Source organism: Mycobacterium sp. MYCO198283 (genome assembly GCF_021213805.1).
In the GTDB taxonomy this organism is placed as follows: Bacteria; Actinomycetota; Actinomycetes; order Mycobacteriales; family Mycobacteriaceae; genus Mycobacterium.
This window is the reverse complement of the sequence record NZ_JAJQJI010000009.1, coordinates 57,672-170,991: the sequence shown is the minus strand read 5'-3', so window position 1 is coordinate 170,991 and position 113,320 is coordinate 57,672. Positions and strand designations below refer to the sequence as shown.

Annotated in this window: 112 protein-coding genes (2 of these 112 only partly in view); 53 read left to right on the top strand and 59 right to left on the bottom strand. The window is 71.6% G+C overall.

Features of this window, described 5'->3' with window-relative positions; all coding sequences use genetic code 11:
* The 6 genes in view from LV457_RS17685 to LV457_RS17660 are tightly spaced (at most 38 nt apart) and all read right to left on the bottom strand, a layout consistent with a single transcriptional unit that may run on beyond the window.
* Positions 1-1,914: the 5' portion of a DUF5682 family protein gene (locus LV457_RS17685; protein ID WP_232172832.1), read on the bottom strand. Its footprint begins 468 nt before the window's first position; 1,914 of the gene's 2,382 nt are visible here — the first part of the coding sequence; the start codon lies at positions 1,912-1,914; its stop codon lies beyond the left edge, outside the window.
* Positions 1,915-1,924: 10 nt separating this feature from the next.
* Positions 1,925-3,022, bottom strand: coding sequence for an AAA family ATPase (locus LV457_RS17680; RefSeq protein ID WP_232172831.1), 1,098 nt, complete (start codon positions 3,020-3,022; stop codon positions 1,925-1,927).
* Positions 3,019-4,434, bottom strand: a complete 1,416-nt coding sequence (locus LV457_RS17675; protein ID WP_232172830.1) for a DUF4132 domain-containing protein — start codon at positions 4,432-4,434, stop codon at positions 3,019-3,021. Before LV457_RS17675 ends, LV457_RS17680 begins: the two co-directional genes overlap by 4 nt.
* A gap of 29 nt (positions 4,435-4,463) precedes the next feature.
* Positions 4,464-5,354: an alpha/beta fold hydrolase gene (locus tag LV457_RS17670; protein WP_232172829.1), complete on the bottom strand. Its 891-nt coding sequence runs from the start codon at positions 5,352-5,354 to the stop codon at positions 4,464-4,466.
* 33 nt (positions 5,355-5,387) lie between these two features.
* The gene (locus tag LV457_RS17665) at positions 5,388-6,467 is read right to left on the bottom strand and encodes an inositol-3-phosphate synthase (RefSeq protein ID WP_232172828.1); all 1,080 of its coding nucleotides are present in this window, start codon (positions 6,465-6,467) and stop codon (positions 5,388-5,390) included.
* A gap of 38 nt (positions 6,468-6,505) precedes the next feature.
* Entirely contained in the window at positions 6,506-7,048 is a 543-nt protein-coding gene (locus tag LV457_RS17660; protein WP_232172827.1) for a PadR family transcriptional regulator, read from the bottom strand.
* Positions 7,049-7,283: 235 nt separating this feature from the next.
* On the opposite strand from LV457_RS17660, the gene LV457_RS17655 reads away from it, so the two are divergent.
* From LV457_RS17655 to LV457_RS17645, 3 genes are all read left to right on the top strand, one after another.
* Positions 7,284-7,706: a DUF5318 domain-containing protein gene (locus tag LV457_RS17655; RefSeq protein WP_232172826.1), complete on the top strand. Its 423-nt coding sequence runs from the start codon at positions 7,284-7,286 to the stop codon at positions 7,704-7,706.
* Between the two features lie 34 nt (positions 7,707-7,740).
* On the top strand, positions 7,741-10,155 hold the full coding sequence (locus tag LV457_RS17650) for a transglycosylase domain-containing protein (RefSeq protein WP_374198883.1): 2,415 nt from the start codon (positions 7,741-7,743) through the stop codon (positions 10,153-10,155).
* A 155-nt stretch (positions 10,156-10,310) separates the two neighbouring features.
* Positions 10,311-11,915, top strand: a complete 1,605-nt coding sequence (locus tag LV457_RS17645) for a glycosyltransferase family 87 protein (RefSeq protein WP_232172863.1) — start codon at positions 10,311-10,313, stop codon at positions 11,913-11,915.
* Here the strand turns inward: LV457_RS17645 and LV457_RS17640 are convergent.
* Positions 11,912-12,307, bottom strand: coding sequence for a nuclear transport factor 2 family protein (locus LV457_RS17640; protein ID WP_232172824.1), 396 nt, complete (start codon positions 12,305-12,307; stop codon positions 11,912-11,914). The two genes, LV457_RS17645 and LV457_RS17640, sit on opposite strands and share 4 nt — an antisense overlap.
* A 197-nt stretch (positions 12,308-12,504) precedes the next feature.
* On the opposite strand from LV457_RS17640, the gene rpsF reads away from it, so the two are divergent.
* The 5 genes from rpsF to dnaB all read left to right on the top strand — a co-directional run bounded on the left by rpsF (position 12,505) and on the right by dnaB (position 17,306).
* A complete protein-coding gene (rpsF, locus tag LV457_RS17635) occupies positions 12,505-12,795 on the top strand; it encodes a 30S ribosomal protein S6 (protein WP_144957140.1) in 291 nt (96 codons plus the stop codon).
* A 70-nt stretch (positions 12,796-12,865) separates the two neighbouring features.
* Positions 12,866-13,381 (top strand): single-stranded DNA-binding protein, encoded by a 516-nt coding sequence (locus LV457_RS17630; RefSeq protein ID WP_232172823.1) that lies wholly within the window; start codon positions 12,866-12,868, stop codon positions 13,379-13,381.
* Positions 13,382-13,442: 61 nt separating this feature from the next.
* Positions 13,443-13,697: a 30S ribosomal protein S18 gene (gene rpsR / locus LV457_RS17625; protein WP_232172822.1), complete on the top strand. Its 255-nt coding sequence runs from the start codon at positions 13,443-13,445 to the stop codon at positions 13,695-13,697.
* Positions 13,698-13,730: 33 nt separating this feature from the next.
* On the top strand, positions 13,731-14,189 hold the full coding sequence (rplI, locus tag LV457_RS17620) for a 50S ribosomal protein L9 (RefSeq protein WP_232172821.1): 459 nt from the start codon (positions 13,731-13,733) through the stop codon (positions 14,187-14,189).
* 486 nt (positions 14,190-14,675) lie between these two features.
* Complete coding sequence (gene dnaB / locus LV457_RS17615; RefSeq protein ID WP_232172820.1) at positions 14,676-17,306, top strand: replicative DNA helicase; 2,631 nt, start codon at positions 14,676-14,678, stop codon at positions 17,304-17,306.
* A 650-nt stretch (positions 17,307-17,956) separates the two neighbouring features.
* Here the strand turns inward: dnaB and LV457_RS17610 are convergent.
* Positions 17,957-18,814, bottom strand: a complete 858-nt coding sequence (locus LV457_RS17610) for an oxidoreductase (protein WP_232172819.1) — start codon at positions 18,812-18,814, stop codon at positions 17,957-17,959.
* A 100-nt stretch (positions 18,815-18,914) separates the two neighbouring features.
* On the opposite strand from LV457_RS17610, the gene LV457_RS17605 reads away from it, so the two are divergent.
* A complete protein-coding gene (locus LV457_RS17605) occupies positions 18,915-19,739 on the top strand; it encodes a helix-turn-helix domain-containing protein (RefSeq protein ID WP_232172818.1) in 825 nt (274 codons plus the stop codon).
* A gap of 210 nt (positions 19,740-19,949) precedes the next feature.
* On the opposite strand, the gene LV457_RS17600 is transcribed toward LV457_RS17605, so the two are convergent.
* Both LV457_RS17600 and arr read right to left on the bottom strand, forming a co-directional pair.
* Positions 19,950-20,393 (bottom strand): hypothetical protein, encoded by a 444-nt coding sequence (locus tag LV457_RS17600; RefSeq protein WP_232172817.1) that lies wholly within the window; start codon positions 20,391-20,393, stop codon positions 19,950-19,952.
* 200 nt (positions 20,394-20,593) lie between these two features.
* Entirely contained in the window at positions 20,594-21,031 is a 438-nt protein-coding gene (gene arr, locus LV457_RS17595; protein ID WP_232172816.1) for an NAD(+)--rifampin ADP-ribosyltransferase, read from the bottom strand.
* Positions 21,032-21,266: 235 nt separating this feature from the next.
* Here arr and LV457_RS17590 point away from each other — a divergent pair, with 235 nt between their 5' ends.
* On the top strand, positions 21,267-21,500 hold the full coding sequence (locus tag LV457_RS17590; protein WP_232172815.1) for a hypothetical protein: 234 nt from the start codon (positions 21,267-21,269) through the stop codon (positions 21,498-21,500).
* A complete protein-coding gene (locus LV457_RS17585; protein WP_232172814.1) occupies positions 21,501-23,021 on the top strand; it encodes an amino acid permease in 1,521 nt (506 codons plus the stop codon).
* Positions 23,022-23,025: 4 nt separating this feature from the next.
* Here the strand turns inward: LV457_RS17585 and LV457_RS17580 are convergent, their stop codons facing one another.
* Entirely contained in the window at positions 23,026-23,925 is a 900-nt protein-coding gene (locus LV457_RS17580) for an LLM class F420-dependent oxidoreductase (RefSeq protein ID WP_232172813.1), read from the bottom strand.
* Between the two features lie 31 nt (positions 23,926-23,956).
* On the bottom strand, positions 23,957-24,424 hold the full coding sequence (locus tag LV457_RS17575; RefSeq protein ID WP_232172812.1) for a MarR family winged helix-turn-helix transcriptional regulator: 468 nt from the start codon (positions 24,422-24,424) through the stop codon (positions 23,957-23,959).
* A 63-nt stretch (positions 24,425-24,487) separates the two neighbouring features.
* Here LV457_RS17575 and LV457_RS17570 point away from each other — a divergent pair, with 63 nt between their 5' ends.
* Positions 24,488-25,174 carry a nitroreductase gene (locus LV457_RS17570; protein ID WP_232172811.1) on the top strand — a complete coding sequence of 229 codons (687 nt, stop codon included), beginning with the start codon at positions 24,488-24,490 and terminating at the stop codon, positions 25,172-25,174.
* Between the two features lie 281 nt (positions 25,175-25,455).
* On the opposite strand, the gene LV457_RS17565 is transcribed toward LV457_RS17570, so the two are convergent.
* Positions 25,456-25,842 carry a DUF222 domain-containing protein gene (locus LV457_RS17565; RefSeq protein ID WP_374198882.1) on the bottom strand — a complete coding sequence of 129 codons (387 nt, stop codon included), beginning with the start codon at positions 25,840-25,842 and terminating at the stop codon, positions 25,456-25,458.
* A 142-nt stretch (positions 25,843-25,984) separates the two neighbouring features.
* On the opposite strand from LV457_RS17565, the gene LV457_RS17560 reads away from it, so the two are divergent.
* Positions 25,985-27,346 (top strand): NAD(P)/FAD-dependent oxidoreductase, encoded by a 1,362-nt coding sequence (locus LV457_RS17560; protein WP_232172810.1) that lies wholly within the window; start codon positions 25,985-25,987, stop codon positions 27,344-27,346.
* Between the two features lie 34 nt (positions 27,347-27,380).
* On the opposite strand, the gene LV457_RS17555 is transcribed toward LV457_RS17560, so the two are convergent.
* The gene (locus LV457_RS17555; protein WP_232172809.1) at positions 27,381-28,412 is read right to left on the bottom strand and encodes a fused (3R)-hydroxyacyl-ACP dehydratase subunits HadA/HadB; all 1,032 of its coding nucleotides are present in this window, start codon (positions 28,410-28,412) and stop codon (positions 27,381-27,383) included.
* Between the two features lie 120 nt (positions 28,413-28,532).
* On the opposite strand from LV457_RS17555, the gene LV457_RS17550 reads away from it, so the two are divergent.
* The 5 genes from LV457_RS17550 (at position 28,533) to LV457_RS17530 (ending at position 32,968) form a co-directional block, all read left to right on the top strand.
* Positions 28,533-28,874: a helix-turn-helix transcriptional regulator gene (locus LV457_RS17550; RefSeq protein ID WP_232172808.1), complete on the top strand. Its 342-nt coding sequence runs from the start codon at positions 28,533-28,535 to the stop codon at positions 28,872-28,874.
* A 1-nt stretch (position 28,875) separates the two neighbouring features.
* Entirely contained in the window at positions 28,876-29,364 is a 489-nt protein-coding gene (locus tag LV457_RS17545) for an SRPBCC domain-containing protein (protein WP_232172807.1), read from the top strand.
* Between the two features lie 51 nt (positions 29,365-29,415).
* Positions 29,416-30,399 (top strand): glycoside hydrolase family 6 protein, encoded by a 984-nt coding sequence (locus tag LV457_RS17540; protein ID WP_232172806.1) that lies wholly within the window; start codon positions 29,416-29,418, stop codon positions 30,397-30,399.
* 6 nt (positions 30,400-30,405) lie between these two features.
* Entirely contained in the window at positions 30,406-32,055 is a 1,650-nt protein-coding gene (locus LV457_RS17535) for an ABC-F family ATP-binding cassette domain-containing protein (protein WP_232172805.1), read from the top strand.
* Positions 32,056-32,164: 109 nt separating this feature from the next.
* Positions 32,165-32,968, top strand: coding sequence for an Ig-like domain-containing protein (locus LV457_RS17530; protein WP_232172804.1), 804 nt, complete (start codon positions 32,165-32,167; stop codon positions 32,966-32,968).
* A 22-nt stretch (positions 32,969-32,990) separates the two neighbouring features.
* Here the strand turns inward: LV457_RS17530 and LV457_RS20210 are convergent, their stop codons facing one another.
* Positions 32,991-33,173, bottom strand: coding sequence for a hypothetical protein (locus LV457_RS20210; protein WP_308192217.1), 183 nt, complete (start codon positions 33,171-33,173; stop codon positions 32,991-32,993).
* 511 nt (positions 33,174-33,684) lie between these two features.
* A complete protein-coding gene (locus LV457_RS17520; RefSeq protein ID WP_232172802.1) occupies positions 33,685-34,932 on the bottom strand; it encodes an oxygenase MpaB family protein in 1,248 nt (415 codons plus the stop codon).
* Between the two features lie 129 nt (positions 34,933-35,061).
* Here LV457_RS17520 and LV457_RS17515 point away from each other — a divergent pair, with 129 nt between their 5' ends.
* Positions 35,062-37,470, top strand: coding sequence for a CocE/NonD family hydrolase (locus tag LV457_RS17515; protein WP_374198881.1), 2,409 nt, complete (start codon positions 35,062-35,064; stop codon positions 37,468-37,470).
* Between the two features lie 51 nt (positions 37,471-37,521).
* Positions 37,522-39,093, top strand: a complete 1,572-nt coding sequence (locus tag LV457_RS17510; protein ID WP_232172800.1) for an FMN-binding glutamate synthase family protein — start codon at positions 37,522-37,524, stop codon at positions 39,091-39,093.
* 2 nt (positions 39,094-39,095) lie between these two features.
* On the opposite strand, the gene LV457_RS17505 is transcribed toward LV457_RS17510, so the two are convergent.
* The gene (locus tag LV457_RS17505) at positions 39,096-40,190 is read right to left on the bottom strand and encodes an NADH:flavin oxidoreductase (RefSeq protein WP_232172799.1); all 1,095 of its coding nucleotides are present in this window, start codon (positions 40,188-40,190) and stop codon (positions 39,096-39,098) included.
* A gap of 123 nt (positions 40,191-40,313) precedes the next feature.
* Here LV457_RS17505 and LV457_RS17500 point away from each other — a divergent pair, with 123 nt between their 5' ends.
* On the top strand, positions 40,314-41,450 hold the full coding sequence (locus tag LV457_RS17500) for a cellulase family glycosylhydrolase (protein ID WP_232172798.1): 1,137 nt from the start codon (positions 40,314-40,316) through the stop codon (positions 41,448-41,450).
* 3 nt (positions 41,451-41,453) lie between these two features.
* Here the strand turns inward: LV457_RS17500 and LV457_RS17495 are convergent, their stop codons facing one another.
* The 3 genes from LV457_RS17495 to LV457_RS17485 all read right to left on the bottom strand — a co-directional run bounded on the left by LV457_RS17495 (position 41,454) and on the right by LV457_RS17485 (position 44,762).
* Positions 41,454-42,263 (bottom strand): lysophospholipid acyltransferase family protein, encoded by an 810-nt coding sequence (locus LV457_RS17495; protein ID WP_232172797.1) that lies wholly within the window; start codon positions 42,261-42,263, stop codon positions 41,454-41,456.
* A 53-nt stretch (positions 42,264-42,316) separates the two neighbouring features.
* The gene (locus LV457_RS17490) at positions 42,317-42,985 is read right to left on the bottom strand and encodes a nitroreductase family protein (RefSeq protein ID WP_232172796.1); all 669 of its coding nucleotides are present in this window, start codon (positions 42,983-42,985) and stop codon (positions 42,317-42,319) included.
* 307 nt (positions 42,986-43,292) lie between these two features.
* Complete coding sequence (locus tag LV457_RS17485; protein WP_232172795.1) at positions 43,293-44,762, bottom strand: amidase; 1,470 nt, start codon at positions 44,760-44,762, stop codon at positions 43,293-43,295.
* Positions 44,763-44,851: 89 nt separating this feature from the next.
* Between LV457_RS17485 and LV457_RS17480 the strand changes: the two genes are divergently transcribed.
* A complete protein-coding gene (locus LV457_RS17480) occupies positions 44,852-45,427 on the top strand; it encodes a TetR/AcrR family transcriptional regulator (protein ID WP_232172794.1) in 576 nt (191 codons plus the stop codon).
* A 3-nt stretch (positions 45,428-45,430) separates the two neighbouring features.
* Here the strand turns inward: LV457_RS17480 and LV457_RS17475 are convergent, their stop codons facing one another.
* Positions 45,431-45,907, bottom strand: a complete 477-nt coding sequence (locus LV457_RS17475) for a hypothetical protein (RefSeq protein ID WP_232172793.1) — start codon at positions 45,905-45,907, stop codon at positions 45,431-45,433.
* A 229-nt stretch (positions 45,908-46,136) separates the two neighbouring features.
* Between LV457_RS17475 and LV457_RS17470 the strand changes: the two genes are divergently transcribed.
* The gene (locus LV457_RS17470) at positions 46,137-46,964 is read left to right on the top strand and encodes an SDR family oxidoreductase (protein WP_232172792.1); all 828 of its coding nucleotides are present in this window, start codon (positions 46,137-46,139) and stop codon (positions 46,962-46,964) included.
* A 22-nt stretch (positions 46,965-46,986) separates the two neighbouring features.
* Here LV457_RS17470 and LV457_RS17465 read toward each other — a convergent pair whose 3' ends face one another.
* Entirely contained in the window at positions 46,987-47,532 is a 546-nt protein-coding gene (locus LV457_RS17465; protein ID WP_232172791.1) for a type 1 glutamine amidotransferase domain-containing protein, read from the bottom strand.
* 148 nt (positions 47,533-47,680) lie between these two features.
* Here LV457_RS17465 and LV457_RS17460 point away from each other — a divergent pair, with 148 nt between their 5' ends.
* From LV457_RS17460 to LV457_RS17445, 4 genes are all read left to right on the top strand, one after another.
* A complete protein-coding gene (locus tag LV457_RS17460) occupies positions 47,681-48,193 on the top strand; it encodes a cytochrome P450 (protein ID WP_232172790.1) in 513 nt (170 codons plus the stop codon).
* Between the two features lie 43 nt (positions 48,194-48,236).
* Positions 48,237-50,222: a molybdopterin-dependent oxidoreductase gene (locus tag LV457_RS17455; protein ID WP_232172789.1), complete on the top strand. Its 1,986-nt coding sequence runs from the start codon at positions 48,237-48,239 to the stop codon at positions 50,220-50,222.
* 26 nt (positions 50,223-50,248) lie between these two features.
* Positions 50,249-50,965 carry a CoA pyrophosphatase gene (locus tag LV457_RS17450; protein WP_232172788.1) on the top strand — a complete coding sequence of 239 codons (717 nt, stop codon included), beginning with the start codon at positions 50,249-50,251 and terminating at the stop codon, positions 50,963-50,965.
* A gap of 94 nt (positions 50,966-51,059) precedes the next feature.
* A complete protein-coding gene (locus LV457_RS17445) occupies positions 51,060-51,857 on the top strand; it encodes a cutinase family protein (protein WP_232172862.1) in 798 nt (265 codons plus the stop codon).
* A gap of 7 nt (positions 51,858-51,864) precedes the next feature.
* Here LV457_RS17445 and LV457_RS17440 read toward each other — a convergent pair whose 3' ends face one another.
* From LV457_RS17440 to LV457_RS17430, 3 genes are read right to left on the bottom strand one after another with little or no spacing between them, the layout of a single operon-like run.
* Positions 51,865-52,749 carry a sucrase ferredoxin gene (locus LV457_RS17440; protein ID WP_232172787.1) on the bottom strand — a complete coding sequence of 295 codons (885 nt, stop codon included), beginning with the start codon at positions 52,747-52,749 and terminating at the stop codon, positions 51,865-51,867.
* On the bottom strand, positions 52,746-53,969 hold the full coding sequence (locus LV457_RS17435; RefSeq protein ID WP_232172786.1) for a cupin domain-containing protein: 1,224 nt from the start codon (positions 53,967-53,969) through the stop codon (positions 52,746-52,748). Before LV457_RS17435 ends, LV457_RS17440 begins: the two co-directional genes overlap by 4 nt.
* A 9-nt stretch (positions 53,970-53,978) precedes the next feature.
* Positions 53,979-54,227, bottom strand: coding sequence for a BatC protein (locus LV457_RS17430; RefSeq protein ID WP_232172785.1), 249 nt, complete (start codon positions 54,225-54,227; stop codon positions 53,979-53,981).
* A gap of 144 nt (positions 54,228-54,371) precedes the next feature.
* On the opposite strand from LV457_RS17430, the gene LV457_RS17425 reads away from it, so the two are divergent.
* The 4 genes from LV457_RS17425 (at position 54,372) to LV457_RS17410 (ending at position 59,784) form a co-directional block, all read left to right on the top strand.
* Positions 54,372-56,327, top strand: coding sequence for an NAD(P)/FAD-dependent oxidoreductase (locus tag LV457_RS17425; protein ID WP_232172784.1), 1,956 nt, complete (start codon positions 54,372-54,374; stop codon positions 56,325-56,327).
* Positions 56,320-57,345: a zinc-binding dehydrogenase gene (locus tag LV457_RS17420; RefSeq protein WP_232172783.1), complete on the top strand. Its 1,026-nt coding sequence runs from the start codon at positions 56,320-56,322 to the stop codon at positions 57,343-57,345. Before LV457_RS17425 ends, LV457_RS17420 begins: the two co-directional genes overlap by 8 nt.
* Before the next feature lie 118 nt (positions 57,346-57,463).
* Entirely contained in the window at positions 57,464-58,327 is an 864-nt protein-coding gene (locus LV457_RS17415) for an alpha/beta fold hydrolase (RefSeq protein ID WP_232172782.1), read from the top strand.
* Between the two features lie 35 nt (positions 58,328-58,362).
* Positions 58,363-59,784: a wax ester/triacylglycerol synthase family O-acyltransferase gene (locus LV457_RS17410; RefSeq protein WP_232172781.1), complete on the top strand. Its 1,422-nt coding sequence runs from the start codon at positions 58,363-58,365 to the stop codon at positions 59,782-59,784.
* Between the two features lie 5 nt (positions 59,785-59,789).
* Here the strand turns inward: LV457_RS17410 and LV457_RS17405 are convergent, their stop codons facing one another.
* Genes LV457_RS17405 through LV457_RS17390 form a run of 4 tightly spaced genes read right to left on the bottom strand, consistent with a single transcriptional unit; the run spans position 59,790 to position 63,704 of the window.
* Positions 59,790-61,259 carry an aldehyde dehydrogenase gene (locus LV457_RS17405; RefSeq protein ID WP_232172780.1) on the bottom strand — a complete coding sequence of 490 codons (1,470 nt, stop codon included), beginning with the start codon at positions 61,257-61,259 and terminating at the stop codon, positions 59,790-59,792.
* Positions 61,256-62,068, bottom strand: coding sequence for a carboxymuconolactone decarboxylase family protein (locus LV457_RS17400; protein ID WP_232172779.1), 813 nt, complete (start codon positions 62,066-62,068; stop codon positions 61,256-61,258). The genes LV457_RS17405 and LV457_RS17400 overlap by 4 nt, the downstream gene beginning before the upstream one ends.
* Complete coding sequence (locus tag LV457_RS17395) at positions 62,065-62,877, bottom strand: mycofactocin-coupled SDR family oxidoreductase (protein WP_308192216.1); 813 nt, start codon at positions 62,875-62,877, stop codon at positions 62,065-62,067. Before LV457_RS17395 ends, LV457_RS17400 begins: the two co-directional genes overlap by 4 nt.
* On the bottom strand, positions 62,874-63,704 hold the full coding sequence (locus LV457_RS17390) for a mycofactocin-coupled SDR family oxidoreductase (RefSeq protein WP_232172778.1): 831 nt from the start codon (positions 63,702-63,704) through the stop codon (positions 62,874-62,876). Before LV457_RS17390 ends, LV457_RS17395 begins: the two co-directional genes overlap by 4 nt.
* Before the next feature lie 82 nt (positions 63,705-63,786).
* Here LV457_RS17390 and LV457_RS17385 point away from each other — a divergent pair, with 82 nt between their 5' ends.
* The 3 genes from LV457_RS17385 (at position 63,787) to LV457_RS17375 (ending at position 66,570) form a co-directional block, all read left to right on the top strand.
* Positions 63,787-64,386 carry a TetR/AcrR family transcriptional regulator gene (locus tag LV457_RS17385; RefSeq protein ID WP_232172777.1) on the top strand — a complete coding sequence of 200 codons (600 nt, stop codon included), beginning with the start codon at positions 63,787-63,789 and terminating at the stop codon, positions 64,384-64,386.
* Positions 64,387-64,488: 102 nt separating this feature from the next.
* Positions 64,489-65,343, top strand: coding sequence for a PHP domain-containing protein (locus LV457_RS17380; protein WP_232172776.1), 855 nt, complete (start codon positions 64,489-64,491; stop codon positions 65,341-65,343).
* 57 nt (positions 65,344-65,400) lie between these two features.
* Positions 65,401-66,570: a metallophosphoesterase gene (locus LV457_RS17375; RefSeq protein WP_232172775.1), complete on the top strand. Its 1,170-nt coding sequence runs from the start codon at positions 65,401-65,403 to the stop codon at positions 66,568-66,570.
* 1 nt (position 66,571) lies between these two features.
* Here the strand turns inward: LV457_RS17375 and LV457_RS17370 are convergent, their stop codons facing one another.
* From LV457_RS17370 to LV457_RS17360, 3 genes are all read right to left on the bottom strand, one after another.
* Entirely contained in the window at positions 66,572-66,841 is a 270-nt protein-coding gene (locus LV457_RS17370; RefSeq protein ID WP_232172774.1) for a hypothetical protein, read from the bottom strand.
* A gap of 5 nt (positions 66,842-66,846) precedes the next feature.
* Positions 66,847-67,563: a GAF and ANTAR domain-containing protein gene (locus LV457_RS17365; RefSeq protein ID WP_232172773.1), complete on the bottom strand. Its 717-nt coding sequence runs from the start codon at positions 67,561-67,563 to the stop codon at positions 66,847-66,849.
* A 155-nt stretch (positions 67,564-67,718) separates the two neighbouring features.
* A complete protein-coding gene (locus LV457_RS17360) occupies positions 67,719-69,290 on the bottom strand; it encodes an acyl-CoA carboxylase subunit beta (RefSeq protein ID WP_232172772.1) in 1,572 nt (523 codons plus the stop codon).
* A gap of 115 nt (positions 69,291-69,405) precedes the next feature.
* Between LV457_RS17360 and LV457_RS17355 the strand changes: the two genes are divergently transcribed.
* From LV457_RS17355 to LV457_RS17345, 3 genes are all read left to right on the top strand, one after another.
* Positions 69,406-70,470: a hypothetical protein gene (locus tag LV457_RS17355; protein ID WP_232172771.1), complete on the top strand. Its 1,065-nt coding sequence runs from the start codon at positions 69,406-69,408 to the stop codon at positions 70,468-70,470.
* Positions 70,471-70,528: 58 nt separating this feature from the next.
* Positions 70,529-71,476 (top strand): short-chain dehydrogenase/reductase, encoded by a 948-nt coding sequence (locus LV457_RS17350; RefSeq protein ID WP_232172770.1) that lies wholly within the window; start codon positions 70,529-70,531, stop codon positions 71,474-71,476.
* A 95-nt stretch (positions 71,477-71,571) separates the two neighbouring features.
* The gene (locus LV457_RS17345; protein WP_232172769.1) at positions 71,572-72,075 is read left to right on the top strand and encodes a hypothetical protein; all 504 of its coding nucleotides are present in this window, start codon (positions 71,572-71,574) and stop codon (positions 72,073-72,075) included.
* 1 nt (position 72,076) lies between these two features.
* On the opposite strand, the gene LV457_RS17340 is transcribed toward LV457_RS17345, so the two are convergent.
* The 14 genes from LV457_RS17340 to LV457_RS17275 form a co-directional block, all read right to left on the bottom strand.
* Complete coding sequence (locus LV457_RS17340; protein ID WP_232172768.1) at positions 72,077-73,567, bottom strand: NAD(P)/FAD-dependent oxidoreductase; 1,491 nt, start codon at positions 73,565-73,567, stop codon at positions 72,077-72,079.
* A gap of 78 nt (positions 73,568-73,645) precedes the next feature.
* Complete coding sequence (locus LV457_RS17335; protein WP_232172767.1) at positions 73,646-74,374, bottom strand: TVP38/TMEM64 family protein; 729 nt, start codon at positions 74,372-74,374, stop codon at positions 73,646-73,648.
* On the bottom strand, positions 74,344-75,408 hold the full coding sequence (locus LV457_RS17330; protein WP_232172766.1) for a GTP-binding protein: 1,065 nt from the start codon (positions 75,406-75,408) through the stop codon (positions 74,344-74,346). Before LV457_RS17330 ends, LV457_RS17335 begins: the two co-directional genes overlap by 31 nt.
* Before the next feature lie 26 nt (positions 75,409-75,434).
* Positions 75,435-75,608, bottom strand: a complete 174-nt coding sequence (locus tag LV457_RS17325) for a hypothetical protein (protein ID WP_232172765.1) — start codon at positions 75,606-75,608, stop codon at positions 75,435-75,437.
* Positions 75,605-75,946 carry a DUF3140 domain-containing protein gene (locus LV457_RS17320; RefSeq protein ID WP_232172764.1) on the bottom strand — a complete coding sequence of 114 codons (342 nt, stop codon included), beginning with the start codon at positions 75,944-75,946 and terminating at the stop codon, positions 75,605-75,607. The genes LV457_RS17325 and LV457_RS17320 overlap by 4 nt, the downstream gene beginning before the upstream one ends.
* 35 nt (positions 75,947-75,981) lie before the next feature.
* On the bottom strand, positions 75,982-77,367 hold the full coding sequence (locus LV457_RS17315) for a PepSY-associated TM helix domain-containing protein (protein WP_374198880.1): 1,386 nt from the start codon (positions 77,365-77,367) through the stop codon (positions 75,982-75,984).
* 103 nt (positions 77,368-77,470) lie between these two features.
* Positions 77,471-77,995, bottom strand: coding sequence for a hypothetical protein (locus tag LV457_RS17310; RefSeq protein ID WP_232172763.1), 525 nt, complete (start codon positions 77,993-77,995; stop codon positions 77,471-77,473).
* Positions 77,996-78,056: 61 nt separating this feature from the next.
* Positions 78,057-79,673, bottom strand: a complete 1,617-nt coding sequence (locus tag LV457_RS17305; protein ID WP_232172762.1) for a DHA2 family efflux MFS transporter permease subunit — start codon at positions 79,671-79,673, stop codon at positions 78,057-78,059.
* Positions 79,674-79,732: 59 nt separating this feature from the next.
* The gene (locus LV457_RS17300; RefSeq protein ID WP_232172761.1) at positions 79,733-80,668 is read right to left on the bottom strand and encodes an alpha/beta hydrolase; all 936 of its coding nucleotides are present in this window, start codon (positions 80,666-80,668) and stop codon (positions 79,733-79,735) included.
* A 27-nt stretch (positions 80,669-80,695) separates the two neighbouring features.
* Positions 80,696-81,115, bottom strand: a complete 420-nt coding sequence (locus LV457_RS17295) for a nitroreductase family deazaflavin-dependent oxidoreductase (RefSeq protein WP_232172760.1) — start codon at positions 81,113-81,115, stop codon at positions 80,696-80,698.
* A complete protein-coding gene (locus LV457_RS17290; RefSeq protein WP_232172759.1) occupies positions 81,112-81,660 on the bottom strand; it encodes a hypothetical protein in 549 nt (182 codons plus the stop codon). Before LV457_RS17290 ends, LV457_RS17295 begins: the two co-directional genes overlap by 4 nt.
* 51 nt (positions 81,661-81,711) lie before the next feature.
* Positions 81,712-82,581: an SDR family oxidoreductase gene (locus LV457_RS17285; RefSeq protein ID WP_232172758.1), complete on the bottom strand. Its 870-nt coding sequence runs from the start codon at positions 82,579-82,581 to the stop codon at positions 81,712-81,714.
* A 49-nt stretch (positions 82,582-82,630) separates the two neighbouring features.
* Entirely contained in the window at positions 82,631-83,152 is a 522-nt protein-coding gene (locus LV457_RS17280) for a DUF1990 domain-containing protein (protein ID WP_232172757.1), read from the bottom strand.
* Positions 83,149-83,817: a GNAT family N-acetyltransferase gene (locus tag LV457_RS17275; protein ID WP_232172756.1), complete on the bottom strand. Its 669-nt coding sequence runs from the start codon at positions 83,815-83,817 to the stop codon at positions 83,149-83,151. Before LV457_RS17275 ends, LV457_RS17280 begins: the two co-directional genes overlap by 4 nt.
* A 74-nt stretch (positions 83,818-83,891) precedes the next feature.
* Between LV457_RS17275 and LV457_RS17270 the strand changes: the two genes are divergently transcribed.
* Positions 83,892-85,043, top strand: a complete 1,152-nt coding sequence (locus LV457_RS17270; RefSeq protein WP_232172755.1) for an NAD(P)/FAD-dependent oxidoreductase — start codon at positions 83,892-83,894, stop codon at positions 85,041-85,043.
* Position 85,044: 1 nt separating this feature from the next.
* Here the strand turns inward: LV457_RS17270 and LV457_RS17265 are convergent, their stop codons facing one another.
* The 3 genes from LV457_RS17265 to LV457_RS20115 are packed head-to-tail and all read right to left on the bottom strand — an operon-like array spanning position 85,045 to position 87,429.
* Positions 85,045-86,508: a YdiU family protein gene (locus LV457_RS17265; RefSeq protein ID WP_232172754.1), complete on the bottom strand. Its 1,464-nt coding sequence runs from the start codon at positions 86,506-86,508 to the stop codon at positions 85,045-85,047.
* Between the two features lie 19 nt (positions 86,509-86,527).
* On the bottom strand, positions 86,528-87,304 hold the full coding sequence (locus LV457_RS17260; protein ID WP_232172753.1) for an aminoglycoside phosphotransferase family protein: 777 nt from the start codon (positions 87,302-87,304) through the stop codon (positions 86,528-86,530).
* Entirely contained in the window at positions 87,301-87,429 is a 129-nt protein-coding gene (locus LV457_RS20115; protein WP_255701765.1) for a hypothetical protein, read from the bottom strand. The genes LV457_RS17260 and LV457_RS20115 overlap by 4 nt, the downstream gene beginning before the upstream one ends.
* Before the next feature lie 53 nt (positions 87,430-87,482).
* On the opposite strand from LV457_RS20115, the gene hrpA reads away from it, so the two are divergent.
* Genes hrpA through LV457_RS17245 form a run of 3 tightly spaced genes read left to right on the top strand, consistent with a single transcriptional unit; the run spans position 87,483 to position 93,508 of the window.
* Complete coding sequence (hrpA, locus tag LV457_RS17255; RefSeq protein ID WP_232172752.1) at positions 87,483-91,448, top strand: ATP-dependent RNA helicase HrpA; 3,966 nt, start codon at positions 87,483-87,485, stop codon at positions 91,446-91,448.
* Positions 91,449-91,493: 45 nt separating this feature from the next.
* Positions 91,494-92,372 carry a DUF1295 domain-containing protein gene (locus LV457_RS17250; RefSeq protein ID WP_232172859.1) on the top strand — a complete coding sequence of 293 codons (879 nt, stop codon included), beginning with the start codon at positions 91,494-91,496 and terminating at the stop codon, positions 92,370-92,372.
* Positions 92,369-93,508 (top strand): FAD-dependent oxidoreductase, encoded by a 1,140-nt coding sequence (locus LV457_RS17245; protein WP_232172751.1) that lies wholly within the window; start codon positions 92,369-92,371, stop codon positions 93,506-93,508. Before LV457_RS17250 ends, LV457_RS17245 begins: the two co-directional genes overlap by 4 nt.
* Positions 93,509-93,533: 25 nt before the next feature.
* On the opposite strand, the gene lipE is transcribed toward LV457_RS17245, so the two are convergent.
* Positions 93,534-94,781, bottom strand: a complete 1,248-nt coding sequence (gene lipE, locus LV457_RS17240; protein ID WP_232172750.1) for a lipase LipE — start codon at positions 94,779-94,781, stop codon at positions 93,534-93,536.
* A gap of 179 nt (positions 94,782-94,960) precedes the next feature.
* On the opposite strand from lipE, the gene LV457_RS17235 reads away from it, so the two are divergent.
* A complete protein-coding gene (locus tag LV457_RS17235) occupies positions 94,961-95,320 on the top strand; it encodes an Lsr2 family protein (RefSeq protein WP_232172749.1) in 360 nt (119 codons plus the stop codon).
* Here LV457_RS17235 and LV457_RS17230 read toward each other — a convergent pair.
* Both LV457_RS17230 and LV457_RS17225 read right to left on the bottom strand, forming a co-directional pair.
* The gene (locus LV457_RS17230) at positions 95,287-96,402 is read right to left on the bottom strand and encodes an acyl-CoA dehydrogenase family protein (protein ID WP_232172748.1); all 1,116 of its coding nucleotides are present in this window, start codon (positions 96,400-96,402) and stop codon (positions 95,287-95,289) included. The genes LV457_RS17235 and LV457_RS17230 overlap by 34 nt on opposite strands.
* Positions 96,403-96,413: 11 nt before the next feature.
* Positions 96,414-97,580 (bottom strand): acyl-CoA dehydrogenase family protein, encoded by a 1,167-nt coding sequence (locus tag LV457_RS17225; protein ID WP_232172747.1) that lies wholly within the window; start codon positions 97,578-97,580, stop codon positions 96,414-96,416.
* Between the two features lie 175 nt (positions 97,581-97,755).
* Between LV457_RS17225 and LV457_RS17220 the strand changes: the two genes are divergently transcribed.
* Together LV457_RS17220 and LV457_RS17215 are read left to right on the top strand one after the other, a co-directional pair.
* Entirely contained in the window at positions 97,756-98,472 is a 717-nt protein-coding gene (locus LV457_RS17220; RefSeq protein WP_232172746.1) for a M15 family metallopeptidase, read from the top strand.
* A 61-nt stretch (positions 98,473-98,533) separates the two neighbouring features.
* On the top strand, positions 98,534-99,880 hold the full coding sequence (locus LV457_RS17215; RefSeq protein ID WP_232172745.1) for an APC family permease: 1,347 nt from the start codon (positions 98,534-98,536) through the stop codon (positions 99,878-99,880).
* Here LV457_RS17215 and LV457_RS17210 read toward each other — a convergent pair.
* Together LV457_RS17210 and LV457_RS17205 are read right to left on the bottom strand one after the other, a co-directional pair.
* Positions 99,877-100,317 carry a hypothetical protein gene (locus LV457_RS17210; RefSeq protein WP_232172858.1) on the bottom strand — a complete coding sequence of 147 codons (441 nt, stop codon included), beginning with the start codon at positions 100,315-100,317 and terminating at the stop codon, positions 99,877-99,879. The genes LV457_RS17215 and LV457_RS17210 overlap by 4 nt on opposite strands.
* Positions 100,317-100,661 carry a DUF732 domain-containing protein gene (locus tag LV457_RS17205; RefSeq protein WP_232172744.1) on the bottom strand — a complete coding sequence of 115 codons (345 nt, stop codon included), beginning with the start codon at positions 100,659-100,661 and terminating at the stop codon, positions 100,317-100,319. The genes LV457_RS17210 and LV457_RS17205 overlap by 1 nt, the downstream gene beginning before the upstream one ends.
* A gap of 294 nt (positions 100,662-100,955) precedes the next feature.
* Here LV457_RS17205 and LV457_RS17200 point away from each other — a divergent pair, with 294 nt between their 5' ends.
* Genes LV457_RS17200 through LV457_RS17185 form a run of 4 tightly spaced genes read left to right on the top strand, consistent with a single transcriptional unit; the run spans position 100,956 to position 105,775 of the window.
* Positions 100,956-101,384 carry an MmpS family protein gene (locus LV457_RS17200; RefSeq protein WP_232172743.1) on the top strand — a complete coding sequence of 143 codons (429 nt, stop codon included), beginning with the start codon at positions 100,956-100,958 and terminating at the stop codon, positions 101,382-101,384.
* Positions 101,381-104,293: an RND family transporter gene (locus LV457_RS17195; RefSeq protein WP_232172742.1), complete on the top strand. Its 2,913-nt coding sequence runs from the start codon at positions 101,381-101,383 to the stop codon at positions 104,291-104,293. The genes LV457_RS17200 and LV457_RS17195 overlap by 4 nt, the downstream gene beginning before the upstream one ends.
* A 14-nt stretch (positions 104,294-104,307) precedes the next feature.
* The gene (locus tag LV457_RS17190) at positions 104,308-104,769 is read left to right on the top strand and encodes a DUF5078 domain-containing protein (RefSeq protein WP_232172741.1); all 462 of its coding nucleotides are present in this window, start codon (positions 104,308-104,310) and stop codon (positions 104,767-104,769) included.
* Positions 104,770-104,803: 34 nt separating this feature from the next.
* Positions 104,804-105,775, top strand: coding sequence for an NADPH:quinone oxidoreductase family protein (locus LV457_RS17185; protein ID WP_232172740.1), 972 nt, complete (start codon positions 104,804-104,806; stop codon positions 105,773-105,775).
* 22 nt (positions 105,776-105,797) lie between these two features.
* On the opposite strand, the gene LV457_RS17180 is transcribed toward LV457_RS17185, so the two are convergent.
* The 3 genes from LV457_RS17180 to LV457_RS17170 form a co-directional block, all read right to left on the bottom strand.
* Positions 105,798-106,238: an STAS domain-containing protein gene (locus LV457_RS17180; RefSeq protein WP_232172739.1), complete on the bottom strand. Its 441-nt coding sequence runs from the start codon at positions 106,236-106,238 to the stop codon at positions 105,798-105,800.
* Between the two features lie 232 nt (positions 106,239-106,470).
* The gene (locus LV457_RS17175; RefSeq protein WP_232172738.1) at positions 106,471-107,694 is read right to left on the bottom strand and encodes a triacylglycerol lipase; all 1,224 of its coding nucleotides are present in this window, start codon (positions 107,692-107,694) and stop codon (positions 106,471-106,473) included.
* A gap of 32 nt (positions 107,695-107,726) precedes the next feature.
* Positions 107,727-108,590, bottom strand: coding sequence for a helix-turn-helix domain-containing protein (locus LV457_RS17170; RefSeq protein ID WP_232172737.1), 864 nt, complete (start codon positions 108,588-108,590; stop codon positions 107,727-107,729).
* A 94-nt stretch (positions 108,591-108,684) separates the two neighbouring features.
* On the opposite strand from LV457_RS17170, the gene LV457_RS17165 reads away from it, so the two are divergent.
* From LV457_RS17165 to LV457_RS17155, 3 genes are read left to right on the top strand one after another with little or no spacing between them, the layout of a single operon-like run.
* Positions 108,685-109,728: an alcohol dehydrogenase catalytic domain-containing protein gene (locus LV457_RS17165; RefSeq protein ID WP_232172736.1), complete on the top strand. Its 1,044-nt coding sequence runs from the start codon at positions 108,685-108,687 to the stop codon at positions 109,726-109,728.
* Complete coding sequence (locus LV457_RS17160; RefSeq protein ID WP_232172735.1) at positions 109,725-110,132, top strand: nuclear transport factor 2 family protein; 408 nt, start codon at positions 109,725-109,727, stop codon at positions 110,130-110,132. Before LV457_RS17165 ends, LV457_RS17160 begins: the two co-directional genes overlap by 4 nt.
* A complete protein-coding gene (locus tag LV457_RS17155) occupies positions 110,129-110,944 on the top strand; it encodes an SDR family oxidoreductase (RefSeq protein WP_232172734.1) in 816 nt (271 codons plus the stop codon). Before LV457_RS17160 ends, LV457_RS17155 begins: the two co-directional genes overlap by 4 nt.
* A gap of 2 nt (positions 110,945-110,946) precedes the next feature.
* On the opposite strand, the gene LV457_RS17150 is transcribed toward LV457_RS17155, so the two are convergent.
* On the bottom strand, positions 110,947-111,213 hold the full coding sequence (locus LV457_RS17150; RefSeq protein ID WP_232172733.1) for a YdeI/OmpD-associated family protein: 267 nt from the start codon (positions 111,211-111,213) through the stop codon (positions 110,947-110,949).
* Between the two features lie 65 nt (positions 111,214-111,278).
* Positions 111,279-111,782 (bottom strand): nuclear transport factor 2 family protein, encoded by a 504-nt coding sequence (locus tag LV457_RS17145; RefSeq protein ID WP_232172732.1) that lies wholly within the window; start codon positions 111,780-111,782, stop codon positions 111,279-111,281.
* A gap of 130 nt (positions 111,783-111,912) precedes the next feature.
* Here LV457_RS17145 and LV457_RS17140 point away from each other — a divergent pair, with 130 nt between their 5' ends.
* Together LV457_RS17140 and LV457_RS17135 are read left to right on the top strand one after the other, a co-directional pair.
* A complete protein-coding gene (locus LV457_RS17140; protein ID WP_232172731.1) occupies positions 111,913-112,926 on the top strand; it encodes a MoxR family ATPase in 1,014 nt (337 codons plus the stop codon).
* Between the two features lie 16 nt (positions 112,927-112,942).
* Positions 112,943-113,320: the beginning of a DUF58 domain-containing protein gene (locus tag LV457_RS17135; protein ID WP_232172730.1), read on the top strand. The gene runs 492 nt beyond the window's last position; 378 of the gene's 870 nt are visible here — the first part of the coding sequence; its start codon is at positions 112,943-112,945; its stop codon lies off the right edge, out of view.

Genomic DNA, 113,320 nt, shown 5'->3' with positions numbered 1-113,320 from the left:
TTCCACCAGCCCCCAGTAGGCCGCCGCGCCGACGTCGAGATCCGTTGTGGCGGCGAGCACTTCGTGCAGCCGCAGCAGTGCTTCGGTGACCTCGGCGGGATCTACGCCGCCGCAGTCGGAGCCGAGGTAGAGCGCTCGCCGGTAGGCGGTGGCCAGCAGCGAGGGGACCGCCGTCAGGCGCTGCGCCTCCAGCGCCTCGCGGGCGTCGACCAGCATCGCCAGCTGGCTGCACGCCTGTGCCATCCCGGGAAACGACGGGTCGGACACCACCGCCGACGTCACGGCCGGCAGCGCCTCGGCGGCCCGCTCGTGCAGCCCCAGCACCGCGGCCTGCACCAGCAGCGCGCAGGCGGCGCAGGCGTCGCGGTGCTCCGTCGACGCCTCGAATTCCTCGACCACTTTGGAGAACCGGCGCGCCACCGCCTCGGGCAGCGTGACGCCGTAGCCGGCGGCCTCGGTGAGCGCGCCTTCGGTGGCCGGCAGCCAGCGGTACTCCCAGCGTTCCTGCACCCGGCCGAGGTCGCGGCCGTTGACGTAGTCCGGCCCGCCGGTGCACACCGCGAACGGCACGCCGAGCAGCGTCAGGCCGTGCAGCAGCCGGCTGGTGACCCGGTGCGCGGGCTTGCGGTAGATGTCCAGGTGCAGGCTGCGCGGCTGCGGCGAATCGATTTTCAATTTCTGCTGTGCGAGCCGCTCCAGCGTGTCGGCTACCAGCGGCGGGGTGGCCGCACCCGGCGGCGCGGTGCCGATGCGGTCGCCGGTGAGCACGGCGCGCACGGCGGCGGTGACGGCGGCGCCTTCGAGGTCGATCGCGCCCTTGACGACGGTGCTGGTGATCGCGTCGACGAGGTCGCTGCGCAGCGGGGCGGGGCGTCGACGCAGGCCGCTCAGCAGCAGCGCCGCCTCGAACGCGGCGGCCACTGTCGGCTCCGGCACGGGGTGACCGCCGCGGCGCAGCCGGGCGCTCACGTCGAGCAGCGCCGCGAGCGTGGCGTCGACGCGCGGGGCGGTCCGGTTCCGCCGCGTCAGCGCCTCCCACTGCCGCTGCTGCCAGGCCGGCGATGTCATCCCGGCGGCGTAGCCGTTGAGGCGTTCCAGCCGGTCGAACGAGTACCGGATCAGCGCCGTGCCCTGGTGGCGGAACCGCGCGCGGATCTTGGGGCGCTTCGGCGGATCGGCCACGAGCGCCGGCAGCACCACCGCGTGGAAGCCGCCCACCACCACCAGCACCGGCCCCGCCGCCGGATCCCGGCGGGCCAGCGCCTCGCGGATGTGCCAGGTCATCTCCGCTTCGCGCGCCGTGGTGCCGTCGGCGTCCAGTTCGCCCGCCGGGGTGTCGTCGCGGGCCTGGCCGCAGTAGGCGGCCATCGCGGCGACGTGGTCGGCGAGCGTCGTGTCGGCGGCCTGCGCTTCGAAGAGCAGCTCCCACAGGTCTTCGTGGTCGCGGCAGCCGAGCCGGTGCGCGAGCAGGTCGAGCCCCCGGCTGTGGGCGTAGCGGCGTTCGTCGAGCAGCGATTCGGCGTCGTCGGCCACGCGGCGGCGGCCGAGCGCCACCTGTTCGGTGAAGTCGAGGTCGATGAACGCCGCTGGGATGCCGCGGGCTGCGGCATCGGCGAACGCCACGAACTCCGGGGAGTAGTCGCAGAACGGGTAGTAGCCGCTGTGACGCACGGCGGCGTCGGCGGCGTAGGTGTAGAACGCCAGCGGGTTGCGGGCCTGCGGCGCCAGCAGCTCGCCGATCAGCGGGTCGAACGAGCGCGGCCCTTCGACCAGCACCTGCGCGGGCGACAGGTCGGCGATCGCGCGGCGCACCTGCCACGCGCAGGCGGGGCTGTGGTGGCGGACCGGGATGACGACCAGCTCGTCGGTGACGAGCGCCGCGGCCAGCGCCCGGACCTCGGCACCGGTCGGCACTACCGACGCCTCAGCGGTCCAGCTCCGGCCGGGCCGCCAGCGCCCGCTGCCACTGCGGCCGGTCGCCCGCCCGGTCGGCGACGACGACGTCGAAGTAGTGGCGCAGCTTGGTCCCGTCGTCGGGGTTGTCCTTGAGCACGGTACCGATCAGCTGGCGGGCGACGTGCTCGCCGCCGACGCGGCCGTCGCCGAAGTAGTGCGCGTCGAGCGCGGCGGCGTAGCCGACCGCCACCGCCTCGGCGGACGACATGACCGCCGCGGGCCGTTCCACGGCGACGCCGTCAGCGGTGGTGCCGGTCCGCAGGTCGGCGAACACGTCGACGAGCAGGTCCACCACCTCGGCGTCGAGGCGGGTCGTGACGTTGGCCCGGGCCAGCAGGTCCGCGGTCTGCTCGCGGATCAGCCGCGCTTCGAGCCGGCGGTCGTCGATCGGGTGGACGGTCTCGAAGTTGAAGCGGCGCTTGAGCGCGCTGGACATCTCGTGGACGCCGCGGTCGCGCAGGTTGGCGGTCGCGACCACGTTGAACCCGGCGCGGGCGAACAGCACCGACTCCTCGCCGTCGAGCTCGGGGATGTAGAGCACCTTGTCGCTCAGCATCCCGATCAGCGAGTCCTGGATCTCCGGCTGCACGCGGGTGATCTCCTCGAACCGGCACAGCGCGCCGTCTTCCATCGCGCGGTGCATCGGCCCGCGCACCAGCGCGCGGCGGGTGGGACCTTCGGCGAGCAGCAGCGCGTAGTTCCACGAGTAGCTGATCTGGTCCTCGGTGGTGCCCGAACCGCCTTGTACCGCGTTGGTCGAGTCGCCGCTGATGGCCGCCGCGAGCAGCTCGGAGAGCATGCTCTTCGCGGTGCCCGGCTCGCCGACCAACAGCAGCGCCCGGTTGCTCATCAGCGTGACGATGCAGCGGTCGATCAGTGCGTCGTCGCCGTAGTACTTGGTGCGCACGCCCAGCTTCCGGTCGCCGACGACGAACGCGCGCACCGCCCGCGGCGACAGCCGCCAGCCGTCGGGCCGGGGCCCGCTGTCGGCCGCGGCGAGCGCGGCGAGTTCGTCGGCGTGGCGGACCTCGGCGGGTTCGCGCAGGGCGGGGGCGGCGGCGGTCATCGGTGTCCAGTCTGCCGCCTGCGGTCCGCCGCAGCGCCGGTTCCGGCGGCCACGATCTGCATCAGATCGTGGTGCACCTCGCTCAACAGCACCGCGGGCACCTCCCCGAGCCGCAGCCGCAGCGGCGGCCGGTCGGGGTCGTCGGTGAGCCGCAGGAACGACGCCGCGCTCATCGCGACGGGCTCGGGATTCTGCGGGGACGCGTCGCCGGTGTAGGTGAAGACCACCGAGAGCTGCAGCGTCGGGAACACCTTCTGGAAGTCGTCGCTGCCTCGGACATAGCCGCGCCGGGTCGCGCCGTCGCGCAGGGCGCCGTAGCGCACCCGACAGCCCTCGACGACGCCGAGCGTGCGCTGCGCGGCCGCCTCGGCCGGCAGCCGGTACGCCGGGGCGAACTGGTCGAACAGCGGCGTGACGCCGTAGTCGGCGAGGTGGTCCCGCCACGGCACATGCTCGGCGGGCGGCACCGTCAGGCTGTGCGCCACGGCGACGAGCGCGTCGGCGCCCAGCACCACCTCGTCGTCGGCGGTGTCGGTCAGCGTCCCGTCGTCGAGGGGCCGAAAGCAGCGCACGGTGCCGTCGGGCGCCGCGGCGGTCCACACCAGCCGCTGGGTCAGCGGCCCGACGAGCGGATGCCGCTGCAGATGCGTCGACCACTCGGGATAGGGCCAGCGCCGCTGCGCGCACATGGCCCCGTAGAGCCGGTCCGTCTGCTGCGGCGCGGTGGATCTGACCAGCGAGCGGGCCGCCGCGAGCGCCTTTTTCGCGGCGGCGACGGCGGCCGGGTCGTCGGCCTGCCGGGCGGCCGGCAGCGTCGTGAGCGGTCGGCCGTCGGGCCCGCGCAGGGCGATCGAGAGGTCCGGGTGCAGCACCGCGGAAAAGGCCCGCGACCCGTAGTCCAGCCGCAGGGTGCGGCGATTGTCGAACCCGGCGTCGGGCACCGTGCGGTCGGCGAGTTCTTCGGCGGTCCAGCCGTGGCGGGCGGCGACGGCCGCCAGGTGCGTGAGCGCCGCGTCGCGCAGGGCGGCGCTGCGAAACCGGGTCGCACCAGCGAGCAGGGCCTGCACGGCGTGCGGCCGGTCGCTCGCGGCGAGCATCGTCAGTAACGCCTTCGCCGGTGCGATGCGGGCGCCCGGACGCTCCAGATACGCGCGGGCGATCGCCACGGTGTCGTCACCGGCGCAGCACGCCACCACCGCGAGCACGCTTTTGGCGGCCGTGCTGCCGGTCGCCAGCCACTCCCGCAGCAGCCAGCCCGCGAACGCGTCGCGGTCCGCGGGATGCAGTTCGGCGCAGCGCTCCCGCAGCTCGGCGTCGGGGCCGCCCTTGTCGAGCACCGCCCGCTCGACGAGCGCCCGCAGCGTCGACGGTGCGACCGGGGTGTCGCGGCCGGCCCAGCGGACCGCGGGCATCGTCTCCCACGGCACCCACTGCAGGGACTTCAGCTCCGCAGCACACCCCGCAGCAGCTCGACGAGCACCCGCGGCTGGTCGCTCTGCACCGAGTGCCCGGAATCGGCGACCAGCCGGACGCCGTCGAATCCCGGTGCGGTGCGGGCGAATTCGTCGGCGTCGGCGTCGTCGACGAACGCCGAGCGCGCGCCGCGGATCAGCGTGGTCGGCACGGTGAGGCGCGGGACGTCGTCCCACAGCCCGTCAAACCCGTCGCCGGTGCGCAACGTGTCGTACCGCCAGGTCCAGCTGCCGTCCTCCAGCCGCCTGGCGTTGTGGAAGACGCCGCGCCGCAACGACTTACGGTCGCGGTGCGGCGCCGCGGCGATCGTCACGTCGAGCATCTCGGCGAAGCTGCCGAACGTGCGCGGCCCGGACACCAGCGCGACGGTGCCCTTCTGCTCCTCGGTCATCTCCTGGTGTCTGGCCGGCGAGGTCGGCGTCACGTCGATGAGCACCAGCCGGCGCACCAGGTCCGGCGCCGTCACCGCCAGCCGGATCGCGGTGAGCCCGCCGAGCGACATGCCGACGACCAGCTCGGCGTCGGGCGCCAGCTCTCGCACCACCGGCTCGATGGTCGCGGCGTTGCGCGTCGGGCCGTAGTCACCGTCCTCGCGCCAGGCGGAGCGGCCGTGGCCGGGGAGATCGAGCGCCAGCGCCGGCTCGCCGAGCCCGAGGATGACGGTGTCGAAGGTGTGGGCGTTCTGGCCGCCGCCGTGCAGGAAGACCACCCGGGGTGACGGCTCGCCGAACTTCAGCCCGCTGATCGGCCCGACGTCGATGCGCCGCACCGGCGGAACCGTGGTCACGCCGGCCTGCTCGGCGTTCTCGTCGAGCAGCGCGAACTCGTCGAGACCCGCCAGCTCGTCGTCGGAGATCACGCGTCGGACCCTACCCACCGAACGGGGAGCAGATCAGCCCTCGATGAACTCCTCGAGCTGCGCCCGCGCGATGTCGTCGGGCAGCTGCTGCGGGGGGCTCTTCATCAGGTAGGCCGACGCGGCGACGACGGGGCCGCCGATGCCGCGGTCCTTGGCGATCTTCGCCGCGCGCACCGCGTCGATGATGACGCCCGCCGAGTTCGGCGAATCCCACACCTCGAGCTTGTACTCCAGGTTCAGCGGCACGTCACCAAAGGCGCGGCCCTCGAGCCGCACGTAGGCCCACTTGCGGTCGTCGAGCCAGCCGACGTGGTCGGACGGGCCGATGTGGACGTCCTTGGTCTTGAACTCGCGCTGCAGGTTGCTGGTGACGGCCTGCGTCTTGGAGATCTTCTTCGACTCGAGCCGCTCGCGCTCGAGCATGTTGAGGAAGTCCATGTTGCCGCCGACGTTGAGCTGCATGGTGCGGTCGAGCTGCACGCCGCGGTCCTCGAACAGCTTGGCCATCACGCGGTGGGTGATGGTGGCGCCCACCTGGCTCTTGATGTCGTCGCCGACGATCGGGACGCCGGCGTCTTCGAACTTCTTCGCCCACACCGGGTCCGACGCGATGAACACCGGCAGCGCGTTGACGAACGCCACACCGGCGTCGATGGCGCACTGCGCGTAGAACTTGTCGGCCTCCTCCGAGCCCACCGGCAGGTAGGACACCATGACGTCGACCTTCGCGTCCTTGAGCGCCTTGACGACGTCGACGGCCTCGGCGTCGGACACCTCGATGGTGTCGGCGTAGTACTTGCCGATGCCGTCGAGTGTCGGGCCGCGCTGCACCACCACGTCGGTGGGCGGCACGTCGGCGATCTTGATGGTGTTGTTCTCCGACGCGAAGATCGCCTCCGACAGGTCGAAGCCGACCTTCTTGGCGTCGACGTCGAACGCCGCGACGAAGTTGACGTCGCGCACGTGGTACGGGCCGAACCGCACGTGCATCAAGCCGGGAACGGTGACGTTCTCGTCGGCGTCCTTGTAGTACTGCACGCCCTGCACGAGCGACGACGCGCAGTTGCCGACTCCGACAATGGCGACCCGAATTTCGCCTGCATGGTCCGTCATGGTCGTTCCCTCCTGTTGAAAGCTGGTCTTGCTGGTGATTACGGCTGCTCGTGGCCCTGCGCCACGCGTTCGGCGGCGATCAGCTCGTTGAGCCACCGGACTTCCCGTTCGCTCGACTCCAACCCGAGTTGGTGCAGCTGGCGGGTATAGCGGTCGAACGAACTGCTGGCCCGTGCGACGGCTTCACGCAGGCCTTCCCGGCGTTCCTCCACCTGCCGACGACGCCCTTCCAAGATCCGCATGCGCGCCTCGGCGGGCGTGCGGTTGAAGAAGGCCAGGTGAACCCCGAAGCCGTCGTCGGTGTAGTTCTGGGGTCCGGTGTCGGCGACGAGTTCGGCGAACCGCGCGCGACCGGCGTCGGTCAGCTGGTACACCCGTCGGGCCCGGCGCATCTTGGCGGCGCCGTCGGCCGCCGCGCCCTCGCTGATGAGGCCGTCGGCCTGCATCCGGCGCAGCGCGGGGTACAGCGAACCGTAGGAGAACGCCCGGAACGCGCCGAGCAGCCCGGTGAGGCGCTTGCGCAGTTCGTAGCCGTGCATCGGCGACTCGAGCAGGAGTCCCAGGATGGCCAGTTCCAGCACCGCGGACACCCCCCTTTGCCGATCGTTGCGGATGCGCCGCTAGGGCGTTCCGACACCTCGCGCAACTGTATCGCGCCGATATAACCATGGCCAAGGGGAGGTGACGAGTAGGCGAACGGACGGTAGAGGTCCGGTTACTGACGCCGCAGCACAGCAGCGGAATCGGTGGCATGCCGGTGTCGGCGGGAAGCCGGTCGCCGCCTCGGCGTCGGGGCGGCGACGTACGCTTGTCGGCGTGCGACTGCAGCGACAGGTGGTGGACTACGCCCTGCGGCGGCGCTCACTGCTGGCCGAGGTCTACTCGGGCCGCACGGGTGTCACGGAGGTGTGCGACGCCAACCCCTATCTGCTGCGGGCCGCGAAGTTCCACGGCAAGACCAGCTCGGTCATGTGCCCGATCTGCCGTAAGGAACAGTTGACGTTGGTGTCGTGGGTGTTCGGCGATCACCTCGGGGCGGTGTCCGGTTCGGCCCGCACCGCCGAGGAACTGGTGCTCCTGGCCACCCGCTTCGACGAGTTCTCGGTACACGTGGTGGAGGTATGCCGCACCTGCAGTTGGAATCACCTGGTCAAGTCGTACGTGCTGGGTCAGCCGAAACCCGCCAACCCGCGTCGCGGCCGGTCGGCCCGCAACGGCGCACGTACGGCCAGTGAATAGCGGCGACGGACGCGACGACCGGCCCGGTAGCCACATCCCCGCGGGGGGTGGCGGCCGGCCGCGCGGCCCCGCATCACCGCCGCCGGGGCCGCCGCGGTCCGGCGCGCCGCGGCCGCCCCGCCCGCCGGCGCCGGACCACCGGCCGACCACCGTCCTCCCGCCGGTGCGGGACGACACCGCACCGCTGCGCGACAACGTCGCCGCCGTCAAGGCCGCGATGGAGGGCAATCCGCCACCGCGCCCGCCCGATGGTGGTCGACGGGCCGGCGCACCCGGCGGGCCGCGCCGGCGCCTGCGGGTCAACGGGAAGTGGGTGCGGCGGGGACTGATCGCCGCGGCGGTGCTGTTCCTGGTGCTGCCGCTGGTGACGTTCGGCATGGCCTACGCCATGGTCGACGTGCCGCAGCCCGGCGACATCCGCACCAACCAGGTGTCGACGATCCTGGCGAGCGACGGCTCGGAGCTGGGGCGCATCGTGCCGCCGGAGGGCAACCGCGAGGACGTCAGCATCGACCGCGTGCCGGTGCACGTGCGTGACGCCGTGATGGCCGCCGAGGACCGCGACTTCTACTCCAACCCCGGCTTCTCCTTCACCGGCTTCGCCCGCGCCGCGAAGAACAACTTGTTCGGCGGCGACACCCAGGGCGGCTCGACCATCACCCAGCAGTACGTCAAGAACGCGCTGGTGGGGTCGGAGCGGTCGGGGCTGGGCGGCATCATGCGCAAAGCCAAGGAGCTGGTCATCTCGACGAAGATGAGCGGCGAGTGGTCCAAGGACCAGGTGCTCGAGGCCTACCTCAACATCATCTACTTCGGTCGCGGCGCCTACGGCATCTCGGCCGCGTCCAAGGCGTACTTCGGCAAGCCCGTGGAGCAGCTGACCGTCGCCGAGGGCGGGCTGCTCGCGGCGCTCATCCAGCGGCCGTCGACGCTCGACCCGGAGGTCGACCGCGTCGGCGCCGAGGACCGGTGGAACTGGGTGCTCGACGGCATGGTGACCATCGGCGCGCTGTCCGAACAGGAGCGTGCCGCCCAGGTCTTCCCGGTGACGGTCCCGCCGGACCTGGCGCGCCAGCAGACGCAGACCACCGGGCCGAACGGCCTCATCGAACGCCAGGTGACCCGCGAGCTGCTCGAGCTCTTCGACATCGACGAGCAGACGCTCAACACCGAGGGCCTGCAGATCACCACCACCATCGATCCCAAGGCGCAGTCCGCGGCGCAGGACGCGGTGGCCGAGTACCTCGAGGGCCAGAACCCGGACATGCGGGCCGCGGTGGTGTCCATCGACCCCAAGACCGGCGGGGTGAAGGCCTACTACGGCGGCGCCGACGCCAACGGCTTCGACTTCGCGCAGGCCGGTCTGCAGACCGGCTCGTCGTTCAAGGTCTTCGCGCTGCTCGCGGCGCTGGAGCAGGGGATCGGCCTCGGCACCCAGATCGACAGTTCGCCCGTCGAGGTCAACGGCATCAAGATCACGAACGTCGAGGGCAACTCCTGCGGTACGTGCAACATCGCCGAGGCGCTCAAACGGTCGCTGAACACCAGCTACTACCGGCTGATGCTGAAGCTGCAGGACGGTCCGTCCGACGTGGCGGAGGCCGCCCACAAGGCCGGCGTCGCCGAGAGCTTCCCGGGGGTCGAGCACACGCTCAGCGAGGACGGCCGCGGCGGGCCGCCGAACAACGGCATCGTGCTGGGGCAGTACCAGTCGCGGGTGATCGACATGGCGTCGGCGTACGCCACCATCGCCGCGTCGGGGGTGTACCACCGGCCGCACTTCGTGCAGAAGGTGGTCAACTCGCAGGGTCAGGTGCTGTTCGACGCCGCCCAGCAGAACAACGACGGTGAGCGGCGCTTCGACGAAGCGGTCGCTAACAACGCCATCGCGGCCATGCAGCCCATTGCGGCCTACTCGAACGGCCACGCGCTCGCCGGCGGCCGGCCGTCCGCCGCCAAGACGGGCACCGTGCAGCTCGGCGACACCGGTGACAACAAGGACGCCTGGATGGTCGGGTTCACGCCGTCGCTGTCGACGGCCGTGTGGGTGGGCACCGCGGAGGGCACCCAGCCGTTGGTGACCAGCGGCGGCTCACCGGTCTACGGCTCGGGCCTGCCGTCGGACATCTGGAAAGCCACGATGGACGATGCGCTCGAGGGCACCGACGTCGAGACGTTCCCGAAGCCGACCGCGATCGGGGGTTTCGCCGGACCGCCGGCAGCGCAGCCGCCACCGCCGTCGTCGTCGGCACCGCCCACGCCGACGTCGGTGACCACGTCGCCCGCGCCGGGCACGGTGATCCAGCCGTCGATCGAGGTGGCGCCGGGCATCACGATCCCGATCGGCCCGCCGACCACGGTGCCGGCCGCGCCGCTGCCGGGCGCCGAGCCCGTGCCGCCGGCCGCACCGCCGCCGTTCGGCGCGCCGCCGCCCGTCCCGGTTCCGTGAGCGACGGCGCCTCGGAAGAGCCACCGCGGACGCGAGGAGCACAAGAGGCACCGCGGACGCGAGGAGCACAAGAGGCACCGCGGACGCGAGGAGCACAAGAGGGACCGCGGACGCGAGGAGCACACTCGCAGGCGACCGCTGACCGGCGGGCGATCCTGTCCCCGGTGCCGCTGGCCGACGACCTGCGCAGCGCGGACGACCGCGACCTGCCCAGCCGTACCGATGTGCTCGGCGCCGCGGTGGCCGACGCGATCGGCGGGCCGGTCGGCCGCCACGCGCTGATCGGCCGGACCCGGTTCTTCACCCCGCTGCGGGTGATGTTCCTGCTGACGCTGGTGGTCCTGGCGCTGGGGTGGAGCACCAAGGCGGCGTGTCTGCAGACCCAGGGCGGGCCGGGTCCGCCGAACGCGCTGCACGCCAACTGGGAGAACAACCGCGCCTACTACCAGCTCTGCTACTCCGACACCGTGCCGCTGTACACCGCCGAACTGCTCGACCGGGGGCTCTTCCCCTACAAGTCGAACTGGATCGAGGTCGACGGCAGCGGCACGCCACAAACCACCTACGACGGCAGGCCCGCCGTGCGCTACATGGAGTATCCGGTGCTCACCGGCCTCTATCAGTACGCGGCCATGGCGCTCGCCAAGACCTACACCGTGGTGACCGGCCTGGTCCCGATACCGGTCGTCGCCGAAGTGGTGATGTTCTTCAACTTCTCGGCGATCGGCCTGGCGCTGTGCTGGCTCGCGGTGGTGTGGGCGACGGCGCGGCTGGCGGGGCGCCGCATCTGGGACGCCGCGCTCGTCGGGGTGTCACCGATCCTGATCTTCCAGATCTTCACCAATTTCGACGCCATCGCGGTGGCCTGTGCCACCGCCGGGCTATTGGCGTGGGCGCGGCGCAAACCGGCGCTCGCCGGTGTCCTGATCGGGCTCGGCGTAGCCGCGAAGCTCTATCCGGCGCTCCTGCTGCTGCCGCTGCTGCTGCTCGCCGTGCGCACCAACGTGCTGCGGCCGTGGGCCGTGACCGCGGCGGCGTCGGTCGGCACCTGGTTCGTGGTGAACCTGCCGGTCCTGGCGCTGTTCCCGCGCGGCTGGTCGGAGTTCTTCCGGCTGAACGCCCGCCGCGGCGCCGACATGGATTCGCTCTACAACGTCGCGGCGTCCTACACCGGCTGGCAGGGTTTCGACCCGAACCTCGGGTTCTGGCAGCCGCCGACCGTGCTGAACGCCGTCGTCGCCGTGCTCTTCGTCGGCTGCTGTGCGGCCATCGGATACGTCGCGCTGACGGCGCCGCAGCGGCCGCGGGTGGCGCAGCTGGCGTTCCTCGTGGTGGCGGCGTTCCTGCTGACGAACAAGGTGTGGAGCCCGCAGTTCTCGCTGTGGCTGATCCCGCTGGCGGTGCTGGCGCTTCCGCACCGGCGAATCCTGTTGGCGTGGATGACCATCGACGCCCTGGTGTGGGTGCCGCGGATGCTCTACCTGTTCGGCGAGGATCGGCGCGGCCTACCCGAGCAGTGGTTCACCACCACGGTGCTGCTGCGCGACGTCGCCGTGATCGCGTTGTGCGCGTTGGTGATTCGGCAGATCTACCGGCCCGCCGAGGATCTGGTCCGCCACGGTGGCCGCATCGACGACCCGGTCGGCGGCATCTTCGACCGCGCGCCCGACGCCTTCCCGGCGTGGTGGCCCGGGCGGCTGCGGCCCCGCCCGCCGGCCGCGGCGCCGCAGGAGCGCGAGCCGGTCGGCGCGGCCGGCTAGGTGCTCGCCCCGCTCTTGCGCTCCGCGCTGAGGAACGCCGCCGAGTCGTAGTAGGTGCGGAACGCGTCGATGGTGTCGCCGTCGCCTTCGAGCACGCTGATCCCGTCGTAGGTGAAGTCGGTGCCGTCGCGCAGCGTCCCGGTCGACGTCCACTCCAGGTAGGCGATGCCGTCGTCGACCACCCGGTGGGAAAACGACGACTCGATGTCGCCGAAGACCTCCCGGTACTGCTTCCAGAAGGTCTTGGCGCCGTCCTTGCCGCGTTCCCCGTGCGGCAGGCCGGCTTTGGTCAGCGTCGCGTCGTCGGAGAACAGCTCGGCGATCGGTCCGGCGTCGCCGGTGCGGTGCAGTTCGCCCAGCGCGTCGACGAATTTCTCGGTCAAGTTCTGCATGGCGGCCCGGTTACCCGGCGCCGCGTGGCCCACACCGCGGTGACGACGCCGTCAGATTTGCGTCGCAGTGTCGGGCGGCCCCGGCAATTTGGGTGGCGAACCGCCGTCGCTGTAGCCTGGGACGGTTGCCGACGCAGGCGACCCTCCTGCCACGGACACGCCGTGGCCGCAACGACCATAGGAGGTGATGGGTTCACATGCGTCCATACGAAATCATGGTCATCCTCGACCCCACGCTCGACGAGCGCACTGTCGCACCGTCGCTGGAGACGTTCCTCAACGTCATCCGCAAGGACGGCGGCACGGTCGACAAGGTCGACATCTGGGGCCGCCGCCGGCTGGCCTACGAGATCGCCAAGCACGCCGAGGGCATCTACGCCGTCATCGACGTCAAGGCCGCGCCCGCCACGGTGTCCGAGCTCGACCGTCAGCTCAGCCTGAACGAGTCGGTGCTGCGCACCAAGGTGATGCGCACCGACAAGCACTGAACGTCCGTTTCTTGTCGCAGGCCTTGCGTAGGCTCGCCCGCAACTCGTACCCAACCTCTCGGAGGACATCGTGGCTGCTGGTGATACCACCATCACCGTGGTCGGCAACCTGACGGCCGATCCCGAACTGCGCTTCACCCCGTCCGGTGCCGCCGTCGCCAACTTCACGGTGGCGTCGACGCCGCGCATCTACGACCGCCAGAGCGGGGAGTGGAAGGACGGCGAGGCGCTGTTCCTGCGCTGCAACATCTGGCGCGAGGCGGCCGAGAACGTCGCCGAGAGCCTCACCCGCGGTTCCCGGGTGATCGTGACGGGACGGCTCAAGCAGCGCTCGTTCGAAACCCGCGAGGGTGAAAAGCGCACGGTGATGGAGGTCGAGGTCGACGAGGTCGGCCCGTCATTGCGCTACGCCACGGCCAAGGTCAACAAGGCCAGCCGCAGCGGTGGTGGCGGCGGCGGGTTCGGCAGCGGCGGTGGCGGCGGTTCGCGGGCCGCGGCGCCGGCCGGCCCCGCCAACGACGATCCGTGGGGCAGCGCCCCGGCGTCGGGCTCCTTCGGCGGCGGCGACGACGAACCGCCCTTCTGACCACACCCAGTTCATCGCGCGGCCGCGCCGCGCAGACATTTCCAGAAAAGAGTGATCAAGCATGGCCAAGTCGACCAAGCGGCGCCCGGCGCCGGAGAAGCCGGTCAAGACCCGCAAGTGCGCGTTCTGCGCCAAGAAGGGTCAGGTGATCGACTACAAGGACACCGGGCTGCTGCGCACCTACATCAGCGAGCGCGGCAAGATCCGTGCCCGACGCGTGACCGGCAACTGCGTGCAGCATCAGCGTGACATCGCCGTCGCGGTGAAGAACGCCCGCGAGGTGGCGCTGCTGCCGTTCACGTCCACCGCCCGGTAGCCGCACGAGCATCGAGACGAAACCGAGAACACGATGAAACTGATTCTGACCGCCGAGGTCGAGCACCTCGGCGCCGCCGGCGAGACCGTCGAGGTGAAGGACGGCTACGGCCGCAACTACCTGCTCCCACGCGGCCTGGCCATCCAGGCGAGCCGCGGCGCGCAGCGGCAAGCCGACGACATCCGTCGCGCCCGCGAGCTCAAGGCCGTCCGCGGCGTCGAGCACGCCAACGAGATCAAGGCGGCGCTCGAGGCGCTCGGGCCGATCAAGCTCACCGGCCGCACCGCCGGGGACTCGGGCAAGCTCTTCGGCTCGGTGACCGCCGCGGAGATCGTCTCGGCCATCAAGAAGGCCGGCGGACCGAACCTGGAGAAGCGGACCGTGCAGCTGCCCAAGGCGCACATCAAGTCACTGGGCACCTACACCGTCGGCATCGACCTGCACCCCGAGGTGAGCGCCGAGGTGACCGTCGAGGTCGTCGCGGCGAACTAGCCGACATCAGCGTAGGACCACGTGGGGGCCGGAAACGGCCCCCACGTGGTCGTTGCCGGACGCGGTAGGGGTACGCGGGCGAACCCGGCGAGCAGCGGCTTCGACAGCTAACGACACGAGGTGTTTACCCGGACAACGGTCGGTCGCCGCCCAACACGCCCACAACCGCCATCCTGCGCGACACGCCGACGCGGGAACTACTCACAGCTTGGCAATCGATGTCAAGCCGTTGACCAGTGCTTATCCTTCGCCGGGTTGCGGCTGTCCACAAGTAGTCCCCAGGTGCTGCACACCGCTGTCCTGGCGTTTGCACAATTCACTCACATCCTCATGCACAGGCCGGTTTGGCAGGCCCGTCAGCAACCTCTAGCGTCAGGCGGCAGCCGAGCCCGGCGTCGGCTCGCGGCGGGATGTCAGACCCCGCTGGTAGACATTAGACGAACTGGCGTTCGAGTGAATGCGCGAGCGAGGAGGGAGGCCGCGGCCGTGGCCGTCGTCGACGATCTCGGACATCCCGGTGCGGATGCGCCGCCGCGCAACGAGGAATTCGGGCGTCAGCCACCGCAGGACATCGCCGCCGAGCAGTCGGTGCTCGGCGGCATGCTGCTGTCGAAGGACGCCATCGCCGATGTGCTGGAGCGGCTGCGGCCCGGCGACTTCTACCGGCCCGCGCACCAGAACGTCTATGACGCGATCCTCGATCTCTACGGCCGCGGCGAGCCTGCCGACGCGGTGACCGTCGCGGCCGAGCTGGACCGCCGCGGGCTGCTGCGCCGCATCGGTGGGGCGCCGTATCTACACACCCTGATCTCGACGGTGCCCACTGCGGCCAACGCCGGTTACTACGCCACGATCGTCAGCGAGAAGGCGCTGCTGCGCCGGCTGGTCGAGGCCGGCACGCGGGTCGTCCAGTACGGCTATGCCGGTGCCGAGGGCGCCGACGTCGCAGAGGTGGTCGACCGGGCTCAGGCCGAGATGTATGACGTGGTGGACCGGCGGGCCAGTGAGGATTTCGTTCCGCTCGAGGACCTGCTGCAGCCCACCATGGACGAGATCGACGCCATTGCGTCGAACGGCGGAATTTCCAAGGGCGTGCCGACGGGCTTCACCGACCTCGACGACCTCACGAATGGCCTGCACGGCGGGCAGATGATCGTCATTGCGGCAAGGCCCGGTATGGGCAAGGCGCTGGCGCTCGACACTCCGCTGCCTACGCCGGACGGATGGACCACGATGGGCGAGGTCGCTGTCGGCGACCTGTTGATCGGCGATGACGGACTGCCTACCCGGGTCGTTGCGGCGACCGGGGTGATGGTGGAACGGCCGTGCTTCGAGGTTGAATTCTCCGACGGCACCGTCATAGTCGCGGACGCTGAGCATCAGTGGTTGACCGAGACACGTGCGTCGGGGCGGTCTGCACAATCGGCCGCATCGAGCAACACCAGGACCAAGAATCAACGGACCTTCGCCGGGATCCGCACCACAGAGGAGATCGCCAAGACACTGCGCTGCTCCACGGCCGACAAGCGGTTGAATCACTCGGTGGTCAATGCCGCCGCGTTGCAGGCTCCCGAGCGAGAGCTGCTGATACCTCCGTACACCCTCGGCGCCTGGCTCGGCGACGGTACGTCCGCTGCGGCGAGGCTCACCACCGCGGATCCCGAAATCGTCATGCGGATCGAAGCCGAGGGCATCGTTACGCGTAAATCCCCCTCCGCTGCACTTCAGTACGCACTGTTGCTGCCCGAGGCGCCGGCCGTCGAAGCGCGTCAGCGCGCAGTGTGCGGCGCAGTGTTCGTCCCTAGAACGAGCGAAGTGCGGACGTGCGGACGGTCCTGTGGTGGTCGCGCCCGCTTCTGCACGGCGCCGGTGCCCTCGCCCAAGTGCCCGCGCTGTGGTCGACCGTCGTGCGGGCTAACGATGTGCCAGACGTGCCGGAACGCGGTTGGCACGCTGCAGGCGCGGCTGAGGACGCTCGGTGTGCTCGGCAACAAGCACATTCCCCTGGCATATCTTCGTGCCTCCGAAGCGCAGCGTCGGGCTCTGCTCGCGGGACTCCTCGACACCGACGGCACCGTCACCGCCAGCGGCTCCATTCAGTTCTCCGTCACCGATGAGAGGTTGGCGACAGACGTCGCCGAGCTGGTGGTGAGCCTGGGTTACCGGTGTCAGGTCGCGACGAAGCCGGTCAAGGGCCGCCGTGAGCGATCGTCGACTGCGTACACACTGAACTTCACCACCGACGACACGGTGTTCGGTCTGTCGCGAAAGGCGCTACTGCAGAAGGAGCGCCGGGCGCGTGCCTCCGGTGCCCGGATCGGTTCACGTTTCATCGTCGACGTCCGCAGCGTCCCGAGTGTGCCCGTGCGGTGCGTCGAGGTCGACAATGCCAGCCACATGTACCTGGCCAGCCGGTCGATGGTGCCGACGCACAATTCCACGCTTGGACTGGATTTTCTGCGGTCGTGTTCCATCAAGCATCGGATGGCGAGCGTGGTGTTCTCGCTGGAGATGAGCAAGACCGAGATCGTCATGCGGCTGCTCTCGGCGGAAGCGACGATCAAACTGTCCGACATGCGCTCGGGCCGGATGAGCGACGACGACTGGACCCGGCTGGCGCGGCGGATGAGCGAGATCAGCGAGGCGCCGCTGTACATCGACGACTCGCCGAACCTCACCATGATGGAGATCCGCGCGAAAGCCCGTCGGCTGCACCAGAAAGCGGATTTGAAGCTTATCGTCATCGACTATCTGCAGCTGATGACGTCGGGCAAAAAGGTCGAGTCACGTCAGCAGGAGGTGTCGGAGTTCTCCCGTCAGCTCAAGCTGCTGGCGAAGGAGCTGCACGTCCCGGTCGTCGCGATGAGCCAGCTGAACCGCGGACCCGAACAGCGGACCGACAAGAAGCCGATGCTCGCGGATCTCCGCGAGAGTGGCGCGATCGAACAGGACGCGGACATGGTGGTGCTGCTGCACCGCCCCGACGCGTTCGAACCGGACAACCCGCGCGGCGGCGAGGCCGACCTCATCGTGGCCAAGCACCGCAACGGGCCGACGAAGACGGTGACGGTGACCAATCAGCTGCACGTATCCCGCTTTGCCAATATGGCGCACTGATTAGACCGGTTGTCGAAATACAACGAAGATGAACAACCGCGTCGAATTGTTGAACAAGGTACTTAGGACACCTATATATCGGCTATCGAGATGAAGGCGCACCTCAGGCCGGTTGTGGTTTCACGTCGGCCGTCGTCATGTCGCTCGTTTCAACGTTCGTCTTTTTCACCCCCCAAGTCCCGGTGTCGTAATGCCTCGCCGTCGCCTGCCTCTCCGGGTCGAGCCGTTGGCTGGTAAGCGGTCGATTCCTGGCTGGAGGCAACCGCTGCGAGTATGCAAACGACGGTCGGCGCGCTGGCGCGACTGGCGGGGCTTTCGGTTGCGGCGCGACCGCAGTGGGTCAGGTGGTCGGCCCAGAGGAATCGATAGCTTTGGCAGCGGCGACGGGTGTCTCTGAGGTCGCGATTCAAGCATTGACGCTGTCGTCTTACAACAACCGGGCGCTGCGACCTCGGCGGGTGTCGCCGCCGGGTCGGTCGCGTCCCCGGCCACCGCTGTCCCGGCGGCCGAGAGCGTGCGCTGGAGGTCGGTGAGACGATCCGGATCGCGGGCGATCAGACCGACCGGGTGACCCTCGGCAGCGAAACGCTGCGCGGTCGCAGCCCCGCCGCCTGGTCCGGCGCCGACGATGATCAATGCGCCCGCCCCGGTCATGAGGCCTGCCTGTCGGCACTCGTCGTCAACGCCTCGTTGGCGTCGACCTCGGCGCGCAGGCGATCCAGGCGTGCGCGGATCCCGCCTAGTGCGTCGGAGCCCAGGAGCAGCCGCAGCGGCGGATCGTCGGCGTCGACGACGGCGGCCATCGCCGCGGCGGCTCGCGCGGGATCGCCCGGCTGGTTACCCGACACCGATAGCGTGCTGTCCCGGCGCTTGCCGGCGGTGTCGTCGTAGTCGGGGATCCGCACGGGGGACTGCTGCATCGATGCGCCCGCCCACTCAGTTCGCATCCCGCCGGGTTCGATGATCGTGACGCCAATGCCGAGGGGGGCAAGTTCGGCGGCCAGTGACTCCGACAGACCCTCCAGGGCGAATTTGGTTGCATGGTAGTAGCCGGTGGCCGGGAAGGCAGCCAGGCCACCGAACGACGAGATGTTGAGGATGCGTCCACTGCGGCGGGCCCGCATGCCGGGTAACACTGCCTTGAGCACCGTGGTCACCCCGTGCACGTTGGTGTCGAAGAGATGGCGAATGGCTTCGTCCTCACCTTCTTCGATGGCGGCGAGGTACCCGTAGCCGGCATTGTTGACGACGACGTCGATGCGCCCGAACACGCGTTCGGCTTCGGCGACTGCGGCGCCGACCGAACCCGGATCGGTGACGTCGAGTGCCAGGGCCAGCGCGCGGTCGCCGTGGCCTTCGGTCAGGGGGACGACGGCTTCTCGGTTGCGAGCTGTGACGGCGACGCGGTCGCCGCGCTGCAGGGCGTGCTCGGCCAGCGCCTTCCCAAGGCCGCTCGAACATCCGGTGATGAGCCAGACCGGCGTTGCTGAATCAGTTGATGTGGTCATGTGTTCCATCGTGGCCAGCGTCGCCCGGGGGGTGCCACGCCTTCTTGAGGGTGGCACCGCCAGGGCTAGCCTCAGGCGCAGTAGCACTACGATGCGGGAGATGGAACCAGAGGCGCACTCTTTGGGTTCGTTCCTGCGGAGCCGTCGTGAGCGTGTCGATCCGCGATCGGCTGGCGTGGTCCTGGTCAACCGCCGTCGCGTGCCGGGACTGCGCCGCGAAGAGCTAGCGACACTTGCCGGCGTCAGCGCCACCTATTACGCGCGACTTGAGCAGGGCCGCGACCGCAATCCCTCACCGGAGGTACTGGACGCCATCGCCGATGCGCTGCGGCTCGATGACGCCGAGCGCGAACATCTGCATCGCCTGGGTGCACCGGCACCGCGGCGCGCCAGCACAGATCGCGCGGTGACCGAGACCGTGCGACCGGGTGTGCGGGAAGTGCTGACCCTGTGGTCGAACCTGCCCGCCTTCGTGGTCAATGCTCGCCGCGACGTTCTAGCCGCGACCGAGCTGGCCGAACGGGTCAACCCTGGCTGGGCCCCTGGCGGCAATCTCGCGGTTTTCACCTTCCTCGACGCGCGGGCCAAGCACACCTACCCGGACTGGGAGGTGATCGCCGGCCAGGTCGTGGCCGGGTTGCGCAGCGCGTCTGCGGCCTATCCCGACGGTGACGTCGAACAGCTCGTCGAACACCTCGCAACCGAGGACGCGACGTTCGCCGAGCTGTGGGCCGCACAGGATGTGTATGCCCGCACCATCGGCGAGAAACGATTCGCCATCGACGGACTCGGTGTCATTACGCTGCAGTTCGAGGCCTTCAGCGTCGACGGGGCGCCCGGTCAGACATTGTTCGTGTATTTCCCGGCGCGTGGCAGTGCTGATGAGACCGCGTTCGCGCGGTTACGCGCGCAGACCCCAGCGTGAGGTGCCGGGATTTCGGGCACTCATCGGTACAAGGCCACGCACGGTTTTGCGGCTAGCCGTGCCGGTGTTGGCGGCCGCAATCCAAATCCTTTATGAAGGAGCATGTTTGGGTAGGCCGATACCCCGGCCGGTCTCACAACCAAGTACCAGAAATTTCCGCAGCAGACGCCTGTGTGTCGGTGTCAACGTGTCGGGGTAGGCCGCGAAGAATCAATCCGGTCCGGGTTCCGGGGTTTGTTCGGCGCTCTCCTCGCAGTCCTTCAGGTAGTCGCTCTTGGTGTATGTCTGCCCTAGTCGCCGTCGGCGCTCGGCTTCTTGGACCGCGCGCCTGCGGTTGCTTTCGGGTGCGTGAACGAGTTCGCGGTACAGCTCGTTATCGACGGCATACACGCCCGCGATCGGCTCCCGCAGGTGTGCTCGGTAGACGGCGTCGGCGTAGGCGAGGGGGTCTTGTCCGGCGTTCTGGCGTCGAATGAACTCTTTCCGCAGCTCGTGTAGTGCCTGTTCCCTGCTGGGCGCGCTCACGGACCAGTCAGCGCCCGGGTAGAACGCGGTCCATGTGTCGCCGCCGGGTTCGACCTGCGGTTCCATGTCGAATGCGTATTTTGTCAGGTCGTCTGCTGAATGGTCGCCGTCTTGGGTTGGCTGGTTCACCCTTCCTCCTAGTCGACGGGTGATCGGGCTTCATGGCAATTCTCCGCCGCTGTCGTCGGTGGGGCTCCAGTAGTTTCCGACGCCCAGGTCTGGACAGCGCGCCGAGCGCCGGTAGTTCCCGGCTACCCCGCCGGGCCGCAGACACCTCGAGGGTGTTAGCAAAGGCCACCAACCTCGCGATGCCAGCGGATGCGCGGCCCTCAGTCATAAAGCACCGCTTCGCCCTTGCGCCGCAACTCGTCGAGCCCCGCTCGGAACGCCGCGAGGTATTCCGGTGAATGACCCACCCAGTCGGTGACCTCGCCGACGATCTTCACCGGATTCCTGCTGCGATACGAGTGCGTCGGGTTGCCGGGGAATTTCTTGTCGGTCACGTTCGGGTCGTCCTCGACGTGCCCCTGCGGGTCCACGATGTAGACCCGGCACGGGCCGTCCCCCACCGCCATCTCGGCTGCGAGGACCGCGCCGTCCAACACCTTGGTCATGTAGACGTGATTCGAGATGTGCCCGGGCTTGTAGTTGGAGGGATGACCCGGCTCCAGGTAGTCCCCGATCCGCAGGTTCGCCTTCGTACCGTGGAAGTACGCCCCGGATTCGTGCACCGTGAATCGTTCCGGCCGGTCCGCAATATCTGCCATCGAAACCTCCATCTGTCCTGGTTGCCGGGCGATTCTGCACCGCACACCGGGCCTTGCGGCAAGCCCCCGTCCCGGTCGTAAACTGAGGTTGGGATCGATCCCCGCTGCACTTTGCGCTCGACGTGGCGGCCGTCGCCCCACCGCTCAGATCCCATGACGCCGTTCTGTCGTCCGAGACGCACGAACGATGTTGACTGTGGGTACGGGTTCTCCGAACTACAGGCGGGTGGCGACCATGGACTTTCGCGCAACGACACCGTTGATCGGTATGACGATGGTGTTCCTGGCCATGGGCATCGTGGCGGTGACCGCATACCTGCATGTGGGCTGGTGGTCGGCCGTCGGCTACGCGATCGCCGCGGCGATCGCGGTCTTCGGGTTCGTGTTCACCTTCCGCGACGTGCCCAACCCACCCATCCCGGTGCCACAGGCCATGAAGACCGACGACGCGATCGACAGGGAGCAGTAAATGAACCCGACCGCCGAATCGGCCGACGCGGAATCCCGAGGCGCCGCCGCCCGGGAGGCCGCCCTGACCGCCGAGGACGCGGGCTACCACAAGGGACTCAAGCCCCGGCAACTGCAGATGATCGCGATCGGCGGAGCGATCGGCACCGGCCTCTTCCTGGGCGCCGGCGGCCGCCTGGCCAACGCCGGGCCGGGACTGTTCCTCGTCTACGCGGTCTGCGGCGTGTTCGTCTTCCTGATCCTGCGCGCGCTCGGTGAGCTGGTGTTGCACCGGCCGTCGTCGGGCTCTTTCGTGTCCTACGCGCGCGAATTCCTCGGGGAGAAGGCGGCTTACGTCGCCGGCTGGATGTACTTCCTCAACTGGGCCATGACCGCCGTCGTCGACTCGACCGCCATCGCCACCTATTTCCACTACTGGTCGGCGTTCGACGTCATCCCGCAGTGGACGATCGCGCTGGCCGCCCTCGCCGTGGTCCTCGCGATGAACCTGATCTCGGTGACGATCTTCGGTGAGCTCGAGTTCTGGGCCGCCCTCATCAAAGTCGTCGCGCTGCTGACGTTCCTGGTCGCCGGCACCATCTTCTTGGCGGGCCGCTACCACATCCAAGGCCAGCCAACGGGTTTCAGTGTGATCGCCGATCACGGCGGATTGTTCCCGGCGGGCGTGTTCCCGTTGGTCATCGTCACGTCTGGCGTGGTCTTCGCTTACGCCGCAGTCGAATTGGTTGGCACCGCGGCGGGGGAGACCGCCGAACCTGCGAAAATCATGCCGCGCGCCATCAACTCGGTGATCGCCCGCATCGCGTTGTTCTACGTCGGCTCGCTGTTCCTGCTCGGCCTCTTGCTGCCCTACAGCGCCTACCAGGCCGACGAAAGCCCGTTCGTCACGTTCTTCTCCAAGATCGGCGTCGGGGGCGCGGGCACCATCATGAACATCGTGGTGTTGACGGCCGCCTTTTCCAGCTTGAACGCAGGCCTCTATTCGACCGGCCGGATCCTGCGGTCGATGTCGATGAACGGCAGCGCCCCGAAGTTCACCTCGCGCATGAACACCCGCGGCGTCCCCTACGGCGGCATCTGCCTCACCGCGGCAATCGGCCTGCTCGGCGTATTCCTCAACGGCGTGGTGCCGGAGGAAGCCTTCGAGATCGTGTTGAAGGTCGCGGCCCTGGGCATCATCGCGTCCTGGGGCACCATCGTGATCTGCCAGATCCAGCTCTACCGGTGGTCGAAGAAGGGCATCCTGAACCGCCCGTCGTTCAAGCTCTGGGGTTCGCCCTTCACCGGCTACGCCACGCTGGCCTTCCTGGTGGCGGTGCTGGTGCTCATGGCGATGGATCCGCCGATCGGCACGTGGACCGTCGGCAGCCTGGTGGTGATCGTTCCACTGCTGATCGTCGGATGGTTCGCGGTACGCACACGCGTGCAGGCGGTGGCCGAGGAACGCATCGGGTTCACCGGCCAGTTCCCGGTAATCGCCGAGCGCCCGGCGATCGGCAAGAACCGACCGAAGGACAGCTGACGGGTCAAAGCTGCAGGGCGGCAGCCAGTTCCCGCAATGCCGGCCGGGGGTCTGCGGTCAGTCCCTCGCCGACGACCTGAACGACCACGTGATCGGCACCGGCATCGAGGTGTGCGGTGAGCGACGCGGCGGCCTGCTCGGCGCAACCCATCCCGACGAGTGTACGGACCAACCGGTCGGATCCGCCGCGCTCCAGGTCGGACTCGTCGAAACCCTGCCGCAGCCAGGAGTTTCGGTAGTTCTGCAGGGCCAGGTAGGCCGCGATGTGGGCGCGGGCACGCCGGAATTGATCCTGCGCATCGCCGCCGATCGCCACCGCCTGCTCGGAGATGACCCACTTGCTCGGTCCCAGGATCGCGCGGGTCGCCGCGGTGTGCCCTGGTGTGACCAGGTAGGGATGGGCGCCGTCGGCAAGCTCACCGGACAGCGCGATCATCTTCGGACCGAGCGCCGCCAGCACCCGGGCGGGCCGGGCGCCCGCTTCGATCTCCGCGGGCAGCGCGTTCATCCGCTCCAAATAGGTGCGCATCGTCGCCAGCGGCTTGGTGTAGGTGCCCTTCATGCTGTTCTCGACGAAGGGTGCGTGGCTGACGCCGAGGCCCAGCACGAAGCGCCCGGGATGCAGTGCCGCGAGCGTGCGCGCGCCGCCTTCGGCGGGTGTCGGGATGCGGAAGTGGATGTTGGCGATACCGGTGCCGATGACGAGCCGGTCGGTCGCGGCCAGGAACGCGGCCGATTCGACGAGTGCGTCCTTGCCGCCGCCTTCGGGCATGAACAGCGATCCGAAACCCATGCCTTCGATGTCGCGCGCCACCTCCTGCGCCTCGCGGATCGGCCACGCTTCGCTGTTCCACCAGACGCCGACCCGGCTCGGGAATTCAACGGTGGCGGTCTTGTTCGTCAACAGCAGTCCTTTCACGAGCTGGTGGCCGGCGTCAGTCACCGGCGGGATGGGCGAGCGCGTCGAGCGTCTGCCGAAGGCTGTCGACGTCCTCCCACGTAAGTCGGCAGGCCGACTTGATCTGACCGTTCACACGGCGGATGTCGGGTTCGAGCGCCCGCCCCTTCGCGGTCAGGTCGACCAGCACGCGACGTTCGTCGGCCGGGTCCCGCACGCGGGTGACCATGCCGGCAGCCTCCAGCCGTTTGACCAGCGGCGTGATGGTGCCGGTGTCCATGTCCAGCCGGGCACCGAGTGCGCCCACCGTCTGCGGTGCGCGCTCGAGCAGCGCCAGCATCGCCAGGTACTGGGGAAACGTCAGGCCCAGCGGCTCCAACAAGGGCTTGTGCAGCCGGACGACGCGGTTGGCCGCCCCGTACAACGCGAAGGACAGCTGCTGCCCGAGCTTGTCCCGGCAGTCCGACGACAGTTCCGCCGGCTTGTCTCTAGTGTGCGACCCCATAGTACGCTAGATAGTAGCACCCAACAGGCCTGTCCGGCCGAACCGCCAATCCGAGGAGTCCCTGTGACCACGACGTCCACCACGCCAGCCGTCGATCTGCTGCGCTCGCGCTACTCGGTGCGGAGGTTCTTGCCGAACCCCCTCACGGCGGAGGACATCCGCGGCGTGCTCGAGGACGCGCAGACGTCGCCGTCGAACAGCAACACCCAGCCGTGGGTGGTGCACGTGGTCTCCGGAGGCGTCCGTGACGCGGTCAGCGAGGCGATGCTGCGGGCGTACGAAGACGACCGGCCCTCACCGGACTTCACCGCCGGTTACGGTGACGGCCCCTACGCCGAACGAGCGCAGCGCCACGGTGCGACGCTCTACGGAGCGCTGGGTGTGGCACGGTCCGACGTCGAGGGCCGGCGTGACGTGGTGCGCGACAACCTGCGCTTCTACGGCGCACCCCACGCGGCATTCCTGTTCATGCCCCTGCTGGGCGACGGCGTGCGCACCGCCGCCGACATCGGCATGTACGCCCAAACTTTCCTGCTGTCGCTCACCGCGCGCGGCTTCCACGGCATACCGCAGACGATCCTCGGGATGTACGCCGACGCGGTCCGCGAGGTGCTCGGCGTGCCCTCCGAATTGAAGCTGCTGTTCGGCATCTCCTTCGGCACCGCTGACCCCTCGGCCCCGGTCAACGACCTGCGCATGCACCGACTGCCGATCGAAGACAGCGTCGTCTTGCACGACACACCGGCCTGAGCCCGACGAAGCCGGGTCTTGTGCAGGCGCGTACTGGCGCCCGGGGTCAGTTGGGCGGGGGTGGGTGCGGTGGGAAGGACTGGTGCCGCTTCGGCGTCCCACCCCGCCTCGACGAGGCGCAGGAAGCAGGGCCGCCTCGAACGTGGCCGCATCGACCCGTGGCAGCCGGATGCGCCAGGTGGTGTACGCATCGTCGACCAGCTTTGTGATCGAGCGGTGCAGTTCCGGTCGCGGTTCGGGATCGGGCCGCAGTTCGAGCTTGACGGCGGTGCGAAACTGAGTCACGGCGGCCACCGCGGCCAACGCCGCATAGTGGGCATCGGATCTGTCGGCGGCGTGTTCGGCGACGACCTCCAGCCGATCAGCGACAGCCGGCCTTCGCGTAGGGCCTCGGCGCAGCGCGGGAACTCGTCGAGCCGACGCGCGACGGCCACCATCGTCTCGGCGTTGCGCGGGGTGGCGCCCCGTCTTCCAGGCCACCAGCGACGGACCGACCGGGCGCCGGTCATCCCGCACAGGTCCGCGCGCTCCAGCTCGGCGACGATGTCGACGATCCGGCCGTCGATCGCGTTGCGCTGACCGCTCAGTTCCGCCAACTCGTCGAACAACGCGTCCAGGCGCTCCCGGGGAGACACCTCACCCGTGAAAGTGGCGGTGGCGGTGGACATGTCGTCGGTGTCGCAGCAGGGTCCGACAAGTGGCCGCGAGCAGCTTCGGTGGCCGGCAACGACGGCCTGTCGTGAACCCTCGCGATTCGGGTACCCCCACCGGACACGGTGGCCGACGCGAGAACAGCGGGGTGGGATCGACATGACGAACGAGCGCCCGAAGGTAGTGATCATCGGCGGCGGCTTCGGTGGCCTGTTCTGTGCCCGCCGCCTCGGCAAGGTGGACGCGGACGTCACGTTGCTCGACCGGGCGGCGTCGCACGTCTTCCAGCCGCTGCTCTACCAGTGCGCGACGGGCACCCTGAGCATCGGGCAGATCAGCCGATCGTTGCGCGACGAGCTGCAGCACCACCGCAACGTCACGACCCTGTTGGGCGAGGCGATCCGGCTCGACCCGGACGCCCGCCGCGTCACCGCCCGCCGCCCCGACGAGTCGACCTACGAGTTGCCCTACGACTACCTGGTGATCGCGGCGGGCATGCGGCAGTCGTACTTCGGCAAGGAAGAGTTCGCCGCCTGGGCGCCCGGGATGAAGACCCTCGACGACGCCCTGAGCATCCGCCGCCGCGTGTTCGCCGCCTTCGAGATCGCCGAGACGTTGCCGCCCGGTCCCGAGCGCGACCAGTGGCTGACCTTCGCGGTCACCGGCGCCGGCCCGACGGGCGTGGAGCTGGCCGGTCAGATCCGCGAACTCGCGACGAAGGCACTCGCCAACGAGTTCCACAGCATCCAGCCGGAGGACGCGCGGGTGTTGCTGTTCGACGGCGGCGACCGGGTGCTGAAGAGCTTCGCGCCGGCACTCGCCGCCAAGGCGCAGAAGACGCTGGAGGCGATGGGTGTCGAGATGCACTTCGGCGTCCACGTCACCGACGTCCGGCGCGACGGGGTGACGGTGAAGGCGAAAGGCAGTGACACGACGCAGGATTACGCCACCCGCACGGTGTTGTGGACGGCGGGCGTCGAGGCGGTGCCCTTCGCCCGGCACGCCGCGGAGATGCTGGGCGCCGAGACCGACCGGTCCGGACGGATCACCGTGAACGCCGACCTGTCGGTGCCCGGGCATCCGGAGGTGTTCGTGATCGGCGACCTCGCGGGCCGTGACGGGTTGCCGGGCGTGGCGGAGAACGCGATGCAGGGCGGGCTGCACGCGGCCGCCTGCATCCGGCGCGACCTCGAAGGCCGCCGCCGCAAGGACTTCCACTACCACGATCTGGGATCGGCGGCCTACATCAGCCGCGGCCACGCCCTGCTGCAAGCCGGCCCGGTGAAGCTGACCGGGAAACTCGGCTGGCTGGGCTGGGGCTTCATCCACATCGCGTTCCTCACCGGGGTACGCAACCGCTTCAGCACCCTCGGCACCTGGCTCGCGACCATCGCGCGGGCCAACCGCAGCGACCGCTCCTTCATCCTCGGCGGGTCCGGCCACCCCGAGGAGCCGTACACGTGGGAATCGCCGGTGCACCAGAGCTACCAGTCGAGAAGCGACGGCGAGAAGTCCGCCTGAAACCACCTCGACGCTGCCCCGCGGCGGCGAACGCTCAGGCGAAGCGCATGTGCACGGTCGCCAACCCGAAAATCTTCTTCCCGGCCGACTTGGCGCCGATGACGACGACACCCGAGCGGGTCGCGGGGTCGAGAGACTTGACGCGACCGCTGAACTCGATGTCGGCGCCCTCCTTCGCCGAGACGATGGCCGGCGACGAGAGCCGCACCGCGTAGCGGGTGACCGCGCCGGGGTCCCCGGACCAGGCGGAGACGAACCCCGCGCCGAGCCCCATCGTCAGCATGCCGTGGGCGATGACGTCGGGCAGCCCGGCGAGCTTGGCGATGTCCTCGTCCCAGTGGATCGGGTTCGCGTCGCCGGCCACCCCGGCGTAGTTGACCAGGTCCCCGCGGGAGAGCCGGGTGTGGCGGGCCGGCAGCTCGTCGCCCACCCTGACGTCGTCGAAGGAGGCGGTGCCCGGTGTGCGGGTCTCGCCGCCGGTCGAGACGCGCACATCGCCGTCGGGTCGCACCTCTTTGCGGTAGGCGTCCTGGTTCGCGCCGACCGCGAGGATGTCCATGTCGTGCATCATCGCGTTCTGCACGGCGGTCTTGATGGTCGGATCGATGTCCTCGGCGGTGACGCCGACGACGGTGGTGTGCAGCGTGTGCACCCGCTCGCCGGCGGTGTCGGTGAAGGTGTTGGTGACGGTGATCAGGTCGCGGCCGGCGATCCGGCGGACCGAGGTGAGCTCGACGTCGATGGTCAGCTCGTCGCCGGCGACGATCGGCCGGTGTTGCTCGAAGACCTCTTCGGTCTGCATGTAGGTGTCGTAGCCGACGACGATCTCCTCGAACATGCGCCGGTTGCACTGCATGCCCGGCGCCGACGTGAAGGTCAGCGGCGCCACCAGGTCGGGGTAGCCGAGGTCCCGGGCGGCGGCGACGTCCCAGTGCGCGGGGTGGTAGTCCTGTACGGCCCGGGCGTACTCGCGGAGTTTCTCGCGGCCCACCAGGTAAGTGCCGGCCATCCGGTAGTAGTGGCCGACCCGCGCTTCGAGCGCCGACGCTTCGGGTGCTGCGGTCATGAGGATGCTCAACTTTCCTGTCGACCTGTTCGCTGCCGCCGAGCAAGCACCCTAACGTCTCGGCGTGCAGCCACCGCGAGGGCTTGACAACGTACAACCAAACGGTTGTATATTAGCCGCGTGACCACGATCGCCGAGGACCGGGCGGACGCCCTGTTCCACGCGCTCGCCGACCGCACCCGGCGCGACATCCTGCGCCGGGTGCTGGCCGGAGAGCACTCGGTCACCGCGCTCGCCGCGAGGTATGAGATGAGCTTCGCGGCGGTGCAGAAACACGTGGCCGTCCTCGAACGGGCCGGCCTGGTCACCAAACAGCGTCGCGGCCGAGAACAGCTGGCCAGCGGCGATGTCGCCGCGGTGCGGTCGGTGGCCGGCATGCTCGCCGAGCTGGAAGAGATCTGGCGCGGCCGCATCGCACGTATCGACGAACTGATCGCCAGTGAACCAGTCAAGGAGGACTGACATGCCCGTCACCGACGTGCAGCACGATCTCGACGCGTTGACCCTGACCATCACCGCACAGTTCGCGGCACCGATCGAGCGGATCTGGCAGGTCTACGCCGATCCGCGGCAACTGGAGAAGGTGTGGGGTCCGCCGAGCTATCCGGCGACCGTCGTCGACCACGACTTCTCGCCGGGCGGCCGGGTCACCTACTTCATGACGGGTCCCGGAGGCGACAAGCACGGCGGCTACTGGGAGATCACCGCGGTCGACGAGCCGACGAGCTTCGAGTTCTTCGACGGCTTCGCCGATGCGAACCTCGAACCCGATCCGAACATGCCGGTGTCGCGCAACGTCTTCACCTTCACCGAGCACGACGGCGGCACCCGCGCGACGTACGTGAGCACCTACGCGTCCGCCGAGGCGCTGCAGCAGGTGCTGGACATGGGTGTCGTCGAGGGCGCGTCCTCGGCGATCAGCCAGATCGACGATCTGGTGGCCGCGTCCTGACCGACGGCGGATTGGTGCTCGCCGCGGCGCGACACTAAGTTCCGTCAGGTGATGTCCCGCGCTGCGCCCGCCGTCGCCCGGTGGGTGGCTGCCGTCGTCGCCGTCGCGGCGGCGGCCACCCTCGGCACGCCGGCCATGCCGCCGCATCGGCCCGCGCCGGCGATCCAGCTGGTCAGCGACGACAACCCACTGGCCGGCCTGCCCTTCTACGTCAACCCGACGTCGGCCGCCAAGCGCGCCGCAAAGGACGACCCGCTGGTGGAGGCCGTCGCCGACACGCCCACGGCGTACTGGATGGACAACCGGTCGAACCTCGCGGCGGACAGCCGGTACATCGCCGACGCGCGGGCCGCCGGCGCGATGCCGATCCTCGCGCTGTACGCCATCCCGCACCGCGACTGCGGCAGCTTCGCCGCGGGCGGATTCGGCAGCGGCGCCGCCTATCGGCAGTGGATCGACGGCGTCGCCGGCGCGGTCGGGTCCGGACCCGCGACCGTCATCCTCGAACCCGACGCGCTCGCGATGGCCGACTGCCTGTCCGGCGATCAGCGCGAGGAGCGCTTCGCGCTGATCGGCTACGCGGTGGACACGCTCACCCGCAACCCGGGCACCGTCGTCTACGTCGACGCCGGGCATTCGCGGTGGACCAGCGCGGCGGAGATGGCGAACCGGCTCAACCGGGTCGGCGTGGCCAAGGCCCGCGGTTTCAGCCTCAACACCGCCAACTTCTTCACCACCGACGAGGAGACCGGCTACGGCGAGGCGATCTCCGGTCTCACCAACGGGTCCCACTACGTGATCGACACCTCCCGCAACGGCGCCGGGCCGGCCGCGGGCGAGTTCTACTGGTGCAACCCGAGCGGTCGCGCGCTCGGCGCCAAGCCCACCACCGCCACCGCCGGCGCGCACGCCGACGCCTATCTGTGGGTGAAACGTCCGGGCGAATCCGACGGCTCGTGCGGGCAGGGCGAGCCGAGCGCCGGCACCTTCGTCAACGCCTACGTCGTCGAACTCGCCCGCAACGCGGGCTGGTAGCGCGCCATGCCGGCCACCCTCGTCGCCAAGGGCCTGGCGGGCGGATTCGCGCACCGCACGTTGTTCTCCGACCTCGACATCACCGTGGCGCCGGGTGATGTGGTCGGGGTCGTCGGAGCCAACGGCGCCGGCAAGAGCACCCTGCTGCGGATCCTGGCAGGAGACCTGGCGCCGCTGGCGGGCTCGGTGAGCCTCGCGCCCGCCGACGCGTTCGTGGGCTGGTTGCCGCAGGAGCACGAGCGCGTGCCCGCTGAGACGGTGGCGGCCTACATCGCGCGCCGCACCGGGTGCGACGCCGCGACCCGCGCGATGAACGCCGCGGCCGAGGCGCTGGCCGGCGAGAGCGCCGCCGCAGCCGACGCCTACGCCGCGGCGCTGGAGCATTGGCTCGCCACGGGCGCGGCGGATCTCGACGACCGGCTTCCGGCGGTGCTGGCCGACCTCGGGCTCGATCCTGCGGTGCTGCCACCGGATTCGACGCTCATGACAGCGCTGTCCGGTGGGCAGGCCGCGCGGGTCGGGCTGGCGGCCCTGGTGCTGTCGCGGTTCGACGTGGTGCTGCTCGACGAGCCGACCAACGATCTCGACCTCGACGGCCTCGCGCGGCTCGAGCAGTTCGTCCGCGAGCTGCGCGGCGGCGTGGTGTTGGTGAGCCACGACCGGGAGTTCCTGGCCCGCACCGTGACCCGCGTCCTCGAACTGGACCTGGCGCAGCACACCACCACCGTCTTCGGCGGCGGCTACGACAGCTATCTGGAGGAGCGCGAGGTCGCCCGGCGGCACCGCCGCGAGCAGTACGACGAATTCGCCGAGAAGAAAGCCGATCTGGTGGCGCGCGCCCGCATCCAGCGCGAGTGGTCGAGCCACGGTGTGCGCAACGCGATCCGCAAGGCGCCCGACAACGACAAGATCCGCCGGCGCGCCGCCACCGAGTCGAGCGAGAAGCAGGCGCAGAAGGTGCGGCAGCTGGAGAGCCGGATCGCGCGCCTCGAGGACGTCGAGGAACCGCGCAAGGAGTGGACGCTGCAGTTCGCGATCGCGCCGGCGCCGCGTTCGAGCTCCGTCGTCGCCACGCTGGACGACGCCGTGGTCCGGCAGGGCGACTTCGTGTTGGGTCCGGTTGCGCTGCAGGTCGACGCCGGCGATCGGATCGGGATCACCGGCCCGAACGGGGCGGGCAAGTCGACGCTGCTGTCGCTGCTGCTCGGCCGCCGGGCGCCCGACGAGGGCCGCGCGAGCCTCGGCGCCAACGTCGCGGTCGGTGAGATCGACCAGGCGCGAGGCGAGTTCACCGGCGCCGGCCGGCTGGTGGACCGCTTCGAGGAGTTCGTGCCGGACTGGACCACCGCCGATGTGCGCACGCTGCTCGCGAAGTTCGGGTTGCGCGCCGATCACGTCGAACGCCCCGTCGACGACCTGTCGCCCGGTGAGCGCACCCGCGCCGCGCTGGCGCTGCTGCAGGCCCGGGGCGTCAACGTGCTGGTGCTCGACGAGCCGACCAACCATCTCGACCTCCCGGCCATCGAACAGCTGGAGCAGGCCCTCGACGCCTATGCCGGTGCGCTGCTGCTGGTGACCCACGACCGCCGGATGTTGCAGAACGTCCGGTTGGACCGCCGCTGGCGGGTCGAGGACGGGCGGGTCACGGCGGAGTAGCCGAACCGTGACGATTGTTTGACCGAAACATCAACGGTTGTCGCCACTTTCGCGCCGGCCGCGCTCCTACGCTGACACCGTTCACGTCGGATGACAGATGGGGTGCACCGTGCGGTCGGTCGTTCGATGTGCCGCTGTCGCGGTGGCGGCGATCAGCATCGGCGTCCCCGTCACGGCCGTTGATACGACGGCCGCCGTCGCGCCGTTCCCCGTCGGCGTGGAGTCCGTCGCGCCGGCGCGTGGCATGCGGGTGGGCGTCGGCCATCCGGTGCTGGTGACGTTCCGCGGCCCGGTGACGAACCGCTCAGCCGCCGAGCGAGCGCTCGCCATCTCGTCGACACCGGCGGTCACCGGAACCTTCGAATGGCTCGACAGCCGCACCGTGCAGTGGGTGCCCGACCAGCTGTGGCCGGCGCACACCGCGGTGAGCCTGTCGGTCGGGGGAACGACGACGCAGTTCCAGACCGGTGCCGCCGTCGTCGGTGTCGCCGACATCTCGGACCACACCTTCACGGTGAGCATCGACGGCGCGCGCGACGGCTCGCCGATTCCCCTCCCCGCGCCGCACCATTCACCGCACGTCGGGGAGGACGGCGTGCTGCTGGCGACGATGGGGAGACCCGAATATCCCACGCCGGTCGGCAGATACAGCGTCCTGGCGAAGGAACGCGACGTGACCATGGATTCGAGCAGCGTCGGTATCCCGGTCACCGCCCCCGACGGCTACCTGCTCGACGTGGACTATGCCGTCCGCATCACGCGGCGCGGCCTGTTCGTGCACTCGGCGCCGTGGGCCGTTGCGTCGATGGGGCGCGAGAACGTCAGCCACGGCTGCATCAGCCTGGTCCCGGCGGCGGCGCAGTGGTACTTCAACACCGTCACCGTCGGCGACCCGGTGATCGTGCAGGAATAGCGCTCGCGAACTGCCGGGCGCCTCAGCCCTGTGGGCCGGGCAGCGTGGGGACGCCCTCGATGTCGCTGGCCGCCCCGGTGGGAGCGCCCTTCCCCGTTCCGCCCATCCCGGTGACGGGGGCGCCCGCGGTTCCGGCTGCGGGGGCGACCGGCGCGCCGGGGGCTGCGGCCGGCACGAGCGGCGGTGCCACCGGCGGTGGTGCCACCGGAGGCACGAGCGGCGGTGCGGCGGGCGGGGGCACGACGGGCGGCGCGGCGGGCGGTGGGACAACCGGCGGCGCGGCGGGCGGGGGGACAACCGGCGGCGCGGCCGGCCCCGGCGGAACGCCGACCCCGCCGGTGGCGGAGGACTCACGAGCGGTCGCGTTGCACGGCGCCGCGGGAGCGGGCGCAGCCGCCGGCGCGCAGCGGTAGCCGCCGGCCGGCACGGGAAGGGCCGCCGCGATCGGGCTCAACGCGACGGCGACGCCGCACAAGCCCGCACCCGCAACTGCGCTGATGGCGAATCGACCCAAAGCGACCACTGCCCGCGGCTCCCTCGTTGTGCTGCTCGAACTGACTGCGCCTGCTCGAACTGACTGCGCCGACTCGAACTGACTGCGCCGAAAATATGGGGCGCTCGCGACGGCTGTCTACACCAGCGTGATTTGGTTGCGGGGCTGACACGTCACCGAGTCGCGGCCGTGACCACGCCGACACCCCGTCACCGCGGGAGGATCACCGTCGCAGCGGCGCGGCGGCCTCGAAAGCGGTTGCCCTGCCGTCGGATTGCCACTGCAGCCAGTTCTCCCAGCGGCGCAGGTTGGTGCGCTGCCACCAGCGGTCGGCGGCGGGAAACAGCCGCCGCACCAGCTCCATCAGCGCGATGAGCGGCGCCCGCAGCAGCAGCAGGGCGACGCCCGGTGAGGCGGCGGGAAGACGATAGCGGCGCCGGTTCCACGGCAGCATGAAGAGGCCGAGGTACCCGGCCTGGACGCGGTAGTGGTACGCGGCGCGCCACCGTGCCAGCCCGCGGTGGGCGGGCGTCGGCGCAAACGCGGGGACGAAGGACTGCACCAGCTCGACTCCGCTGGCCGCGCTGTCGTAACTGCGGGCCGAATCGGCAAGGAACAGGATCCGCCAGGCGTCGGCAACGGTCTCGGGGAAGTAGCCCTCGCAGCGCACGCCGACCAGGTGGCCGCAGTAGCGGTTGAAGTGCAGGACGGCGCGCATTTCCCGCGGCGACGTCACATGACCGAGCAGGAACAGCCCGAGAGCCGGTGCGACGCTGCCGCCGAGCAGCGTCAACAGCATCGCGGACTGGCTGATCGGCAGGCCCCATCGCTGCGCGTCCCACTCCGGATGCCGTTTCACGCGATCCCGCACGCTGACGTGCATGATCCGCACGTGCAGCGAGATGTTCCGGCCGGCGGAGCCCGGCGTCAGGATCGCGCCGGGCCGGCACACCTCGATCCACCACCGCGACGTCTCGAGGTAGCGGTGCAGCGCCCGCTCGCCGGCGTAGCCACCGGACAGTGAGAGCGGCACCGCGAGCCAGCCCTCCGTGTAGGTGTCGGTCGTGCCGGCGTTGCCGAGCGCGCCGAGCGCATAGGCCCAGCGGCGCCACACCGCGGCGCCGGCCTCCACCAGCTCGCGGTCCACCCAGTCGGGAACCTGCTCGAACTCCGCGAACAGTGCGCGCATTGATTCCGGCGCCTCGGGCACGCTGTCGATCCCGTCCCGCTGCGCCCGCTCGACCAGCTCGCGTCCTCGCCGTGCGCCGAGCGCGCCGTGATAGGTCTCGGCGACGAACCGCTCCGCGACGGGATCGCCCTCGCTCAGGCCGGCGATGAACGCCCGCGTGACGTCGTCGCGGGGGAGCAGATCCACGCCCGCGATCCGCCGGGCGGCCCGCACCAGCCGGGCGCGTCGCCCGCTGCGCACCGGGTAGCGGAACGCGGTCGGTCCCACGGCGGCAGCGGGCATGTCGATACATTCTCGACCCCGCGGCGGCGTCGCCGGCCGGGAATCCGGCCAATCCGATCCGCGACGAACCGGAGCACGGTAGTTATCAGTGACATGGGAGCGGGTTCGTATGTGGGTCGGGTCGGGGGATTGGCGGTCGCACTCGGCATCGGTGCCGCGGTCCTCACCGGAGCGGCGGCGGCTGCCGCCGACGACGGCGATGCCGGCGCCTCCGGCGCAGCGTCGACGTCATCGGCGTCAACCGGTTCACACCAGGCGTCCGGCACGGCCACCACGACGACGGGCGACGGCGCCGAGAAGTCCGCTGACGACCCTGCCGGCGCCGCCGATGCCGCGGCCACCGACGGGAACCATGCGACGGTCGGGGGCGCGGCGACCGGAGCCGCCACGTCCGTCCCGTCGAAGGACGCGCCGGACCCGAAGGACGCCTTCGACCTCGACGACGACGGTCATCCCGCCCACGCCGCTGCCGAGGACCGCAAGGGGAACCGCGAGAAGAAGGACGACACGCCGCCGCCCGGCGAGGCGAAGTCCGAGCCGACCAGCGCAAAGACGCCCCAAGAACCGGCGTTCGACCCCCGGCCCGCCGCCGGCACCTCGGCGGCCGCGCCGACGTCACCGGCAACGCCGCCCCCGCCGCAGGTCGACACCACGTCGCACGTGACGGAAGCGGCGGCCCCCGGCCGGCCGCAGCCCGAGGCCACCGCGCCGGTCGAAAAGCCGACGACCCAGCTGGACGCGGCGGTGCCGCCGGCCTCCACCGACGACCCGCCGGGTGCGCCCGCGGTGGCCAGCCTGGTCATGTCGCTGGCCGCCGCGACCCGCACCGCGTCGGCCGAGGACGACGAGACCTATCCGATTCCCCCTGCGGTCACCGTGAGCGAGGTCGTCGCGCCGCTGCAGTGGCTGCAGGACATCCCGGTGGCGGGTCCGCTCGTCGTCACGCCGGTCGTCTCGCTGCTGCACATGATCCCGCTGGTGGGCGAGTTCCTGCACCCGGTGATCGGCTGGCCCGTCGACCACAGCGCCCCGCCCGGAACGCCGCAGCCGCGGACCGTCCTGGTCACCTCGTTCGACGGCACTCAGATCTACGCCCACTTCATGCCGGCGCGCGGCCTCGGCGCCCACGGCACCGCGCCGACGGTGCTGAGCGGCCCGGGCCTCGGACTGCCGGGCGCGACGACGCTCGACCTGCAGGTCGACGGCCTGCTGCCCAACGACGTGATCGGTGTCGGCGCCCTGCGCGACGCCGGCTACAACGTGGTGACGTGGGATCCGCGCGGCGAGTGGCGCTCCGGCGGCGTCATGCACCTGGACTCGCCGGACCTCGAAGGCCGCGACGTGTCGGCCATCCTCACCTGGGTGGCGACGCTGCCCGAAGCCCAGCTCGACGGCCGCAACGATCCCCGCGTCGGCATGGTCGGCGCGTCCTACGGCGGCGGCATCCAGCTCGCCGCGGCCGCCGTCGACCCCCGCATCGACGCCATCGTGCCGACCATCGCCTGGAACGACCTTGTCGACGTGCTGTTCCCGCGCGGCGCCGTGAACAGCAGCTGGGGCACCATCCTGCCGACCGTGCTCAAGCTCACCTTCGCCCGGGAGCATCCGCGGATCCTTCCGGTCGCGATCATGGGCGTGCTGTTCGGCGTGGTGCAACAGTCCGACATCGACCTGGTGCGCGGCCTCGGCTACCAGGACCAGATCGCCGACATCAAGGCGCCGACGCTGCTGATCCAGGGCACGGTCGACACCCTGTTCACCCTCGACCAGGCCGACGTCATCGCCCGCCAGCTCATCGCCGCCGGCACACCCACCAAGGTGGTCTGGTACTGCGGCGGCCACGGCGCCTGCCTCAGCTCCACCAACGACGGCGCCGTGGTCATCGACCGCACCCTCGACTGGCTGGACCGCTACGTGAAGCGCAACGGCAGCGCCGTCACCGGGCCGCAATTCGAGTGGGTCGACCAGAACGGCGACTGGCACAGCTCGGGCACCTACCCCGTGGCCACCGACGACTCGCCCGTCGTCGCCTCATCCGGTCGCCGGACGACGCTGCCGATCGTGCCGCTGCTGGGCGGTTCCGGACCGGACCCGCGGATCCTCACCCGCGGCCCGATCGCGACCCTGCTCGGCCTGCCGTCGGCGTCCCCGGCGCTCAACGCGGCCAACCTGCACGTGCCCGCCGCCACCGCACTGACCTACGTCGTCGGGGCGCCGGTGCTGACGCTGACCTACTCCGGCACCGGGACGGCGAAGCACGTCTACGCCCAGATCGTCGACGACCAGACCGGCCTGGTGCTGGGCAACCAGGCCACGCCGCTCCCGGTCACCCTCGACGGCACGCGCCGGACCCAGACGTACTCCCTGGAACAGGTGGCCCACACGCTCAAGCCGGGTCAGTCGGTGACCGTCCAGGTGGTGACGTCGACCGCCAAGTACCTCAACGGCTACTCCTGGGGCGTCGTCGACGTCGAGGGCATGGCGATCTCGCTGCCGACGCTGCCCGCCGGGGCGCAGGTGCCGGCCGCCGCGGCGTAGCCCGACATGCGGCGGTGTTTCGCGTCACGGCCGCCCGGAAACACGACCGGCATGAGCAGAGCCGCTCGTCGACTCGCGGCCGCTGCCGCCTCGACCGTGGCCGCGGTGGCGGCGCGCGACGTGTTCCAGCGCGGCCACGCGTTGCTGCGCAACTACCCGGTCGTCGGTCATGCGCGGTACCTGCTCGAGGCCATCGGTCCCGAACTGCGGCAGTACATCGTGGCGGCCAACGACGAGGAGCGGCCGTTCACCCGCGACCAGCGCCGCTGGGTCTACGCCTCGGCGAAGCAGGAGAACAACTACTTCGGGTTCGGCACCGACAACGACATGGAGTACACCTCCGGCTACCCGGTGATCAAGCACCGCACCTTCGTCAGCGGCGCGCCGGCGTCGCGACCCGCGGCCGGGCGGGAGGTGGAGGTGCCGTGCGCCAAGGTGATCGGGGCGGCGCGCGGGCGGCCGGGCGCCTTCCGGCCGCGGTCCGTCGTGAACATCTCCGCGATGAGTTTCGGATCGTTGTCCGGCAACGCCGTCGAGGCGCTCAACCGCGGCGCGGTGCTCGCCGACTGCCTGCACAACACCGGTGAGGGCGGCGTCTCGCGGTACCACCGGCACGGCGGCGAACTGATCTTCCAGATCGGGACGGCGTACTTCGGCTGCCGCGACGCCGAGGGTCGCTTCGACCTGGCGAAGCTCAAGGACGTCGTCGCCGGGGCGCCGGTGCGGGCGTTGGAGATCAAGCTCAGCCAGGGCGCCAAACCGACGCTGGGCGGGCTGCTGCCGGCACCCAAGGTGTCCGCCGAGATCGCCCGCGCCCGCGGCATCCCGGCGGGCCGTGACTGCGTCAGCCCGTCGCGGCACGCCGAGTTCTCCGACACCGACAGCCTGCTGGACTGGGTGGAACTGCTCGCGGCGGAGACGGGCCTGCCGGTGGGCATCAAGTCGGCGGTCGGCGACATCGACTTCTGGCACGAACTCGGCGACCTCATGCGCGACACCGGACGGGGCGTCGACTTCGTCACCGTCGACGGCGGGGAAGGCGGCACGGGGGCGGCGCCGCTGATCTTCACCGACAGCGTGTCGCTGCCGTTCCAGCTCGGCTTCGCCCGGGTGTACCGGGTGTTCGCCGAGCGGGACCTGCACGAGCGGGTCACCTTCATCGGCGGCGGCAAGCTCGGGTTGCCGGACAACGCGGTGATCGGGTTCGCCCTGGGCTGCGACATGGTGAACGTGGCGCGCGAAGCGATGCTCGCGATCGGCTGTATCCAGGCCCAGAAGTGCCACACCGACACCTGTCCCACCGGCGTCGCCACCCAGAACGCGTGGCTGTCGCGGGGCCTGGTGCCCGACGTCAAGGCCGCCCGGGTCGCGAACTACATCAGGACGCTGCGCCGCGACCTGGTGAAGGTGGCCGAGGCCTGCGGTGCGGCGCATCCCGGCCTCATCACCACCGACTCGGTCGACATCCTGGACGGTCGCACGGCGTCGACCCCGCTGCACGAGGTGTACGGCTACACCCCGGACATGGGGTTACCGTCGGTGGCCGACCGGGAGGAGATCGTCCGGTTGATGACGGGTCCGCGGGGTGGTTCTGCGCCGCCGTCGGCCGAAGCCGTCGGGTGAGGTCAGGTCAGTGACGCCAGCGCGACCGCCGGGTCGTAGCCGGCGAAGCCGTCGAACCGGCCGTCGCGCAGCCGGTTGACGAAACCGGGGTCGGCGAGCAACGCCCGGCCGACGGCCACCAGGTCGAACTCGCCGGCCTCGAACTGTTCGACCAGGCGGTCGACCGGCGCGGGTGCGATCACCTGCCCGCGCTGCTCGCTGCGGAACTGCGTCTCGAGGCCGACGGACCCCACCGTGATCACCGGCAGCCCGGTGACCTTCTTCGTCCAGCCGGCGAGGCTGAGGTCGCGGTCGTACTCGGGGAAGGCCGGCAGGTAGTGCCGGCGGGTCGACGGGTGCAGGACGTCGACGCCCGCGTCGACCAGCGGTGCGAGCACCTCCTGCAGCTGCGACGGGTCGTCGGCGATGGACGCCTCGTAGTCGGTGGCCTTCCACTGCGAGAAGCGGAAGATGATCGGGAAGTCCGGTCCGACCGCGGCCCGCACCGCCGCCACCACCTCGGCGGGGAAGCGGGTGCGCGCGGCCACCGATCCGCCGTAGCCGTCGGTGCGCCGATTCGTGCGGTGCCACAGGAACTCGTCGAGCAGATAGCCGTGGGCGCCGTGCAGCTCGATCGCGTCGAACCCGACGGCGCGGGCGGTCCGGGCGGTGTCGGCGTACAGCGCGACCAGCTGCGCCAGCTCGTCGGTCTGCAGCGCCCGGCCGCGCGGCGCGCCGTGCTCGTCGACACCGGACGGTCCGACCGGCACCACCCCGTCGCGGTCGGACCGCAGCGCGCCCTGGTGCCACAGCTGCGCCGCGATGGTGGCGCCCTCGGCGTGCACGGCGTCGACGACGCGCGACCAGCCGGCGAGGACGTCGTCGCCCGCGAGGGTGGGAACGTCGAACGGGTATCCGGCGGCCGGGTCCGGCAGCCGCACGCCCTCGGTGATGACGAGCCCGACGCCGCCGCCGGCACGGCGCCGGTAGTACTCGGCGACGTCGGCGCCGGGCACACCGTCGGGGGACGCCTGCCGGGTCATCGGCGCCATCGCAAAGCGGTTGGGCACCGTCAGTGAGCGAACAGTGAACGGCGTGAAGAGGTCGTCGAGAGGCACGATCGACTCCAACACGCGGTGCGCCGCGCACATTCCGGTGGCCGGGTAACGATTCGTAACCTGTTGTATTGCATACCGATACGACGGGCGGGTTCTCGGTCGCCGGCGACCTATCGTCGTCTCGTGCACCGCCGGACCGCGCTGAAGCTGCCGCTCTTCGTGGCGGCGGCCGCGGCGTTGAGCGAGGTGCCGCGGGCATCGGCCGCCCCACCCCGCTGGCCGGCCGACCGCGCCAACGCCTGGTACGCGGCGCAGGGCTGGCCGGTGGGCGCGAACTACGTCACCTCCACCGCTGTCAACCAGCTCGAGATGTTCCAGCCCCAGACGTTCGATCCCCGGCGCATCGACGGCGAGTTGCGCCTCGCGCAGCAGATCGGCTTCAACACCGTCCGGGTGTTCCTGCACGACCAGCTGTGGGCGGCCGATCGGACGGGCTTCAGCCAGCGGCTAGGCCAGTTCGTCTCGATCGCGGCGAGCCACAACATCAAGCCGCTGTTCGTGCTGTTCGACTCCTGCTGGGATCCTCGGCCGCGGCTCGGCCGGCAGCGGGCGCCGATCCCGGGCGTGCACAACTCCGGCTGGGTGCAGAGCCCCGGCGCGGAGCGGCTGCAGGACCCGGCGTACACGCGCGTGCTGCAGAGCTACGTCACCGGTGTCGTCGGCCTGTTCCGCAGCGACCCCCGCGTGCTCGGCTGGGATCTGTGGAACGAGCCGGACAACCCGGCGCGCGACTACCGCAAGGTGGAATCCGCGGACAAGCTGGCGCTGGTCACCGCGTTCCTGCCGCACGTCTTCCAGTGGGCCCGCACGGTGAACCCGATCCAGCCGCTGACCAGCGGGGTGTGGCAGGGGCACTGGCGCAACCCCGGTGAGCGCAGCGCGGTCGCGTCGCTGCAGCTGGAGCACTCCGACGTCATCAGCTTCCACAGCTACGGCGACCCCGACGAGTTCGAGGCGCGCATCGGGGAGCTGACGCCGCTCGGCCGGCCGATCCTGTGCACGGAGTACCTGGCGCGGACGATGGGCAGCACCGTCGAGGGCATCCTGCCGGTCGCGAAGAAGCACAACGTCGCCGCCTACAACTGGGGCTTCATCGCCGGCAAGACGCAGACCTACTTCCCGTGGGACTCCTGGCAGCACCCGGCCACCAAGGAACCCGAGCGGTGGTTCAGCGACCTCCTCTATCCGGACGGCCGACCGCACCGCGAGAACGAGATCAGGGTGATCCGCGAGCTCACCGGCCGGACGCAGCCGAGCTGACGCCTACCGCCGACCGAACAGCCTTGCGCGCAGCGACCGGTACGGATCGCGGGCCTGTTCGGCCAGCAGGAACTCGATGCCGCCCTCGATCGCCGTCTTGGTGACGTCGCGGAGGTGGCCGACGCCGCGGTCGTCGGAGGTGGCGATGGCGGCGGTGTCGATGGGTTCGCCGAACCAGTAGTACTGGCGCTCCGGGCGGGGGATGGGAGTCGGCCCGATGCCGCGCACCAGCGGGAACAGGTCCGGGCTGCCGGAGATCCGCTCGAACAGGTTCTTGGCGGGCGCGAGGAACCGGTTGTCGGTGTCGACGACGACGTCGAGCGAGTCCTCGGCGCCGACCGACGCGAACGGCACGACGGGATAGCCGTGCTTGACGGCCAGCCGGGCGAAACCCAGCCGGTTCTCCCAGATCAGCTGGTACTTCTCGCCCTTGCGCTTGGCGACCTCGCGGCCGCCGCCGGGAAACACCAGGATGGTCTCGCCGCGGGCCATCAACTCCTCGGCGACGGCGGGCGTGCCGGGCACGACGCCGATGGACGACAGGAGATCCCGCCAGCGGGGCAGCTTGAAATGGGCGTGATTGCCGAGCACGCGCGGGACGACGCCCCGGTCCCACAGCTCGGCGATCAGCAGCGGCGCGTCGAGCAGGCCGATCAGGTTGTGGTTGCCGACCAGCAGCGCGCCGCGGGCCGGCACCTGCTCGATGCCGTAGACCTTCGGGCTGATCAACCGTCGTACCGGCTGCAGCCACCGCAGCACCCGGGCCAGGTCGTCGGCAGTCGGAGGACCGGCGATCGCGAGGTCGTCCGTCATCCGGCCATTATCGGCGTCGCAGCTGCCCACACCGCCGGGTGGTCACCAAGCCGTCACCGCCGGGGGCGGGCGCCTCGGCCGTAGGTGATGTCCGCGCGGTCGGGGTCCCAGCGGTTGCGGAACACCACGTCCGACAGCGGTCGCCGCCGCACCGGCCCGTGGCGGCCGCGGGGCCAGCCGACCACGACGTGTCCGGCGAGGAACCATTCGTCGGGGATCCCGACGACGTCACGCAGCAGGCGCTCACCGTCGTAGGACGCCCAGCTGGTGAAGCACCCGCCGAGGCCCTGCGCCCGCGCCGCCAGGTAGAAGTTCTGCATGGCGGGATAGATCGAGCCGGCCTGCAGGAAGTCGGGCGCGAACTCGTTCTTGTACGCCGCGAACAACACCGACGTGCGCTCGCCGGCGCGGTCGTGCAGCTCGTAGGTCGCCCGGTTGTTCCGCGCGGCGCGGCTGCGGTCGCCGTCGGCCGGCCGTGTCATGCCGTAGACGGACTCGATGGTGCGCAGCGCCGTGCGGGCCGCCTCGGCGACCGCGGCCCGCTGCTCGGGTCCGTCGAGCACGACGAACCGCCACAGCTGTGCGTTGGCCCCGTTGGGCGCCCAGGTGGCCGCTTCGAGACAGCGGTTCAGGGTGTCGTCGTCCACCGGTTCGTCGGTGAAGCGGCGAATCGCCCTTGCCGTGGACAGCACTTCCCAGACGTCATCGGTCGGTTGCGGCACCCTCTCGGTGTACTCCCAACCGGGTCGGCGATGTTGCAGTTCGCCCGTCAGCCGTCCTGTTCGTCGGCTTCGGTGCTCGGCAGCGCCTCGGCGCCCGGCGTGGCGGGCGTCTCGACGATCTCCTCGGCTTCGTTCGGTTCGGGACTGGTCATGCGAGCGCCTTCCTCACGCGGGGTGTCGGTCGCGACGCCGTGACAGTTACGGTGCAATCCGTAACGGCGTCGGCGACAGTCGTACCCGCGTTGCCGTGCGCACAATCCCGCGCGCCCACACGAAGGGACGGCAACCCGAATGGGAAGCCGGGCGATCAGATCGGCGGTCGCCGGTCTGCCCACGGCAGCGCGTCCTCGACTTGGGCGGCCAGCCGCAGCAGCAACGACTCGCCCGCCAGCGGCGCGACGAACTGCACCCCGAGCGGCAGCCCGTCGGCGGTCCAGTGCAGCGGCAGCGAGATGGCCGGGCGGCCGGTGAGGTTGGCCAACTGGGTGTACGGCACCCACGACAGGTTCTCGTCGACCATGTCGTCGACGATCGAGGTGTGACGCAACAGCCCCGCCGCGCGGGTCTTGAGCAGCAGGTCGGCGCCGCGCTGCACCGCGACGGGCAGGTCGAACGCGCCGATCCGGGGCGGCGGGGTCGCCAAGGTGGGCGTCAGGAGCAGGTCGTAGGACTCGAAGAAGGTGGTGAGCCGGCGGGTGTGGTCGTGTCGGCGCTGCACCGCCGCCACGTAGTCGACGCTGCTCGTCGCCCGGCCGAGCGCGGCCAGGATCAGCGTGTCGCGTTCGAAGGCGTCGTCGCCGGCGCCGGTGCGCCGCTTCGCCTCGTCGACCTCCCACGCGGTGTAGACGAACCAGGCGAGCAGGAAGTCACGGGCCAGCGCGGCGTCGTCGAACGGCGCCGCCGGCAGGTCGTCGACGCGGTGCCCGAGATCGGTCAATGCCCGCACGGTGGCGTCGACCGCGGCGCGGGCTTCGGGGTGGGGCGCCGGGTTGATCGCCGACGGCACCCGGACACCGATGCGCAACCGGCCCGGGTCGGCTCCGACCGCGGACGCGAATGACGACTCGGGCAGGCCGGGGACGAACGGTCCGGACGGCTCGCCGCCGCTCAGCACGTCGAGCATCGCCGCCGTGTCGCGCACGGTGCGCGACACGACGCCCTGGACGGCGGCGCCGTGCATCGCTTCACCGGTGGCCGGCCCGGACGGGGTGAGCCCGCGGCCCGGCTTCAGGCCCACCAGCCCGCAGCACCCGGCCGGGATGCGGATCGACCCGCCGCCGTCGTTGGCGCCGGCGCACGGCACCACACCCGCCGCGACCGCCGCCGCCGAGCCGCCCGACGAGCCGCCGGGCGTCCGCGTCTGATTCCACGGGTTGCGGGCCGGTCCCCACAGCTCGGGTTCGGTGATGCCCTTGGCGCCGAACTCCGGGGTGTTGGTCTTGCCGAAGATCACCAGCCCGGCGTCGAGCCAGCGCTGCACCACCGTCGCGTGCTCGGTGGCCGGCGTGGTGCGCCACGCCCGCGACCCGGCCGATGTCGGAAGGCCCGCATAGTCCTGGGCGAGGTCCTTGATGAGGAACGGAACCCCGGCAAAGGCCCCGGTCCGCTCGACGTGCGGATCGGCGGGCACGTTGCGGACGATCGCGTTCAGCTGCGGGTTGACGGTGTCGGCCCGCTGCTGTGCCACCGCGAGCAGCTCGGCCGCCGACACCTGCTTGTCGGCGACGAGAGCGGCCAGTCCGGTCGCGTCGTAGGTCCGGTATTCCTCGAAGTCCATGCCATGACGGTAGGCCGCGCCGCGTCCCGGCGGCGGGACCGTGCGCCAAGGGAGTTCGCGGCCGCCGGCGACCGGCCTATGCTGCACGGATGGCCGGCGGCGAGCGCGATGTTCTGTCGCTGTGCGAGCGGCGGGCCCGGCGGGCGCAGGCGGACCCGTGGCTCGTGGCCGCCGGCGAGCTGCTCGCCGAGGTGCCCTACCGCGGGCTCACCCTGCCGGCGGTGGCCGCGCGCGCCGGCACCACGGTCGCGGACCTGATGGCGCACCATCCGACCAAGGACGCGCTGATCGCCGGCGTCTACCTGCACCGGCTGCAGGCGCTGCCGGTCGAGATCGACGCCGACGCCGGCGTGGTCGAGCGGCTGCGGAGGCAGGTGCAGGCGGTCGCGACGCTGTTCGCCGACAGCCCGCAGCTCGGCATCGCCTGCAACATCGCGCTGATGCGCAATGACGATCCGGCCGTCATGCCCGTGCGGGCGGACATCTCCGCCGAAATTCGTCGCCGCATCGCCGCCGCGCTCGGACCGGGGGCGTGGCCCGAGGTCCACAACACGCTCGAGACGGTGATCTGCGGCGCGTTGCTGCAGGTGGGTGCGGGAATGCTGAGCTATCGCGACATGGTCGACCATGTCGACACCATGTTCGCGTTGCTCTTGCCCGAATAGCGGTCAGACGCGCTGGGCCGACCGGCGCGCGGCGGTGCCCTGCCGCGCACCGCCGGCGGGGGCCGCAGCGGCGGCCGGCGGGCGGGTGCGCTGCTCGTCGCGGGCGATGCGGCGGCTGAGGAGTCGCTTGCTGCGCTTCGACAGCGCCGAACGTCGGGCGACCAGTTCGTCGAGCTGCTGCCAGCTCAATCCGTCGAGGTCGCCGTCGCTGTCGTGGGTGGCGATGACGACGCCGCCGTGCATCACCGGCACCGACTTCGCCGAGAGCTTGGTGGTCGCCAGCAAAAGCTCGGTGGCGATGCGATTCGCGCGGCGCTGGCACCGCTGCGGCGCCGGGCTGAACCAGAAGTCGAATTGTCCGTCGCTGCTCGTCAGGCAGTGCAGGCCCTTACCGTCGAGCAGCGCGGCGAGATCGGCGTTGCTGTACGCGCGGGTTTCAAAGACGGCGCCGCTGGCGCTGAGGTACAGGACCGTGTTCATGGTGGTGTCCCATTCGTCGCTTTCTTGCTGCGGAATGCGCGAGCGAGCGCCGCGCTGTTACTGAAGTTACCCGTGTGACATTTGAGTCAAACGCCGATCACGGTTTGATCTCGCTCGCCTTTGTTCCGCCGAGCGTGCGTCGAGTGCACGCCATGTGCGGCGTGTCGACGGGCAAACACGCACGCTCGCGGGAACAACGGACAACGCCTGACCCAGTACCGTGCCCGGCATGGCATCGGTAGCGGTGATCACCGGGGGCGCGGGCGGCATGGGGATGGCGACGGCGCGCATCCTCCGGAGCCGGCATCGGGTGGTGCTCGCCGACATTCGGCAAGACCGGCTGGACGCCGCGGCGCGTGCGTTGGGAGACGTCGTCCCGGTGCACGCCGATGTCACCGACCGGCAGGCCGTCGACCGAGTCTTCGCGGCCGCCGCCGCCCCGGGCGACGTCAGCGCCGTGATCCACGCCGCGGGCGTCAGCCCGAGCATGGGGGACGCCGACTACGTCATGCGGACGAACGCGATCGGCGCGTTGCACGTCAACGAGGCGTTCGTCGAGGTCGCCGCGACGGGCGCGGCGATCGTCAACGTCGCGTCGATGGCCGCGCACCTGCTGCCGGAGGAGGTCATCCCGACCCAGCAGTTCCCGCTCGCGCTGCGTGACCCGGCGGCGTTCCTCGACGCGATGGCGGCGGCCTGCAGCATCGCCCCGCAGGAGTCGCGCTCCGGGATGGCCTACGCGGTGAGCAAGGCGTTCGTGCGCTGGTACAGCTCGTCACAGGCCGAACGGTTCAACCGCCGCGGCCTGCGGATCGTCTCGGTGTCCCCGGGATCGGTCGACACCGAGATGGGCCGGCTCGAGGAGCAGGCCGGCGCCGGCGCCCTGGTCGTCGATGCCGCCGTGCCGAGGTGGGGCACCGCCGAGGAGATGGCCGAACTCTTCGCGTTCTGCGTGAGCGACAAGGCCGGCTATTTGACCGGCACGGACATCCTCAACGACGGCGGTGTCGTCGCCTCGGTGCGGGAACGGGCGCGGCAGGCCGCCGACAGCGCCTGAACGCCGCTGTCGAGGTGGCCCGTCAGCCGGCGGCGATCGCGTCGGTGAGCGCCGTGCAGAACGCGTCGAGGTCCTTCGGGGAGCGGCTGGTGATCAAGTTGCCGTCGACGCAGACCTCCTCGTCCACGACGCGCGCGCCCGCGTTGCGCAGGTCGGTGCGGATGCTGGGATAGGACGTGAGCGTCCGGTCGCGGACGACGTCGGCCTCGACGAGCGTCCAGGGTCCGTGGCAGATGGCGGCCACGGGCTTACCGGACTGGACGAAGCTCCGCACGAAGGCGACGGCCGCGTCGTCGAGCCGCAGCTTGTCGGGGTTCACGGTGCCGCCCGGCAGCACGAGCGCGTCGAACTCGTCGACCGTGGCATCCGACACCGCCCGGTCGACCGGGAAGGTGCCCGCCGGCTCGAGGTCGTGGTTGCGCGCCTCGATGTCACCGGTCTGCAACGACAACAGCTCGACTCGTGCGCCGGCGCCTTCGACCGCGGCCCGCGGCTGTTCCAGCTCGACCTTCTCGACGCCGTCCGCGGCCAGGAAGGCGACCGTGCGTCCCTGCAATTCATTCGCCATGACGTCCTCCTTTGTAGAACGCCGACCGACTACCCGCGCCGGCCGGATCCAATCAGCGGTGCCGACGCACCAGCTCACACCCCGCCCGACGATGTGAGATTGCCGACCGGATGCGACCGTATCCCGTTGCGCGCCATAGCCTTGACGCATGTCAGGTGGCGGCGTGCACGTGCTGGCGCCCGTCAGCGTCGGCCGGGAGCACGGTTTCGAGGCCGCGCTCTCGGCCCATATCCATCGGGCCTGCTGGCTCGCCGGGCAATCGTGCCGCATCGCCGATCTCGACCGGCTCGACGCCTTCGTCGCCCGGGCGCTCGCGGACCTGGCGACGCAGCGCCGGACGATCGTCGTCGACGTGATCACCGGTGACGGCGACGACGTCCGGCCCGACCCCGTCCGCGCGATGTGCGTGCTGCTCGGCATACCGGCTGCCCACACCCCGCGCGTGGCGCGGTGGGCGGCAGCGGCATCGGTGGACCCGGCGGTGCTCGCGCAGCTGTGCGGGTACATCGACGTCCTCGTCGCGGTGCGTTGCGGCGCGCCGACCAGCGACCTGCTCACCGCGCTCATCCACGCCGAGCACGACGGCGACGAACTCGATTCGGACGACATGCGCGTCGTCGTCGCCGCGCTGCTGTGCTGCGCGGCAGCAGCAGCCCGGTGATTTCACCTACGGCGGCCCGGCCCGGGGAGTACGTTCCGGCGGTATGCGCACGGTGCGGAGCTTCTGCCGCGTCTGCACGTCGGTCTGCGGAATCCTGGTCGACGTCGAGGGCGACGACGTGGTCCAGGTGCACGGCGACCACGAGCACCCGTTCTCCCGCGGCTACACCTGTCCGAAGGGCCGGGCGCTGCCGCAGCTGCACCACCACCCGGATCGCCTCGAACGGCCGCAGCGGCGTATCGACGGCAGGCTGCAGGACACCACCTGGGACGACTGCCTCGACGACCTCGGCGCCCGGCTGAAAGCCGTCATCGATCGGCACGGCCCGGCGTCGGTCGCGTTCTACTTCAGCACGATGGAGAGCGCCGGCTTCCGGATGGCGGAGGCGCTGCACGCCGCCATCGGTACTCCGGCCAAATTCAGCCCGCTGACCATCGACGGCACCGCCAAGCCGCTGATCTCCGATCTGGTCGGCGGGTTCATCGGACTGTCGGGCCGGACCGACCTGGACGCCGCCGAGTTGCTGCTGCTGGTCGGCGTGAACCCGGTGGTGTCCCACGGGCACGCGATCTCGATGCCCAACCCGACCGGCACGCTGCGTGACATCGCGCGGCGCGGACAGGTGTGGGTGATCGACCCCCGCCGCACCGAGAGCGCGCGGCTGGCCACCGGCCACCTCGCCCCGCGGCCCGGCACCGACCACGCGCTCCTGGCGTACCTGGTGCGGGAACTGCTGCACGACGGCCGGCGGCCCGCCGCACCACTGCAGGGCCTCGACGCGCTGATCGCGGCCGTCGAACCGTTCACCCTCGATCGCGCCGTCGCCGAGGCCGACGTCCCGGCGCACGAGCTGACCGAGCTGCTGGCGGCGGTCCGCGCGGCTCCCTGCGTCGCCGTCGAGACGGGCACCGGCGTCACGATGACCGCCGAGCGGGCCAACGTGACGCAGTGGCTGGCCTGGGTGCTGATGATCCTCACCGGCGCCATGAACCGCCCCGGCGGCACCTGGTTCCATCCCGGGTTCGCCTACCAGCTGGAGACGTTCGGCGAATTCCTGCCGGTCTCTGCGCCGGAAGGGTCGTTCGGGCCGGGGCCGGCCAGTCGTCCCGAGGCGCAGGCGTTCATCAACGAATGGCCCTGCGCCGTCCTGCCCGACGAGATCGCAGCCGGCAACATCCGCGCCCTGATCAACGTCGGCGGCAGCCTCGTCACCTCGTTCCCGGAGACCGGCACGCTGATCCCCGCCCTTCAGCAGCTCGAGGTGTTCGCGAGCACCGAGATCATCGCCAACGAGACCACGGCACTGGCGACGCACGTGCTGCCCACCAAGGACCCGCTCGAACGCCCCGACATCACGATCCACGACATCCTCAGCTCGCGGGTTTCGGTGCAGTACACCCCCGCCGTCGTCGAGCCGGTCGGTGACCGCCGGTCGATGTGGTGGGTGTTCGCCGAGCTCGGCCGGCGGCTCGGATACGACCTCGGCACCCTCGGCGATCCCGCGACGAGCAGCGACGACGACGTGCTCGCGGTGCTGCTCGCCGGCGCCCGCGCCACCTACGACGAGGTGGCCGCCACCGGCTGGGCGGAGGCGCCGCGGGAACTCCCGGCGCCGTGGGTGGACGACCACATCGCCCGGATGGGCGGCTGGCGTATGGCGCCGCAGCTGCTGGTCGACCAGCTGGCCGGGCTGGCGCCGCCCGCCCCGCTGGTGATGGTGCCGCGCCGGCAACGCCGAAAGCTCAACGCGCAGCTCGACTTCCTCGGTGAGCGCCCGGAGATCCTGATCCATCCACTCGACGGCGCGGCGGCGGGCGTGGTGACCGGACAGCCGGTGACCGTGCGCAGCGCCAACGGCGAGCTGACCGGTGTGGCGAAGGTCGACGACTCCATCCGGCGCGGCGCCGTCTCGATTCCGCACGGCCACCACGCGGCGAACGTCAACCGGCTCACCAGCAAGGACGACATCGACGTCGTCACCGGCATGGTGCGCTACTCCGGAATCCCCGTCAGCCTGCATCCGGGGTAGCCCAGCGCCGCGCCTATGGTGCAACGGTGACGATCAGCTACGACGAGTCGCTGCGGGCGCAGGTCGCCGCGCGGCTCGCGAGCCATGAGCGCCGGACCGTGGACGACCCGACGCGGCGCCGCGCGGCCGTCGCGGTGGTGCTCGTCGACTCCGAGACCGGCGAGGACCGCGTCGACCCGGCGCCGGTGGACGACTGGATCGCGGGGCGTCCGATGGAAGCCGGCCTCGACGGCCGCATGGTCGGTGTCTCGGGCGGCGCGGCGTTCCTGCTGTGCCGCCGGGCGTCGCGGTTGAGCTCGCACGCCGCGCAGTGGGCGCTGCCGGGCGGCCGGCTCGACCCGGGCGAGACGGCGGTGCAGGCCGCGCTGCGCGAGGTCGACGAGGAGGTCGGCATCCGGCTGCCGGAGTCGTCGGTGCTCGGCCTGCTCGACGACTACCCGACGCGCTCGGGTTACGTGATGACGCCGGTGGTCATCTGGGGCGGCGGCCGGCTGGACCCGCACCCGGCACCCGACGAGGTGGTGGCGGTGTACCGCGTCGGCCTGCACCAGCTGCTGCGCGACGACTCGCCGAGGTTCATCACCATCCCGGAGAGCCCGCGGCCGGTGGTGCAGATCCCGCTGGGCAACGACCTCATCCACGCGCCGACCGGTGCGGTGCTGCTGCAGCTGCGCTGGCTGTGTCTGGAGGGCCGCCACGACCCCGTCGACCACCTCGAGCAGCCGGTGTTCGCCTGGAAGTGACGCTGCCCGCTGTAACGGCCCACCCCGCACCCGGCGATGAACCCTTGGACGTGGCGGCGCCGAGTGCGCCGGGTGGAGAGGACTTTTCGTGGTGATGGGTCGAGTGGCGACAGCGGTCGCGATCATGGGCTTCGCGATCGGTGGGCTGGCCACCGGAACCGCGGCCGCGGCACCGGGATGTGCCGACTACCACTTCATCGGGGCGGCCGGCTCCGGTCAGCGTGACGGCGCGGGGCTCACCGCCAACGGCGGCATGGGCGACGTCGTCTACGCCACCTACCGCCAGCTGAGCGCCGACGTAGCGGCGCGCGGCGAGACCATGACCGCCGAAGCCGTGCAGTACCCGGCCGCGCCGGTGCCCCTGGACGAGGGCGGACTGGGCGAGTGGCTCAGCTTCAAGAACAGCGTGATCGCCGGCACCGACGCGGTGGCTCAGCAGTACCGCGCCTACACCGCGCAGTGCCCGACGTCGAAGGTGGTGCTGGCCGGCTACTCGCAGGGCGCGATGGTGGTGCACCGCAACCTCTACGCCCTGGCCGGCGACCCGCAGCTCGCGGCCGCGCTGCTGGTTGCCGACGGCGACCGGCTGCCCGGCGACACCACCATCGACCTGGGGTCGACGGCCGGAAAGCCGACCGCCGGCAAGGGCGTCGCACAGGAGCACTACATCCTGGCCTCCACCAACACCGCGCCGCTGCCGCCGGCCGTGGGCGCGCGCACCGTCAGCGTCTGTGATGTGGGCGACCCGGTGTGCGACTACAACCCCGACACCACCGAGATGACGCCGGCTGAGATCGCCGTTCACACCTCGTACGCGCCGCGCGTGCAGACGTGGGATGCGCCGCTGGCGGGCCTGCTGACGAGCACGCCGCCGGCCACCCGGCCGGTCTAGGCGACGCTCAGCGTCGGATCGAGGCGAGCGTGAAGAGCCGGACCGGCCCGGGGACGTGCGCCGCGCACTGGGACAGCAGCGGGGCGCTCATCTGCTCGGTGAGCCGCACCTCGATCGGCCCGTCCTCGTGGTCGAGCACGACGAGCGTGCCGGCATCCTCGGTGTCGACGCGCAGCGGCGGCAGGCCGGTGACGCGGTCGTCGCCGTAGGTCTGCCGCGCGAAGTGCTGCGCCGCCTGCACCGCATGCGGCAGACAGGTGCGGCCGCGCAGGAAGCGATCGTCGATCCGCCCGTCCAGATACCACCGCACCAGCCGCGCCGAGTCGGTGGTGTCGACCCGGCCGTAGCACAGGCCCTCCGGCAGCACGAGCATGGTCGCCGCGAACCGGTCACCGCCCAGATGTGAACACTCCCAGGTGATCTCGGGATACTCGGCGGCGATGGCGCCGACGGCGGCCCGGCCCCGCTTCGCGCAGCACTGGTCGTGCTTGCCGTGCGCGCAGACCGCCACGAGCGGATCGGCGGTGCGTTCGCCGTCGGAGCCGTCGAGCGCCAGCTCCAGATAGTCGGCCGGACCGTCGACTTCGCCGCGGTACAGCGCCTCGGCGCCCGGCTCGCAGTGGGCGACGAACCAGCGCCAGCGCGGGGTGGCGGACCGCCTGCCGTGGCGCCGGATCGCGGTGATCCGCATGCGCGCGGCTTCGGCTCGGCGGACGACGGCCCGGCCCAACTGCGGGTCGATGATCGCCGGTGACTGCAGGAACGCCGAATGTCCCCAGGCGCCACTCAATTCGAGCAGCAGCCAGGTCTTGCCCGCGCCGGCCGTGCCGAAGATCGGGTCGTTGCGGCGGAGCGACTGGTCGCTGCAGGGCGGTCGCTTTTCGGCCGTCATCCGCGCGAGGGCTGGTCCGCGGCGGGCACGACGACGGCCTCCCGCAGCAGTCGGCGGATCAGCACCGTGGCGTCGGCGCGGTCGAGGCCCGGCAGCCCGTCGGCGTCCGCCACCTGGCCGCGGTGCAGCGCCGTCACCGCCGCCGCGCAACTCAGCGGGAAGGTCATCGTGCGGTCGGGCAGCCGCAGCACCACCCGGCCGTCGGCGTGCTCGATGCTCGCGACGAGGCCGCGGCGCCAGTGCACGCGGGTCGCGGCGGCGTGCGCCGTAGCGGCCAGCGTCGCGAGCGGTCGGACCGGGACGGGGCGGGTGCGTTCGCCGTGCCGGCGCACCAGGCGCGCCGCGGCACCACTGCTCATCGCCGCCGCGTCGTCCTGCAGCGCCTCGACCATCTCGGCCATCACCTTGGTCACCGTCGCGATGATCTCATCGCGGTCCGTGGGATCGGTGGTCATCGGCAGCGACCGGCGGAATTCGGGCAGATCGGCGAGCTGGTCCACGACAGCCCGCGCGACGTCGACACCGGTGACGGCGGAGACGCCAATCGTCAGGTGGATGGACGTCGAGTCCAGCGCGTGCGCCGCATGCACCCAGCCGCGGGGCAGGTAGAGCGCATCGCCCGGTGAGAGCACAGTGTCGATAACGGCATCGTCGGACACCCGCCGCGTGATCGCGTCGCGGTGCTGCGTCCAGGGCTGATCGGGCAGCGGGTGCTCGTGGACGGGCTGGTGGACGACCCACCGCTTCTCGCCGGCGACCTGCAGCACGAATACGTCGTGCACGTCGTAGTGCGGGTCGAAGCCGCGGTTGGTCGGCGGTGTGATGTAGGCATTGGCCTGCACGGGATGACCGAGGTCGTCGACCGCGTCGCGGACGAAGTCGATCAGCGGCGGCCACAACCGGTGCAGCCCCTGCAGCACGATCGTGGCGCCGGCGGCGAACTGCGTGAGCACCTTCGCGGAATCCACCTGGTCGGGCATCTCGGCGCCGAAGCCGGCCGGACCGAGATAGCAGTCGCGGGCCAGCACCTCGCCTTCGTTGGCCAACCGGATGAACGGCGCGCGTACCCCGCGCTCGGCGATGAGCTCGTCGACCATGGTCGGTGACAGCAGATCGCCGAAGTCGCGGGGCAGCGCGTCCGATCGGCTGAGCAGCGGCTTCTTCCCCCAGTACTCGCGAGCGAACGTCGCGGGGTCGGTGGCGACGCAGCGGCTCAGCATCGCGGCTGGCTAGGCGGAGCCGTCGGCGCCGCCGTCGTGGCCGTCGGGGTTGGAGCCGCCGTCGGCCGGGCCTTCGCCACCGGCGGAGCCGTCGGCGCCGCCGTCGTGACCGTGCGGATTCGAGCCGCCGTCGGCCGGGCCTTCGCCACCCGCGGAGCCGTCGGCGCCGCCGTCGTGACCGTGCGGATTCGAGCCGCCGTCGGCGGTGCCCTCGCCCCCGCCGCCCGAGGTGGTGATGTCGTCGTCGTCAAGTGCCATGAGGGGTCCTTTCGGGGCCGGGTGTGCGGAAAGTGGTTGCCCCTCGTGTTTACCGCGAAACGTTCGTTCGGAACACGGAATGAGCGGCGTGCCGATACGATACGACCAGTAGCGCAATGGTCCTGGTGGCTCGGAAGGAGCTCGATGCGGAGCCGGTACGCGGGCATCCCGTTCGAGACGCCCACCGAGGAGATCGCCGCGATGCTGGCCGACGTCAGCGTGCCGACCCTGCTGCTCAGCCTGGTGCACATCACCGGCGACACCCGCTTCATCGAAGACTTCGCGCAGGCGGGCCTGTTCCTCAACGAGATCCAGGGTTTCATGAGCGCAGAGGACAAGGCGCGCGCCCGGTCCGTCGCGCTCGACGTGCTCACCGACTACCGCGACCGCGGCTGCCCCGAGCCGGCGCCGCTGCCGCCCGACGTCATTCGGCAGATGATGAACTGGGCGGCCTGCGAGCCGGTCGGCGAGGAGTACCTGCCGCTGCTGAGCGAGGAGCTGGATCTCGACGGCGTCGATCCCCGCCGCCCCGACCCGATCCCGGCGAGCGCGGCCGCCGAGCTACCGGTGCTGGTGATCGGCTGCGGCGAGTCCGGGCTGCTGGCCGCGATCCGGCTGAAGCAGGCCGGCTTGCCGTTCACCGTCGTCGAGAAGAACGCCGGCCCGGGCGGAACCTGGTGGGAGAACACCTATCCCGGCGCCCGCGTAGACGTCGCCAACCACTTCTATTGCTACAGCTTCGAACCGAGTAACGACTGGCAGCACTTCTTCGCCGAACAGCCCGAGTTGCGCCGCTACTTCGAGGCCGTCATGACGAAACACGGTGTCGGCGAACATGTTCGGTGGCAGACCGAAGTGGTCTCCGCCGAGTGGGACGATGCCGCCGGGCGGTGGACGGCAAGGGTGCGTGGGCCCGACGGGTCGACCTCCACGGTCGAGGCCCGAGCGATCATCAGCGCCGTCGGCCAACTCAATCGCCCTGCACTGCCGGACATTCCGGGCGCCGACGCGTTCACCGGCCCGGCGTTCCACTCCGCGCGATGGGACCACGACGTCGACCTGACCGGCACGCGCGTCGCGCTGATCGGCGCCGGCGCCAGCGGCTTCCAGATCGCCCCCGCGATCGTCGACCGGGTGAAGCACCTGACCGTCTTCCAGCGCACCGCGCAGTGGATGTTCCCGAACCCGATATACCACGACCGCGTCGGCGACGGCGTCCGCTGGGCGATGACGCACCTGCCGTACTACAGCCGCTGGTACCGCTTCCTGGTGTTGTGGCCGGGCGCCGACAAGGGCCTCGACGCCGCCCGGGTGGACCCCGACTACGCGGATCAGAGCCACGCCGTCAGCGAGGTGAATGCGTTGGCGCGGCTGATGTTCACCGATTGGATCACCACCCAGGTGGGCGACGACGCCGAGCTGCTCGCCAAGGTGCTGCCCGACTATCCCGCCACCGGCAAGCGCACATTGCAGGACAACGGCACCTGGATCGCCACGCTGCGCCGCGACGACGTCGACCTGGTCCGCACGCCGATCGAGCGGATCACGCCGACCGGCGTCGTCACCGCCGACGGCGAGGCATACGACGTCGACGTCATCGTCTACGCCACCGGGTTTCGCGCCACGGAGCTGCTGTGGCCGATGCGGATCACCGGCCGCGACGGCCTCGACCTCCGCGAGGTGTGGGGCGAGCGGCCGTACGCGTATCGCAGCATCACGGTGCCGGGCTTTCCGAATTTCTTCCTCACCTACGGCCCCGGCGCGCACCTGGCCCACGGCGGCAGCCTGATCTTCAACTCGGAGCTGCAGCTGCGCTACATCACGCAATGCCTGGCGAAGCTCGCCGGCGGCCTGCACTCGATGGAGCCGACCGCCGAGGCCACCGAGCAGTGGCGCGCCCGCTCGCAGCAGGCGATCGCGCAGACGGTGTGGGCGCATCCGTCGATCGCCCACTCGTACTTCAAGAACTCCGCCGGCGAGATCCACACCGTCAGCCCGTGGACGCTGCCGGAATACCACGCCGCGGTGCGCGAACCGGTCTGGTCCGACTACGTGCTGCGGCCCGCGAGGGCGGCGGGAAAGGTGACGGCCGATGCGTAGCGTCCTGGTCGACGGCCCCGGAGCCATCCGCGTCGACGACCGTCCCGACCCCGTGTTGCCCGGCCCGGACGGCGCCGTCGTCGCCGTGACCGCCGCCGCGATCTGCGGCTCCGACCTGCACTTCTACGACGGTGAGTATCCGCTGCTGGAGCCGGTGGCCCTCGGCCACGAAGCGGTCGGAACGGTCGTCGAGGTGGGGGCCGACGTCCGCACCGTCGGTGTCGGCGACCGCGTGATGGTGTCGTCGGTGGCCGGCTGCGGGCACTGCGGCGGCTGCGCCACGCTCGACCCGATCCGGTGTTACTCGGGGCCGCAGATCTTCGGGACCGGCGCGCTCGGCGGCGCGCAGTCGGAGCTGCTGGCCGTGCCCGCCGCGGACTTCCAGTTGCTTGCGCTGCCCGAGGACATCGACACCGAAGAGGCGCTGCTGCTCACCGACAACCTGGCGACCGGCTGGGCGGCGGTGAAGCGGGCTGACCTGCCGATCGGCGGCACGGCCGTCGTCATCGGGTTGGGCGCCGTCGGACTGTGTGCGGTGCGCAGCGCGCTGTTCCTCGGCGCCGCAACGGTTCTCGCGGTCGACCCGGTACCGCAGCGACGGGAGCGGGCCGCGCTGCTGGGTGCTACCGCCGTGGCGCCGACCGCGACGGCGGCGGCGCTCGAGCGGACCTCCGGCCGCGGGGCCGACGCCGTGATCGACGCCGTCGGCAACGACGCCACCATCGCCGACGCGTTGACCGCGATCCGCGCCGGCGGCACGGTGTCGGTGGTCGGGGTGCACGACCTGCAGCCGTTCCCGTTTCCCGCCACGATGGCGCTGCTGCGCAGTGTCACGCTGCGCATGACCACGGCGCCGGTGCAGCAGGCCTGGCGGGAACTGGTGCCGCTGGTGCGCGCCGGTCGGCTGCCCCTCGACGGCATCTTCACCACCGAGCTGCCGCTGGAACGGGCGGCCGCGGGCTACGCCGCGGCGGCCGCCCGCTCCGGCGACGTCGTCAAAGTGCTGCTGCGGGTCTAGGAGGACCACCTTGTCGGGTGGCGTGCAAGTACCCATAGCGCGGCCGCTCGCGTGGTCTAATGACGCCATCGACAGGGTGTGGCGGCCGCGAGGCCTTCCGATGCCGCGGGTACCGAGGGTGCCCGCGTTGGCGCCGGTCGGCCAGCTGCCGGACGGCGAGGTGGTCGACCTGCCCGGCCGCGGCAGCACCTACGTCTACGACTCCGGCCCGTCCGACGGCCCGACGTTCGTCCTGCTGCACTCGCTGGCCTGCACCGGGCTGATGACCTGGTATCCGGCGCTGGAGATGGTCCGCGAATACGGCCGCGTGGTGGTGTTCGACCAGCGCTGCCACGGCCAGGGCATCACGCCGCCGCGGCTGTTGCTCGAAGATTGCGCCGACGACGTCGCCGCGCTCGCCGACGTGTTGGGCATCCGCAGCGTCGTGCCGGTCGGCTACTCGCTGGGCTCCCTTGTCGCGCAGCTGGTGTGGCGGCGCCATCCGCAGCGCGTCGACGGGCTGGTGCTGTGCGCGGCCACCGCCGCGGTGAGCCGGGCGAGCTACGAGCGGCTGGCGACGGGCGTGTTCGCGGCGCTGATCGACGCCGTCGGTCCGGCGCCGCGCCGCTGCGATCCCGCGGCGGCGGTGGCCGAAGGTCTGCTGCGCGACCACCAATGGCTGCTCGGCCAGGTGCGCGCCACGTCCCCGGGTGGCATCGCCCGGGCGATGGCCGAGGTGGTGCGGTTCGACTCCCGCTCGTGGGTGCACGAGATCGACGTGCCGACGGCGGTGGTGGCGACCATGAAGGACCGGGCGTTCGGTGTCGCGCGGCAGCGCTGGCTGGCCGAGCACATCCCGGGCGCCGAGCTGGTGCCGATCGACGCCGGGCACGCCGGCTGCACGTTCCAGCCCAGGGAGTTCGTCGCCGGTCTGCGACGCGCGATCGACTCGGTGCACGGCCGGCTCCCGCAGCCCACGACCTACCAGCGGGCGATCAACTAGCGGTTCGACCGCCCGGCAGGGAGGAGCGCGGCGCGGTGAAACGACTCAGCGGCTGGGATCTGCTGCTGCTGTCCAGCGAGACGCCCAACGTGCACCAGCACACCCTGAAGATCGCGGTGCTCGACACCACCGAGTTCGAGGGCGAGGCGACCTTCGAGGTCTTCCGCGAGGTATTCCGCGACCGGCTGCGGGTGCTCGACCCGTTCCGTTATCAGCTGACCCAGGTTCCGGGCCGGTTCCATCGCCCGGTGTGGCGCGAGAACGCGGAGGTCGACCTCGACTACCACCTGCGCCGCGTCCGGGTGCCCGCGCCGGGTGGCCGCCGCGAACTCGACACCGTCATCGGCGAGATCGCCGGCACCGCGCTGGACCGGAGCCGGCCGCTGTGGCAGCTGTTCTTCGCCGAAGGCCTCGTCGACGGTCGTGTCGCCGTCATCGGCAAGGTGCACCACGTCGTCGCCGACGGCGTCGCGTCGGCGAACCTCATGACGCGGGCGATGGTGTTGCCCGACGCCGAACCGTCCGGCGACGCGCGTCCGACCGCGCCGTCGAGCAACGCCGAGGTGCTGCGGTTCGCCGTCCGCGACCACGTCGCGCGGCTCGGCAAGCTGCCCGCGGCGGTGAGCAGCGGCGTGCGCGGCGCCTACCGGCTGCAACGCCGCGCGCGGCAGCGCCGCGGCCATCCGGAGCTGGCCGACCGGTTCTCGCCGCCGCCGACCTTCCTGAACCACCGCGTGTCACCGGGACGGACGTTCGCCAGCGCCACCTTGTCGTTCGACGAGGTCAAGGAGGCGGCCAAGCGTGCCGAGGCGACGATCAACGACCTGGTCCTGTCGATCGCGGCGGGCGGGCTGCGCCGGCTGTTCGCCGATTACGGCCACGCCGCCGACCAGCCGCTGATCGCGTCGGTGCCGGCGGCCACCGACACGTCGCCGGACCGGATCGCCGGCAATGCGCTGTCGACCATGTTGGTCTCGTTGCCCGTGCAGATCGACGATCCGGTCGAACGGCTGCAGCTGATCCGGACGTCGACCCGCATGGCGAAGGAGGACCACGAACTGCTCGGCCCGACGCTCGTCGGCGATCTGCTGGAGTTCGTGCCACCGGTGGCCACGCGGACGGTCTTCCGCGTGACCTCACGCCGCGACGCGCCCAACCCGCTGTTCAACGTGATCGTGTCGAACGTGCCCGGCCCGCGCGAGCGCGGCCGGATCGCGGGAGCGGTGGTGACGGAGATCTATTCGGTCGGTCCGCTCGCCACCGGGTCGGCGATGAACATGACGGTGTGGAGCTACGTCGACCAGCTCAGCATCTCGGTGCTGTCCGACGACACCACGTTTCGCGACACCCACGACGTGACCGCCGCGATGATCGCCTCCTTCGCCGAGCTGCGCACCGCCCTCGGGTTCGAGCAGACGGCCACCGAGGTCGAACCGGCGCTGCCGCAGGTGCGCTGAGCGCGTCAGGGCATCGCGATGCGGATGTTCTTGACCCGCAGAAACTCGTAGAGGCCATCGAGGCCGCCGGTCCGACCGTAGCCGCTCTGCTTGTAGCCGCCGTAAGGTCCCTGCGGCGCGATGTCGCTGAAGGTGTTGACCCACACGGACCCGGCCTCGAGCCGGCGAGCCACCCCGTGCGCGCGGGAGAGCTGGCGGGTGTGCACGAAGGCGTTGAGCCCGTACCGAGTGTCATTGGCGAGCCGGACCGCCTCGTCATCGTCGGAGAACCGGATCACCGAGACCACGGGTCCGAACGTCTCGGTCTGCGCCAGCGGTGCGGAGTTGTCGACGTTGCCGAACACGGTCGGCTCGATGTAGAACCCCTCGGCCAGGTCGCCGCCCAGGCGGCTGCCGCCGGTGAGCAGCTCGCCGGCGGCAGTATCGCGCGTCTCCTCGATGGCGCCGAGGATCCGCTCGGCCGACGCCGCGCTGATGACCGGACCGAACGACACCGTGGGGTCCAGCGGATCGCCGATCCTGGTGGAGGTGATGGTTGCCAGCAGCTTCTCGACGAAGGCGTCGTACACCGACTCGTGCACCAGAAGGCGGCTGGCGCAGGCGCAGCTCTGGCCGGACTGCATCAGCGGTCCCTGGTGGGCTGACAGCGCCGCCGCCATGTCCAGGTCGGCGTCGGGAAAGACGATGCCGGCCGATTTGCCGCCCAGTTCCGCGACGACGGGCGTGAGGTTCGCCGCGGCCGTGCGCAGGACGGCGCGCGCGGTGGCCTCGCCGCCGGTGAAGTGGACTTTCCCGATACCGGGATGGCCCACCAGCGCCGCGCCGCCCTCGGCGCCCGCCGGCACGACGTTCACCAGCCCCGGCGGCAGTCCCGCGTCGAGGCAGAGTTCCCCGAACCGCAGGGCCGCCAGCGGCGCCAGCTCCGACGGCTTGAACACCACCGCGTTTCCCGCTGCCAACGCCGGTGCCACGCAGGATCCGGCGACGGCGAGGGCGCCGTTCCACGGTGCGACGACGGCGACCACTCCGTAGGGCTCGCGCTCGACGAGATTGACGTCCATTGAGCCGTTGACCGGCGTGCTGAGGCCGTGCGGCTTGTCGACGTAACCGGCGAAATGGCGAAGGAACCGCTCCAGCAGCAGGGCTGTGCCGGCGAAGGAGATCGGCACGCCGTAGTCGCGCACGTTGAGGAGTGCGAATTCGTCCAGGTGGGCGTGCACCGCGTCCGCCAGGTCGATCAGCAGATCACGGCGGCGGTCGACGGTGAGGGAGACCCACGCACGCTGCGCCTCCCGCGCCGCCGCGACGGCGAGGTCCACTTCGAGTGCTCCGGCCAGCGCCACGGTCGCGTTCGGTCGACCGGTGGCCGGATAGATGTGCTCGTGGCACGGGTGCGAGGTCGCGGTGAGTCGGTCACCGCCGATCAGCAGCGGCACGGGCGCCGCGGATTCGGTGGGCGACGCGGTGGCCGTCACGGCGCAGTCTCCGCCTCGGCCGCCCACTCGGCGGACACTCGCGCCCGCTGCTCGGCGATCACCTCGGCGAGATGGCTCGCCTTCGCCCACCCGTAGTAGGCGGCGAACTGCAGCGCCACCTCGTCCATCTCGCGAAACGAGATGTCGCGGCTCTTCAGCGCCGCGTAGACATGGCTGAGGATCGGATAGGGCGCATCCTGGAACGCCACGCAGGCCACCGTGACCAGGCGGCGCTCTCGCATGCCGAGACCGGGCCGCAGCCACATCTCGCCGAAGACGAAGTTCAGGATGCCGGCGCCGGAGTAGGGGTTGTCGCGGATCGGCGCGAACGGCAGACAGTTCACGTCCCGGAACGACTGCTCGCCGACCGCCAGCCGGGCCTCCGGGTCGCTGGGCGTCGCCAGCGGCAGCAGCGGATCCGGCGGCGGAACCGGCACACCGCGTTCCCGGTGGAGGCGGTCCCACTGCTCGTCGACGACCATGTTGAACCGCGACGCCTTCGGCCAGCCGCTGTAGACGGCGAAGTGCAAGACGGTCTCCCGCAGCTCGGTGATCGATACGTCGCCGCTGTTCAGTGCGGCGTAGACGTGGTCGCGCAGTGGACCTTCGGCGTCGGCGGCGGCCACGCACGGCAGTGTGACGAACCGGCGATCGCGTCGGCTCAGCCCCGGCCGCTGCCACACCTCGCCGAAGACGAAGTCGATCAGCCCGGCGGTGGTGGGCGAAGCGTCGTCGGGTGGCGGAACGGTCATGGCGTCGGCGAACGCCTGTCTGCCGCGGGCCGTGCGGTCGGTGCCGGGGCGGGTCATCGCAGCGAGACCCCGGCGTCGACCTTGAATTCCAGCCCGGTCACGTAGCGGGACTCGTCGGACACCAGGAACAGCACGGCGTTGCTGACGTCGATCGCCTCGGCCATCAGGACCGGCATGGCGTTGAGAAAGATCGGCACGAGATCCGGCCGCGCCTCCGCCAGCAACCCGTGCAGCGAATCGGGGCGCATCCCCGTCTCGACGCCGGTCGGGTGCACGGTGTTGACCCGGACGTGGCAGTGCGCCAGTTCGTTGGCCAGGGCGCGGCTCAGCCCGACGACCCCGTGCTTGGCGGCGGTGTAGGGCGTGTGCAGCGGCGTGCCCTTCAGCCCGGCCGCCGAGCTGATGTTCACGATGCTGCCGCCCCGCTCGACGAGATGCGGCAGTGCGGCGGCGCAGGTGTTCCACGTACCGATGAGGTTGACGTCGACCACCGTGCGCCACTGCTCCGCGGTGGTGGTGTCCCACGTCCCGACCGTGAGCACCCCGGCGTTGGCCACCGCGGCGTCCAGTCCGCCCCACTGTCCGACCGCGTCGTCGACGGCGCCCGCCAGCGCGGCGGCGTCCCGGACGTCGACGATCCGGGCGATCGCGCGGCGTCCGAGCTCCTCGACCAGCCGAGCGGTCTCGTCGAGGTCCTCGGGCGATGCCAGGGGGTACTCCAGCTCCGGCAGCGACCGGCAGATGTCGACCAGGATGACGTCGGCGCCTTCGGCCGCCAGCCGCACCGCGTGACTGCGGCCCATGCCGCGTGCCGCGCCGGTGACCAGGACGCGCTTGCCGGCGACGCGGCCCTCGTGCGCGCTCACAGCTTGTTGCAGAAGCCGGCGTCGACGGGGAAGGTCACCCCGGTCACATAGCGCGCCTCGTCGGACACCAGATAAGCGATGGCGGCGCTGACGTCCTCGGGCTCGAGCAGCGAGACCGGCATGGGGTTCTGCAGATGCGGTCCGCCGTCCGGATAGTTCTCGAGGAAGGACACCATGGCCGGGTTGACGGCCATCATGGTGTTGACCGCGGTGGGGTGCACGGTGTTCACCCGGATGCGGTGCGGCGCCAGCGCGTTGGCCAGCGTGCGCATCAGGCCGACGATGCCGTGCTTGGACGCGGCGTATCCCAGCCCGCCGCCCTGCAGGCCGCCGAAGCCCTTGAGCCCCGCCGTCGAGCTGGTGAAGACGATGGAGCCGCCGCGTTCGCCGGCGATGAGGTGCGGGATGGCCGCCTTGGCGGTGTGGAACGCGCCGGCGAGGTTGACCCCGACGACGTCGGCCCATTGTTCGAGGTCGTCCTCGATGGTCAGCTCGCGGAATGTCATCGCGGCGATGCCGGCGTTGGCGCAGACGATGTCGAGCCGGCCGAAGCGCTCGACGCCGCCGTCCAGCGCCGCTTTGAGTTCGCCGAAATCGCGGACGTCGGCGACCGACCCGACCATCTTGCCGCCGGCGGCCTCCACGAGCGCCACCGTCTCGTCGAGTTCGGCCCGGCTCGCCATCGGATAACCGTTGGACGGAATGTCGGCGCAGATGTCGACGCCGATGATGTCGGCGCCGTCGGCGGCGAGCCGGACGGCGTGGCTGCGCCCCTGCCCGCGCGCGACGCCCGTGATGAACGCGACCTTGCCGTCCAGAGAAGCCATCGAACCTCCGCCTCAGTGATGAGTAACCTTGTTACTACGATAGAGTAACCCTGTTACTACACCAGGACAAGGGGGATGCGCCATGGCCGCCGATTCGCCGCGCGACCGCATCCTCGACATCGTGGTCGAGATGCTCGAGACCGACGGCTACGACGCCGTCCAGCTGCGCGAGGTGGCGCGCCGGTCGCGGTCGTCCCTGGCGACCATCTACAAGCGCTACGGCACCCGCGACGAGCTGATCGTGGCGGCGCTCGAGGCCTGGCTGGAGGAGAACCGGTACTCGCCGCTGTCCCATCGCGGCACCGACCCGGACGACTCCCTCCACGCCGGCCTGATGCGGGTGCTGCGGACGGTGTTCGAACCATGGGAGCGCCATCCGGCGATGCTGACCGCGTTCGTGCGGGCACGCGCCGCGCCCGGCGGGCAGCGGCTGGTGCGCCGCGGCTTCGACGTGGTGGTGCCGGCGGGCCTGCAGGTGCTGGCCGACGTCGACGACGAGTTCATCGCCGACCTCGACACCATCGTGTCGAACGTCGTCTACGGGCTTCAGAGCCGGTTCGCCGCAGGGGAGATCGCGATCACCGAGATCCTGCCGACCATCGACCGCACGGTGTTCTGGCTGACGCGTGGCTACGACGCGGTGCAGCCGCCAGCGCAGGAGTCCGCCGAGCACGAGCGCTGACAGCTCCCGCTCGGCGCGCTCAACGGCATCCCGGTCACCGTGCGGGCGGCAGCCAGGCGGCCGGTGTGACCGCCGACCGACCGGCGTGCCACGATCGCAACGATGCTCCCGCCCGACAATCACGTGCACACGCGATGGTCCTGGGACACCGCCGACGCGTCGTCGATGCAGCGCGCGTGCGCCCGCGCCGTCGAGCTCGGATTGCCGGGGCTGGCGTTCACCGAGCACTGCGACTTCACCAACTGGCACGCCGACGACCTGATCGCCTTGCGGCGTCCGGACGGCACGGCGGTGAGCCGGCCGTCGCGGGTGGCACCCCGCCCTCGCGTGCAGCCACTGGACGTCGAGGGGTATTCGGCCGACATCGCCCGCTGTCGCGAGGAGTTCCCGCAGTTGCGGATCCTGTCGGGCATCGAGGCGGGCGAGCCGCATCTGTTCCCGGCCAGCGTCGCGGCGGTCCTGGCGGCCGGGACGTTCGAGCGGGTGCTGGGCAGCCTGCACGGCATCGAGGTCGACGGCGCCCTGGGCCCGATCAACCGCCGCACCTTCGTGGGCCGCGATCCGCACGAGCTCATGCGCCGCTACCTCACCGACCTGCTGGTGCTGGTGAGCGGATCGGCGGTGTTCAGCGTGCTGGCGCACTGCGACTATCCGCGGCGGTACTGGCCGGAGGACGTCGCCGGCCCCTACGCCGAGGCCGACTTCGAAGAGGAGTACCGGGCGGTGTTCCGTGCGTTGGCGTCCTCCGGCCGGGCGCTCGAGATCAACACCCGCAGTCCCCTGGCGTCGACCACCCTGATGCGGTGGTGGCGGCAGGAGGGCGGGGACGCGGTGTCGTTCGGCGGCGATGCGCACCAGCCGTTCCGCGTCGGCGACCGCTTCGAGGTCGCGGTCGACGTCGTCGAGGCGGCGGGTTTCCGGCCCGGCCGCGACCGGTTCGACTTCTGGCGGCGCTGAGCGAGCCGGAGCCGCAGGTAGCCTCGCGGAGGTCCTGGACAACCTGGAGGTTTCCCCGTGGCCGACACCCGCACCACCCGGCGGCAGTCCGCGCGCCGACCGCGCCGCCGGCCGTCGCGCCGCCTCATCGTGACGGCGATCCTGCTGCTGCTGTTCGGGGTGCCGTGGTGGACGCTGCTGCTGGCCGGCGCGCACTGGCCGGCCGCCGTGGTCATCGTCGGTACCGCGGTGATCGCCGGTGCGGCGGTCGCGATGCTGCGGCTGATGTCCCCCGGTCACGCCGACCGGGCGACCGTCTGCGGGCAGACGCTGCTCGGCGCCGTCTGGGTCTTCTTCACGTGCTCGCTCCTGTCGCTGCTGCTGCGGGCCGCGCTCGCGGTGGCGGGTGTGGCCGATCCCGCTCGCTCCCGGATCGTCGCGCTCGCTGTGCTCGCCGTCGCCGCACTGCTGCTCGCCTGGGGCCACTACGAGGCGATGCGGGTGCCGCGCGTGAGGCCCGTCGACGTCCGGCTGCCGCGGCTCGGAGCCGGCCTGGACGGCCTGCGGGTCGCCGTCATCACCGACACCCACTTCGGGCCCATCGACCGCAGCCGCTGGTCGGCGGGCGTCGCGGAGCGCGTGAACGGACTCGACGCCGACATCGTGTGCCATGTCGGCGACATCGCCGACGGCACCGTGGCGGTGCGGCGCGGGCAGGCCGAACCGCTCGCCGCCATGCGGGCTCACCTCGCCCGGGTGTACGTCACCGGCAACCACGAGTACTACAGCGAGGCGCAGGGCTGGCTCGACTACATGACCGGCATCGGCTGGGACGCCCTGCACAACCGCCATGTCGTCGTCGAGCGCGGCGGTGACCGGTTGGTCGTCGCGGGTGTCGATGACGCGACCGCGCGGTCGTCCGGACTGCGCGGGCACGGCGCCGACCTCGCCGAGGCCCTGGCGGGCGCCGACCCCGAGCTCCCGGTGCTGCTGTTGGCGCACCAACCCGTGCAGGTGGCGCACGCCGTCGACGCAGGGGTTGACCTGCAGCTCTCGGGCCATACCCACGGCGGGCAGATCTGGCCGTTCCACTACCTGGTGCGGCTGCAGCAGCCGGTGGTGCAGGGGCTGAGCCGGCACGGCGAGCGGACCCAGCTCTACACCAGCCGCGGCGCCGGCTTCTGGGGGCCGCCGTTCCGGGTGTTCGCGCCCAGCGAGATCAGCCTGCTGACGCTGCGCGCGGCGTAGCTCACGGGGTCGGATCGTCCGTCGGCGCGTCCGGGGCGTCCGAGCTGTACGGCGCCCGCGGCGGCGCGATCTCGTCGAGCCGTTCGTTGACCGCGTGCGCCAGCATGTCGTGCTGCAACGGGGGTAGCGACATGGCGCCGTTGAGATAGGCGTCGATCTCCACCAGTCCGGCGTCGCCGCCGAGGGCGAAGTACCGCAACCACAGGTCGCTGACGGTAAGGCCGCTCGCGGCAAAGGCGTCGTGAAACTGCCGACTGACGTCGGGCCGCATGCAGGTCATGGTCGCCGCAGCGACTCGACCATGCGCTGCGCCAGCGCACGGATGGGCTCACGCCGGCGGTAGGACAATTCGGTCAGTCGCCGGTACGCCTCGTCGGCGTCGACCTCCTGTTGCGCCATGACGATGCCGCGTGCGGTGGCGATCGTGTCGCGGCTGCGCAACGTCTCCTTGAGGCTGTCGCTGAGCTGCTCGGCCGCCTGGGCGGTCTGGGCGTTGCTGACGAAGATGGCGGCCTGCTCGGCGAACCGCCGCAGCAGGTCCTCGTCGCGCTCGTCGTAGGCGGCCGTAGCGGTCGAATACACCTTCAGCGCCCCGATCGCCTTGTCGCCGACGCTGAGCGGGGCGCTGAGCACCGAGCGCATGCCGAGCTCGGCGGCCATCAGCGACCACCGTCGCCAGCGCTGCTCGTTTGGCAGGTCGACGGAGCGCACGACCGTCCGCGCCCGCCATGCCGACAGGCACGGTCCGTCGTCCTGCTGGTACTGCAGGTCGTCGAGTTGCCGCACCAGCGGATGGGTGGCGGCCGATGTGGTCGGCCGCCCCGCTGGGCTCAGCAGCGTGACGCCGGACCCGGTGCTGCCCTCGACGGTGTCGGTGGCCAGGGAGGTGATGGTGGCGAGCGCGGTGTCGACGGTCTGCTGCGTCAAGAACATGCCGGACATCCCGGCGAACACTCCCGCCAGTTCGTCGGCGGGGCTGGGCCGTGCATTCACTGGTTCACACTCCGTGGAAAGGCGGCCGAGCAGTTGACGGGCATGGCTACCACATGCCACCCGATTCAAACGTCGCAACGGCGCCGGTGGTCGCTGCGTGCGACTCGGAGCCGCCGCCCTCGGTCAGCAGCAGCACCCCGGCGGTTGTCCGCCGGTCACCAGGTGTCGACGAACCGGTGGCCGGCGTCGCGGGGCCGGTCGGCGGCCGCGGCGGCCAGGGTCCGAGCGATCACCGAGCGGGTGTCGGCCGGATCGATGACGTCGTCGATCTCGAACACCGACGCCGCGTTGAGCGCCGCGGCCCGCTGCTGCGCCTGCGCGGTCAGCTGCTGCACGCGTCGCTCGCGCTCGTCGACGTCGGCGATCGCCGCCAATTCGTTACGCATCCCCAGCCGGACCGCGCCTTCGAGCCCCATCGGGCCGAGGTGGGCGCCGGGCCAGGCGACCGTCAGCAGCGGTTCGTGCAGGCTGCCGCCGCACATGGCCTGCGCGCCGAGGCCGTAGCCGCGCCGAAGGATCACGGCCACCAGGGGCACCCGCAGGGCCGCACCCGCCACGAGCAACCGCGAGCCCCGCCGCACCAGCGCTTCGGCCTCGGCGGCCGGACCCACCATGTAGCCGGGACAGTCGACCAGCGACACCACGGGCAGCCCGAACGCGTCGCAGAGCTGCAGAAAACGGGCCGCCTTGTCGGCCGCGGCCGCCGTGATGGCGCCGGCCGTGTAGCGGGTGTCGTTGGCGATCACACCGACCGGGCGGCCCGCGATACGCGCGAGCGCGGTGACCAGCTCGCGGGCGAACCGCGGCCGAAGCACCGTCACCGACCCCCGGTCGGCGAGCGTCTCGATTATCGGCGTGACGTCGTAGGCGCGGCGGGCGCGCTCGGGGACGGCGGTGCGCAGCGACGCCTGGTCGGCGGCCGGTCCGGGGGCGGTAGCGCCCTGGAAGTAGCCCAGCAGTGTCTTCGTGACCGCGACCGCGGCGGCTTCGTCGGGCACCACCACGTCGACGACGCCGTTGGGTTCCTGCACCGAGATCGGGCCGACGTCGTCGGGCGCGACCTCACCGAGGCCGCCGCCGGCGATCATCGCCGGTCCGCCCATGCCGATCGAGGCGTCGGCGGTGGCGACGATCAGATCGGAACAGCCCGCGATCACCGCGTTGCCGGCGAAGCAGCGCCCCTTCACGATCGCGATCCGCGGCACCACGCCCGACAGCCCCGCCCACAGCGCGAACGCGCGGACGTCGAGCGACGACACCACCGGATAGTCGGTGTCGCCCGGCCGCCCGCCGCCGCCCTCGGCGAAGAACACCGTCGGCAGCCGCATCCGCTCGATGAGCTCGAACAACCGGTCCTTCTTGCGGTGTCCCAGCGCACCCTGCGTGCCGGCCAGCACCGTGTAGTCGTAGGACAGCACGGCGCAGGCGCTGCGGTCGCCGAACAGCGCGCCGTTGACGCGCGCCGTTCCGGCCACCAGGCCGTCCGCCGGCGTCCGCTCGATGAGCTCGTCGATATCGCGGCGCTGCCGCTGCGCCGCGATCGCGAACCGGCCGTACTCGACGAACGACCCCGGATCCACCAGGTCGGCGATGTTCTCCCGCGCGGTCCGACCGCCCGCGGCGTGCCGCTTCTCGACTGCGGCGGGCCGGGCGGCGTCCTCGGTGAGCGCTCGGCGGCGCCGGAGTTCGGCGAGGTCCGCGCGGTCCGCGGCGTCCTGGTCGGTCATCGGCGTGCGCTCCTCGCGGTCGGGTCCCCCGTCGGCTCCTGTCCGTCGTCCCGCATTCTGCTGCGGCTGATGATCGGGTACCAATAGCGGCTGTGATGCAGAGGGACGAGCGCCGGTGACCGACCACGACACCGCGCGAGTGACGCTCGGGGTCATCGCCGACCCCGGCCAGGCGGCGGACCTCGCGCGGCAGGTGGTGACCGAGGGGCTCGCGGCGATGCTCGACGAGCGGTTACCGGGCGCCGGCTGGGAGGTGGTGGTCGAGGAGGACCGGCTGGTCAACCCGCCGGCCGACGACACCGCCCTGGTGGACGCCGCCCGGCGACGGCTGCTCGAGCGGGACTGGGACCTCGTCGTGTGCCTGACCGAGCTGCCGCTGCACCGCAACCGGCGGCCCGTCGTGGCGCACGCCAACCCGATGCACGGCGTCGCCGTCCTCTCGGTGCCGGCGCTCGGCGCGCTCGGCCGACGCGCCCGCGCCCGCCACGTCATCGCCGACCTGCTGAGCCGGCTGCTCGGAGTCGGGGACGCCGCCGACGAGGACGCCGCCGACCAGCTCCGGCGCCGGGTGCGCGAACTCGGCACGGACGTCGACGCCCAGCCCGCCGCGTTCACCGCCCGCGTGCTCACCGGCAACCTCCGGCTCCTCACCGGCATGGTGCGCGCCAACCAGCCCTGGCGGCTGACCCTGCGGTTGTCGCGCGCGCTCGCGGCGGCGGCAGCAGCGGCGGTGTTCGCGCTGGTGACGGCGGACATCTGGCGGCTCGCCGACACCTTCGGCGGAGTTCGGCTCACCGTCGCCGCGATCGCCTCGATTCTCGCGATCGTGGTGACGATCATCGTCGGCGGCGGGCTGTGGGAACGCGCGACCGGCAGCGGGCTGCGGCAACAGGTGGTGCTGTTCAACCTCGCGACGACGGCGACGGTGATCATCGGGGTGGTCGCGTTCTACGCGGCGCTGCTCGTCCTGGCCGGTGCCGCCGCCGCCTGCCTGGTGGTGCCCAGCGTGCTGCGCGAAGCGGTCGGCCATCCGGTGAGCGTGTCCGACTACGCCGAACTGGCCTGGCTGACCTGCTCGCTGGGCACGCTCGGCGGCGCGCTGGGCGCCGGGCTGGAGACCGACGACGCGGTGCGCGAGGCCGCCTACGTCCGCCAAGACAGCGACTACGCGCCCGAGTGACGTTTTCGTCGCGTGCCGGCGGGAATCCGTCGGCAACTCCCGAGGCGAAAGGGCCACCATGATCAACGACGCCGTCCGGCTGCTGGGCCGCGCTGCGGTGCGGGCCGTCCGCGCCACCCCGCTGCTCGGCCGGCTGGCCGGCGCGCCGCCGCGGCTCGACCTCGACGGCCGCGTCGTGTTCATCACCGGCGCCGCCCGCGGACTGGGCGCCGAGCTGGCCCGGCAGGCCCACGCCCGCGGCGCCGCGGTGGCGCTGGTCGGGCGGCGACTTCCGCCGCTGCAGGCGCTCGCCGCCGAATTGGGCAGCGGCGCTGCGGCGTTCGAGGCCGACGTCACCGACGCCGAGGCGCTGCACCGCGCGGCCCGAGAGGCGGTCGCGGAATTCGGCGGCATCGACGTCGTCATCGCCAACGCCGGCATCGCGCCGCCGTCGGACACCGTTGCGACCATCGACCCCGACGCATTCGAGCGGACCGTCGACGTCGACCTGCTCGGCCAGTGGCGGACGGTGCGGGCGGCGCTGCCCGCGGTGCTGGAGCGGCGCGGCCACATCATGCTGGTCGGCTCGATCTACGCGTTCTTCAACGGCGTGCTCGCCGCGCCCTACGCGATGAGCAAGGCCGGCGTCGAGGCGCTCGCCCGCACGCTGCGCGTGGAGCTGGACTCCCACGGCGTCACGACGGGCATCGCCTACCTGGGGTTCATCGACACCGACCTGGCGACCGAGGTGTTCGCCCACGACCACGTCACGGCGGTCCGGCGGGCCGCGCCCGGCTTCGTGACCGCGCCCATGACCGCCGAGCGGGCGGCCGAGGCGGTGCTCGACGGCATCGAACGGCGCGCGTTCCGGGTCACCGCGCCGGCGTGGGTGGCGCCGATGCTGGCGGTGCGCAGCATCACGACCGCGGTGATGGACGAGGTGCTGGCGCACAACCGCGGCGTCATCACCGCGATCCGCAGCTCAGAAGCCGCTGCCACCCGCGCGGACGCGGCATCCCGAAGCTAGTCGCTGCCGGGCAGGTCGCGGCGACCTAACGGTTACGTCGAGATCGCGTGTCGGCCCTCGCCCGGCGGTCAGCGGACGTGGTTGCGTGAAAGGCCATGCGACCACCCTTGATTCCGGTGCTGTGCGTGGCGGGCGCCGCGGCCGCGTGCTCGGCGCTGCTGGCCGTCGGCGGTGAGGTGCCGGCGGGCGCCGCCCCCGCCAGCGACGCCCGCGGCTACCTCGACTCGACCGCCCGCTGCACCGCCCCCGACGTCGCGGTGCTCTTCGGCAGCACGGCGACGGCCCGGGTGGCGATCTGCAAAGCGCCCGACGGCGACCTCACCTACCGCGGCGTCCGGCTGCGCGACGGCGCCAAGCTGGTGGTGCCGGCCACGGCGGGCACCAACGGCACCTACGTCGCCGAGAGCGGCGGCGCCCGCTACACGGTGTCGCGCGACACGCTGACCGTCAGCGTCGGCGGCGGCCTGATCCGCGACGAGCCGCTGGTGGACTCCCACGGCGCCTCGGCACCGGCCGCCCCGGCACCCTCCGCACCGTCGTCGGCGGCGCCGCCGCCGGGTCCGCCGCTGCCGGCCGAGGTGGGCGGCAGCGGCAGCTGAATCACGCGGCGGCGTAGGCCGGCAGGTCGAACCGCCTGGTCTGCTGCCGGAAACGGAACGTGAAGTCCGGCCACAGCGTGGTGTTGTTGCCGTGCGCGTCGAGGTACCAGCTGGCGCATCGGCCCGTCATCCACACGGTGCCTCGGAGCCGGCGCTGCAGGTCCTCGTTGTAGGCGTCCTGCGCCTCGCGGGTGACCTCGACGACGCGCAGGCCGCGCCGCTTCATCGTGGTGATCGCATCGACCACGTAGTTGAGCTGCGACTCGATCATGTACACCATCGAGCTGTGGCCCAGGCCGGTGTTCGGCCCGACCAGCAGGAACATGTTGGGGAAGTTCGCGACCGTTGCGCCCTTGTACGCGCGCATGCCGCCGTCGGCGAAGGTGTCGGCGAGGCTGCGGCCGTCGCGGCCGCAGATGCGTTCGAAGGTCGGGGAATCGGTGACGTGGAAGCCGGTCGCGACGATGATGGCGTCCACCTCGCGGGCGGTGCCGTCGGCGCTGACGATGGCGTTCTCGGTGATCTTCGCGATGCCGTCGGTGACGAGCTCGACGTGGTCGCGGTCGAGCGCCGGATACCACTCGTTGGAGATCAGCATGCGCTTGCAGCCGATGCGGAAGTTCGGCGTCACCTTGCGCCGCAGCTCAGGGTCCTTGATCTCGGCGCGGATCTTGGCGCGCGAGAGCAGCTCGAAGCCCTTCATCAGCGCCGGCTGCTTGGCCAGCCCGACGACCTGCGTCTCGCGCGCGGCGTAGATGCCGGCGCGGGCGATGCGGGTGGCGCCCGGCACGTGCCGGAACATCCACCGCTCGGCGCGGGTGAAGCGCCGGTCGAAGCGCGGCAGCAGCCACGGCGCGGTGCGCTGGTAGACATCGAGGCGGGCGACGCGGTCGACGATGGCCGGCACGATCTGGATGGCCGAGGCGCCGGTGCCGATCACCGCGACCCGCTTGCCGGTCAGGTCGGCGTCGTGGTTCCACCGCGCCGAGTGGAAGATCTCGCCGCGGAAGCCCTCGATGCCGTCGATGTCGGGCAGCGACGGCTCGGCGAGTGCGCCGACCCCGCCGATCAGCACGTCGGACGTGAAGGCGCCGGCGGTGCTCTGCACATGCCAGCGCTGCTCGTCGTCATGCCACGCGGCGCGGGTCACCTCGCAGTGGAAGAGGTGCCGGTCGAGCACGCCGTACCGCTGCGCGACGCCCCGGATGTAGGACTGGATCTCGGGCTGGCTGGAGAACGAGCGCGTCCAATCCGGGTTCAGCGCGAACGAGTACGAGTACAGGTGTGAGGGCACGTCGCAGGCGGCACCCGGATAGGTGTTGTCGCGCCAGGTGCCGCCGACGTCGCCGCCGCGCTCGAGCACCAGGAAATCGCGGTGCCCGGCCTGGTCGAGCCGGATGGCGGCGCCGAGCCCGGAGAACCCGCTGCCGACGATGATGATCGGCACGTGGCGGGGCTGGTCGGACGCGGGTCGGGATTCGGGCAGCGTCACGGGTGTCCTTCGCGTCGGGCGGCCGAGGCCGTATGAGGGCAGGTGGCGTCTGTCTACCGAAGGGTAACTTGCCGGATGTCAGCGGCGGTCCGGTTCGGTGGGCCCACCGGCGCGCCAGCGCCGATACGCGCCGCGCGCGAGCAGCGCGCCCACCACGGCCGTCACACACCACACGGCGATCGCGGTGAACGCGAGCGGCGCCGAGAGCTCGCCGATCGACGCCCCGAGCGCGGTGTAGACGAACGCCCGGGGCACCGAGCCGATAAACGCTCCGACCGCCAGCTGCCACACCGGCACGCCGAACGCGCCGAACGCGTAGGACGCCAGTGCGTCGGACACCGCGGGCACGAACCGCTGGCCGACCACCGCCCACAGCCCCCAGCGGGCGATCTCGGCGTCGATGCGCTCGGCGCGGCGGGCACCGAGCAGCGCGCGGGCGCTGTCACGGCCCGCGCGGCGCCCGACAAGGCCCGCCACGACCGCGGTGCCGACGGTGGCACCCAGCGTGACGACGGTCCCCAGCAGCGGTCCGAACAACACGCCGCTGCCCGCCGCGAGGATCGGACCGGGCACGAACACCGCCCCGAGCGCCGCGGACACGACCACGTAGACCAGCGGCGCCGCCGGTCCCGTCGCGGCCACCGCGCCGCGAACCTGCCCGACGTCGACCACCCCCGCGACCGCCGTCAGGAAGAACAGCGTCAGCAGGAACCCCGCGAATGCGGCGAGCCGGACCACATGCGACCGCCGGGACGCGGCGGGCGGGTCGACGGGGATCACCCGCTCGCCCGCCGGTAGCGCTGCCATCGCCGGACACCGGCCGCCGGCGCGGGCCCGTCGCGCGGGCGCAGCGCCGCCGCGAGCCGGGCGCGCACCTGCGCCTCGTCGAAGGCCGTCCCGATCGCGACCAGGCTGTTGGTCACCGCCCGCGGCGGAGCCGCCGACACGTGGACCGCATCGCCGACGACGTTGAGCACATAGCTGCGGCTCCGGTCGCGGTGGCGCACCGCCACGACGCCCTTGAGCCGGTACACGCCGGCCGGCGGCCGCTCGGCCAGGTCGAGCAGCGCGCCGGGATCGACGTGCCCGCCGCTGGTGGCGGTGACCGAGGCGGCGTGCACGTGGTCGGCGGCGTCGGCGTGGGCCGGTTCCAGCCACAGCTCGCGCAGCGAGAGCTGGCCGGTGGCGTCGTCACCGGCGGCGACGTCGTAGAGCAGGGCCGGATCGATCCGCGCGCCGACGGTGCCGACGACGTGGGCGTGCGGGTTGCGCTGCCGCACCCGGCCTTCGATGCCCGCCAGGGTCGCGGCGCGGTCGCGTTCGGGGATGCGGTCGAGCTTGTTCACCACCACCAGCGAGGCGACGCCGTAGCGGGCCGGCGGCGCGGTTTTCCCTCCCGTCGCTCCGCTCGCCCCCGTGGTTTTTCCGGCGTCGACGGTGCCGGCGTGCGCCGCCGCGTCGACCACGTCCACCACGCCGCCCGGCCGGATCCGCTTGACGCCGCTGAACCGGATGATGCGCGCGATCGCCACCGGATCGGCCAGCCCGCTCGCCTCGACGATGATCGCGTCGAGCGCCAGCCGGGGATCGGCGAGCTTCTCCAGCGCCTCGTCGAGACCGCCGTCGTCGGGCAGGCAGCAGATGCAGCCGCCGGTGATCGACGCCGGCTCGTCGACCTGCCCGGTGACCAGCGACGCGTCGACGTTGAGCTCGCCGAAGTCGTTGATCACCACCCCGATCCGCGCGCCGGGCGTGCGCAGCACATGGTTGAGCAGCGTGGTCTTGCCGGCGCCGAGGTAACCGGTCAGCGCGATGACCGGCACCGCCGCGCCACGTCCCACCGCACGTGGGAGTCCAGGGGCGGCCGTCAGCGGTCGGTGGGCCCGGCGATGGGCACGTCCGGGTCGTCGTCGGCCGGGCCTTCGGGGTCGCGCCACTCCTCCGCCCGGGTGGAGTGGTTCGCCTTGAGCATGCCCTGCAGCTCAGCTTTGAGCGCGTCGTCCTCGCGGGGGCTGTGCTTGGCGCTACCTCGGTCCATCATCGTCCCGCTTTCAGTGGGTCGTGTCCCAGCGTCATCAGGCGGTGACGCCAGTTCTCTTGTCCGGCTTTCGGTTCCATGTCCACGCCACGCTCGGCGTGGATGCGTTCGACGACCCGGCGCATCACGCGCTCGTCGTCCTCGGTGAGGTCGACCTTGCGTTTCTGCAGGATCGCCAGCACGTGCCGGCCCGTCGGGGTCCCCGCCTGGTCGGGCAGGGCCTCCGCGTCTTCCTCGGCCGATCGGGTGCGCAGCCATTCGGAGAGTTCCCGCGACGTCATGTTGACGACGCGGTGGAACTCCTCCCACAGTGCGGGGTCGACCTCGACATGGTCCGCCACGGACACCTCCCGGTTGTCGTGCTGTCGCCGTTCGGCTACCCGGCGCCGTCCCCGGTCAATCGTGCCGCCCGCCGGCGGGTCGCCGCGGCGACCGCGACGTCGACGGCGACGAACGCGGCGAAACTCAGCCCGAACAGCGGCAGGAACCAGCTGACGGCGAGCGCGAGCGCGACGACGCCGGCCCGCGCCGCGACCGGAAAGCTGCGCAGCGCGCCGCGTGCCGGCGGGCGGGGACGCGCCCAGGTGCCGCGCGTCGGCCGCCGCTGCCACCACATGCGGTAGCCGAGCAGCACGATCGCGATCAGGCCGAGGGCGGTGAGGATCAGCACGGCCTGGTTGATCGGGCCGAACAGCACGCCCATGTGCGCGTCGATCGCCCAGTTCGTGAGCTTCGCCAGGAACGGCCACTCGGCGAAGTCGACGCGGTCGGTGAGCTGTCCGGTACCCGGGTCGACCGCGATCGCGTCGAACTGCGTCGGCCAGGTGCGCTTGTTCTCCTCAACCCGCCAGTTCTCTCCCGGCGCCGCGGGCGGATACAGCCACAGCGGTGCGCGCAGGCCGGCCGATTCGGCGGTGCGGAGCACGGTGTCGGCGCCGGCGACCCCGGCGGCGGCGGGCGAGCCGTGATGGTGCCCGGCCGCGGCGGTGTCCACGGTCGGGGCCGCGGTCCGCAGCGCCTCCTGCACCAGGTTCACCGACTCCCCGCCGTACCGCGACCAGGTGATGCCGGTGACCGAGAGCCCCAGCAGCACCGCCAGCGTCCACACCCCCAGCGCGCCGTGCCAGGACAGCTGCCGGCGCCGGCCGGTCGTGCCGCGGTCGGGCACGGCCAGGCGGCGGAGCCGGCGGGTGTCGCGGCGGTGGGTGAACCACAGCACCAGCCCGGCCAGCGAGATCACCCACAGCCAGCTGGCGGCGAGCTCGCTGTAATTGCGGCCGAGCGCGCCGAGGTGCAGGTTGCGGTGGAGTTCGTCGAACCAGGCCCGCACCGGCATCCACTCGCCGTAGGTGGTCAACGCGCCGCGCACCTCACCGCTGTAGGGGTCGACGAACACCGTCCGCGCGTAGTCGGGCGGAACGTCGTCCACCGCGAGCGTGATGCGGGTGGTCTCGTCGGGTGCGGCCGGCGGCCGGATGCTCTCCACCGCGCCCTCGGGGTGGGCGGTGCGCGCCGCGGCGAGCTGATCGGCCAGCGGCAGCCGCTGCGGCCCGATCCGGTCGACGGTCAGTTCATGGCGGTACACCGCGGCGTCCAGCTGCGGGATCAGCGCGTACAGCAGCCCGGTCACCGCGGCGACCAGGATGAACGGGCCGACGAAGACGCCGGCGTAGAAGTGCAGCCGCAGCAGCAGCGGTCGCAGGCCGCGCGGATGCCGGCGGCGGGTGGTGGGGTCGTGCACGTCGTCAGGGGTCGTCGTCAAGGGAGGTCCTTCGCCAGGGTGGGGACGCGCGCGTCGGGCGCGTGGGGGCTGCGCACGGCAGCGGGGAGCCGCCTCGCGGGGAGGCGGCACGGGAGAAGACGGGTCAGCGGGTGGGCGCGGGCGGCGCGCGGGTGGCGAGCCCGCAGCGCAGCAGCTCACGGCGCGCGACGACGACATCGGGTGCGCGGCGGGCCCGGAACGCGGGCGGTCGCGAGGTGGCGGCGGCGAACAGCCGGAGCCAGCACAGCACCGACGCGCCGACGACGCAGAGGTATTCGACGAGCGAGATCGCGGCGCCCAGCAGCACCGCGGCGAGTAGGTGCGCCGCCACCATCGCGGGGCCGAGCCCGCCGTCGTGGTGGTGCCCGGCGAACGCGAAGGTCAGGTGGCTCGCGAACTGCGCCGCCGCGAGCGCCGCGGTGACGACCGGCATCCGGTGGCGGCCGTCGAGGCGGGCGCTCGCGCAGAGCGCGCCGACGGTGGCGCACACCAGCGACACGACGATCAGGGCCGGTCCGCGGCCCAGCGAAGCACCGCCGGCCGCATGCGCGCCGGCGGCCATCACGGCCGAGCTCGCGCCGACGAGCGCGCCCCGCACCGATCGCGCATGGCTGCGGGGCGAGCTCACCCGCCGGACTCTACGGCGCGCGGCGGGACGCGGTGCCGGCGACCGCGCGGCTGCGGTGCGCTCAGGCCGCGGCGGCCGCCGGTGACACGGCGGTCTCGGGCGGCCGCTTGGGCAGCAGCAGCGCCGGAACCAGCGTCACCGCCGCCAGCACCGCGGCGACGACGAAGGTCGCGGTGTAGGCGTGCGCGAGGCTCGCCATCACGTGGTCGGGGAATCCGGGTTGGCGGGCGATCGCCGGGATCGCGGCCGGATCGACGGGCCGGCCCGCGGCCCGCGCCTGCTCCTGCAGCCCGTTGACCTGCTCGGCCGCGCGCAGGACGTCGCTGCGGTCGATCTGGTGGGTGAGGATCACCGAGATGACGGCGGTGCCGACGGAGCCCGCCACCCGCTGGTTGACGTTGATGAGCGTCGAGCCGCGGGCGATGTGCTCGGGGCGCAGCGTCTGCACGGCGGCCGTCGTCAACGGCATCATGATGCAGCCCATCCCCAGCCCGATGACGGCCAGCGCCCCGGCCAGGCCCGGCAGGTAGGCGTCTTGATGCCACACGCCGTAGCCGAATGCGGCCATGCCGAACGTGATGAGCACGACCCCGGCGAGGACGACGGGCCGCGGCCCCCGGCGGTCGACGATCTGCCCGGCGATCGGCATGGTGACCATCGCCCCGAGGCCCTGCGGGATGAGGTGCACCCCGGACTGCAGCGGCGTCAGGTGCAGCAGCTGCTGGAAGTAGCTCGGCAGGATGAGGCTGGCGCCGAAGAACGCCGCGGCGAAGAACAGCATCGCGCCGTTCGCGGCGGACACCGCCCGGTCGGTGAACAGCCGCAGGTCGATCAGCGGATGGTCGGCCCGCACCAGCGCGTGGTAGACGAAGCCGACGATCAGCGCCAGGCCGACGAGTGCGGGCACGGCGACGTGGCTGTCGGTGAACCTGCCGTACTCGGGGATCGCGGAGACGCCGTAGAGGAAGATCGCGAGCCCGGGTGAGAGCAACAGCATGCCGATGACGTCGAACCGCTCGGCCGTCCCCGGGTTGTCGGCGGGGAACACGATCGCCGCCAGGATCACCGCCGCGACGCCGATCGGCACGTTGATGAGGAAGATCCACTCCCAGCCGTAGGCGTCGATCAGCCAGCCGCCCAGGATGGGGCCGCCGATCGGGCCGAGCAGCATCGGAACGCCGAGCACCGCGGCGAGCCGGCCCATCCGTTTCGGCCCGGCTTCACGGGTCAGGATGGTGAACGTGAGCGGCATCAGCATGCCGCCGCCGAGCCCCTGCACCACGCGGAACGCGACCAGCAGCCCGACGGTGTCGGCGAACGCGCACAGCAGGGATCCGGCGGTGAAGAGCACCACCGAGGCGATGAACAGCCGCTTGGTGCCAAACCGGTCCACCGCCCAGCCGGTGAGCGGGATGACGGTGGAAAGCGCCAGCGTGTAGCCGGTCATGGTCCAGGCGACGGTGGCCTCGGTCGAGCCGAACTCCGCGATGAACGTGCGCTGCGCGACGTTGACGACCGTCGTGTCGAGGATCGTCATGACCGCGCCGAGCAGGCACACCCCGGCGATGCGCAGCAGCCGGGCGTCGAGCCGGTCGGGCGGGTCGGCGGCGTCGGTCGCCGAGGACGGCGGCGAGACGTCGCGCTGCTGGGTTCGAGGGTTGCCGACGCGATGCACCATGGCGTGCGCTTACCCCCACGTTTAGCTCCACTAACGGGTGTGTGATGCGATCCGGTCGGTCAACCCGTCAGATAGCGCTGCAGGTAGTCGAGCGTGACCGTCTTCCAGCGCGCGACGCTCTCGGAGTCCCTGGTCAGTTCGTGGCCCGAGCGCGGATAGCCGACGAACGCGAGGTCGATTCGATGGTCGTCGAGAGCACGGAGCAGCTTCACGGCATGCCACACCGACACGGTGTGGTCGCGGCCCCCGTAGGCGACGACCGTGGGCACGCTCGCGGGCCCGACGAACGCCACCGGGGAGATCGACCGGATCGCGTCGTCGGCGCTGCCGTCGAGCATCATCTGCGGGGTGATCCGCCGGCCGGTGCCCATGCTCACCAGCTGGGCGGCGGTGTCGGCCGAACCCCAGCTCTGGGCGCTGAAGTCGGTGGGGGCGACCTGGGTGAACACGAGCTTCAGCGGGATGGTCGACCGGGCGGCGCGCGAGTAGGCGTAGAGCAGCGCCAGGTGGCCGCCGGCGGACGTCCCCGACAGCGCGAGCCGGGTGACGTGGTAGCCGCGCCGCGCGGTCTCCGCCTTGAGCGCCTCGATGGCGGCGCCGACGTCGTCGAGCATCCGGAACATGGTGACGCCGTTGCCGTCCCGGTTGACGGAGTAGTCGATGGTCGCGGTGAGGTAACCGGCCTTGGCGTACCGCCGCGCGGCGTAGTCCATGTACTTGCGCGAGCCACCCGTCCACGCGCCGCCGTGGAGGAACACGACCGCCGACTGCTCCGGCCGCGACGCCGCGCCCGCCGGCAGGTACAGGTCGTAACCCAACCCGTCGCGATAGGTGAGGTTCTTGACCACCTCGCCGTCGCGGGCGGTCCAGTTCTCGATGTAGCCACCGCGCCAGGCCGGGATACCGAACCACGCGGCGGCACCGCCGAGCAGCACCAAAGCCACCGCCAGCACGGCCGCCGCCGCGATCGCACCCCGCCTGCGCCACGTCCGCACCGCCCCATTGTGGCCCGGGGCGGCAGATCAGCGGCGTTCGAGCACCACCACCGGGATGGGCCGCGACGTCTTGCGCTGGTACTCGTCGTAGTCCGGCCACACCTCGACCATCCGCGACCACATCTTCGGGTGCTCGTCGTCGGTGGCGACCCGCGCCCGTACGGGGAACCGCTCGGCTCTGATCTGCACCTCGGCGTCGGGGTTTGCCTGCAGATTGCGGAACCACGCCGGCGGCTGGTCGGCGCCGCCCTTGGACGCCACCACCAGGTAGGCGTCGTCGCCCCAGGTGCGGAAGATCAGCGCGTGGCGGCGCTCCTGGCCGGTCTTGCGGCCCTTCGTGAACAGGATGAGGATCTCGGTGCCGTGCCAGTGGAAGCCGTCCTCGCCGCCGGTTTCCAGGTAGCGCTCGACGTGCGGGTCGCCGTGCAGGTCTTCGGCCGTGGTCACGGCAGCACCCGCTGGAGCAGGCCCTTCGTGACCTCCTCCGGCCGGTACTGCTCGCTGGCGTAGGCGCCGATGAGGACGAGCCCGCCGGTGAGCGCGGGGATGGCCCACTGCAGCAGCTTGAGCTGCTTCTGCGCGGCGGCCACGTCGGGCGGCGTGGTCTGCAGTGGCGTGGTGCCGTCCGCGGCGGGCACGGCGTCGTGCGCGGCGACCCGGCGCCCCAGCAGGCGGCTGTACCCGGTCACCGCCAGGGCGGCGACCGTCAGCCCGGTCTTGGCCGCGGCCATGCTCGGCACGCCCTGCTGCACCTTCGCCCGACCCATGTCGTGCTTGACCAGTCCGGCCGCGCCGACCAGGTGCACGCCGATCGCGGCGGCGTTCACCGGCGTCCACCGGTTCCAGCCCTTGTTGGCCACCGCCCCGGTGCGGGTCGAGCCGCCGGCGTCGGCGGCCGCGGCGTTGAGCGCGACGGCGTTGGCGAGCGTGCCGCCGAACCAGGCCGCGAGGCCGATGTCGTGCAGTTGGTGGAACAGCGTTGCGCGTGCCATGGGGATCTCCTTGGTGGTGGTGGTGGTGGTGGGACTTATGGGGTGGACGACTTATTGGGTGGACTGCGGTGACGGCACCGGCTTGATCGCGTTGCCGGTGGTCGGTGGGAGGGGGTCCTTCGTGAATGTGCCGACGCGCTGCAGCGGGCCGGCCATGGCGTCGAACACCCGCGGCAGCACGCGGTAGCCGGCCAGGATGGGGCGGTTGGCGAGCCCGACCTGACGTTCCGACGACCGCCGCTTGTCGATGGCCGCCACGATGGCCCTGGCCTGCTTGGACGGCTGGTCCTTGATCGGCTGGACCCGGGCGCGGCGGCCGAAGTAGTTGGCCGACAGCGGGTAGATCGGGGTGTCCACGGCGCCGGGGTAGATGCCGTGCACGACGACGCCCTTCAACTCCCGGGTCTCCTGGCGCAGCGTGCGGATCATCGCGGTGACCGCGAACTTGCTGATCACGTAGGCGCCCATGTAGGGCACGGCGGTGTGGCCCAGCAGCGAGCCGACGATCAGCAGGTGGCCCTGCCCGCGGTCGCGGAAGTGCTGCACCGCGCAGCGCGCCACGTTGGCGGCGCCGACGACGTTGGTCTTGATGACGGTGTCGAAGATGTCGGCGGGCACGTCGGCGAACCGGCCGAACACCGCGATCGCCGCGTTCTGGATCACGACGTCGATGCCGCCGAACTGCGCCACGGCTGCGTCGAACAGCTCGACGACCTGGTCGCGCTCGGAGATGTCGGTGGGCCGGGCGAGCACGTCGGCGGCGCCGGCGCCGCGGCACTCGGCGGCGATCTGCGCCAGGCCCTCCGCGCCGCGGGCCGTGAGGATCAGCCGGTCGCCGCGGGCGGCGAGTAACAGCGCGGTCTCCCGGCCGATGCCGCTCGACGCGCCGGTGATGAGGATGGTCCGAGCGGTTGCGTCCACACACAGCGCGATACCCGAAGGGTCGCGGCCCAAACGACGGGCCGCCCGCTCAGTCGAATGCGCGGAAGTAGCGGGAGATGGTCGCCCGGGCGAGCGCGCGGGTCAGCGGCGCGACCAGCGTGGTCAGCGCCGTGCCGGGTTTGGAGAACGCGGTGATCTCGAGGTGGACGTCGTCGGTGGCCGGGTCGTGGCGGACGACGAACCGCTGCTCGCCGGCCTCTGGGTGGCCGTGCAGCGTGCCGTAGGCGAAGCCGCGGCGGTCGGGTTCGTCGACGACGTACACCACGCGGCACGGCACGGTGAGCGGTCCGGCGCCGATCACCACGACCGAACCGGGCTCGGCCCGCTCGGTGCCCGCGGTCACCGGCAGCCCGGTGGCACGCTGCAGCGCCCACCGCCGCACCGCGTCGGAAGCGAAGTCGAAACATTCGGTGCCGCGGCCGATGACCTGTGACCGCCGGATGTGGTCGTAACCGGCGGGCAGCTCGCCGCGGGTGGCGCCCACCTCCGGATAACTGAACGTCCGGGTGGCGAACCGGGCCAGCCGCCGGCGGGCGAGGGCGCCGCTCACCGGCCGGGCACCGCGGCGGGCGCGCGGACCACCATCGGCACCGCCGGGAAGTACGACGCCATCTCCGAGCGCGACTTGCGCAGCGCGGCGGTGCCGTAGCCGCGCTGCCGGTGGTCGGGATGGATCCAGATCCGGACGTTCACCTCGCCGTCGACGAGTTCGCCGAACACCATGCCGACCTTCTGCGCGCCGTCGACGGCGACGAACCAGGCGGCCTCCTCGGCCTCGACGCGGGACCGGGCCGCGACGATCTCGTCGTCGAGGTCGGCGGCCGGTGCGCCCGACCCGTCGCCCGCGGACCCCACGTCGGCGGTGCGGGCGGCGAAGATGTCGCGGTCCTCGGTCGGGGAGAACAGCCGCAGCTGCAGGCTGTCGCCGGAGCTGGCGGGCCGCTCGCCGAGCGTGAACGTCAGCTGGCTGTTCAAGTCGTCGAGCTCGCGGGCGATCAGGCGGCGCGACTCGCGGGTGAGCTGCTCGAAGGACATGCCGATCACGGCCTCGCCGCCCGCCGCCGACGTGCCGAGCAGTGCGCTGATCGCCGCGACCGCGGCCGCCCGGTCCGACGCCTCGACGATCGCGTCGAGCACCTCGTGGCGGCGGTCGAGCGCGGTGAGCAGGGCGTCGGTGATCTCGCGGCGGTCTGCGGCCTTATCGGGGTCGGTCATGCCCGAAAGCGTAGAGCAGCCGGCGCCGGCCGGGGCGGCGCTTAGAACGCGGCGGCAGCGGGAATGCGGCGCTCGTGGCCGAGACGTCGCGCGAGCCCGCGGTGGTCGTCGGCGCCGGTCCGTGCGGGCTGGCGATCGCGAGGCAGCTGCGCGTCGAGCAGGGCGTCGATGCGCTGGTCGTCGACCGGGCCGCCGCCCCCGCGGCGTCGTGGCGCCGGCTCTACGAGGGTTTCCGGCTGAACACCTGCGGGTTCTGGTCGCACCTGCCGGGACAGCGGATCCCGCTGCGTCACGGCCGCTGGCCCACCCGCGACGACATGGTCGGCTACTTCGACGACTACGTGCGCCGGCAACGGCTGCGGCTGCGGCTGCGGGTGGCGGTCCGAAGCATCGACCGCGACGGCGAGGCGTGGTGCATCGACACCGACGGCGGGCCGGTGCTCAGCTCGGCGGTGGTCGTCGCGACCGGCAACTACCGCACGCGGCAGCTGCCGGGCTGGCCGGGCGCCGACGCCTTCACCGGCACGCTGCTGCACGCCGCCGACTACCGCGACCGGTGGCCGTTCCTTCGCCGCGACGTCCTGGTGGTGGGCGCCGGCAACACCGCCACCGACATCGTCGGCCAGCTGTGCGACGGCGTCGCGCGCAGCGTCACCATGGCGGTGCGCACGCCGCCGCACCTGGTGCCCCGGGCGGTCGCGGGCATCCCGGTCGACGCGTTCACCGGTCCGCTGGGCCGGCTGCCCGCCGGTGCGGCGAACCGGACCGCCGCGGTCGCCAGCCGGCTGTGGTTCGGTGACCTGCGGGCGCGTGGCCTGCCGCCGCCGCGCGAGGGCATCCTCACCGCGCTCGAGCGCGACGCCCGCATCCCGATCCTGGCCGACGAGCTCGTCGCGCACGTCAAGGCCGGCCGCGTCACGGTGGTGCCGCCCGTCGCGTCGTTCGACGGACCGCACGTCGAGCTGGCCGACGGCCGCCGGATCACCCCGGACGTCGTCATCGCGGCGACCGGCTACCACCCCGGGCTCGCGCCGCTCGTCGGCCACCTCGGGGTGCTCGACGCGGCCGGCCATCCGGTGAGCAACGGGGTGCGCAGCGCCGCGCCGGGCCTGTGGTTCGCCGGCTACGACGAGCCGCTGATCGGGCCGCTGCGGTCGTTCCGGCGGCAGGCGACCCCGCTCGCCGCGGCGATCAGCCGATACCTGGCTGCGGTCGCCCGGAGGTGAGTCAGGTGCCGCAGAACGTCTGGTAGGCGCCGGGGTCGTCGGCGCCGGGTTCGGCGTAGCGCGCCAATTCGGGCCGCTCGTCGAACGGCGCGGTCACGGCGTCGAGCAGGCGGTGCATCGGAGCCAGGTCGCCGGACGTGGCGGCCGCGAGCGCCTCCTCGACCAGGTGGTTGCGCGGGATGTACACCGGGTTGGTCCGGCGCATCAGCGCCGCGTCCGGGCCGAGCTCCCGCCAGCGCGCGATCCAGGCGTCGGCGGCGGCGAGGTCGAGCACCTGGGCGCGCGCGGGTTCGGTGTCGCCGGCCGCCGCGGCCGCGAGGTGGTGGAAGAACGAGGTGAAGTCGACGCGGTTGCGCTGCAGCAGCGCCAGCAGGTCGTCGACGAGCGGATCGACGGTGTCGGCGGCGGCAGCGGTGGAGAGCCCGAGTTTCGCGCGGATGCCCGCACCCCACGCCTGCTGATAGCGCCGCGGGAACTCGCCGAGCGATTCGGTCGCCAGCGCGATCGCCTGCTCGGAGTCGTCGTGCAGCAGCGGCAGCAGCGTCTCGGCGAAGCGCGCCAGGTTCCACTGGGCGATCGCCGGCTGGTTGCCGTAGGCGTAGCGGCCGGCGTAGTCGATCGAGCTGAACACCGTCGCCGGGTCGAAGTAGTCCATGAACGCGCACGGCCCGTAGTCGATGGTCTCGCCGGAGATCGTCATGTTGTCGGTGTTCATCACGCCGTGGATGAAGCCGACGAGCATCCACCGGGCGACCAGCGCCGCCTGCGCCGCCAGCACCGCCTCGAACAGCGCGCGGTACGGGTGTTCGGCCTGCGCGGCGGCGGGATAGTGGCGGGCGATCGCGTGGTCGGCGAGCCGGCGCGTGAGGTCGGGGCCGCCGGTGAGCGCGGCGTACTGGAACGTGCCCACCCGCAGGTGGCTGGCGGCGACGCGGGCCAGCACCGCGCCGTCGAGCACGGCGTCGCGGTGCACCTCGCGGCCGGTCGCCACCACCGACAGCGAGCGGGTGGTCGGGATGCCGAGCGCATGCATCGCCTCGCTGACGATGTACTCCCGCAGCATCGGGCCGACCGCTGCCAGCCCGTCGCCGCCGCGGGCGAACGGGGTGCGCCCGGCGCCCTTGAGGTGCAGGTCGCGGATGCCGCCGTCGGCGCCGGACAGCTCGCCGACCAAGAGCGCCCGCCCATCGCCGAGCCGCGGCACGAAGCCGCCGAACTGGTGGCCGGCGTAGGCCTGCGCCACGGGCGTGGCACCGGCGGGCACCGCCGTGCCGGTCAGCAACCCGAGCCCCGCGGGGGAGCGCAGCCACTCGGTGTCGAGCCCGAGCTCGGCGGCCAGCGGCTCGTTGAGCACCAAGAGCCGCGGTGCGGGCGTGGCCTCGGCCTGCCAGCGGACCGTCAGCTCGGGCAGCTCGCGGGCGAAGCGGTCCTGCAGGGCGACGGTGGTCTCGGGTGCGGCACTCACCCCGTCCAGCGTACGAGCGTCAGCCCTGCACGGCCTTGGCGACGGCGACGCCCGCCGTCATCCGCGCCGGATCGGCGAGCGCCGCGTGCACGCTGCGCACCACCACCCAGGCGCGGGCCCGCTCCTCGTCGAACCCGGCAGCGTCCACGAGCGCGAAGAACCGGCGCCGGATCGCGGCGCGCAGGTCGTCGGACCGCTCGCCCGCGGCGTGCAGCAGCATCGGCGCGAGCTCGGCGGGCGGATCGCCGTTGCACGGGTCGGGCCCGACGGCAAGCCACGGCACGCGCTCGCCGGCGAGGACGGTGCCGGCGTGCAGGTTGCCGTGCAGCACGGCGGTGTCGCGCCCGCCGGCCAGTTCCCGGCTCAGCGTGACGGCCTGCTCGACGAGCCGGTGCGGCACCGCGGCGTTGCGGGGCAGCGCCGCCAGCTCGGCAGCCCGCCGCTCCACCTCCGCGGACAGCGACGGCAGCTTCGGGTGGACCGGGACGTGCAGCCGCCGGTACAGGCCGGCGATCACCTCACACGCCTCGTCGTCGGGCACCGACCGCAGGTCGCGCCCCAGGCGCTCGATCAGCAGCGCACGCCGCGGCGGGTCGGCGCGCAGCAGCCGGGCCGCGCCGTCGCCGTCCCAGCGCCGCAGCGCCAGGTGCTCGACCGGTGAGCCGCCGACCTTGAGCATCGCCGCCGCACCGGCGCCGGTGCGTACCGGGAGAAGCTGCGAGCTGTGCCCGGTCACCGGGTCGCCGTCGGGGGTCAGCTGCCAGCGGGCCAGCAGCTCCTCGGCCACGCCGCTCACGCCGTCGGGGGCTCGTCGGGGGGCGGGGTGACGGGTTTGTTCAGATAGGTCCGCAGCCGCAGCAGGCCGTCGACGACAAGCCCGAGCGCTACCAGCGACAGCACGACAACGATGGCGATGGTCATAGGCTCTCCTGGCGGAAAGCCTACGCCGCGGCCACCCGCCTATCCTGGTGCCAGTGCCCGCCCCGCAGACCCCGCTGTCCCGCGAGGAGTGGCGCACGCTGCGGGCCCGCCTCGACGGCTGCTCGCTGCGCGACGCGGCCCGCATCGGCCGCAGACTCAAGCGCGCCGCGACACCCGAGCAGGTCGCCAGGTTGACCGACCAGATCACCGCCGCCGAGGCGCTGATCGCGACGCGCCGGGCCGCCGTGCCCGCCATCGACTACCCGGACCTGCCGGTCAGCGCGCGGCGCGACGACATCGCCCGCGCCATCAGCGAGCACCAGGTCGTCGTCGTCGCCGGCGCCACCGGATCCGGGAAGACGACGCAGCTGCCCAAGATCTGCCTGGAGCTCGGCCGCGGCATCCGCGGCACCATCGGCCACACGCAGCCCCGCCGGCTGGCGGCCCGCACCGTCGCGCAGCGCATCGCCGACGAACTGCAGCTCCCGTTGGGTGAGGCCGTCGGCTACACCGTCCGGTTCACCGACCAGGCGAGCGACCGCACGCTGGTCAAGCTGATGACCGACGGCATCCTGCTCGCCGAGATCCAGCGCGACCGCCGGCTGCTGCGCTACGACACGCTGATCCTCGACGAGGCCCACGAGCGCAGCCTGAACATCGACTTCCTGCTCGGCTACCTGCGCGAACTGCTGCCCCGCCGGCCCGACCTCAAGGTGGTCGTCACCTCGGCGACCATCGAGCCGGAGCGGTTCGCCGCGCATTTCCGCAGCTCCGCCGGCCCGGCGCCGATCGTCGAGGTGTCCGGGCGCACGTATCCGGTGGAGATCCGCTACCGGCCGCTGGAAGTGCCGGTGCCGCACCGTGATCCGGACGATCCGGATGACCCCGACGCCGAGGTGGTCCGCACCCCGCCCGCTGGTCTTCGCGCAAGCGGCTCATCCGAAGTCCGCGACCAGACCGACGCGATCGTCGACGCGGTCCGCGAACTGGAGGCCGAGCCGCCCGGCGACGTGCTGGTGTTCCTGTCCGGCGAGCGCGAGATCCGCGACACCCGCGACGTGTTGAGCGGCGTCGTCGACGCCGGCACCGAGGTGCTGCCGCTGTATGCCCGGCTGTCCACGGCCGAGCAGCAGAAGGTGTTCACGCCGAGCCGGGCGCGACGGCGCATCGTGCTCGCCACCAACGTCGCCGAGACATCGCTGACGGTGCCCGGCGTCCGCTACGTCATCGACCCCGGCACCGCCCGGATCTCCCGCTACAGCCGGCGCACCAAGGTGCAGCGGCTGCCGATCGAGCCGATCTCGCAGGCGTCGGCGGCACAGCGCGCCGGCCGGGCCGGCCGCACCGCCCCGGGCGTCTGCATCCGGCTCTACAGCGAGGACGACCACGACGCCCGGCCCCGCTACACCGATCCGGAGATCCTGCGGACCAACCTCGCCGCGGTGATCCTGCAGATGGCGGCGCTGCGACTCGGCGACATCGAGGACTTCCCGTTCCTGGACCCGCCGGAGCGGCGCAGCATCCGCGACGGCGTGGCGCTGCTGCAGGAACTCGGGGCCTTCGACCCGTCGGGGTCGCTCACCGCGATCGGGCGCCGCCTGGCGCAGCTGCCCGTCGACCCGCGGCTCGGCCGGATGATCCTGGCGGCCGACACCGAGGGCTGCGTCCGGGAGGTGCTGGTGATCGCCGCGGCGCTGTCCATCCCCGATCCGCGCGAGCGCCCGGCCGACCGCGAGGAGGCCGCCCGGCAAAAACACGCCCGGTTCGCCGACGAGCACTCCGACTTCATGTCCTACCTCAACCTGTGGCGCTATCTGCGCGAGCAGCGGCAGGAGCGTTCCGGTAGCGCCTTCCGGCGGATGTGCCGCGACGAGTTCCTGCACTACCTGCGCATCCGGGAGTGGCAGGACCTGGTCGGCCAGCTCCGCAGCATCGCCAGGGACCTCGGCATCCGCGAGTCGGACGAACCGGCCGAGCCGGCGAGCGTGCACGCCGCGGTGCTGTCGGGGCTGCTGTCGCACATCGGGCTGCGCGACGGCGACACCCGGGACTTCCACGGCGCGCGCAGTACCAAGTTCACCCTGGCGCCCGGCTCGGTGCTCAGCAAGCGACCGCCGCGGTGGATCGTGGTGGCCGAGCTGGTGGAGACCAGCCGGCTCTATGGGCGCACCGGCGCACGGGTCACGCCCGAGGCCATCGAGCAGGCCGGTGCGGGTCTGCTGCAACGCAGCTACAGCGAGCCGCACTGGGACGCGCGACGCGGCGCGGCGATGGCCTACGAACGGGTGACGCTCTACGGGCTGCCGCTGGTGCCGCGCCGGCGGGTGGACTACGCGCCGATCGACCCGGAGGTGGCGCGCGAGTTCTTCATCCGCCACGCGCTGGTCGAGGGCGACTGGGAGACCCGGCACCGCTTCTTCCGCGACAACGCCCGGCTGCGCGAGGAGGTCGCCGAACTCGAGGAGCGCGCCCGCCGGCGCGACCTGCTGGTCACCGACGACGAGCTGTACGCCTGGTACGACGCCCGGATTCCCGCCGAGGTGGTGTCGTCACGGCACTTCGACGGCTGGTGGAAGAAGCAGCGGCACCGCACCCCGGACCTGCTGACGCTCACCCGCGACGACCTGCTGCGCGACGACACCGCCACCGACCGCCCCGACACCTGGCGGTCCGGCGACCTCGCGCTGCCGCTGACGTACCGCTTCTCCCCGGGCGCCGCCGACGACGGCGTCACCGTGCACGTCCCGGTCGACGTGCTCGCCCGGCTCGGCGGCGACGAATTCGCCTGGCAGATACCGGCGTTGCGCGAAGAGCTGGTGACCGCGCTGATCAGGTCGCTGCCCAAGGAGCTGCGGCGCAACTTCGTGCCGGCACCGGACACCGCGCGGGCGGTGCTCGCCCACATCGATCCCGACGCCGGGCCGCTGCTGCCGGCGCTGGCGGGCGAGCTGCGCCGCCGCACCGGCGTGAGTGTCCCCGTCGAGGCGTTCGACCTCGACAAGCTGCCGCCGCACCTGCGCCTCACCGTCGCGGTCACCGACTCCGGCGGCACCGAGCTGGCGCGCGGCAAGGATCTCGGGTCGCTGCAGCAGCGGCTCGCGGTGCCGGCCCGCGAGGCGGTCGCCGCCGCGGTGGCCGGGGACTGGGAGCGCCGCGGGCTGCGCACCTGGCCCGACGATCTCGACGAACTTCCGCGCACCGTCGAACGGTCGGTCGACGGCCGGGCGGTCCGCGGCTATCCGGCGCTGTGCGACGCCGGCCGCGCCGTCGACATCCGGGTGTTCGCCACCGCCGCCGAACAGCGGGCGGCGATGCGGCCGGGCGCTGTGCGGCTGCTGCGGCTCGCGACGCCGTCGCCGGTGAAAACCGTCGAGCGCGGGCTCGATCCGCGGAGTCGGCTGCTGCTGGGCGCCAACCCGGACGGCTCGCTGGCGGCGCTGATCGACGACTGTGCCGACGCGGTCGTCGACGCGTCGATGCCCGCACCGCCGTGGACCCGCGCGGACTTCACCGCGCTGCGGAGCCGGATCGCCGAGACGCTGGTGCCGCGCACCGCCGACGCGCTCAGCCGCGTGCGCGCGGTGCTGGCGGCGGCCCAGCAGGTCGAGGTCGGACTGCCCGCGAATCCGCCTGCCGCGCAACAGGAGTCGCTGGCCGACATTCGCGAGCAGCTGGCGCGGCTGCTGCCCGCCGGCTTCGTCACCGCCGCCGGGATCGCGCGGCTGGCCGATCTGACGCGCTACCTGACGGCGATTGCGCGGCGGCTCGAGCGGCTGCCGCATGCGGTGGCCGCCGACCGCGACAAGATGGCGCAGGTGCGCGACGTCGCGCAGGCCTACGACGAACTGGTCGCCGCCCTGCCCGCCGAGCGCGCGGCCGCCGCCGACGTCGCCGACATCGCGTGGCTCATCGAGGAGCTGCGGGTGAGCCTGTGGGCACAACAGCTCGGCACCCCGCGGCCCGTCTCGCCGCAGCGGATCTACCGCGCGATCGACGCGCTGCTCGACCGTCCGCGGTAGAACTAGAACGTGTTACATTCCAGCCCGTCGTGGCCGGAGGTGGACATGGGCAAAGCGCGCTCGCTGGCGTGGATCACCGTGGCGTACGTCGTCGCGGTCGGCGCCGCGGCCGGCTGGCTCGCCTGGGGTCCCGCCACCGGGCGGCTGTGGCTGGACACGCTCGTCGCGGACGTGCTGGCGACGCTCGTCATCTTCGGGTTCAGCCGCGCGCTGCGGAACTCAAGCTGCTATGACGCCTACTGGAGCGTCATCCCGCCGCTACTGCTCGGCTACTGGTGGTACGCCAGCGACGACGTCGACGCGCTGCGCGCCACCCTGCTGGCCGTGCTCGTCGCGGTGTGGGCGGTGCGACTCACCGGCAACTGGCTCGCCACCTTCCCCGGCCTGCACCACGAGGACTGGCGCTACGGCATGCTGCGCGACCGCGCCGGCCGCCACGAATGCCTGGTAGACCTCACCGCCATCCACCTCATCCCGACGCTGCAGGTGTTCGCGGGCATGCTGCCGGTGTACGTCGCGCTCACGACACCCGGCCGCGGGGTGGTGTGGCTCGGTGTCGTGGCGTTCGCCGTCGGGCTCGGCGCCGTCGCGCTCGAGACCGTCGCCGACGTCCAACTGCGCCGCTTCGTGCGCGAGCGGGCGCCGGGGCAGGTGATGGACCGCGGCGTGTGGAGCTGGTCGCGCCACCCGAACTACTTCGGCGAGTTCGGGTTCTGGGTCGCGCTGGCGCTGTTCGGCGTCGCCGCCGCGCCCGCGCAGGCGTGGTGGCTGTTCGTCGGCGCGGCCGCGATGCTCGCGATGTTCCTCGGCGCCAGCATCCCGATGATGGAGGAGCGCAGCGCGGCGCGGCGGCCCGCCTACGCCGACGTCGTCGCGCGCGTGCCCCGCTTCGTGCCGCGCCCACCCCGGCGAGCCGCAGCGTGAGCCGGCGCGTCGTCGTCGCCGGGCTCGGTGACAGCGGCGTGCTCACCGCGATCCGGCTGGCCCGCCGCGCCGAGGTGGTCGGCATCTCCGCCAAGCCGGCGCTGGTCAGCGGCCAGGAACTCGGGGTGCGGCTGGCCCGGCCGCGGGACTGGGCCCGCGACTACCTGGTCGGGTTCGACCGGTTCCGCGGGCTCGACCGGGTGCGCACGGTGCACGCCACGATCACCGGCGTCGACCTGGCGGCCCGCACACTGTGGGTGCGCGACGCCGCCGGGTCACCGGGCGCCGAACCCTACGACGCGCTGGTGATCTCGACCGGTGTGACGAACGGGTTCTGGCGCCGCCCGGAGCTGCAGACGGCCGCCGAGGTCGACGACGGGATCGCCGCGGCGCACCGCCGGCTGGCCGCCGCGGCGTCGGTTCTCGTGATCGGCGGCGGCGCGGCCGCCGTGAGCAGCGCGGCCAACATCGCCACCGCCTGGCCGGACACCCGGGTGACGCTGTGCTTCCCCGGCGAGCGGGCGCTCACCGAGCACCACCCGCGCACCTGGGAGCGCGTGCGGCGGCGGCTCGTCGCGGCGGGCGTCCAGCTGCGCCCCGGCCACCGCGCGGTCGTCCCCGACGGGTTCGGCTGCGACCGGATCACCGCCGACCCGGTGCAGTGGTCCACCGGTCAGCCGCCGACCACCGCCGACGCGGTGCTGTGGGCGATCGGCCGGGTGCGCCCCAACACCGACTGGCTGCCCGCCGACCTGCTCGACGAGCACGGCTTCGTCCGGGTCACCGCGGAATTGCGGGTGCCGGGCCATCCGGGGGTCTTCGCGGTCGGCGACGTCGCGGCGACCGACCCGCTGCGCAACTCGGCCCGCAACCGGGCGGATCGGCTCGTCGCCCACAATGTGCTGGCCGAGTTCGACGGCCGGCCGCTGCGGCGCTACCGGGCGCCGGGCCGCCGCTGGGGCTCGGTGATCGGCGTGCAGCGCGACGGGCTCGAGGTGTTCACGCCGGGCGGCCGGCCGTTGCGGTTCCCGGCATGGTCGGTGCACCGCGTGCTGTTGCCGTGGATCGTCCGCCGCGGCATCTACGGCGGCGTCCGCCCAGCGGTCGCGGCGTCCACCCCGTCCCCGCGAAACTGAACTCCCGGTCGTCATTCGGCGCGAATCACGACCGGGAATGCGATTTCGGCAGCTCGGCGGTGATGCGGTCCAGCAGGGCGGTGTAGCGCCCCGCCTCGCGGTGGCCGCCGGGCTTACCGCTGGTGACCAGGCCCGCGGCAAGTTCGCGCTGCGGGTCGGCCCAGACGGCGATGTTCGTCAGGCCGGTGTGGCCGAACGCGGCCGGCGCGTCGCGGCCGAACGGCCCGAAACGCGCAGAGCCCAGCATGAAACCGGTGCCCCACCGCAGCGGCGCCAGGCCCACCGCGAGGTCGGGGCGCAGCCTGCGGGCCGGCGCGGTGGCCGCGCGCAGCGTGTCGGGCGCCAGCACCCGCACGCCGTCGAGTTCGCCGCCGCGCCGCCAGATCTCGGCGAACCGCGACAGCTCGGCCGCATTCGACACCGTGCTCGACGACGGGATGACGCCGGTCAGGAACAGCGGCGTGTTGGTGAACGGGATGATCTGCGTGGTGGTGCCGCCGATCGCCTTGCGGAAGGCGGCGGCGATGGGTGCCGGCAGCGGCTTGCCCGTCACGTGGCTCGGCGCCACCAGCGGCACGTCCGCCTCCGCCACGCCGTAGTTCGTCCACCGGAAGCCCAGCGGATCGAGGATCTCGGTCGCGAGGATCTCGCGGATGCTGCGGCCGGTCGCGGCGTCGACGATCTCCCGGATCAGCGGCCCCCAGGTGACGCCGTGGTAGATGTGCACCCGGCCGGGCGGATGGATGGGCTTGAGCTGCGCCAGCATGTCGCGGGCGTAGGCGCTGTCGTTCATGCGCCGCAGGTCCGGCCGCGGCCCGGTGGCGAACGGGACGCCGGCACTGTGGGTCATCACGTGCCGGATCGTGGTGCGGTCCTTGCCGTGGCTGGTGTACTCCGGCAGGTACTCGCACACCCGGTCGTCGAGCGAGAAGGCGCCGCGCTCCACCAGCATGTGCACCACCGTCGTCGTGATCCCCTTGGCGGCCGAGTACACGCAAAACGGTGTCTGCGGCCGCACCGGCACCTGCTCGGCGTCGGGCGGGTCGTCGGGCCCGTTGCCCCAGCCGTGACCGATCGCGCGGTTGAGCACCGTGCGGCCCTCGACCCGCAGGCACAGCTGGATCGCCGGATGCATGCCGGCGCGGTAGAGGTGGCGGGCCGCCTCCCAGATGCGTTCGACCGCAGCCGGATCCACCGCCGAGTGGTCCTCGTCGCCGACGGTGGTCACGGCGTCGAGGTCGGCGGGAACACGGATGCGTCGGTCGGCGGCCACGATGCGACGCTACCGGCCGCCGGAACCGACACCGGACGGGCCATGCCAGCAAAGATTCACCCGGCCGGTGTCGGGACATGACGACCCGCCTCAGGCACCGCGTGATGACCAGGTGGCAGCCGCACCAGCGATGGTGTCCTAGTATCCGTTCGGGGCTTGCTATGCGAGGACGGCGAACGATGGCAAAGAAGACGGTCGTCATGCGGATCGACGACACCGACGGCTGGAGCGAGGCAGCGGAGACGGTGTCGGTGAGTCTGGACGGAGTCGACTACGAGATCGACCTGTCGACCGCCAACGCCAAGCACCTGCGTGACGAGCTGCGGCCCTGGATCCGGGCGGCGCGGCGCACCGGCGGACGCCGGCAGTCGTCACGGCCGGCGCGGGCGCAGCGCGCGGTCAACGCCGACGTCCGGGAGTGGGCGCGGCGCAACGGCTACGAGGTGGGGGTGCGCGGCCGGCTCCCCGACGACGTCGTCGACGCCTACACCGCGAGCACCAAGGGTCAGCGCTCGGTGCGCAGCGCCACCACGCCGTAGTCGCTCAAGCCCTCGACCAGCACGTGCAGGTGGTCGTTCGACGACCCCAGCGTCTGCTCGATGGCCGTCAGCCGCGCAACGTAGTGCCCGACGGGGTATTCGGCGGTGACGCCGATGCCGCCGTGGAGCTGGATGGCTTCCTGTCCGATGTGCCGCGCGGCCCGGCCGATCTGCAACTTCGCCCGCGACGCGATCGCCGGGTCGACGATGCCGCCGGCGATCGACATCGCGGCGTAGAGGTTCATGCTCCGCGCCATCTCGAGCGAGACGTACATGTCGGCCGCGCGCTGGGTCAGCGTCTGGAACTTGTTGAGCGTGACGCCGAACTGCTTGCGGGCCTTGAGGTAGTCGGTGGTCAGCCGCAGCGCTTCCTCCATGGCGCCCAGCGACTCGGCGCACAGCGCGGACTGGGTGCGGATGACCGCCCCGGCGATCACGTCGGACGCATCGCCGCCGGTGCCCAGCGGCTGCGCCGGGGTGTCGGCGAAGTCGAGCTGCGCGCCGCGCCGGCTGTCGAACGTGCGAAACGGGGTGCGACGCACGTCCGCCGCCTCGACGAGGAACAGGCCGGTGCCGCCGTCGGGCAGCGCGGCGCTCACCACGACCGTGTCGGCGGAGTCACCGGCTGGCACCGGGTGCTTGCGGCCGCTCAGCGTCCAGGCGTCGCCTCGGCGGGTCGCGGTGGTGCTGACGGCCGCATAGGGGTACCGCGCAGCCGGCTCGGCGTGCGCGAACGCCAGCAGCCGCTGCCCGGCCGCCACCTCGTCGAGCAGCGCCCGCTGCTGGTCGTCGCCGGCTTCCGCGATCAGCGCACCGGGCGTCAGCGCGGCGTCGACGAACGGCTCCGGGGCAAGGCGCCGGCCGAGTTCGGTCGCGATCACCGCGACCTCGATGGCGCCGGCCTCGGTGGTGTCGTAGGCCAGCTGCAGCAGGCCGATCTCCGCGAGCTGCGACCACACGTCGCGGCTCCAGCCCAGCTCGGTGTCGATGACCTTCAGCCGGGTCTCGTGGTCGTAGCTGCGCAGCAGGTCGCGCGTGGTGTCGCGCAGCAGGGCCTGCTCTTCGGTCAGGTTGAAGTCCATGGATCCTTACCTCACAAGCCCAAGATGGTCGACGAGATGATGGTGCGCTGAATTTCGTTGCTGCCGCCGTAGATCGACGTCTTGCGATAGTTCAGGTAGGTGGGTGCGGTGGCCTGCGCCCACGCCGGCGAACCGAAATCGGCTTCCGCCTCGACCCCGTACGGCAGTGCGGCCGGGCCGGCGATCTCCACGAGCAGCTCGGTGGCGAGCTGCTGCAGCTGGCTGCCCCGCAACTTCAGCACCGACGACGCCGGGTTGGGCTTGCCGTCCGCGGAATCGGAGACCACCCGCAGCTGGGTCAGCTCGAGGGCCAGCAGCTCGTTCTCCAGCTCCGCGAACCGCGCGGCGAACAGCGGATCGTCGAGGATGCCGACCTCGGCCGCGTGCTGTTTGGCCTGAGCCAACTTGACCTTGGTGCGGCCGACGCCGGCGATGCCCGTCCGCTCGTTGCCCAGCAGGTACTTGGCGTAGGTCCAGCCCTGGTTCTCTTCGCCGACGAGCTGATCGGCAGGCACCCGCACGTCCTCGAAGAACACCTCGTTGACCTCGTAGCTGCCGTCGATCAACTTGATGGGCCGCATGGTCAGGCCGGGGGTGTCCACCTCCATGAGCAGAAAGGAGATGCCCGCCTGCTTCTTGGGCGCCTGCGGGTCGGTGCGGACCAGGCAGAACATCCAGTCGGCGTACTGGCCGAGGGTGGTCCACGTCTTCTGGCCGTTGACCACGTAGCTGTCGCCGTCGCGGTAGGCGGTGGTGCGCAGCGACGCGAGGTCGGACCCGGCCTCCGGCTCCGAGAACCCCTGGCACCACCAGATGTCGAGGTTGGCGGTGGGGGGCAGGAAGCGTTCCTTGATCTCCTGCGACCCGAACTCGGCGATCACCGGGCCCACCATCTTGGCGTTGAAGGTCAGCGGCTCGGGCACGGCGGCCAGCTGCATCTCGTCGTTCCAGATCTGCATCTGCGTCGGCGTCCAGTCCTTGCCGCCCCACTCGACCGGCCAGTTCGGAACGGCCAGGCCGTTGGCGTTGAGGATGCGTTGCGTCGTCACGATGTCCTCGTGCCGGAACGAGCCGCCCTCCCGGACGCGCTGCCGGATCTCGGCGGGGATCTCCGTGGTGAAGAACGTGCGGAGCTCGTCGCGGAAGGCGAGTTCGGACTCCGTGAGCGCCAACTGCATGAAGCCTCCTGGGGTGATGCGGACCGTTCGTTCCCGGTGCGGCGCGTGCGAATAACGCGCGCATCACCTGCAGAACACCTGCGGAACACCGTAGTACCCCGCCGCCGGCGCTCGACACGCGTCACGGCTTTCGTCACCCCCGCGTTAGGCTGAGCGACGCCAGCAAAGGAGCACCATGACGCCGACCTCCCGACCCGGACCCCGAACCGGCGCCGCGCTGCGGGCGATCGGGTCGGCGGTGGTCCTGCTCACAGCGTGCACGGCGCCGCAGCGCACGCCGCCGGCGACGCCTCCCGAGCCCGTTCCGGTGGTCGCGCTGCCCGCGCCCGGCTACTTCTCGGTAGGCCCAGCCGCGGCGGCGCCCGGCCCCGCGGCCGCGGACTTCTCGATCGGCCCGATCGCGGTGGTGGGCGGTGAACCCGGACCCGGGCTCGTGGTGGGGGCCGCGGCCACCGACGGGGTGGGCGGCCTGCTGCCGGAAGGCCGGACCCTCACCCTCGATGACGTCGGCGATCCGATCATCGGGCGGCTCGACCCGGACCTGCGGGCCGCGCTCGCCGACGCGGCGCGCGGTGCGGCGGCAGATGGCGTGGCGCTGCGGTTCACGTCGGGCTGGCGCACCCGCGGCTTCCAGCTGCGGCTGTTCGACGACGGCGTCCGCACCTACGGCAGCGTGGAGGCCGCCCGCCAGTACGTCGCGACGCCGGAGGTCTCGCGGCACGTGACCGGCGAGGCGGTCGACGTGCTGAGCCCCGACGCCGCGCAGTGGATGGTGCGCAACGGATCCCGGTACGGGCTGTGCCAGATGTATGCCAACGAGATCTGGCACTACGAGCTGACCGCCGACGCCGCCGGGAACTGTCCCCCCATGAAGGCGACCGCCGCGAGCTGAGCGCGCAGGCTTGCCTTCCGCCCGAGCGGGGTATTCGCCTCGACCTAACCGGGAGGGCGCGATGACATCGGAGACGGCGGACACGGGCGCGGCGACGACCGACGACGGCGAGGACACCAAGCTCAAGCGCCGGATCACCGGGCCGCTGCTGTTCTTGTTCATCCTCGGCGACGTGCTCGGCGCCGGCATCTACGCGCTGATGGGCGAACTGTCCGGCGAGGTGGGCGGCGTGCTGTGGGCGCCGCTGGTGGTGGCGCTGCTACTCGCCCTGCTGACCGCGGGCTCCTACGCCGAGCTGGTGACGAAGTACCCGCGCGCCGGGGGAGCGGCGGTGTTCGCCGAGCGGGCCTACCGGCATCCGCTGATCGGCTTCCTCGTCGGGTTCTGCATGCTCGCGGCGGGGGTGGTGAGCGCGGCAGGGCTGTCGCTGGCGTTCGCCGGGGAGTACCTGCAGACCTTTCTCGACGTGCCGACCAAGCTGGCGGCGGTGGTCTTCCTCGCCCTGGTGGCGTGCCTGAATGCGCGCGGCATCAGCGAATCCCTGAAGAGCAACGTCGTGATGACGTGCATCGAGCTCTCCGGCCTGCTCATCGTGATCGTCACCGTGGCGGTGATGGCGGGCCGCGGCGACGGCGATGTCTCCCGCGTCACACAGTTCCCCGACGGCGCGAACCCGGCGCTGGCGGTGCTCGGCGCGGCGATCCTCGCCTACTACTCGTTCGTCGGCTTCGAGACGTCGGCGAACGTGGTCGAGGAGATCCGCGACCCGAGCCGGATCTACCCGCGGGCGCTGTTCGGTGCGTTGGTCACCGCGGGCGCGGTCTACGCGCTGGTCGGCATCGCGAGTGCCATTGCGCTGCCGCCCGCCGAGCTCGCCGAGTCCGACGGTCCGCTGCTGGCGGTGGTGCAGGCGACGGGCGTGCGCATCCCCGACGAGGTGTTCAGCGCCATCGCCCTGGTCGCGGTGGCCAACGGGGCGTTGTTGACGATGATCATGGCGAGCCGGCTGACCTACGGCATGGCGGAGCACCGGCTGCTGCCGTCGGTGCTGAGCTGGGTGCTTCCCCACCGGCGCACGCCGTGGACGGCGATCGTGGTCACGACCGCGGTCGCGATGGGCCTAACGCTGATCGGGGACCTGGCGACGCTGGCCAAGACCGTCGTGCTGCTGCTGCTCTTCGTGTTCATCTCGACCAACGTCGCCGTGCTGGTGCTGCGACGCGACCAGGTCGAGCATCCGCATTACCGGGTGTGGACCGCGGTGCCGGTGCTCGGGGTGCTCTCCTGCCTGGTGCTGCTCAGCCAGCAGGAAGCGCAAGTGTGGTTGTACGGCGCCTACGCGCTGGGTGTCGGTGTGGTGCTGTTCGCGCTCGCGCAGTGGGCGCGACGAGCCGAGCAGCCCGGCTAACCGGTCGGCGGTGGGGCGAGCGCGCGCGGGCCGAGGAAGCCCGCGACGTCTCGCAGCAGGTCGCCCGGCGACCGCTCGGGCGCGAGGCAGCCGGGCGCGCAGTCGACCAACTGCCACGGTTGGCAGCCGTTCGAGCGGAACGCGGTGTCGGTGGCGTCGACCTGCACCGTTTGCGGCTTTTTGCTCATCGCGTTGTCGACGATCGCGTCACCGCGCAGGCGCTTCCAGTAGCACGTGCCGTCGCCCGCCGGACCGGCCGACCGATAGGTGCCGGCGACGATGTCGGTGCCGACCGAGTAGGTGCCGTCGGCGTCGATCGACGTCTTGGGCGTCGGCGGCGCGGCGGGCTCTGCGGCCGCGGGAGCAGCCCACGCCGCGGCGACAACGACCGCAGCGCCGAGCACCGTGGACCTGCGCCACCGGCCTGCCGCGCGCATCACGAGTTGTGCTGCGCCGCAGCGGCTTCCCACACCGGCGTCTGATCGGGGCAGTAGTAGGTGATGGTTGCGCCGAGGAGCTGCCAGGCCTGCGGCTCGTCGATCTGCGTCAGGTTGCGGTTCAGGAACGTCACCGCCGCGGCGGCGTCGGGATCGAGGCCGGTGCGCAGCCGCTTGCAGGTGATCTTGGCCATCCAGGCGTAGAGGTCCTTTTGCCCGTAGATGCCGTAGGTCTTGAGCTGTGCCGAGAAGTCGCTGTCGACGTCCGCGTTTGCCGGCGCCGCGAGAGCCAGCGCCGCGGCGGCCGTCGCCAGGCCGGCCGTGAGTCGTTTGACGCGCGTCATGAGCGGCATCGTAACCGGCCGATCGACTAGGCCGCGCTGCAGTGATGCAGGTCACATTCAGGTGGTTTTCGTGCTTTTCGCCACTTCCGCCCAGGAGGCTTTAGTTGCCACGGTGTCGTTGAATGGGGCGATGACGTGCATATTTGGTCCTCGACGTGCGTTGTCGTCGCCGGCAGCCGTGATGTTCCGCCGCGAGCCCGCCGAGTGTTCTAATCTCTCCGTTAAACGTACTAACCAATTAGCGGCGAGATGAACCGGCGCCAACCGGGCGCGCGGTGACGGGGAGCTGACGAGATGCTGAGACTGCTGCGGCGAGCGTGGGTCCCGCTGTTGATCGTGGTGGTCGTCGCGGTCGCCGGTTTCACCGTCCACCGCATCCGCGGCTACTTCGGTTCCGAGGGCATCCTCGTGACGCCGGTCAACTTCGCCGACGACCCGGAGCCGTTCGACCCCAAGGTCGTGCGCTACGAGATCACGGGCGACGGCAGCTACGCGAACATCAACTACCTCGACCTGGACTCCAAGCCGCAGCGCGTCGACGGCGCAGCGCTGCCCTGGTCCCTGACCCTGCAGACGACGGCGCCGTCCGCGGCGCCCAACATCCTGGCCCAAGGCGACGGCAGCAGCATCACCTGCCGGGTCATCGTCGACGACGAAGTGAAGGACGAGAGGACCGCGACCGGCGTGAACGCCCTCACCTACTGCTTTGTGAAGTCCGCATGAGTGCGCCCGTCACCGACGCACCCACCGATGCGTTCCCGCCCGTGCACCCGCCCACGCGAGGGGGCGTCGCTCGCACCATCCGCACGCTGGCCGTCCCGCTGATCGTCGGCTGGGTCGCGCTGATCGCCTTCCTCAACGTCAGTGTGCCGCAGCTCGAAGAGGTCGGGCAGCTGCGCGCGGTGTCGATGAGCCCCGACGACGCGCCGTCGATGATCGCCATGCAGCGGGTGGGTGAGCTGTTCGCCGAAGGCGACTCCGACAGCCAGATCATGATCGTGCTGGAGGGCGAGCAGCCCCTCGGCGACGATGCGCACGCCTTCTACGACCAGATGGTCGACAAGCTGGAGGCCGACCCCGAGCACGTCCAGTCCGTCCAGGACTTCTGGAGCGATCCGCTCACCGCCACCGGGTCGCAGAGCAACGACGGCAAGGCCGCCTACGTCCAGGTGAAGCTCGCCGGCAACCAGGGCGAAGCGCTGGCCAACGAGTCGGTCGAAGCGGTGCAGCACATCGTCGGCGGCCTGACGCCTCCCGACGGCGTGAAGGCGTACGTCACCGGTCCCGCCGCGCTGGCCGCAGACCAGCACATCGCCGGCGACCGCAGCATGCGGCTGATCGAGGCGGTGACCTTCACCGTCATCATCGTGATGCTGCTGCTGGTCTACCGCTCGATCGTGACCGTGCTGCTGGTGCTGGTGATGGTGGTGCTCTCGCTGACCGCCGCCCGCGGCGCCATCGCGTTCCTCGGCTATCACGACATCATCGGCCTCTCGACCTTCGCCACCAACCTGCTGGTGACGCTGGCGATCGCGGCGGCCACCGATTACGCCATCTTCCTGATCGGCAGATATCAGGAAGCCCGCGAATCGGGCGAGGACAACGAAACCGCCTACTACACGATGTTCCGCGGCACCGCCCACGTGGTGCTCGGCTCCGGCCTGACCATCGCCGGCGCGACCTACTGCCTGAGCTTCACCCGGCTGCCGTACTTCCAGACCCTCGGGGTGCCGCTGGCGATCGGCATGGTCGTCGTCGTGGTGGCCGCGCTCACCCTGGGCGCGTCGATCGTGACGGTCGCCAGCCGGTTCGGGCTGCTGGAGCCCAAGCGCGCGATGCGCACCCGCGGCTGGCGCAAGGTGGGCGCCGCCGTGGTCCGCTGGCCCGGGCCGATCCTCGTCGCCACCATCGCGTTGGCGCTGGTCGGCCTGTTGACCCTGCCCGGTTACCGCACCAACTACAACGACCGGAACTACCTGCCGGCCGACCTGCCCGCCCAACAGGGCTACGCCGCGGCGGACCGGCACTTCTCGCCGGCCCGGATGAACCCCGAGCTGCTGATGGTCGAAAGCGACCACGACCTGCGGAACTCCGCGGACTTCCTGGTGCTCGACAAGATCGCCAAGGCCGTGTTCCGGGTGGAGGGCATCTCCCGGGTGCAGGCGATCACGCGGCCGGAGGGCACGCCGATCGAGCACACCTCGATCCCGTTCCAGATCAGCATGCAGGGCACCAGTCAGAAGATGACCGAGAAGTACAACCAGCAGCTGACGGCCAACATGCTCAAGCAGGCCGACGACATGCAGAAGACCATCGACCAGATGACGAAGATGCAGAATCTGACCCAGCAGATGGCCGACGTCACCCACGGCATGGTCACCCAGATGAAGGGCATGGTCGTCGACATCGGCGCGCTGCGGGACAACATCGCCAACTTCGACGACTTCTTCCGGCCGATCCGCAACTACTTCTACTGGGAACCGCACTGCTACAACATCCCGGTCTGCTGGTCGATCAGGTCCGTCTTCGACACCCTCGACGGCATCGACATCATGACCACCGACATCGAAGAGCTGATGCCGCTCATGGAGCGGTTGGACTCCCTGATGCCGCAGCTCACGGCGATGATGCCCGAGATGATCGAGACCATGAAGGGCATGAAGGCGATGATGCTGACCATGCATTCCACGCAGAAGGGAATGCAGGATCAGATGTCGGCGATGCAGGAGGACTCGTCGGCGATGGGGGAGGCGTTCGACGCCTCGATGAACGACGACTCGTTCTATCTGCCGCCGGAGGTGTTCGACAACCCGGACTTCAAGCGCGGCATGGAGCAGTTCCTGTCGGCCGACGGCAAGGCCGTGCGCTTCATCGTCTCGCACGACGGCGACCCGATGACCCCCGAAGGCATCGCGCGGATCGACGCCATCAAGCGGGCCGCGAAAGAGGCGATCAAGGGCACGCCGCTGGAGGGTTCCCGGATCTACCTCGGCGGGACGGCGGCGACGTTCAAGGACATGTCCGACGGCAACAACTACGACCTGCTCATCGCCGGCATCGCGTCGCTGTGCCTGATCTTCATCATCATGCTCATCATCACCCGCAGCGTGGTGGCGTCGGCGGTGATCGTCGGCACCGTGGTGCTCTCGCTCGGCGCCTCGTTCGGGCTGTCGGTGCTGTTGTGGCAGCACCTGCTCGGCATCGAACTGCACTGGATGGTGCTGGCCATGTCGGTGATCATCCTGTTGGCCGTCGGCGCGGACTACAACCTGCTGCTGGTCTCCCGGTTCAAAGAGGAGATCCACGCGGGCCTCAACACCGGCATCATCCGGTCGATGGGCGGCACCGGCTCGGTGGTCACGTCGGCGGGCCTGGTGTTCGCGTTCACGATGATCTCGATGGCGGTCAGCGAGCTGACGGTGATCGGCCAGGTCGGCACCACCATCGGTCTCGGGCTGCTGTTCGACACGCTCGTGGTGCGCTCGTTCATGACCCCGGCGATCGCGGCGCTGTTGGGCCGGTGGTTCTGGTGGCCGCAGGCCGTGCGGCAGCGGCCCTGGCCGTCGCCGTGGCCGAAGGTGCCGCCTACGCCGCCGGCGGCCCGCGACCCCGAACCCGTTCCGAGCGCGTGACGAGGAGCAGCAGCATGGCAGCAGGACATCGCCGGGCACGGCGCGCCGGGACGGTACTGGTCGCACTCGGGATCGCCGCTGCGGCAACGCCCGTCGCGGCGTCGGCCGACTCGACCGAGGACTACCCGATCCCGTCGAAGATGCTGCACACCACCTGCACGGCCGAGCAGTACCTGGCCGCGGTGCGCGACACCAACCCGGTCTATTACGAGCGCTACATCATCGACAAGCACAACAAGCCGCTCGATGTGCAGCAGGGTGCGATCGACCGGGCGCGCTGGTTCTTCGCCATGGACTACGCCGGCCGCCGCGCCTATTCCGAACAGCGCGCGGTGGACATCTACAGCGAGCCGATGTCGTTCCGCTGGTCGAACTGGGACAAGATCTTCTTCAACAACAAGGGCGTCGTCGCGAAGGCCACCGCGGTCTGCGACGGGTATCCGCCCGACGACGTCTCGGTGTGGGACGGTATCTAGGTCGACGAGGACTTCGGGGCGAAAGGCGGCCGGTATGCGTGCGGTGCAGGTGGCGCGACGGGACGGTCCGCACGCGGCCGAGGTCACCACGGTCGACGAGCCGGCCGGCGACGGCGGCGTGGTGATCGACGTACATGCCGCCGGGGTCGCCTTCCCGGACGTGCTGCAGACCCGCGGGCTCTACCAGCACAAGGCGGAGCTGCCCTACATTCCGGGCGCCGAGGTGGCCGGTGTGGTCCGCAGCGCGCCGCCCGGCGCCCCCGTCGGTCCGGGCGACCGCGTCGCCGCCCTGACGATGCTCACCGGCGGCATGGCCGAGGTGGCGGTGGCCTTGCCGGACAACGTGTTCCGGCTGCCGGACGCGGTGTCGTTCACCGCCGGCGCCGGCCTGCCGTTCAACGACCTGACGGTGCACTTCGCGCTGACCACCCGCGGCCGATTGGCGGCGGGGGAGACGGTGCTGGTGCACGGCGCCGCCGGCGGCATCGGGACCTCGACGCTGCGGCTGGCGGCCGCGCTCGGCGCGGGCCGCACCATCGCGGTGGTCAGCACGCCGGACAAGGTGGCGGTCGCCGAGCGTGCCGGCGCCGACGACGTCGTGCTGGCCGACGGCTTCCGCGATGCGGTGAAGGAACTGACCGGCGGTCGCGGCGTCGACGTCGTGCTCGATCCCGTCGGCGGTGACCGGGTGACCGACTCCCTGCGGTCGCTGGCCGTGGGCGGCCGGTTCCTGGTCGTCGGTTTCACCGGTGGCGACATCCCGACGGTGAAGGTGAACCGGCTGCTGCTCAACAACATCGACGCGGTGGGCGTGGGGTGGGGCGCCTGGGCGCTCACCCATCCGCGCTACCTGCAACAGCAGTGGGCGGAGCTGGAACCGCTCTACGCCTCCGGTGCGGTGCGCCCGCCCGACCCGGTGGTGTATCCGATGGAGCGGGCCGCTGAGGCGCTCGCGTCGCTGGAGGAGCGCACGGCGCTCGGCAAAGTGGTGGTCGCGATCCGCTGAGGCCGCGCGGCGGGGTCTGCGGTCAGCCGGCCCAGGGCACGGCGCCGCGGCGGGTGTGCCGGTCGAGCAGTTCGACGGCGGCGTGCACGGTGTCGACCGTGGGCAGCGCACCGTCGGGGTCGACGATGCGCAGCAGCCGGCGGGCCTCGCGGCCGGCGACCACCATCCAGTCCACGTCGCTGCGGGCGCAGCTGACGCTCAGGTAGTGCAGCGCGGTGAAGCCCTGCGATCCGAAGAAGGTGGCTTCGCCGAGGTCGAGGACGAGCTGCGTCGAGGTGCCGGTGTGCCGTTCGGCGAAGCGTCCCAGCGCCCGGCCGTTGGTCGCGTCGATCTCGCCGGTGACGGTGATCAGCAGCAGCCACGGCTCGAGCCGGCTGACGTGGAAGGTGGCGCGGCCGCAGGTCTGCTGATCGTCGACCGTCGTGGGGTCCGGTCGGTAGGTCCGAATGGTGCCGCTGGACATCTGAACTCCCTGCCGCGCGCGGTCCCCCGCGCCGTTCCTCGTCGAGCCCGGCTGTTCGTTCAACCGAGAACGACGGTACTACGAAATCCGTGGTATGGACACGGGTCGCGCGAATTCTCCGGCACCGGCCGTCACCAGCACAGATCTTGACACCGCCGCCACGGCGGCGGGGTCGCGTGCCGGCGACCGCGGTCGCGGGCTGCGGATCCCGTACCCGGCCGGGCGCTGTCGTTCAGGACGCCGGCGACAGCCAGTCGCGCAGCCGCACGTAGATGTCGGGGTGGTTCAGCAGGTCGAAGTGGTGCAGGCCCCGCAGCGCCAGGCCGTCCTCGTCGGCGAACGGGCTGCGCCGCAGCTCGCTGCGCGCCGAGGCGCTCGTCGGGCGCACCAGATGGTCGCCGACGAGGGTGCCCACCAGCGTCGGCGCCGCGGTCGCCGCGACGTAGTAGTAGCGGGCGTGGGGCAGCACGTTCACCTCGCCGCAGCTGTCGCACAGCAGCGCGTCGGGGTCCGTGCCGTCCCAGTCGTCGTCGAGGCAGGCGCCGTACCGCAGGTCCTTGATGCCGTCGCTGCGCAGGTTGAGGAAGGCGGCGATGCCGCGCGTCTCGGGCAGCCGGGCCAGCGCCCAGGTCGCTGCGTTGACGCCCTTCTCCAGATCGGCGCCCAGGTGCGGGGAGCCCAGACACACGACGTGGCGGACGGCCGTCGTCCAGGACCGGTCGTGCTCGACGCCGTAGTGGCAGGCGCTGCGCGCCACCAGGCCACCCATCGAGTGGCCGATCAGCACGATCTCGGTCACCGGCACCGGCCAGTGGTCGGTGAGCGCGGCCAGCAGCCGGTCGAGCTCCCGGCCGTTGGACGAAATGTGCCGGCCGGTGTTGTAGCGCAACAGGACCGGCGTGAAGCCGAGCTCGGCGCGGAGTTGCTCGCCGTAGCCCGGGTGCTCGCCGGCGACGTCGCCGCGGGCCGCGCGACTCCAGCCCTTCTCGGTCTGGCACAGCCCGTGCACGAACACCGCGAGCCGGCCGGTCGCGTCGGGGAACGCCGCGGCCAGGGCGTCGGCGGTCAGCGGCACCTCGCGCCCGTCCACCCGCACGCCCATGCCGATCGCGAGGCTGCTGCGGCGGTCGGCCAGCTCGTCGCCGTAGATGCCGTCCAGCGCGGCGATGAACTCCGCCCAGTCGGGCCGCTCGTGCAGCGGCGGGTCGGCGTCGTCGGCGACGAGGGTCGCGGCGGCGGCGATGGCGACGGGCCCGCGGCGGGCCGCCTGGTCGACAGCCCGGTACACCAGGCCGGCGATGGCGTTGTGGACGTGCTTGACCGGCGCCGCGCCCGGCCCGATGGCGCAGAAGACCCGCGACGCGATGCCGTGGTGGGTGTCGCGCACCACCGCGTTGACGACCCCGAGTCCGATGCCGGCGACCTCGCCGACGGCCTTGACGTCCGATGTCCGCATGGGCACCCCCTTTGCAGGGTCGAGCATAGGTGTCAGGGTCCGCACGCGATACCCGCGGTACCGGACGCCACGCGGCGCCCGATGGCGGTGACGGCGTCGCGGTCCAGCGGGCGCAGCGGGTGTACCGCCACGATGAGCGTGGCGCGTCCCCGCTGGTCGAGCACCGGTGCGGCGATGGTGGCGACGGGCATGGTCGCCGCGGCGTCGTCGTCGGTGAGCACGCCGATCGTGGCGAACTCGACGAGCAGGCGGTCGGTGATCTCCCGGACGTGGGTCGGCAAGCCGTCGCTGGGCAGCGTGCTCATGGTCCGCGCCGCCCGGGTGAGCGCCGGGGTGGTGAAATCCACGTCATAGCCGCGCCGGCGGGTGCGTGCGAGCGCTTCGCCGAGGCGGCGGTGCAGCTCGGCGTCGCCGGATCCGCTTCGCCCGATCCACCTGCGCTGCTCCTCGGCGGATTCCCAGGCGGCGAACGCCACCCCGAACGGCGGTGCGAAGCGGATGCGGTCACCCGGTGCTCCTGCGGGCGAATCGCCGCTGCCCGCGAACGCCGTGATCACCAGGTCCTCGTCGACCCGCTCGACCACCGATGCGGCGCAGCCGAACTCCGTCGCGAGCGCCGCGATGAGCGCGCGCGCCGCCGACGTCGCCGGCCGCGCGCGATCGACCGCTGCGGCCACGACGGCGAGCGCAGGCCCGACGGCGAAGGTCTTGTCGAGCGGATCGCGGGCGGCCCAGCCGCGTGCGCAGAGCGTCGTGAGGATCGCGTGCGCGGTGGCCTGGGTCATGCCGGTCTCGCGGACGACGTCGGAGAACCGCAGCCGGCGGCCGCCCGCGCGCGCCAGCAGCTCGACGACGTCGAGCGCTCGGCCCGTGGGCGCCGACGCCGCAGCCGCCACCTCTTGACTCCCTCCCCGGCCGTTCCTACGGTCAGTTGAATAGTCGAACGACGGTTTCGAATATACGAGAAAGCGGGCGGTCGGGGTGCGAGCGGTGGTGTTGCGCGGCGGCGCGCTACGGGTCGGCGCGGTGGCCGACCCCGTGCCGGGGGAGGGCGAGCTGCTGCTGCGGGTGCTCAGCACCGCGATCTGCGCCTCCGACGTGCACTTCATGGACCACCCGGCGCTGGGGCAGAACGACCCGACGGGCCGGTCCTGCTACGACGCCGACCGCGACGTCGTGCTCGGTCACGAGTTCGTCGGCGAGGTGATCGCCCAGGGGCGGGGTTGCTCCGACCGGTTCCCGATCGGGTCGCGCGTGACGTCGATACCGATCCGGCTGGTCAACGGCGGCGCCGACGGCGCCCGCATCATCGGCCAGCACCCCGAGGCGCCGGGCAGTTTCGCCGAACTGCTCGTGGTGGCGGAGGCACTCGCCGCCGCGGTGACGGGCGAGGCGCCCGACGACGCCGTCGCGCTCACCGACGCGTTCGCGGTCGGCGAGTTCTACGTGCGGTCCGCCGCGGTGGCGCCCGACGAGATCCCGATCGTGATCGGCGCGGGCGCCATCGGACTGTCGACGGTGGCCGCGCTGCGCAGTCGCGGCGTCGAGCCGATCGTGGTGTCGGACTACCGCGCCGACCGGCGGGAGCTGGCGCGCGCGGCGTTCGGCGCGCACGTCGCCGTCGACCCGGCCGAGGAGTCGCCGTTCGCGGTGTGGCGCCGGATCCGGGCCGAACGGGATCAGTGGGGCGCGGGCGTGGTGTTCGAATGCGTCGGCGCGCCCGGCTTGATCCAGCGCCTCGTCGACGAGGCCGACATGGCGACCCGGATCTACTGCGCGGGCGGTTGGTACACCGGCGACACCCTCGACATCACCGCCGCGACGCGCCAAGGCGTCACCATCCAATTCGGCGGCGGCCCGATGCCGCAGGACTGGTACGGCACGCTCGACGCCATTGCCGCGGGCCGGCTCGACCCGCTGCCGAGCGTGGGCGCCGTCGTCGGCCTCGACGGGGTGCCGGACGCGATCGAGCTCGCGCGCCGGTCCGACGGCCCGCCGCGCATCGTCGTCCACCCGAACGGAGACCGACCGTGACCGATCCGCAGGACCGCCAGGACATCTGCGACACGCTGATCCGGTACGCCACCGGCATCGACCGTCGCGACTGGGAGCTGTTCCGCACCGTGTTCACCGACGACTGCGCCTGCGACTACGGCGAGATCGGCCGCTGGCGGGGGGTCGACGAGGTCACCGAGTTCATGGCCACCTCACACGCCGCGGCCGGTCACACGTTGCACCGCATGACCAACCAGGTGATCGACGTCGAGGGTGGCCGCGCCACCGCGCGCACCTACGTCGACGCCTACATCCTGGCGCCCGACAGTACGGCCGGGGTCAACGCCGTCGGCATCTACGACGACGAGCTGGTGCGCACGGCCGGCGGCTGGCGGGTGGCAAGCCGCCGGTTCACCCCGGTGCGGGTGACGGCGGTCCCGTGAACGTCGTCGAGCGTTACGGCCCGTGGGCGCTGGTGGCCGGCGCGTCGGAGGGCGTCGGTGCGGCGTTCGCGCGGCGCCTCGCCCGCGAAGGGCTGAACGTCGTGCTGCTCGCCCGCCGGCACGACGTGCTCGACGCGCTGGCCGCCGACCTGCGGTCGGAGTTCGGGATCGAGGCCCGCCCGCTCGCCGTCGACCTCGCCGAGCCCGACGCCGCGGCCCAGGTCACGGCGGCCACCGCCGACCTGCCGATCGGGTTCCTGCTCTACTGCGCGGGCGCCGACCCCACCTACCAGCCGTTCCTGGCCCAACCGGTCGCCGCGGCGGAGGCGATGGTGTGGCGCAACTGCCTGGTGCCGCTGCAGCTCGCGCACCACTACGCGGCGCCCATGGTCGAGCGGGGGCGCGGCGGCATCGTGCTGCTCGGCTCCGGCGCCGGGCTCGCGGGCGGACCGAACATGGTCGCCTACGGCGCGTCCAAGGCGTTCGACATGGTGTTCGCCGAGGCGCTGTGGAGCGAACTGCGCGGCGCCGGCGTCGACGTGCTGGGGCTGATCCTCGGCAAGACCGACACGCCGGCCCTGCGGCGGCTGGAGCACGCCCGCGGACTGCTGGCGTCGCAGGACGTCGCGCCCGCCGACGCCGCCTCGGTGGACGAGGTGGTCGACGAGGCGTTCGCGAACCTGCGCAACGGCCCGACCTGCTTCGTCGGGGAGACCATGCAGGCCGCGGCCCAGCTGCTCGGCGCGATGAGCCGCCGGGAGGCGGTCGAACTGCTCGCCGCCGCCGGCGCCGCCGCGATGGGCGGCGACTGACGCTAGGCGCCGGTGCGCTCGCGGTGCTTGCAGCCCGGCCAGCAGCAGGGCCGCCGCTGCCCCTCGGCGAGCTCTTCGCAGGTGCGGCGGATGCGACGGGCCCGGGTGGCCTCCTTCTTCGCGTCCTCCACCCAGCAGATGAACTCGTTGCGGGCCAGCGGCGTGATGTCCAACCAGGCGCTGAGTACCGAATCGTCGGCCTCGAGTGCGTCGCGGAGGTCGGCGGGGAGCTCGTGCACCACCCCGCCGGGCAGCCGTGTCGTGCTCATGCGCATTACGGTAAACCGGTGACCCTCGCCGTACCGGTCCACCGGGCTCACCGGGGTGTCGACGGTCACGACTGCCCCCGCCCGTACCGGCGCGCCGCGTCGACGGCGGCCTGGCGCACCCGCGCCGGGATGTACAGGGTGAACAGCGCGTTGAACACGTCTTCGCGCAACCGGGTGAGCGTCGAACTGGCGATGCGCCACTGCCCGTCGGCCTTGACGTAGGTCTCGGTGTAGTGGCCGTAGCCGCGCAGGTTCACCGCCGGCGCCAGCCGCACCACGTCTTCGAGCGCCCAGATGCCGTTCGCGGTGGCCGGCGACGTGAGCTCGAGCTCCGGGTTGTGCACCTGGTGCGCGGTGACCTGCGACGGCTTGCCGAGGCTGCGGCGGGTGAACGCGACGAACGCGTCGGCGCCGGCGATGCGCCTGCCGCCGGCCGCGGAGGTGTCGCTGACGAAGTCGTCGGTAAACAGGGTGCGCCACTGTTCCCACTGCTTGGTGTCCAGCAGCCGGCAGTAGCGGGCCTTCAACTGCTTGAGCTGCTCGATCTCGGCGAGCGCGGCGCTGTCCATGGCCGAAAAGCGTGACATCGCATCGCAGATGTGTAAAGCCGCACCGCTGCGCGCCCGCCCCGCGTGGCTTGAAACCGCCGGACCCGGGTATCCCGAGCGCTTGGACCGCCGGTCCTGGCGAAAGGAAGGTATGACCTCAGCGCACACCCCAGCGCACACCCGACCCGACAGCCGCGACATCGACGACGCGAGACGCCTCATCGGCACCGTCTCCGATGCCTTCTCGGCCAGCGTCGTCGGCCAGCAGAACCTGCGGGAATCGCTGCTGATCGGGCTGCTCTGCGGCGGTCACGTGCTGCTCGAGAGTGTGCCCGGCCTGGCGAAGACCACCGCGGCGCGGGTGATCGCCGAATCGATCAACGGCAAGTTCTCCCGCATCCAGTGCACCCCGGACCTGCTGCCCAGCGACATCATCGGCACGCAGATCTACGAGGCGGCCACCAACTCGTTCGTCACCCAGCTCGGGCCGGTGCACAGCAACATCGTGCTGCTCGACGAGATCAACCGGTCGAGCGCCAAGACGCAGAGCGCGATGCTGGAGGCGATGGAGGAACGGCAGACCACCATCGCGGGCGTGGTGTACCCGATCCCGGAGCCCTTTCTGGTGATCGCCACCCAGAACCCCGTCGACCAGGAGGGCACCTATCCGCTGTCGGAGGCGCAGACCGACCGGTTCCTGCTCAAGGACGTGCTGCGCTATCCGTCGGCGGCCGAGGAGGTCGAGGTCATCGAGCGCATCGACGCCGGGGTGTACGACCCCGCGCGGCGGGCCAGGCCGGTGATCAGCCTCGACGACGTCCGGCGGCTGCAGCAGGTGGCGCGCGGCATCCACATGGACCGGGCGCTGATCCACTACGCCAGCCAGCTGGTGGCCGTCACCCGCGACCCGGCGCAGCACCTGCCGGCGCGCATCGCGCGGCTCGTCGAGTACGGCGCCAGTCCCCGCGCGACGATCGCGTTCAGCAAGGCCGGTCGGGCGCTCGCGCTGCTGTCGGGGCGCAGCCACGTGCTGCCCGAGGACATCGCGCGGCTGGCGCACCGGGTGCTGCGGCACCGGCTGATCCTCGGTTTCGAAGCCGCCACCGCCGGCATCACCCCCGACGCCGTCGTCGACGCCGTCCTGCAGGTCGTGCGGGTGCCCTGAGGCCTGTCTGACTTCGATGGGCACGCACCTCAACCGCGCGAAGGCGCACTTCGGCACCGACGTCACCGGGCTGCTCGAAGGCGGGCGGTACGCGCTGTTGCACACCCGCAGCTTGGAGTTCGACGACTTGCGGCCCTACGTGCCCGGCGACGACGTCCGCGACATCGACTGGAAGGCGTCGGCCCGGTCGGGCCATGTGCTGATCAAGCGCTTCGTCTCCGAGAAGCACCACAAGATCCTGCTCGTCGCCGACGCCGGCCGGAACATGGCGGCGCTGACGCCCAGCGGCGAGGACAAACGCGACGTGGCGGCGCACGTGCTGGGCGCCGTCGGGCTGATCACGCTCGGCCGCTCCGACGAGATCGGCATGGTGTACGGCGACGCGCGCGGCTGC

Coding starts and splice junctions, on each gene's coding strand:
- LV457_RS17370 (WP_232172774.1), bottom strand. CDS start 66,841: ATGCGGCCCGACGTCAGTCGGCAGTTTCACGACGCCTTTGCCGCGAGC.
- LV457_RS17180 (WP_232172739.1), bottom strand. CDS start 106,238: ATGTCCAGCGGCACCATTCGGACCTACCGACCGGACCCCACGACGGTC.
- LV457_RS17425 (WP_232172784.1), top strand. CDS start 54,372: ATGCGGAGCCGGTACGCGGGCATCCCGTTCGAGACGCCCACCGAGGAG.
- LV457_RS17665 (WP_232172828.1), bottom strand. CDS start 6,467: ATGACGGACCATGCAGGCGAAATTCGGGTCGCCATTGTCGGAGTCGGC.
- LV457_RS17210 (WP_232172858.1), bottom strand. CDS start 100,317: ATGCGCGCGGCAGGCCGGTGGCGCAGGTCCACGGTGCTCGGCGCTGCG.
- LV457_RS17535 (WP_232172805.1), top strand. CDS start 30,406: ATGCCGGCCACCCTCGTCGCCAAGGGCCTGGCGGGCGGATTCGCGCAC.
- LV457_RS17215 (WP_232172745.1), top strand. CDS start 98,534: ATGACATCGGAGACGGCGGACACGGGCGCGGCGACGACCGACGACGGC.
- arr (WP_232172816.1), bottom strand. CDS start 21,031: ATGGCAGATATTGCGGACCGGCCGGAACGATTCACGGTGCACGAATCC.
- LV457_RS17200 (WP_232172743.1), top strand. CDS start 100,956: ATGCTGAGACTGCTGCGGCGAGCGTGGGTCCCGCTGTTGATCGTGGTG.
- LV457_RS17605 (WP_232172818.1), top strand. CDS start 18,915: ATGGAACCAGAGGCGCACTCTTTGGGTTCGTTCCTGCGGAGCCGTCGT.
- LV457_RS17510 (WP_232172800.1), top strand. CDS start 37,522: ATGAGCAGAGCCGCTCGTCGACTCGCGGCCGCTGCCGCCTCGACCGTG.
- LV457_RS17360 (WP_232172772.1), bottom strand. CDS start 69,290: ATGACCGACCAGGACGCCGCGGACCGCGCGGACCTCGCCGAACTCCGG.
- LV457_RS17565 (WP_374198882.1), bottom strand. CDS start 25,842: ATGTCCACCGCCACCGCCACTTTCACGGGTGAGGTGTCTCCCCGGGAG.
- LV457_RS17350 (WP_232172770.1), top strand. CDS start 70,529: ATGATCAACGACGCCGTCCGGCTGCTGGGCCGCGCTGCGGTGCGGGCC.
- LV457_RS17305 (WP_232172762.1), bottom strand. CDS start 79,673: ATGGTGCATCGCGTCGGCAACCCTCGAACCCAGCAGCGCGACGTCTCG.
- LV457_RS17440 (WP_232172787.1), bottom strand. CDS start 52,749: ATGACGGCCGAAAAGCGACCGCCCTGCAGCGACCAGTCGCTCCGCCGC.
- LV457_RS17335 (WP_232172767.1), bottom strand. CDS start 74,374: ATGGCAGCGCTACCGGCGGGCGAGCGGGTGATCCCCGTCGACCCGCCC.
- LV457_RS17175 (WP_232172738.1), bottom strand. CDS start 107,694: ATGCGGACATCGGACGTCAAGGCCGTCGGCGAGGTCGCCGGCATCGGA.
- LV457_RS17470 (WP_232172792.1), top strand. CDS start 46,137: ATGGCATCGGTAGCGGTGATCACCGGGGGCGCGGGCGGCATGGGGATG.
- LV457_RS17560 (WP_232172810.1), top strand. CDS start 25,985: ATGACGAACGAGCGCCCGAAGGTAGTGATCATCGGCGGCGGCTTCGGT.
- LV457_RS17445 (WP_232172862.1), top strand. CDS start 51,060: ATGGGTCGAGTGGCGACAGCGGTCGCGATCATGGGCTTCGCGATCGGT.
- LV457_RS17220 (WP_232172746.1), top strand. CDS start 97,756: ATGACGCCGACCTCCCGACCCGGACCCCGAACCGGCGCCGCGCTGCGG.
- LV457_RS17195 (WP_232172742.1), top strand. CDS start 101,381: ATGAGTGCGCCCGTCACCGACGCACCCACCGATGCGTTCCCGCCCGTG.
- LV457_RS17455 (WP_232172789.1), top strand. CDS start 48,237: ATGCGCACGGTGCGGAGCTTCTGCCGCGTCTGCACGTCGGTCTGCGGA.
- LV457_RS17205 (WP_232172744.1), bottom strand. CDS start 100,661: ATGACGCGCGTCAAACGACTCACGGCCGGCCTGGCGACGGCCGCCGCG.
- LV457_RS17230 (WP_232172748.1), bottom strand. CDS start 96,402: ATGGACTTCAACCTGACCGAAGAGCAGGCCCTGCTGCGCGACACCACG.
- rpsF (WP_144957140.1), top strand. CDS start 12,505: ATGCGTCCATACGAAATCATGGTCATCCTCGACCCCACGCTCGACGAG.
- LV457_RS17460 (WP_232172790.1), top strand. CDS start 47,681: ATGTCAGGTGGCGGCGTGCACGTGCTGGCGCCCGTCAGCGTCGGCCGG.
- LV457_RS17190 (WP_232172741.1), top strand. CDS start 104,308: ATGGCAGCAGGACATCGCCGGGCACGGCGCGCCGGGACGGTACTGGTC.
- LV457_RS17290 (WP_232172759.1), bottom strand. CDS start 81,660: ATGGCACGCGCAACGCTGTTCCACCAACTGCACGACATCGGCCTCGCG.
- LV457_RS17575 (WP_232172812.1), bottom strand. CDS start 24,424: ATGGGGTCGCACACTAGAGACAAGCCGGCGGAACTGTCGTCGGACTGC.
- LV457_RS17555 (WP_232172809.1), bottom strand. CDS start 28,412: ATGACCGCAGCACCCGAAGCGTCGGCGCTCGAAGCGCGGGTCGGCCAC.
- LV457_RS17185 (WP_232172740.1), top strand. CDS start 104,804: ATGCGTGCGGTGCAGGTGGCGCGACGGGACGGTCCGCACGCGGCCGAG.
- LV457_RS17380 (WP_232172776.1), top strand. CDS start 64,489: ATGCTCCCGCCCGACAATCACGTGCACACGCGATGGTCCTGGGACACC.
- LV457_RS17250 (WP_232172859.1), top strand. CDS start 91,494: ATGGGCAAAGCGCGCTCGCTGGCGTGGATCACCGTGGCGTACGTCGTC.
- LV457_RS17325 (WP_232172765.1), bottom strand. CDS start 75,608: ATGATGGACCGAGGTAGCGCCAAGCACAGCCCCCGCGAGGACGACGCG.
- LV457_RS17435 (WP_232172786.1), bottom strand. CDS start 53,969: ATGCTGAGCCGCTGCGTCGCCACCGACCCCGCGACGTTCGCTCGCGAG.
- LV457_RS17225 (WP_232172747.1), bottom strand. CDS start 97,580: ATGCAGTTGGCGCTCACGGAGTCCGAACTCGCCTTCCGCGACGAGCTC.
- LV457_RS17345 (WP_232172769.1), top strand. CDS start 71,572: ATGCGACCACCCTTGATTCCGGTGCTGTGCGTGGCGGGCGCCGCGGCC.
- LV457_RS17430 (WP_232172785.1), bottom strand. CDS start 54,227: ATGGCACTTGACGACGACGACATCACCACCTCGGGCGGCGGGGGCGAG.
- LV457_RS17465 (WP_232172791.1), bottom strand. CDS start 47,532: ATGGCGAATGAATTGCAGGGACGCACGGTCGCCTTCCTGGCCGCGGAC.
- LV457_RS17485 (WP_232172795.1), bottom strand. CDS start 44,762: ATGGACTTCGAGGAATACCGGACCTACGACGCGACCGGACTGGCCGCT.
- LV457_RS20115 (WP_255701765.1), bottom strand. CDS start 87,429: ATGACCATCGCCATCGTTGTCGTGCTGTCGCTGGTAGCGCTCGGGCTT.
- LV457_RS17495 (WP_232172797.1), bottom strand. CDS start 42,263: ATGACGGACGACCTCGCGATCGCCGGTCCTCCGACTGCCGACGACCTG.
- LV457_RS17540 (WP_232172806.1), top strand. CDS start 29,416: ATGTCCCGCGCTGCGCCCGCCGTCGCCCGGTGGGTGGCTGCCGTCGTC.
- LV457_RS17475 (WP_232172793.1), bottom strand. CDS start 45,907: ATGAACACGGTCCTGTACCTCAGCGCCAGCGGCGCCGTCTTTGAAACC.
- LV457_RS17675 (WP_232172830.1), bottom strand. CDS start 4,434: ATGCCCGCGGTCCGCTGGGCCGGCCGCGACACCCCGGTCGCACCGTCG.
- LV457_RS17150 (WP_232172733.1), bottom strand. CDS start 111,213: ATGAGCACGACACGGCTGCCCGGCGGGGTGGTGCACGAGCTCCCCGCC.
- LV457_RS17385 (WP_232172777.1), top strand. CDS start 63,787: ATGGCCGCCGATTCGCCGCGCGACCGCATCCTCGACATCGTGGTCGAG.
- LV457_RS17520 (WP_232172802.1), bottom strand. CDS start 34,932: ATGCCCGCTGCCGCCGTGGGACCGACCGCGTTCCGCTACCCGGTGCGC.
- LV457_RS17480 (WP_232172794.1), top strand. CDS start 44,852: ATGGCCGGCGGCGAGCGCGATGTTCTGTCGCTGTGCGAGCGGCGGGCC.
- rplI (WP_232172821.1), top strand. CDS start 13,731: ATGAAACTGATTCTGACCGCCGAGGTCGAGCACCTCGGCGCCGCCGGC.
- LV457_RS17275 (WP_232172756.1), bottom strand. CDS start 83,817: ATGACCGACCCCGATAAGGCCGCAGACCGCCGCGAGATCACCGACGCC.
- LV457_RS17585 (WP_232172814.1), top strand. CDS start 21,501: ATGAACCCGACCGCCGAATCGGCCGACGCGGAATCCCGAGGCGCCGCC.
- LV457_RS17140 (WP_232172731.1), top strand. CDS start 111,913: ATGACCTCAGCGCACACCCCAGCGCACACCCGACCCGACAGCCGCGAC.
- LV457_RS17640 (WP_232172824.1), bottom strand. CDS start 12,307: ATGCAGAACTTGACCGAGAAATTCGTCGACGCGCTGGGCGAACTGCAC.
- LV457_RS17545 (WP_232172807.1), top strand. CDS start 28,876: ATGCCCGTCACCGACGTGCAGCACGATCTCGACGCGTTGACCCTGACC.
- LV457_RS17235 (WP_232172749.1), top strand. CDS start 94,961: ATGGCAAAGAAGACGGTCGTCATGCGGATCGACGACACCGACGGCTGG.
- LV457_RS17590 (WP_232172815.1), top strand. CDS start 21,267: ATGGACTTTCGCGCAACGACACCGTTGATCGGTATGACGATGGTGTTC.
- LV457_RS17390 (WP_232172778.1), bottom strand. CDS start 63,704: ATGGCTTCTCTGGACGGCAAGGTCGCGTTCATCACGGGCGTCGCGCGC.
- LV457_RS17400 (WP_232172779.1), bottom strand. CDS start 62,068: ATGACCCGCCCCGGCACCGACCGCACGGCCCGCGGCAGACAGGCGTTC.
- LV457_RS17145 (WP_232172732.1), bottom strand. CDS start 111,782: ATGGACAGCGCCGCGCTCGCCGAGATCGAGCAGCTCAAGCAGTTGAAG.
- rpsR (WP_232172822.1), top strand. CDS start 13,443: ATGGCCAAGTCGACCAAGCGGCGCCCGGCGCCGGAGAAGCCGGTCAAG.
- LV457_RS17610 (WP_232172819.1), bottom strand. CDS start 18,814: ATGACCACATCAACTGATTCAGCAACGCCGGTCTGGCTCATCACCGGA.
- LV457_RS17680 (WP_232172831.1), bottom strand. CDS start 3,022: ATGACCGCCGCCGCCCCCGCCCTGCGCGAACCCGCCGAGGTCCGCCAC.
- LV457_RS17420 (WP_232172783.1), top strand. CDS start 56,320: ATGCGTAGCGTCCTGGTCGACGGCCCCGGAGCCATCCGCGTCGACGAC.